General features: G+C 72.1%; 95 protein-coding genes and 4 tRNA genes (1 of these 99 running past the window's edge). 48 read left to right on the top strand and 51 right to left on the bottom strand.

The window, feature by feature from the left end:
* On the bottom strand, window positions 1–1,177 hold a 1,177-nt coding region (locus tag DJ010_RS20350; protein WP_109697206.1), incomplete at its 3' end, for an HNH endonuclease signature motif containing protein.
* A gap of 665 nt (window positions 1,178–1,842) precedes the next feature.
* Between DJ010_RS20350 and DJ010_RS20345 the strand changes: the two genes are divergently transcribed.
* Both DJ010_RS20345 and DJ010_RS20340 read left to right on the top strand, forming a co-directional pair.
* Window positions 1,843–2,781, top strand: coding sequence for an alpha/beta fold hydrolase (locus DJ010_RS20345; protein WP_158283081.1), 939 nt, complete (start codon window positions 1,843–1,845; stop codon window positions 2,779–2,781).
* Between the two features lie 40 nt (window positions 2,782–2,821).
* Window positions 2,822–3,004, top strand: a complete 183-nt coding sequence (locus DJ010_RS20340) for a hypothetical protein (protein WP_109697202.1) — start codon at window positions 2,822–2,824, stop codon at window positions 3,002–3,004.
* Between the two features lie 6 nt (window positions 3,005–3,010).
* On the opposite strand, the gene DJ010_RS20335 is transcribed toward DJ010_RS20340, so the two are convergent.
* Genes DJ010_RS20335 through gmd form a run of 4 tightly spaced genes read right to left on the bottom strand, consistent with a single transcriptional unit; the run spans window position 3,011 to window position 6,213 of the window.
* On the bottom strand, window positions 3,011–3,229 hold the full coding sequence (locus tag DJ010_RS20335; RefSeq protein ID WP_109697200.1) for a hypothetical protein: 219 nt from the start codon (window positions 3,227–3,229) through the stop codon (window positions 3,011–3,013).
* Window positions 3,230–3,238: 9 nt separating this feature from the next.
* On the bottom strand, window positions 3,239–4,129 hold the full coding sequence (locus DJ010_RS20330) for an FkbM family methyltransferase (protein WP_109697198.1): 891 nt from the start codon (window positions 4,127–4,129) through the stop codon (window positions 3,239–3,241).
* Between the two features lie 33 nt (window positions 4,130–4,162).
* The gene (locus DJ010_RS20325) at window positions 4,163–5,236 is read right to left on the bottom strand and encodes a sulfotransferase family protein (RefSeq protein WP_109697196.1); all 1,074 of its coding nucleotides are present in this window, start codon (window positions 5,234–5,236) and stop codon (window positions 4,163–4,165) included.
* Window positions 5,236–6,213, bottom strand: a complete 978-nt coding sequence (gene gmd, locus DJ010_RS20320) for a GDP-mannose 4,6-dehydratase (RefSeq protein ID WP_109697251.1) — start codon at window positions 6,211–6,213, stop codon at window positions 5,236–5,238. The genes DJ010_RS20325 and gmd overlap by 1 nt, the downstream gene beginning before the upstream one ends.
* A 76-nt stretch (window positions 6,214–6,289) precedes the next feature.
* On the opposite strand from gmd, the gene DJ010_RS20315 reads away from it, so the two are divergent.
* The gene (locus DJ010_RS20315) at window positions 6,290–7,387 is read left to right on the top strand and encodes a glycosyltransferase family 4 protein (protein ID WP_109697194.1); all 1,098 of its coding nucleotides are present in this window, start codon (window positions 6,290–6,292) and stop codon (window positions 7,385–7,387) included.
* Here the strand turns inward: DJ010_RS20315 and DJ010_RS20310 are convergent.
* Complete coding sequence (locus DJ010_RS20310) at window positions 7,364–8,362, bottom strand: GDP-mannose 4,6-dehydratase (RefSeq protein WP_158283080.1); 999 nt, start codon at window positions 8,360–8,362, stop codon at window positions 7,364–7,366. The two genes, DJ010_RS20315 and DJ010_RS20310, sit on opposite strands and share 24 nt — an antisense overlap.
* Before the next feature lie 151 nt (window positions 8,363–8,513).
* Between DJ010_RS20310 and DJ010_RS20305 the strand changes: the two genes are divergently transcribed.
* Window positions 8,514–9,497 carry an NAD-dependent epimerase/dehydratase family protein gene (locus DJ010_RS20305; protein ID WP_109697189.1) on the top strand — a complete coding sequence of 328 codons (984 nt, stop codon included), beginning with the start codon at window positions 8,514–8,516 and terminating at the stop codon, window positions 9,495–9,497.
* Here DJ010_RS20305 and DJ010_RS20300 read toward each other — a convergent pair.
* Window positions 9,478–10,812, bottom strand: coding sequence for an O-antigen ligase family protein (locus DJ010_RS20300; RefSeq protein ID WP_109697187.1), 1,335 nt, complete (start codon window positions 10,810–10,812; stop codon window positions 9,478–9,480). The two genes, DJ010_RS20305 and DJ010_RS20300, sit on opposite strands and share 20 nt — an antisense overlap.
* A gap of 60 nt (window positions 10,813–10,872) precedes the next feature.
* On the bottom strand, window positions 10,873–11,148 hold the full coding sequence (locus DJ010_RS20295) for a MoaD/ThiS family protein (protein WP_245927749.1): 276 nt from the start codon (window positions 11,146–11,148) through the stop codon (window positions 10,873–10,875).
* Between the two features lie 120 nt (window positions 11,149–11,268).
* Here DJ010_RS20295 and DJ010_RS20290 point away from each other — a divergent pair, with 120 nt between their 5' ends.
* The 4 genes from DJ010_RS20290 to DJ010_RS20275 are packed head-to-tail and all read left to right on the top strand — an operon-like array spanning window position 11,269 to window position 17,245.
* On the top strand, window positions 11,269–11,997 hold the full coding sequence (locus tag DJ010_RS20290) for a response regulator transcription factor (RefSeq protein WP_109697183.1): 729 nt from the start codon (window positions 11,269–11,271) through the stop codon (window positions 11,995–11,997).
* 18 nt (window positions 11,998–12,015) lie between these two features.
* On the top strand, window positions 12,016–12,921 hold the full coding sequence (mshD, locus tag DJ010_RS20285) for a mycothiol synthase (RefSeq protein WP_245927748.1): 906 nt from the start codon (window positions 12,016–12,018) through the stop codon (window positions 12,919–12,921).
* Between the two features lie 11 nt (window positions 12,922–12,932).
* The gene (locus tag DJ010_RS22530) at window positions 12,933–16,643 is read left to right on the top strand and encodes a hypothetical protein (protein ID WP_109697181.1); all 3,711 of its coding nucleotides are present in this window, start codon (window positions 12,933–12,935) and stop codon (window positions 16,641–16,643) included.
* 11 nt (window positions 16,644–16,654) lie between these two features.
* Window positions 16,655–17,245, top strand: coding sequence for a hypothetical protein (locus DJ010_RS20275; protein WP_109697179.1), 591 nt, complete (start codon window positions 16,655–16,657; stop codon window positions 17,243–17,245).
* Window positions 17,246–17,273: 28 nt separating this feature from the next.
* Here the strand turns inward: DJ010_RS20275 and DJ010_RS20270 are convergent, their stop codons facing one another.
* A complete protein-coding gene (locus tag DJ010_RS20270; protein WP_245927746.1) occupies window positions 17,274–18,296 on the bottom strand; it encodes an alpha/beta hydrolase in 1,023 nt (340 codons plus the stop codon).
* A gap of 67 nt (window positions 18,297–18,363) precedes the next feature.
* Here DJ010_RS20270 and DJ010_RS20265 point away from each other — a divergent pair, with 67 nt between their 5' ends.
* From DJ010_RS20265 to DJ010_RS20255, 3 genes are all read left to right on the top strand, one after another.
* Complete coding sequence (locus DJ010_RS20265; protein WP_109697177.1) at window positions 18,364–20,481, top strand: RNA degradosome polyphosphate kinase; 2,118 nt, start codon at window positions 18,364–18,366, stop codon at window positions 20,479–20,481.
* Between the two features lie 100 nt (window positions 20,482–20,581).
* Window positions 20,582–21,199 (top strand): DUF47 domain-containing protein, encoded by a 618-nt coding sequence (locus DJ010_RS20260; protein WP_109697175.1) that lies wholly within the window; start codon window positions 20,582–20,584, stop codon window positions 21,197–21,199.
* A 16-nt stretch (window positions 21,200–21,215) separates the two neighbouring features.
* Window positions 21,216–22,229, top strand: coding sequence for an inorganic phosphate transporter (locus tag DJ010_RS20255; RefSeq protein WP_109697173.1), 1,014 nt, complete (start codon window positions 21,216–21,218; stop codon window positions 22,227–22,229).
* A 14-nt stretch (window positions 22,230–22,243) separates the two neighbouring features.
* Here the strand turns inward: DJ010_RS20255 and DJ010_RS20250 are convergent, their stop codons facing one another.
* From DJ010_RS20250 to DJ010_RS20225, 6 genes are all read right to left on the bottom strand, one after another.
* On the bottom strand, window positions 22,244–22,960 hold the full coding sequence (locus tag DJ010_RS20250) for a response regulator transcription factor (protein ID WP_109697171.1): 717 nt from the start codon (window positions 22,958–22,960) through the stop codon (window positions 22,244–22,246).
* A gap of 7 nt (window positions 22,961–22,967) precedes the next feature.
* Window positions 22,968–23,747 (bottom strand): phosphate ABC transporter ATP-binding protein PstB, encoded by a 780-nt coding sequence (gene pstB, locus DJ010_RS20245; protein WP_109697169.1) that lies wholly within the window; start codon window positions 23,745–23,747, stop codon window positions 22,968–22,970.
* 20 nt (window positions 23,748–23,767) lie between these two features.
* Window positions 23,768–24,862: a phosphate ABC transporter permease PstA gene (pstA, locus tag DJ010_RS20240; protein WP_109697246.1), complete on the bottom strand. Its 1,095-nt coding sequence runs from the start codon at window positions 24,860–24,862 to the stop codon at window positions 23,768–23,770.
* Window positions 24,863–24,867: 5 nt separating this feature from the next.
* Window positions 24,868–25,824 carry a phosphate ABC transporter permease subunit PstC gene (gene pstC, locus DJ010_RS20235; RefSeq protein ID WP_109697167.1) on the bottom strand — a complete coding sequence of 319 codons (957 nt, stop codon included), beginning with the start codon at window positions 25,822–25,824 and terminating at the stop codon, window positions 24,868–24,870.
* Between the two features lie 78 nt (window positions 25,825–25,902).
* Window positions 25,903–27,024: a phosphate ABC transporter substrate-binding protein PstS gene (locus DJ010_RS20230; protein ID WP_109697165.1), complete on the bottom strand. Its 1,122-nt coding sequence runs from the start codon at window positions 27,022–27,024 to the stop codon at window positions 25,903–25,905.
* A gap of 134 nt (window positions 27,025–27,158) precedes the next feature.
* On the bottom strand, window positions 27,159–28,046 hold the full coding sequence (locus DJ010_RS20225; protein ID WP_245927744.1) for an NUDIX hydrolase: 888 nt from the start codon (window positions 28,044–28,046) through the stop codon (window positions 27,159–27,161).
* Window positions 28,047–28,092: 46 nt separating this feature from the next.
* Between DJ010_RS20225 and DJ010_RS20220 the strand changes: the two genes are divergently transcribed.
* Window positions 28,093–29,157: a hypothetical protein gene (locus DJ010_RS20220; protein ID WP_109697162.1), complete on the top strand. Its 1,065-nt coding sequence runs from the start codon at window positions 28,093–28,095 to the stop codon at window positions 29,155–29,157.
* 111 nt (window positions 29,158–29,268) lie between these two features.
* On the opposite strand, the gene DJ010_RS20215 is transcribed toward DJ010_RS20220, so the two are convergent.
* The 7 genes from DJ010_RS20215 to DJ010_RS20190 form a co-directional block, all read right to left on the bottom strand.
* Complete coding sequence (locus DJ010_RS20215; RefSeq protein WP_146207411.1) at window positions 29,269–30,294, bottom strand: hypothetical protein; 1,026 nt, start codon at window positions 30,292–30,294, stop codon at window positions 29,269–29,271.
* Window positions 30,295–30,438: 144 nt separating this feature from the next.
* Window positions 30,439–32,706: a heavy metal translocating P-type ATPase gene (locus DJ010_RS20210; protein WP_109697158.1), complete on the bottom strand. Its 2,268-nt coding sequence runs from the start codon at window positions 32,704–32,706 to the stop codon at window positions 30,439–30,441.
* Complete coding sequence (locus DJ010_RS20205) at window positions 32,696–33,595, bottom strand: DUF8832 domain-containing protein (RefSeq protein ID WP_211318896.1); 900 nt, start codon at window positions 33,593–33,595, stop codon at window positions 32,696–32,698. Before DJ010_RS20205 ends, DJ010_RS20210 begins: the two co-directional genes overlap by 11 nt.
* Entirely contained in the window at window positions 33,595–33,801 is a 207-nt protein-coding gene (locus tag DJ010_RS20200) for a heavy-metal-associated domain-containing protein (RefSeq protein ID WP_109697156.1), read from the bottom strand. Before DJ010_RS20200 ends, DJ010_RS20205 begins: the two co-directional genes overlap by 1 nt.
* Complete coding sequence (locus DJ010_RS20195) at window positions 33,798–34,106, bottom strand: metal-sensitive transcriptional regulator (RefSeq protein WP_109697155.1); 309 nt, start codon at window positions 34,104–34,106, stop codon at window positions 33,798–33,800. The genes DJ010_RS20200 and DJ010_RS20195 overlap by 4 nt, the downstream gene beginning before the upstream one ends.
* Before the next feature lie 74 nt (window positions 34,107–34,180).
* The gene (locus DJ010_RS22330) at window positions 34,181–34,330 is read right to left on the bottom strand and encodes a hypothetical protein (protein WP_170124669.1); all 150 of its coding nucleotides are present in this window, start codon (window positions 34,328–34,330) and stop codon (window positions 34,181–34,183) included.
* Window positions 34,331–34,558: 228 nt separating this feature from the next.
* The gene (locus DJ010_RS20190; RefSeq protein ID WP_109697153.1) at window positions 34,559–34,762 is read right to left on the bottom strand and encodes a cold-shock protein; all 204 of its coding nucleotides are present in this window, start codon (window positions 34,760–34,762) and stop codon (window positions 34,559–34,561) included.
* A gap of 342 nt (window positions 34,763–35,104) precedes the next feature.
* Here DJ010_RS20190 and DJ010_RS20185 point away from each other — a divergent pair.
* The 3 genes from DJ010_RS20185 to DJ010_RS20175 all read left to right on the top strand — a co-directional run bounded on the left by DJ010_RS20185 (window position 35,105) and on the right by DJ010_RS20175 (window position 36,627).
* Window positions 35,105–35,177, top strand: a tRNA-Lys gene (locus DJ010_RS20185).
* Between the two features lie 91 nt (window positions 35,178–35,268).
* A complete protein-coding gene (locus DJ010_RS20180; RefSeq protein ID WP_109697151.1) occupies window positions 35,269–35,808 on the top strand; it encodes a hypothetical protein in 540 nt (179 codons plus the stop codon).
* A 39-nt stretch (window positions 35,809–35,847) separates the two neighbouring features.
* Window positions 35,848–36,627 carry an endo alpha-1,4 polygalactosaminidase gene (locus tag DJ010_RS20175; RefSeq protein ID WP_109697149.1) on the top strand — a complete coding sequence of 260 codons (780 nt, stop codon included), beginning with the start codon at window positions 35,848–35,850 and terminating at the stop codon, window positions 36,625–36,627.
* A gap of 12 nt (window positions 36,628–36,639) precedes the next feature.
* Here the strand turns inward: DJ010_RS20175 and DJ010_RS20170 are convergent, their stop codons facing one another.
* On the bottom strand, window positions 36,640–37,035 hold the full coding sequence (locus DJ010_RS20170) for a Fur family transcriptional regulator (RefSeq protein WP_109697147.1): 396 nt from the start codon (window positions 37,033–37,035) through the stop codon (window positions 36,640–36,642).
* A gap of 136 nt (window positions 37,036–37,171) precedes the next feature.
* Between DJ010_RS20170 and DJ010_RS20165 the strand changes: the two genes are divergently transcribed.
* Window positions 37,172–38,038: a hypothetical protein gene (locus DJ010_RS20165; protein ID WP_109697145.1), complete on the top strand. Its 867-nt coding sequence runs from the start codon at window positions 37,172–37,174 to the stop codon at window positions 38,036–38,038.
* Here the strand turns inward: DJ010_RS20165 and DJ010_RS20160 are convergent.
* Window positions 38,022–38,570, bottom strand: coding sequence for a GNAT family N-acetyltransferase (locus tag DJ010_RS20160; protein ID WP_109697143.1), 549 nt, complete (start codon window positions 38,568–38,570; stop codon window positions 38,022–38,024). The two genes, DJ010_RS20165 and DJ010_RS20160, sit on opposite strands and share 17 nt — an antisense overlap.
* Before the next feature lie 74 nt (window positions 38,571–38,644).
* Here DJ010_RS20160 and DJ010_RS20155 point away from each other — a divergent pair, with 74 nt between their 5' ends.
* Window positions 38,645–39,328, top strand: a complete 684-nt coding sequence (locus tag DJ010_RS20155; protein WP_245927741.1) for a PaaI family thioesterase — start codon at window positions 38,645–38,647, stop codon at window positions 39,326–39,328.
* 51 nt (window positions 39,329–39,379) lie between these two features.
* On the opposite strand, the gene DJ010_RS20150 is transcribed toward DJ010_RS20155, so the two are convergent.
* On the bottom strand, window positions 39,380–40,885 hold the full coding sequence (locus DJ010_RS20150) for an NAD(P)/FAD-dependent oxidoreductase (RefSeq protein WP_109697140.1): 1,506 nt from the start codon (window positions 40,883–40,885) through the stop codon (window positions 39,380–39,382).
* Between the two features lie 274 nt (window positions 40,886–41,159).
* Here DJ010_RS20150 and DJ010_RS20145 point away from each other — a divergent pair, with 274 nt between their 5' ends.
* Genes DJ010_RS20145 through DJ010_RS20135 form a run of 3 tightly spaced genes read left to right on the top strand, consistent with a single transcriptional unit; the run spans window position 41,160 to window position 42,861 of the window.
* Complete coding sequence (locus DJ010_RS20145; protein ID WP_109697138.1) at window positions 41,160–42,140, top strand: ATP-binding protein; 981 nt, start codon at window positions 41,160–41,162, stop codon at window positions 42,138–42,140.
* Window positions 42,137–42,532, top strand: coding sequence for a fluoride efflux transporter FluC (locus tag DJ010_RS20140; protein WP_109697136.1), 396 nt, complete (start codon window positions 42,137–42,139; stop codon window positions 42,530–42,532). Before DJ010_RS20145 ends, DJ010_RS20140 begins: the two co-directional genes overlap by 4 nt.
* Complete coding sequence (locus DJ010_RS20135) at window positions 42,529–42,861, top strand: fluoride efflux transporter FluC (protein WP_158283079.1); 333 nt, start codon at window positions 42,529–42,531, stop codon at window positions 42,859–42,861. The genes DJ010_RS20140 and DJ010_RS20135 overlap by 4 nt, the downstream gene beginning before the upstream one ends.
* Window positions 42,862–42,943: 82 nt before the next feature.
* Here the strand turns inward: DJ010_RS20135 and DJ010_RS20130 are convergent, their stop codons facing one another.
* Window positions 42,944–43,300, bottom strand: a complete 357-nt coding sequence (locus DJ010_RS20130; RefSeq protein ID WP_109697132.1) for a metallopeptidase family protein — start codon at window positions 43,298–43,300, stop codon at window positions 42,944–42,946.
* A gap of 66 nt (window positions 43,301–43,366) precedes the next feature.
* On the opposite strand from DJ010_RS20130, the gene DJ010_RS20125 reads away from it, so the two are divergent.
* Window positions 43,367–44,806: an NAD(P)/FAD-dependent oxidoreductase gene (locus tag DJ010_RS20125; RefSeq protein ID WP_109697130.1), complete on the top strand. Its 1,440-nt coding sequence runs from the start codon at window positions 43,367–43,369 to the stop codon at window positions 44,804–44,806.
* Window positions 44,807–44,862: 56 nt separating this feature from the next.
* Here the strand turns inward: DJ010_RS20125 and DJ010_RS20120 are convergent.
* The 7 genes from DJ010_RS20120 to DJ010_RS20090 all read right to left on the bottom strand — a co-directional run bounded on the left by DJ010_RS20120 (window position 44,863) and on the right by DJ010_RS20090 (window position 50,057).
* Window positions 44,863–44,936, bottom strand: a tRNA-Asp gene (locus DJ010_RS20120).
* 73 nt (window positions 44,937–45,009) lie between these two features.
* Window positions 45,010–45,798, bottom strand: coding sequence for an enoyl-CoA hydratase/isomerase family protein (locus DJ010_RS20115; protein ID WP_109697128.1), 789 nt, complete (start codon window positions 45,796–45,798; stop codon window positions 45,010–45,012).
* Complete coding sequence (locus DJ010_RS20110) at window positions 45,798–47,084, bottom strand: CaiB/BaiF CoA transferase family protein (protein ID WP_211318895.1); 1,287 nt, start codon at window positions 47,082–47,084, stop codon at window positions 45,798–45,800. The genes DJ010_RS20115 and DJ010_RS20110 overlap by 1 nt, the downstream gene beginning before the upstream one ends.
* Window positions 47,077–48,348: a hydroxymethylglutaryl-CoA reductase, degradative gene (locus tag DJ010_RS20105; RefSeq protein WP_109697126.1), complete on the bottom strand. Its 1,272-nt coding sequence runs from the start codon at window positions 48,346–48,348 to the stop codon at window positions 47,077–47,079. Before DJ010_RS20105 ends, DJ010_RS20110 begins: the two co-directional genes overlap by 8 nt.
* Window positions 48,345–48,983 carry an FMN-binding negative transcriptional regulator gene (locus tag DJ010_RS20100; RefSeq protein WP_109697124.1) on the bottom strand — a complete coding sequence of 213 codons (639 nt, stop codon included), beginning with the start codon at window positions 48,981–48,983 and terminating at the stop codon, window positions 48,345–48,347. Before DJ010_RS20100 ends, DJ010_RS20105 begins: the two co-directional genes overlap by 4 nt.
* Window positions 48,984–48,992: 9 nt before the next feature.
* Window positions 48,993–49,229 carry a hypothetical protein gene (locus DJ010_RS20095; RefSeq protein ID WP_109697123.1) on the bottom strand — a complete coding sequence of 79 codons (237 nt, stop codon included), beginning with the start codon at window positions 49,227–49,229 and terminating at the stop codon, window positions 48,993–48,995.
* Between the two features lie 3 nt (window positions 49,230–49,232).
* On the bottom strand, window positions 49,233–50,057 hold the full coding sequence (locus tag DJ010_RS20090) for a COG4280 domain-containing protein (protein ID WP_245927740.1): 825 nt from the start codon (window positions 50,055–50,057) through the stop codon (window positions 49,233–49,235).
* Between the two features lie 154 nt (window positions 50,058–50,211).
* Here DJ010_RS20090 and DJ010_RS20085 point away from each other — a divergent pair, with 154 nt between their 5' ends.
* The 11 genes from DJ010_RS20085 (at window position 50,212) to curA (ending at window position 64,582) form a co-directional block, all read left to right on the top strand.
* The gene (locus tag DJ010_RS20085) at window positions 50,212–50,946 is read left to right on the top strand and encodes a VIT1/CCC1 transporter family protein (protein ID WP_109697121.1); all 735 of its coding nucleotides are present in this window, start codon (window positions 50,212–50,214) and stop codon (window positions 50,944–50,946) included.
* Between the two features lie 44 nt (window positions 50,947–50,990).
* Window positions 50,991–52,607 (top strand): PucR family transcriptional regulator, encoded by a 1,617-nt coding sequence (locus tag DJ010_RS20080; protein WP_158283078.1) that lies wholly within the window; start codon window positions 50,991–50,993, stop codon window positions 52,605–52,607.
* 117 nt (window positions 52,608–52,724) lie between these two features.
* Window positions 52,725–54,311, top strand: a complete 1,587-nt coding sequence (locus DJ010_RS20075; RefSeq protein WP_109697117.1) for an amidohydrolase — start codon at window positions 52,725–52,727, stop codon at window positions 54,309–54,311.
* A 126-nt stretch (window positions 54,312–54,437) separates the two neighbouring features.
* Window positions 54,438–55,517 carry an ABC transporter substrate-binding protein gene (locus DJ010_RS20070; protein ID WP_109697115.1) on the top strand — a complete coding sequence of 360 codons (1,080 nt, stop codon included), beginning with the start codon at window positions 54,438–54,440 and terminating at the stop codon, window positions 55,515–55,517.
* Window position 55,518: 1 nt separating this feature from the next.
* Window positions 55,519–56,589, top strand: coding sequence for a FecCD family ABC transporter permease (locus DJ010_RS20065; protein WP_109697113.1), 1,071 nt, complete (start codon window positions 55,519–55,521; stop codon window positions 56,587–56,589).
* A 9-nt stretch (window positions 56,590–56,598) separates the two neighbouring features.
* On the top strand, window positions 56,599–57,669 hold the full coding sequence (locus tag DJ010_RS20060) for a FecCD family ABC transporter permease (RefSeq protein WP_109697111.1): 1,071 nt from the start codon (window positions 56,599–56,601) through the stop codon (window positions 57,667–57,669).
* On the top strand, window positions 57,666–58,604 hold the full coding sequence (locus tag DJ010_RS20055) for an ABC transporter ATP-binding protein (protein WP_109697109.1): 939 nt from the start codon (window positions 57,666–57,668) through the stop codon (window positions 58,602–58,604). The genes DJ010_RS20060 and DJ010_RS20055 overlap by 4 nt, the downstream gene beginning before the upstream one ends.
* A gap of 9 nt (window positions 58,605–58,613) precedes the next feature.
* Window positions 58,614–59,345 (top strand): alpha/beta fold hydrolase, encoded by a 732-nt coding sequence (locus tag DJ010_RS20050; RefSeq protein WP_211318894.1) that lies wholly within the window; start codon window positions 58,614–58,616, stop codon window positions 59,343–59,345.
* Window positions 59,346–59,352: 7 nt separating this feature from the next.
* The gene (locus tag DJ010_RS20045) at window positions 59,353–60,624 is read left to right on the top strand and encodes an alpha/beta hydrolase (protein ID WP_109697107.1); all 1,272 of its coding nucleotides are present in this window, start codon (window positions 59,353–59,355) and stop codon (window positions 60,622–60,624) included.
* Between the two features lie 9 nt (window positions 60,625–60,633).
* Window positions 60,634–63,462: an FAD/NAD(P)-binding protein gene (locus DJ010_RS20040; RefSeq protein WP_211318893.1), complete on the top strand. Its 2,829-nt coding sequence runs from the start codon at window positions 60,634–60,636 to the stop codon at window positions 63,460–63,462.
* 85 nt (window positions 63,463–63,547) lie between these two features.
* Entirely contained in the window at window positions 63,548–64,582 is a 1,035-nt protein-coding gene (gene curA, locus DJ010_RS20035; protein WP_109697105.1) for an NADPH-dependent curcumin/dihydrocurcumin reductase, read from the top strand.
* On the opposite strand, the gene DJ010_RS20030 is transcribed toward curA, so the two are convergent.
* Entirely contained in the window at window positions 64,579–65,292 is a 714-nt protein-coding gene (locus DJ010_RS20030) for an alpha/beta fold hydrolase (RefSeq protein ID WP_109697104.1), read from the bottom strand. The two genes, curA and DJ010_RS20030, sit on opposite strands and share 4 nt — an antisense overlap.
* Before the next feature lie 141 nt (window positions 65,293–65,433).
* Between DJ010_RS20030 and DJ010_RS20025 the strand changes: the two genes are divergently transcribed.
* The 3 genes from DJ010_RS20025 to DJ010_RS20015 are packed head-to-tail and all read left to right on the top strand — an operon-like array spanning window position 65,434 to window position 69,484.
* Window positions 65,434–66,117 carry a GntR family transcriptional regulator gene (locus DJ010_RS20025; RefSeq protein WP_109697102.1) on the top strand — a complete coding sequence of 228 codons (684 nt, stop codon included), beginning with the start codon at window positions 65,434–65,436 and terminating at the stop codon, window positions 66,115–66,117.
* Between the two features lie 2 nt (window positions 66,118–66,119).
* On the top strand, window positions 66,120–67,160 hold the full coding sequence (locus DJ010_RS20020) for a 1-aminocyclopropane-1-carboxylate deaminase (protein WP_109697100.1): 1,041 nt from the start codon (window positions 66,120–66,122) through the stop codon (window positions 67,158–67,160).
* Window positions 67,160–69,484 carry a thiamine pyrophosphate-binding protein gene (locus tag DJ010_RS20015; protein ID WP_109697098.1) on the top strand — a complete coding sequence of 775 codons (2,325 nt, stop codon included), beginning with the start codon at window positions 67,160–67,162 and terminating at the stop codon, window positions 69,482–69,484. Before DJ010_RS20020 ends, DJ010_RS20015 begins: the two co-directional genes overlap by 1 nt.
* Window positions 69,485–69,514: 30 nt before the next feature.
* Here DJ010_RS20015 and DJ010_RS20010 read toward each other — a convergent pair.
* Together DJ010_RS20010 and DJ010_RS20005 are read right to left on the bottom strand one after the other, a co-directional pair.
* Window positions 69,515–69,587: transfer RNA gene (locus DJ010_RS20010), tRNA-Glu, on the bottom strand.
* A 62-nt stretch (window positions 69,588–69,649) separates the two neighbouring features.
* On the bottom strand, window positions 69,650–70,939 hold the full coding sequence (locus DJ010_RS20005) for an MlaD family protein (RefSeq protein ID WP_109697095.1): 1,290 nt from the start codon (window positions 70,937–70,939) through the stop codon (window positions 69,650–69,652).
* A 116-nt stretch (window positions 70,940–71,055) separates the two neighbouring features.
* Here DJ010_RS20005 and DJ010_RS20000 point away from each other — a divergent pair.
* Both DJ010_RS20000 and DJ010_RS19995 read left to right on the top strand, forming a co-directional pair.
* A tRNA-Phe gene (locus tag DJ010_RS20000) sits at window positions 71,056–71,129 on the top strand.
* Between the two features lie 69 nt (window positions 71,130–71,198).
* Window positions 71,199–71,816, top strand: coding sequence for an MSMEG_6728 family protein (locus DJ010_RS19995; RefSeq protein WP_170124671.1), 618 nt, complete (start codon window positions 71,199–71,201; stop codon window positions 71,814–71,816).
* A 9-nt stretch (window positions 71,817–71,825) separates the two neighbouring features.
* On the opposite strand, the gene DJ010_RS19990 is transcribed toward DJ010_RS19995, so the two are convergent.
* Window positions 71,826–72,317 (bottom strand): pyridoxamine 5'-phosphate oxidase family protein, encoded by a 492-nt coding sequence (locus DJ010_RS19990; RefSeq protein WP_109697093.1) that lies wholly within the window; start codon window positions 72,315–72,317, stop codon window positions 71,826–71,828.
* Between the two features lie 155 nt (window positions 72,318–72,472).
* Between DJ010_RS19990 and DJ010_RS19985 the strand changes: the two genes are divergently transcribed.
* Window positions 72,473–72,907 (top strand): hypothetical protein, encoded by a 435-nt coding sequence (locus DJ010_RS19985; RefSeq protein ID WP_109697091.1) that lies wholly within the window; start codon window positions 72,473–72,475, stop codon window positions 72,905–72,907.
* Window positions 72,908–72,917: 10 nt separating this feature from the next.
* On the opposite strand, the gene DJ010_RS19980 is transcribed toward DJ010_RS19985, so the two are convergent.
* On the bottom strand, window positions 72,918–74,540 hold the full coding sequence (locus DJ010_RS19980) for an FMN-binding glutamate synthase family protein (protein ID WP_109697235.1): 1,623 nt from the start codon (window positions 74,538–74,540) through the stop codon (window positions 72,918–72,920).
* An 82-nt stretch (window positions 74,541–74,622) separates the two neighbouring features.
* Here DJ010_RS19980 and DJ010_RS19975 point away from each other — a divergent pair, with 82 nt between their 5' ends.
* From DJ010_RS19975 to DJ010_RS22175, 3 genes are all read left to right on the top strand, one after another.
* Window positions 74,623–74,994 (top strand): ArsR/SmtB family transcription factor, encoded by a 372-nt coding sequence (locus DJ010_RS19975; protein ID WP_109697089.1) that lies wholly within the window; start codon window positions 74,623–74,625, stop codon window positions 74,992–74,994.
* Entirely contained in the window at window positions 74,991–75,542 is a 552-nt protein-coding gene (locus tag DJ010_RS19970) for an SRPBCC family protein (RefSeq protein WP_109697087.1), read from the top strand. The genes DJ010_RS19975 and DJ010_RS19970 overlap by 4 nt, the downstream gene beginning before the upstream one ends.
* 110 nt (window positions 75,543–75,652) lie before the next feature.
* A complete protein-coding gene (locus DJ010_RS22175; RefSeq protein WP_158283077.1) occupies window positions 75,653–75,823 on the top strand; it encodes a hypothetical protein in 171 nt (56 codons plus the stop codon).
* Window positions 75,824–75,851: 28 nt separating this feature from the next.
* Here DJ010_RS22175 and DJ010_RS19960 read toward each other — a convergent pair whose 3' ends face one another.
* Window positions 75,852–76,613: a GTPase domain-containing protein gene (locus DJ010_RS19960; RefSeq protein ID WP_109697084.1), complete on the bottom strand. Its 762-nt coding sequence runs from the start codon at window positions 76,611–76,613 to the stop codon at window positions 75,852–75,854.
* 83 nt (window positions 76,614–76,696) lie between these two features.
* On the opposite strand from DJ010_RS19960, the gene DJ010_RS22965 reads away from it, so the two are divergent.
* Window positions 76,697–77,449 (top strand): calcium-binding protein, encoded by a 753-nt coding sequence (locus DJ010_RS22965; protein WP_109697082.1) that lies wholly within the window; start codon window positions 76,697–76,699, stop codon window positions 77,447–77,449.
* Window positions 77,450–77,452: 3 nt separating this feature from the next.
* Here the strand turns inward: DJ010_RS22965 and DJ010_RS19950 are convergent, their stop codons facing one another.
* Complete coding sequence (locus DJ010_RS19950; protein WP_109697080.1) at window positions 77,453–78,739, bottom strand: DUF1501 domain-containing protein; 1,287 nt, start codon at window positions 78,737–78,739, stop codon at window positions 77,453–77,455.
* A 14-nt stretch (window positions 78,740–78,753) separates the two neighbouring features.
* Entirely contained in the window at window positions 78,754–80,274 is a 1,521-nt protein-coding gene (locus DJ010_RS19945) for a DUF1800 domain-containing protein (protein WP_158283076.1), read from the bottom strand.
* Between the two features lie 157 nt (window positions 80,275–80,431).
* Between DJ010_RS19945 and DJ010_RS19940 the strand changes: the two genes are divergently transcribed.
* The 3 genes from DJ010_RS19940 (at window position 80,432) to DJ010_RS19930 (ending at window position 82,841) form a co-directional block, all read left to right on the top strand.
* On the top strand, window positions 80,432–81,208 hold the full coding sequence (locus tag DJ010_RS19940) for a DUF8692 domain-containing protein (protein WP_109697076.1): 777 nt from the start codon (window positions 80,432–80,434) through the stop codon (window positions 81,206–81,208).
* A gap of 5 nt (window positions 81,209–81,213) precedes the next feature.
* Window positions 81,214–81,588 carry a nuclear transport factor 2 family protein gene (locus tag DJ010_RS19935; protein ID WP_109697075.1) on the top strand — a complete coding sequence of 125 codons (375 nt, stop codon included), beginning with the start codon at window positions 81,214–81,216 and terminating at the stop codon, window positions 81,586–81,588.
* A 155-nt stretch (window positions 81,589–81,743) separates the two neighbouring features.
* Window positions 81,744–82,841, top strand: a complete 1,098-nt coding sequence (locus DJ010_RS19930; RefSeq protein WP_109697073.1) for a Glu/Leu/Phe/Val family dehydrogenase — start codon at window positions 81,744–81,746, stop codon at window positions 82,839–82,841.
* A gap of 59 nt (window positions 82,842–82,900) precedes the next feature.
* Here the strand turns inward: DJ010_RS19930 and DJ010_RS19925 are convergent, their stop codons facing one another.
* The 5 genes from DJ010_RS19925 to DJ010_RS19905 all read right to left on the bottom strand — a co-directional run bounded on the left by DJ010_RS19925 (window position 82,901) and on the right by DJ010_RS19905 (window position 87,676).
* Window positions 82,901–83,074 (bottom strand): DUF3073 domain-containing protein, encoded by a 174-nt coding sequence (locus DJ010_RS19925; protein WP_109697071.1) that lies wholly within the window; start codon window positions 83,072–83,074, stop codon window positions 82,901–82,903.
* A 154-nt stretch (window positions 83,075–83,228) separates the two neighbouring features.
* Window positions 83,229–84,299, bottom strand: coding sequence for a phosphoribosylformylglycinamidine cyclo-ligase (gene purM / locus DJ010_RS19920; protein WP_109697069.1), 1,071 nt, complete (start codon window positions 84,297–84,299; stop codon window positions 83,229–83,231).
* Between the two features lie 7 nt (window positions 84,300–84,306).
* On the bottom strand, window positions 84,307–85,767 hold the full coding sequence (gene purF, locus DJ010_RS19915) for an amidophosphoribosyltransferase (protein ID WP_342769513.1): 1,461 nt from the start codon (window positions 85,765–85,767) through the stop codon (window positions 84,307–84,309).
* 147 nt (window positions 85,768–85,914) lie between these two features.
* Complete coding sequence (locus DJ010_RS19910) at window positions 85,915–87,282, bottom strand: dipeptidase (protein WP_109697067.1); 1,368 nt, start codon at window positions 87,280–87,282, stop codon at window positions 85,915–85,917.
* A gap of 34 nt (window positions 87,283–87,316) precedes the next feature.
* On the bottom strand, window positions 87,317–87,676 hold the full coding sequence (locus tag DJ010_RS19905; RefSeq protein ID WP_109697065.1) for a sterol carrier family protein: 360 nt from the start codon (window positions 87,674–87,676) through the stop codon (window positions 87,317–87,319).
* A gap of 51 nt (window positions 87,677–87,727) precedes the next feature.
* Here DJ010_RS19905 and DJ010_RS19900 point away from each other — a divergent pair, with 51 nt between their 5' ends.
* Complete coding sequence (locus DJ010_RS19900) at window positions 87,728–88,771, top strand: hypothetical protein (protein WP_109697063.1); 1,044 nt, start codon at window positions 87,728–87,730, stop codon at window positions 88,769–88,771.
* Here the strand turns inward: DJ010_RS19900 and DJ010_RS19895 are convergent.
* From DJ010_RS19895 to purL, 4 genes are all read right to left on the bottom strand, one after another.
* Window positions 88,752–89,915 (bottom strand): kynureninase, encoded by a 1,164-nt coding sequence (locus DJ010_RS19895; protein ID WP_245927739.1) that lies wholly within the window; start codon window positions 89,913–89,915, stop codon window positions 88,752–88,754. The two genes, DJ010_RS19900 and DJ010_RS19895, sit on opposite strands and share 20 nt — an antisense overlap.
* A 137-nt stretch (window positions 89,916–90,052) precedes the next feature.
* On the bottom strand, window positions 90,053–90,910 hold the full coding sequence (locus DJ010_RS19890; protein WP_109697061.1) for a tryptophan 2,3-dioxygenase: 858 nt from the start codon (window positions 90,908–90,910) through the stop codon (window positions 90,053–90,055).
* A gap of 4 nt (window positions 90,911–90,914) precedes the next feature.
* On the bottom strand, window positions 90,915–91,685 hold the full coding sequence (locus DJ010_RS19885) for an alpha/beta hydrolase family protein (protein WP_245927732.1): 771 nt from the start codon (window positions 91,683–91,685) through the stop codon (window positions 90,915–90,917).
* A 94-nt stretch (window positions 91,686–91,779) separates the two neighbouring features.
* Window positions 91,780–94,032: a phosphoribosylformylglycinamidine synthase subunit PurL gene (gene purL, locus DJ010_RS19880; RefSeq protein ID WP_109697057.1), complete on the bottom strand. Its 2,253-nt coding sequence runs from the start codon at window positions 94,030–94,032 to the stop codon at window positions 91,780–91,782.
* A gap of 44 nt (window positions 94,033–94,076) precedes the next feature.
* Between purL and DJ010_RS19875 the strand changes: the two genes are divergently transcribed.
* Complete coding sequence (locus DJ010_RS19875; protein ID WP_109697055.1) at window positions 94,077–95,171, top strand: alkaline phosphatase family protein; 1,095 nt, start codon at window positions 94,077–94,079, stop codon at window positions 95,169–95,171.
* An 11-nt stretch (window positions 95,172–95,182) separates the two neighbouring features.
* Here DJ010_RS19875 and DJ010_RS19870 read toward each other — a convergent pair whose 3' ends face one another.
* Complete coding sequence (locus DJ010_RS19870) at window positions 95,183–96,115, bottom strand: hypothetical protein (protein WP_109697053.1); 933 nt, start codon at window positions 96,113–96,115, stop codon at window positions 95,183–95,185.
* 157 nt (window positions 96,116–96,272) lie between these two features.
* Between DJ010_RS19870 and DJ010_RS19865 the strand changes: the two genes are divergently transcribed.
* A protein-coding gene (locus DJ010_RS19865) for a glycoside hydrolase domain-containing protein (protein ID WP_109697051.1) crosses the window boundary here: on the top strand, window positions 96,273–97,395 show its 5' portion. 221 nt of this gene lie beyond the right edge of the window; only the first 1,123 of its 1,344 coding nucleotides appear in the window; the start codon lies at window positions 96,273–96,275; the stop codon falls past the right edge of the window.

Below are 97,395 nucleotides of genomic sequence, written 5' to 3'. Positions count from 1 at the left end.
CGTGGGCGCGGTGGTGGTGCCAGGAGCAGAGGAGCACGCCGCGGTCGAGGTCGGTGTTGCCGCCGTTGGCCCATGGGTCGAGGTGGTGGGCTTCGCACCAGCCGGCGGGGATGGTGCAGCCCTCGGCGCGGCAGTGCTGGTCCCGGAGTCTCATCGCTTTGCGTTGGGCGGGTGAGAACAGTCGGCGGGTGCGGCCGAGGTCGAGGACCTCGCTCTTGCCGCCGAGGACGACCGGGATGATCCCGGCGGTGCACGCCAACCGGCGGACCGCAGCGGCGGAGAGGGGTTCGCCGCCGACCACGGTGCCGGTGCCCAGCTCGTTGCGCAGTGACTCCAAGGGGATGGTGACGAGCAGGGTGGTGGTGTCACCCCCGTGGGCCGGGAGGTTGTTGGGGTCGAGGTGCTCCAGGAGTGCGCAGAAGGCGTGGCCGAGGCGGCGGGGGTAGGGGATCCGGTCCTCCTCCCCACCCGCAGCGTGCTCGGCCTTCCTAGGGCTGGTGAAGGCGTCGAGGTAGGTGCGCAGACGGTGGGCGTCCAGGTCGGGCAGGACGCCGGTGAGGCGGGTGGTGCCGTCCCCGATCGGTTTGAACACCAGGCGGCACTTCTCCCGCGCCCGGCGCTCTTCGTCCTCGAGGCGTTTGGCTTCCTCGGCCTCGGCGATGTCGGGGGCCACGATCTCCAGGATCCGCCGCCCGAGCCTGCGGAGGTCGCGGGGACGGAACTCCTTGCAGTAGTCGACCAGCTGCTGCTCTGCCTTCGCGACGAGCTCGGGGTCGAGGTCCTTGGGCAACGCATCGAGCGCGTGCACGACGACTTGTGCTTGGTCTGTGGACACGGATCCGTCGGCCATGCCGGCGGCGACCTTCGCCCACCTGCGGTCCAGTGCTTCGGCCAGGCGGGCATCGGCACGGCCGTGGTTGAAGTCGGTCAACGTCAGGGTCGAGAGCCAGGCGCCGAGGTCGCGGGCACCGGAACGCGACGCAGTGTCCTGGGCTGCTGCCACCACCCGTAGCCGTGCCTCGGCCACGATCGCCTCGAGCTCGGCGAGCTCGCGGACCGCTGCTTCCTGGTCGGCCGGGGACATGAACACCGGCTGGACGTCGCGGACGTCCTTGAACGCGGCCTTCGCGGTCGCGGCGGCAGCACGGATCGGATGAAGGGCGGTGTGCTCGCTCATCCGGACTCCCAGGCTGCTACGGGTCCGGTGGCCTGGTGCCGGGGTGTCCTAGATCTGAGTCTCGTGGACGGCTGGTCGAGGGGTTCGACGTACGTCGATCGTACACCAGTTCGACTCAAGATGGAAGTACTGAACGCGGCGGATTACCCGAAAGTACGGCGGTTTCTTGGCTTGCGGGGTCTCGATACGTCCTCGCGCCAGAGCGCTCGGCCTACTCGACCACCGAGGACGACCCGCAGGCTGGCGGCGGCGCGCAACCACCCGCCCCTCCCTCCGTCCAAAGCCTTTTCGGTCGCCACCGCCCACGACCCGCACGGCCGCGGGCATCGCGCCGCGTCTCGATACGGCCTCGCGCCAGAGCGCTCGGCCTACTCGACGACCGAAGGGCGCCAGAGGGCGGTATGCCGGCAGCGGCGCGCACCCCCGCACCCCCTCCCTCCGTCCAAAGCCTTTCGGTCGCAACCGCCCACAGCCCGAAGGCCGCAGGGATCTCACCGCGTCTCGATACGCCCTCGCGCCAGAGCGCTCGGCCTACTCGACGACCGGAAGGCTCGGGCTACTCGATGACCGAGGGGGGCACGCCCGACGACCGAGCGCCGAAGCCGATCCGCCGACACGCCGCGTGTGGGGAGGATGTTCGGGGCGAGGACGGGCACTGTGGCGGGATGAGCACGCGCTTGGCCGACTGGCCGTCGGTCACCGACACGTTCCTCGACGTCGACGGGCGGCAGGTCCGGGTCCTCGAGGCGGCGGGGCGACGCCGGTCCAGCAGGGCGCCACAGCTGCTGGTGCACGGTCTCGGTGGGTCGTCGGTCACGTGGATCGAGGTGATCGAGGGGCTCGCCGAGTACGGCCCCGTCGTCGCCGTCGACCTCCCCGGCTTCGGCCGGACGCCGGTCACCGACGACGACCCGCTCACGATCCGGGGGTACGTCGACTTCGTCCTCGCGGTCGCCGACAGTCTCGGCTGGGACTCGTTCACGCTGCACGGCAACTCGATGGGCGGGCTGATCGGCACCCTGCTCGCGGCGTACCACCCGGAGCGGATCGACAGCCTGGTGCTGGTCTCCCCCGGCCTCCCGCCCCGCACGCCGCTCGGCTTCCTCAACCCGAGCCGGGCGACGATCGAGGGGATGCTGCCGATCGCGATCTCCTCGCTGACCGCGCTCGCGCTGGGCCTCGTGGGGCTGGCCGGCCCGGCGCTCGACGAGCGCCGCAACCGGGCGCTGCTCAAGCTCATCTTCCCCGACCCCGACGGCGTGGACCCCGCCGTGCTCGACCTGATGGCGGCGGACTTCGCCGAGGACATCGAGGGGGTTGACCGCCGACGGGCCCTGCTCGCCGCGACCTGCTCCATCTCGACCATGTGGGCCGACCCGCGCCGCAGCTGGCGCGCGGTGCGCAAGGTGCAGGCGCCGACGCTGGTCCTCGGCGGCACCCAGGACGCGCTGGTGCCGGCGAGAGTCCTGCGGTCGGTCCTGGCGGCTCGGCCCGACTGGGAGGGCCACGTCCTCGACGACCGGCGGCACGCGCTGATGCTCGAGGACCCCGAGAGCTACCTCCGCCTCTTCGACGCCTGGCACGAGAGCGCCGCCGCCGCCTGAGCGGGCGGCTACGCCGCGCCCGAGCGGGTACGACGTACGCATGACCCGATCACCCGAGGACGACAAGCGCATCGAAAGCCGCGCCGAGCTGCTCCCGGAGGAGTCCCGCGCCGGGAGCGACGACCCCGAGGCCCAGGCCGAGGCCATCCTCGAGGAGTCCGACGAGCGGATCGACGACCCCGAGGGCACCCGGCGCGACAGCACCCAGACGCCCGGTCCCTGACGGGGCTCAGCCCTCCGGCGGCTGCTGGAGCGAGATCCAGCGCCAGAGCACGATGCTGCCGGCGGCGAGGCCGAGGCCGATGAGCCCGTACCACCAGCCGCTCGAGAGCGGCTCGGTGAGCGCACCGACCACGATGCCGGTCAGAGGGACGGCGAGCCAGACGACCGCGAGCGCGACCCACAGCCGCGGGACGGAGGGCGGCTGGTGGTCGGGCAGCTCGGTCATGGTGAACCCCTAGAGGCGCTGGGCAGCGGGAACGAGCTGCTCGATCGCGACGAGACCGGCGGCGTCGTCCTCGTGGACGACGGCGACGTCCCAGTAGTTCTGGGCCTTGACCCCGACCCGCTCCTCGAGCGGCGCGGTGAGGCCGCCGATCTCGTCGACGGTGGTGCGGCCGAGCGGCCGGCCGCCGTTGTCCCACACGGCGACGTCGTGGTAGCCGAGCTTCTCCAGGCGCGGCCAGACCGCGAGCGGGTCGTTGCCGGCGAGGCGGGACAGGCGGTGGTCGTACTCGAAGAACAGCACCGGGCGGGTGCCGCCCCACGCCTCGGTGATGGCGGGCACCAGCTCGACGTCGTAGCCGTCGGTGTCGCTCTTGATGAGGCGCAGGTCGGAGAACGACGGGTACTTCTCGCGCAGTGCCTCGGGGGTGATCGTCGGGAGCGCGTCGCCGACCTCGCCCTCGGCGAAGCGCGTCGTCCCGCCGGTGCGTACGGCGGTGGTCGCCTCTGTGCTGGGGTCCGGGGTCAGCAGCGCCTCGACCACGGCGACCCGCGGGTCGTCGTCGACGTTGAGGTGGAGGTACTCCAGGAAGTAGGGGTCGGCCTCGACGCAGAGGATCTGGGCGTCGGTCGCGTCCAGGATCTGCAGCGCGGAGTCGCCGACGTTGGCGCCGACGTCGAGCACGGTCACCGGGGCGGACGACGTGGAGAGGGCTGCGGCCAGCTGCACGAGGTTCTGGCCGTAGGGGCCGTCGCCGGCGTAGTCCGGGAGCCGGTGCGGCCAGGGCAGCACCATCTTCACGCCCTGGACCTCCCGCACCACCTTGCGGTTCGGGAAGCGGTCGCGGACCCACCACCCGAGGTGGGCGCGGACGCTCGTCGGGAGGTCACGAAGTCTCGGCACGGGCTGCACCTTAGGCCACGTTCGGGGTCTCAGTCAGACAGACCATCCCGCGAACTCCTGTCCGGTGAGGGCACGCAGGTCCTCGGCCTCGGGGCCGAGCACCTTCCGCAGCCGTTCCAGCGCGTCCGCGCTGGGCTCGGGCCGGTCGACGGGCTTGCTGACCCGGCGGAAGACGAACGAGCGCAGCCGCCACAGCTGCTCGGTGGGGAGCTTGTGGGCGAGCCGGATCAGCGCCGGGCGGCGGAGCGCGCGGTACCAACCGGGCAGGACGCCCTTGTCGCCGTACGAGTTGCGCGGCCGCAGCGCCTCCTCGTCGAGCTCGATCTGCTCGAGCCCGAGGAAGTCGAAGATCCGCCGCATCGTCACCGCAGGCTGGTCGCGCAGGTCGCCCAGGTCGACCACCAGCACCCGGCTCGGGTCGAAGCGGCGGTAGATCTCGCGCAGCTGGGTGGCGTAGCGGCTGGGAGCGACGATCCGGTTGTGCGGCTCCTCGACGTCGGAGAGCGCCGCCTCGATGTCCTCGGTGATGACGCCCCAGGTGGCCTCCTCGACGTACTCCGCGACCGTCCGCTCGATCGGGTCGCGCACGAGGTAGATCAGCCGCGCGTCCGGCACCAGGTCGGCCATCCGGTCGACGACGCCGGGGAACGTGGGCCACTTGGTGTACTGCGGGGTCGACTCGCCGCGGTAGGCGGTGCCGGGGGCGAAGTACTCCTGGTAGCGACTGACCCACGACAGATGGTCGGGGTCGGTGAAGAACCGGACCTCCTTGTCCTCCGACATCGAGATCTCGGGGTGGAGGGCCAGGTAGTTGTGGAGGCTGGTCGAGCCGGCCTTCGCGGCACCGACGACGACCAGGTTCGGCAGCCGGGCCGGGTCGGGCGGCACCGTCGTGCGATCCCCGCGTGGCACCCGGTCCTTGCGCGCGACGCTGAGGTCGCACCACGGGCACACGTCGAGCGGCTGACCGTCGGCGACCATCAACCAACCGAGCTTGCGCATCTCCGGCAGCGTGCTGCAGGAGATCACCGGCGGCACGCAGAGGTCGCACTGCAACGAGACCAGCTCGTCGCGGCCCTCCCGGGGGAAGCGGGCGAGGACAGTCATCAGCGTCCGAGCAACCTGGACATCTGCTCGTGGTCCGCGTCGACCATCAGCCTCGCCAGCGCCTCGGCGTCGGTGTCGGGCTTCCAGCCGAGGACCTCGCGGGCCTTGGAGGCGTCGCCGATGAGCGCGTCGACCTCGGTCGGCCTCTCGTAGGACTCGTTGTAGCGGACGTGGTCCTCCCAGTTGAGTCCCGCGTGCTTGAACGCGTAGTCGCAGAACTCGCGCACCGTGGTGCCGATCCCGGTCGCGAGCACGTAGTCCTGCGGCTCGTCGTGCTGGAGCATCCGCCACATGCCCTCGACGTACTCCTTGGCATAGCCCCAGTCGCGGATCGCGTCGAGGTTGCCGAGCGTGAGGTGGTCGGTGACGCCGAGCTTGATCGAGGCCACGCCCAGCGTGATCTTGCGGGTCACGAAGCTCTCGCCCCGGCGCGGGGACTCGTGGTTGAAGAGGATCCCGGAGACGGCGAACAGGTCGTAGGCCTCGCGGTAGTTGACCGTCACCCAGTGCGCGTAGAGCTTGGCGGCGCCGTACGGCGAGCGCGGGTAGAACGTCGTGTTCTCGGCCTGCGGCGGCGGGGTCGCGCCGAACATCTCCGACGTCGACGCCTGGTAGAAGCGGCAGTCGATCTTCGCGGCGCGGATCGCCTCCAGCAGGCGCAGGGTGCCGGTGGCGTCCGTCGACGCGGTGTACTCCGGCATCTCGAAGGAGACCTTCACGTGGCTCTGCGCGCCGAGGTTGTAGACCTCGTGCGGCGTGATCTCCCGGATCAGGTTGACCAGGCTGACGCCGTCGGTGAGGTCGCCGTAGTGCAGGTGGAGCGACGAGTTCTGGTGCAGGTGGTCGATCCGGCCCCGGTTGATCGTCGAGGCCCGGCGCACCAGACCGTGCACCTCGTAGCCCTTCTCGAGCAACAGCTCCGCGAGGTAGGAGCCGTCCTGACCGGTGATGCCGGTGATGAGTGCACGCTTCGTCACGCGGGTCACCGTATATGGCCGTTAGTCTCTGGGCGCTCCAAGTCCGTAGATTCGAAGGATTCGAAGGGATCACCCCATGCACCTGGTCGTGGACGCCGTCGTCGTCCGCTACGGAAGCTCCGCGATCGTGGTCGAGCACCTGCTGCGCGGCTGGCGGCAGGCGTTCCCCGACGACCGGGTCACCGTGCTCGTCGACGGCTCCGGGCCCGCGTTCTCGGTGCCGGAGGGCTACGCCGTGGAGACCGTGACCCCGCCCGTCGGCGGTCCCGCCGGGGCGGCGTGGCTCCGCTCCTTCGGCGTACGACGTGCGGCGCGTCGGCTGCGTCCGGACGCCGTGCTCGCGGCCGTGCCGGCGAGCGGGCTGGCCGGCTACGGCGCGGGCACCCGCCGCGGCCTGATCCTCTACGACCTGCGCCACGAGCTGCGGCCGCACCAGTTCTCCGGGAAGACGCGGCTCTCGCGACGGGTCTCGTGGGGCTGGACGATGCGGCGCGCCGATGGGATCTACACGATCTCCGAGCGCACCCTCACCGACCTGCGGACCCGCCACCCGCGCCTCGCGCGGCACGGGGTGGCCGCCCAGCTCGGCAGCGACCACGTCGACGACTGGCCCGCGGTCGCGGCCGACGGCCCGCCGTACGCCCTGGCGTTCGGGCACTTCGGCAACAAGAACGCCGACGCCGTCATCGAGGGCTGGGCGCAGTTCTGCCGCACCCACCCTTCGCCGGGCCCAGGAGAGGCGTGGCGGCTGCGGCTGGTCGGCATGGGGAGCTCGGACCGGGCGGCCGCCACCGAGCGGGTCGCCGCACTCGGCATCGGCGACCGGGTGGAGCTGATGCCGTGGCTCGACGACGCGCAGTTCCAGGACTGCTTCGCGGGCGCGGGCCTGGTGATCTTCCCGTCGGACTTCGAGGGGTTCGGGCTGCCGGCGATCGAGGCGATGCGGCTGGGCAAGCCGGTCGTGGTGTCCGACGACCCGGCGCTGGCCGAGGTGACCGGCGGGCACGCCGTCGTGGCCGCGTCGACGTCACCGGAGGACCTCGCCGCCGCGATCGATCGGGCGCTCGCACTCACCCCCGACCAGCTCGCCGCCGGCCGGCGGTTCACCGACGGCTTCGCCTGGCGGCGGACCGCGACCGTCGTCCGGGACTCACTGCTCGGTGCCGCCGACTGACAGGTACCGCACGTCGTCGGCGACGCCGGTCCGCAGCCGCTCCTGGTCGACGGTGACCATCAGCCGCACCAGGTCCTCGAACGACGTCGTCGCCCGCCAGCCCAGCGCGCCAGCGGCCGGCTCGGGGTCGGCGACGAGGACCGCGGTGTCGGCCGGCCGGACGAGGGCCGGGTCGGTGACGACGTACGGCGCCGGGTCGTCGATGCCGACCACCGCGAACGCGGTCGCGAGCAGGTCGGCCAGCCGGTGGGCCACGCCGGTGCCGATCGGCAGGTCCCGCGGCTCGTCGGCCGCGACCATCCGGCACATCGCGTCGACGTAGTCCCCGGCGAAGCCCCAGTCGCGGCTGACGTCGAGGTTGCCGAGCCGCAGCTCGTCGACGCGACCGGCCGCGATCTCCGCGACGGCGCGGGTGATCTTGCCGGTGACGAAGGCCGTGGTGCGCAACGGGCTCTCGTGATTGTGCAGGCGGGCGTAGCAGGCGTGCAGGCCCTGGCGCTCCCGCACCTCGCGCACCACCTCCTCCGCAGCCGCCTTCGCCTGCGCGTAGGGGCTGTGCGCGGCGGAGCCGGTGACCTCGGCCGAGGACGCCTGGAAGAAGCGAGCCTCGTGCCCGGTCCGGCCACGCAGGTCGAGCAGCGCCCGCACCAGCGTCTCCACCGCCCCCTGGTTGACCGCGTAGGTGATGTCGGGCTCGTCCCAGCTGCGGGCGACCGAGCTCACCGCGGCCAGGTTGTAGACCTCGTCCGGTCGGACCCGGTCGACGAGCGCCCGCACCTGGTCGTCGTCGCACACGTCGAGCGGCACCACCTCGACGTCGCCGAGGTACGCCGTGCGCAGGGCGGGTGGTGCGGCGGCCGCCGGTGCCACCCCGACGACCCGGGCGCCGCGAGCGCGGAGGAAGCGCGCCAGGTAGATGCCGTCCTGTCCGGTCACGCCGGTGATGAGGACGGTTCGTCCCGGTTCTTCCTGCACGGGCGTCAGCCTAGAAGTACCCTTCCGGGACAAGGGACCCGGACGTCCTCGTCTGCGCCCACGATGTGTCGGTCCCCGGCACCGTGGTCACGCGGGTGGGAGAGTGCGGGCCACAACCATGGGGGCACCACCGATTGGAGTGTTTGGCTACATGTCTGTTCGACCAGTGGATGTCGTGGTCGCCGGAGGCGGCGGTTTCATCGGGGGTCACCTCGTGGCCGACCTGCTCGCGCAGGGCAAGACCGTGCGCTCGGTGGACGTGAAGCCGACCGACGAGTGGTACCAGGTGCACGAGGACGCCGAGAACGTCCAGGCCGACCTGTCCCTGCGCGAGAGCGCCTTCGACGCGACCGCCGGGGCCGGCGAGGTCTACATGCTCGCCGCCGACATGGGCGGCATGGGCTTCATCGAGAACAACAAGGCGCTCTGCATGCTGTCGGTGCTCACCAGCACCCACATGCTGCAGGCGGCGCAGGCGCACGACGTCGAGCGGTTCTTCTACTCCTCCTCCGCGTGCGTCTACGCGGCGGACAAGCAGACCGACACCGCCATCACCGCGCTCAAGGAGGCCGACGCCTACCCGGCGATGCCGGAGGACGGCTACGGCTGGGAGAAGCTCTTCACCGAGCGGATGTGCCGGCACTTCCGCGAGGACTACGGCCTGCAGACCCGGGTCGCTCGCTACCACAACGTCTACGGCCCCGAGGGGACGTGGACCGGCGGCCGCGAGAAGGCCCCGGCCGCGGTGTGCCGCAAGATCGCGACCGCGGTCATCACCGGCAACCACGAGATCGAGATCTGGGGCGACGGCGAGCAGACCCGCAGCTTCATGTACATCGACGACTGCGTGCGCGGCTCCCAGATGATCCTCGGCTCCGACCACGTCGAGCCGATCAACCTCGGCAGCTCCGAGCTGGTGTCGATCAACCAGCTCTACTCGATCGTCGAGGAGTTCGCGGGCATCAAGTGCGAGCGGTCCTACCAGCTCGACGCGCCGCAGGGCGTGCGCGGCCGCAACTCCGACAACACGATCATCAACGAGGTCTTCGGCTGGGAGCCGTCGATCAGCCTGGTGGACGGCCTGTCCAAGACCTACGCGTGGGTCTACGACCAGGTCAAGCGCGACCTGGGCTGACCGCCCTCGGCACGGCTTCGCGCGCCGGCTCGACCACCAGGTCGGCCGGCGCGTCGTGCTTCTTGCGGACGTACGGCGCCAGCATGGCGAGGGCGGCGAGCGACGCCGGCACCCACACCGTGCGGTCCCACAGGCCCGGGAAGGTCGGGCCGACGCCCATGTAGACCCAGACCATGTAGCTCAGCCGGCGCAGCGGGTGCGCCGAGAACAGCGGCCGCGCGAGCTTGTAGAGCACCATGAGGTAGCCGATGAGGCCGATGAAGCCGACCGCGATCGCGGCCTCGAGGAAGACGTTGTGGAACTCCTCGACCTTGTTGAAGCCGCTGCCGACGATCGGTGAGGACCACAGCCGGTCGAACCCGACCTTGAGGCCCTCGGTGCGCACCGCGTCCGAGGCGCTGGCCGTGCCCGAGCCGGCGAGCCGGCCGATCGCGGACTCCTCGCCGAAGATGTCGATGATGTAGGGGATGCTCAGCACGCCGAGGGCGCCCAGGCCGACCCAGGCGAAGCCGGTGACCGCGGACCGCTCGACCAGCGGGACGAGCAGGACGATCACGACGAGCACGATGATCGAGGCGCGGCTGCCGCTGATGACGATCGACAGCAGGCTGGTCGCCACGAAGCCGAGCAGGACCACCCGCACGAAGAACCCGCGGTAGATCGGCACGAAGTACAGGACGATCACGATCGAGGTCAGGCCGGCGAGGCCGAACGCGTTCGGGTGGTGGGTGAGGCCGTCGTACCGGCCGGCGTGGATCGGGCCCTCGACGAAGGCGTAGGCGGTGCTGATCAGGTGGCCGCCCAGGTAGCTCCAGAGCATCAGGTTGATGGCCTTGAGCTCGGGCCGCCACCACGCCACGAGGATCGGCAGCACGCCGATGAAGAACAGCCACTGCACGGCGTAGAACGCGTTGATGAGCAGGTCGCCGGTGACGATGACCGACACCAGGCTCATCACCGACATGATGAGCAGGCCCGACAGGTAGACCGTGGGCAGCTTCAGCTTGTTGCCCACGAACGTGGGCAGCAGGTGGATGACGCCGATGATGACGAACGCGTCGCACGGCGGGATGCCGCCGATCATCTGCTCGAGACCGCGGTAGGCGGGTGCCGTGGCGAACGCGGCCATCATGCAGGCGATGCCGGTCACCCGCGACCCGAAGGCCACGACGAACGCGAGGTAGGCGGCCAGCACAACCGCGACGACGGCGTAGAGGAGGCCCTTGGTCGCGACGAAGATGAGCCCGGACGCGAGCAGCACGGCAACGAGCGTGGCGACGACGCCGCTGCTCCTGCCCCTCACCTGGGTGACCACCCGGTTCCCTTCACCTCGTTGCAACCCCGCGGGAGTCTAGGCGGTTACGGCCGGGAAGACTCAGCCACCGGCAAACGGTGGCAGGAACTCCACCGTCGCACCCGGCGGCACGACCACCGCGGCGGCGTCCCGGGTGCCGACCGGCTGGTCGCCGACGAGCACCGAGCAGACCGCGATCACGTCCGGCAGACGAGTGCCCGCGTGTCGTCGTACGACCTCTGCGGTGAGGTCGGCCAGCGTGGTCGGACCGCTCACGTCGACGACGTCCTCCGCGGTCCCGGCCGCCGACCGCGCCGCCGCCCAGTAGCGGACGCGGATGACCTGCGTCTCATCCACCGTCGTTTCCCTTCCGCGTGACGTCGCCGTTTCGATATCGTCTCCCATCGGACAACCGGCCGAGGCCCAGTGTTGCGTTTCGGTCTCTCTACGGCGCGCGCGCCAGCGAGGAGACCCGGGATGAGCACCCTTCTGCTCCTGACCAGTGCCCTGCAGCCCTCCGCCGAGGTCCTGCCCGGACTGGCACTGCTCGGTCACCAGGTCAAGATCCTGCCCGCCGAGGGCAGCGCGCTGCTCGAGGCGCCCGAGTCCGACCTCGTGCTGGTCGACGGCCGCCAGGACCTCGCCGGCTCCCGCGACCTGTGCCGCCTGATCCGGACCACCGGCACCGACGTGCCGGTCATCCTCGTCGCCACCGAGGGCGGGCTGGCCGTCGTGTCCCACGACTGGGGCATGGACGACGTCGTCCTCCACACCTGCGGCCCGGCCGAGCTCGAGGCGCGGATCAAGCTGGCCATCGGCCGGCTGGTCGCCGCCCGCGAGGCGGCCGACCCCGACGCCCACGTCATCCGCTCGGGCGAGGTCGTCGTCGACGACGCGACCTACACCGCCAAGGTCGGCGGCCGGGTGCTCGACCTGACGTTCAAGGAGTTCGAGCTGCTGAAGTTCCTCGCGCAGCACCCGGGCCGGGTGTTCTCGCGGCAGCAGCTGCTCCAGGAGGTCTGGGGCTACGACTACTTCGGCGGCACCCGCACCGTCGACGTCCACGTACGACGGCTGCGCGCCAAGCTCGGTCCCGAGAACGAGACCCTCATCGGCACCGTCCGCAACGTCGGCTACCGCTTCGTGGTGCCCAGCGCCGCGACCGCGGACGAGCACGTGCCGCAGGGTGAGGCAGCGGACGCCTAGCCGCCTAGGCTGGTGCGGGTGAGCTCACCCGACCCGCTCGACGCCATCGACGCCATCGACGCCATCGACGCCATCGAAGCCGTCCGGCGCGCCTGCCGGGAGGCCGACGGCCACGACCCGGTCGACGAGGCGGTCCACCTGCGGCTCAAGCACCACGGGCTGGCCGACACGGCCACGTGGGTCGAGGACGACGGCTTCGCGCTGCGACACCAGCAGGCGCTCGACCTGGCGGTCGCGCCGGAGGCCCGGGGCCGCGGGCTGGGCGGGCGACTGGCCGCGCTGGCGACCGCCGAGGCGGGCGAGCTGACGGCGTGGTCGCACGGCGACCACCCGGCGGCCCGGGTGCTCGCCGAGCGGCTCGGGTTCGCCCGCGCCCGGGAGCTGTGGGTGATGCGCCGGCCCACCGCCGTACCGCTGCCGTCGGAGGGGGACCTCCCGCCCGGCGTGACCATCCGGGACTTCGGCGGCGCGGCCGACGCCGAGGGTGTGCTCGCGGTCAACGCCGCCGCGTTCGCCCACCACCCCGAGCAGGGATCGATGTCGGCCGACGACCTGGCCGAGCGGATGGCCGAGCCGTGGTTCGACCCGGCCGGGCTGCTCCTCGCGTTCGACGAGGACGACCGGCTGCTGGGGTTCCACTGGACCAAGCGGCACGACGCGGAGGTCGGCGAGGTCTACGTCGTCGGCGTCTCCCCCGCTGCCCACGGGCGCGGGGTCGGCAAGGCGCTCACGATCGCCGGCCTGCGCCACCTCGCCAGCCGCGGCGTGGCGGAGGTCCACCTCTACGTCGAGTCCGACAACGAACCTGCCCGTCACCTCTACGGCGGTCTCGGGTTTACTCATGCGACGGCCGACACCCACGTGCAGTACCGACGTGCGTCCCACGAGTCGCAACCGTCACAAGAAACCCCTTCTCACAGATAGCATCGACACCTATGAGCTCGGTCGCCGACGACGAGCCCGACGAGCGCGGGTTCGATGGCCCACGCCGTGGGCGTGGTCGACGGCTGCCCTGGAAGCGCAAGGACGAGGGTCCCGAGGTCGAGGAGCTCGACCCGGAGGACGTCGAGGCGTTCATCCGCCGGAGCGTCGCCGCGGACGACGCAGGCGACGACACGGCGACCCCCGAGCCGCAGGATCCCCTGGAGGGACCGCTGGAGCCGGGCGGCGACATCGCCAGCCGGGTCGCCAGCAAGGCGCGTCCGGAGCCGCAGGAGTACGACGAGTTCGCGCCCGAGGGTGACGACTCGGTCGACTGGTCCTCCTTCGTGCAGCCGGAGCCCGCCCTGGGCGCCGACGCCGAGGACGCCACCGCCGACGCCCACGACATCGACATGGCGCGGAAGGTGATCGCAGACGCGCTCGACATCGGCTTCGCCGAGCCGCTCCCCGACGCCCCGCCCCAGCGCAAGATCTGGCCGCGGCGCAAGGGCGACACCGTGGTGCCGCGCACGGTGGCGGCCGGCGACGGTGACGTCGAGGACCTGGGCGACGACCCGCTCGGCCTCGGGCCGGAGACGCCCGAGAAGGTCGACGCCGCCCACACCGAGGCGGTCGCCAGCCTGGCCGCCCAGCTGCGCCGCGACGCCGAGATGGCGGCCGCCGAGCAGGCGGCCGAGCGGATCGCCGCCGAGGAGGCCGCGCAGCGGGCCGCCAACGCCCGCGAGGAGGCCGACCGCCTCGCCAGCGAGCAGGCCGCCGTCGCCGCCGAGGCGAGCCGCGCCCGCGCCGAGGCCGAGGAGGTCGCCCGCCGGGCCGCCGCCGCCCGCGAGGCCGCCGAGGCAGCCGCCCGGGAGCGGGCCGAGCTGGCCGGTGCCGTGGCCGAGGACCGCGAGGCCGCCGAGCGACGCGCCGAGGAGCAGGCCGCGCTCGCCGCTGCCGCCCACGCCGAGCGGATGCAGGCCGAGGCCTACGCCCGCGAGCAGGCGGCCCTCGCCGCGGAGGCGGCCTCGGCTCGCCAGGCCGCGGAGGGCGCCGCCCAGGAGTACGCCGACGCCGCCCGCCGCGCGCACGAGGAGCGGGCCGCGGCCGAGGAGCGCGCCCGCGCGGTCGCCGAGGCCGCCGCCGCCACCGCCGCCGAGCACGCCGAGTTCGCACGCCGGATGCTCGAGGAGCGCGAGGCCACCGAGCGCAGCTCGGCCGAGATCGCCGCGGCCCGGGCCGCGGCCGAGGAGTCGGCCCGCCAGCAGGCCGCACTCGCCCAGCAGGCGTTCCAGGCCGCCGAGGCCGCGGAGGAGCGCGCCCGCCGACTCGCCGAGGCGGCCGCCAACAGCGCGGCCGAGCACGGCGTCCTCGCCCAGGAGGCCGTCTCGCAGCGCGCCGCGGCCGAGTCCGCCGCTGCCGAGCACGCCCGGCTGGCGGGCGAGGCCCACGAGGCCCGCCAGGCCGCCGAGATCGCCGCCCAGGAGCAGGCCGAGCTGGCCCGGATCGCGCTCGAGACCGCAGAGGCCGCCGAGCGCCGGGCCCAGGAGGCGTCCGCCCGTGCCGAGGCACAGATGGCCGCCCGCCGCGCCGCCGACGAGTCGGCCGCCCACCAGGCACGCGCCGCCGAGGAGGCGCACGAGGCCCGTCGGCTGGCCGAGGAGGCCGCCCGCGAGCAGGTCGAGCTGGCCCGCGAGGCGCAGGCCGCCGCAGCGGCCGCCCACCAGTCCGCCGCCGCCCTGGCCGACGAGAAGAAGGCCGCGACCCAGGCGCTGGCGGAGGCCGAGCGGATCGCCGAAGAGGCGAGCCGCGCCCGCACCGACGCCGAGAACCGCGCTCGGGAGGCGCTCGTCGAGCTCGAGCGGTCGGCGATCGCCCAGCAGGCCGCGCTCACCAGCGTCCAGGCCGAGCTGATGAAGGCCGAGCAGCAGGCCCTCGAGCACGCCCAGGCCCGCGCCGCCGCCGAGCAGATGGCGGCCGAGCAGGCGCAGGCCCGCGCCGAGGCCGAGACCCGCGCGGCGTCCCTCGCCTTCGAGATCGAGTCCGCCCGGGCCCGCGCCGCCGAGGCCGAGGCGACCACCGCCGAGGCCCAGGCCAGGGCGCAGGAGCAGATGGAGGCTGCCGCCCGGGCGCGCGAGGAGTACGAGGCGCGCGCCGCCGCGGCCCGCGCCGAGGCCGACGCCGCCGCCACCGCGCGCGCCGACGCCGAGGCCGCCGCTGCCGCCAGTGCCGAGGCCGAGGCGGCCGCCGCCGCTGCCCAGGCGCAGGCCGAGGCCGCCGCCCAGGCACAGGCCGAGGCCGACGCCGCTGCCGCCGCCCAGGCGCAGGCCGACGCGGACGCGGCCGCTGCCGCCGAGGCGCAGGCACGAGCCGACGCGGAGGCCGCTGCTGCCGCCGAGGCGGAAGCCGAGGCCGCGGCGCTCGCCGAGGCCGAGGCCGAGGCAGCCGAGGCCGCGCAGGCCCAGGCCGCTGCCGCGGTCGAAGCCGCGCCCGCCGGCGAGAACCTCCTCGACCGCTGGGCCGCCATCAAGGAGTCCGAGGGCTGGGAGACGCCGGCGGCGTCCGCAGCCCCCGCCGCCGCCCCGGCCGCCCCCGCTGCGGCGGCGACGCCGGACCCTGCCGTCTCCAACGCGGCCGAGTCGCTGCTCGACCGCTGGCACGAGCTGACCTCCGTCCCGGTCACCACCGGCCGGCGCCGGGCCGACGACGAGGCCACCGACGAGCCGGCGACGACCGAGCCGGTCGCCGCGGACGCCGACGAGGCGGTCGACGAGGGCCCCAAGACGCTGTTCGACCGCTGGGTCGCGCTCAAGGAGTCCACGGGCACGACGCCCGAGCCCCTCGACCCGCTCGCCGACCCGCTTCCCGTGGCCGAGCCGGACGCCGACCAGGCGGCCGACCAGCCCGCCGCCCAGAGCGGTTCGGGCTCGGGCGAGGAGCTGCTCGACCGCTGGGCCGGTTCGTGGCCCGGTGCCCGGCCGTTCCCGACCGGCACCGCCGAGACTCCCGCGCCGACCGAGACCGAGACCGAGACCGAGACCGAGGCCGTCGAGGAGTTCGTCGAGACCGGCGCCACCGACGACGACGAGTACGACGAGTACGACGAGTTCGACCACTTCGGCGAGGACTTCGCGGCCGACGAGGACGGCGACGACGAAGTCGGCGAGGTCGACGAGATCCACGAGGGCGACGAAGTCGGCGACGTCGACGAGATCGTCGAGGTCGGCGAGGCCGACGACACCGCGGTCGCCGTGCTCGAGGACGAGCCCGAGGCGGAGCTGGTCACGACCGGCAAGCACCAGCCCTACCACGCCAAGCGCGGCAGCGGCGTCCTGCCGATCGTCGCGATCCTCGCCGCGCTGGCCTCCGCCGCCGTCGTCGGCCGCTACGCCCTCCAGGGGACGCTGCGTGACGACATCGGCCTCAGCGTGGCGCTCAGCGTGCTGACCGCGGGCCTGCTCATGTACGCGCTGCGCGCGATCGCCCACGTCCGCACCGTCCACCTCGACTCGCACGGCGTGCTCAAGGTCGTCTACGGCGACTTCTCCAGCACGTTCGACATCACCAGCCCGAACACGCAGATCGAGCAGATCGGCACGCCGGGCAGGAGCGGCTGGAAGGTCGTGATCCTCCGCCGGAGCATGTCCCCGGTCGAGATCGACAGCAAGTTCGTGGACCCGCGCACCTTCGTCGAAGCGTTGCGGCAGTGGCGACCGGACCTGTAGGCGGGTCGAGCGTGGACCCGGTGCGGGCGCAACGCGACGCGCTCGCCGAGCGCTGCGCGGCGGCCGAGCAGCAGGTCGCCGACCTGACCGCGGCGCTGGCTGCGGCGCACGAGCGGATCGCCGAGCTCGAGGTCGCGGCCGAGTCCCCGATCTCGATCTTCGACAGCGACACCGGCTCGGGTCACGGCCTTTCCCGCGACGGCAGCGACCCGCGGGTGCTCTCGATCATCCTCGCGGCGACCGCCGTCGTCGCCGGCATGGTGGCGTTCCTGGCGCTCGTCAACGACAACCTGAACACGACCTTCGGGTTCGCGATGATCCTGCTGACGGTGGTGCTCGCCTACGCGGCGGCCCGCACGCGGGTCGGCGGCGTCGAGATCGACATCTCCAACGGGGTCGTCTACATCAAGAAGGGCGAGACGTCGTACCGCTTCGACCTCCGCAACGACGGCACGCACCTGGACATGGACGGCCAGCCGGGCGACTCCTACTGGGCGGTGCGGTTCCACCGTCGCGGCATGGACGACTTCGTCGTCGACGACACCATGGTCGACCCCGCCGAGTTCGTCCGACGGCTGCGGGAGCACCGGCCCGACCTCTGATCCCGAGCGGGGCCCTGGCGCGCACGGCTCAAGCGAGCGCGGCCCGCAACCGGTCGGCCATCTTGTCGACGCCGGCGCGCGGTGTGTGCCCGACGCCGACGATGTTGAAGAACCCGTGGATCTGGTCGGTGCGCCGCTCGAGCTCGACCGCCACCCCGGCGTCCGCCATCCGGCGCGCGTAGGCCTCGCCCTCGTCGCGGAGCGGGTCGAAGCCTGCGGTCACGACGTACGCGGGCGCCAGCCCCGGCGGGATCTCCGCCTCCAGGATCGAGATGCGCGGGTCGTCGCGGTCCTCCTGGCGCGGCGTGTACGACGCGTCGGCCCGGTCGATGAACTCGGCACTGAGGTAGAAGCCCTCCGCGAAGCGCTCGCGGCTGGGCGTGACGATGCCGACCCGGGTGACCGGGTAGATCAGCAGCTGCCAGGCGAGGGGGACGCCGTCGCGCGCCGCCGCCAGGGCGACCGACGCGGCCAGGTTGGCGCCTGCCGAGTCGCCCCCGACCGCGATCCGCGCCGGGTCGGCGCCCAGCTCGTCGGCGTGGTCCACGACCCAGCGGAACCCCTCGTCCGCGTCGTCGTGGGCCGCGGGGAACGGGTGCTCCGGTCCGCGCCGGTAGGTCAGCGCCAGCACCGGCACCCCCGACCGCTCGGCCAGCACCCGGCAGGGCGCGTCGTGGGTGTCCAGGTCGCCCTCGATGAAGCCGCCGCCGTGGAGGAAGACCAGCAGCGGTCCCGGCTCGTCCGAGACCGGCGAGCTCGGCAGGTAGTGGCGGGCGGGGCGGCCGGCCACGGTGAGGTCGCGGGTCGAGCCGATCGCCTGCTTCCCGCCGACGAGGGCGGTCTCGGTGCGCATACCGGCCCGCAGCTTCTCGATCGGCACCTCCTCGTTGCGCGGACGGGCGATCGACTGCAGCCGGAGCATCGCCTGCAGGTCGGGGGCCAGCGTCTGCCCGTCCACCGTCACCGGGCGCCCGGCGACCAGCCGCCGGGCGGGCGAGGGCGCCAGCAGGGCGCGGAGGAGCACGGACTCGACGACACCGCGGGCACTCACAGCGGACGACGCTAGCCGACCTCCCGAACGACACCTGCCGTTCACCTGGGAGTGGGACACTCGGCGCATGGTCCAGGAGCAGGTCCCCGAGCCGGTCGACATCACGTCGCTGCGTCGCGAGGACCCGCCCGAGGAGGTCGGTCCGGCGCCCGACCGGTTCCTGGACCGCGAGCTGTCCTGGCTGCGCTTCAACCAGCGGGTGCTCGAGCTCGCGGAGGACTCATCGCTCCCGCTGCTCGAGCGCACCCGGTTCCTGGCCATCTTCGCGAGCAACCTCGACGAGTTCTTCATGGTGCGGGTGGCCGGCCTGAAGCGACGGATCGCGACCGGGCTGGCGGTCAAGGCGGCCTCCGGGCTGCTGCCGCGCGAGACGCTGGAGTCGATCTGGGAGCAGGCCGACGTGCTGTCCCAGTGGCACGCGGCCCTGTTCCGCGACCGGATCGCACCGGCGCTGCGCGCGGAGGGCATCGAGCTGGTGCGCTGGGCCGACCTCGACCGCGACGAGCAGCGAGCGTGCAAGCGGCTGTTCAAGGAGCGGGTCTTCCCGGTCCTGACGCCGCTCGCCGTCGACCCGGCGCACCCGTTCCCCTACATCTCCGGCCTCTCGCTCAACCTCGCGGTCGTCGTTCGCAACCCGAAGACGGGCAAGCAGCACTTCGCCCGCGTCAAGGTGCCCTCGAACTTCGACCGGTTCGTCCCGCTCGGCAACGACCGCTTCGTGCCGCTCGAGGACGTGATCGGCGAGCACCTGGCGCGGCTGTTCCCCGGCATGGACGTGCTCGAGGTCCACACCTTCCGGGTGACCCGCAACGAGGACGTCGAGGTCGAGGAGGACGACGCCGAGAACCTGCTGGCCGCCCTGGAGAAGGAGCTGTTGCGCCGGAAGTTCGGCCCGCCGGTGCGCCTGGAGGTCGAGGAGTCGATCGCCCCCTCGGTCCTCGAGCTCCTCGTCTCCGAGCTCGACATCAGCATGGCCGAGGTGGTCCGGCTGCCCGGGCCGCTCGACCTGCGCGGTCTCCACGGCATCGCCGACCTGGCCCGCGAGGACCTGAAGTACCCGGCGTTCGTGCCGAGCACGCACCCGCTGCTGGCCGAGGTCGAGTCGGCGGCGCCGGTCGACGTGTTCAAGGCACTGCGCCGGCACGACGTGCTGCTCCACCACCCCTACGACTCGTTCGCGACGTCGGTCCAGCGCTTCATCGAGCAAGCGGCCGCCGACCCGCACGTGCTCGCGATCAAGCAGACCGTCTACCGGACCTCTGGCGACTCCCCCATCATCGACGCCCTCATCGACGCGGCCGAGGCCGGCAAGCAGGTGCTGGCACTGGTCGAGATCAAGGCGCGTTTCGACGAGCAGGCCAACATCCGCTGGGCGCGCAAGCTCGAGCAGGCCGGCTGCCACGTCGTCTACGGGCTGGTGGGCCTCAAGACCCACTGCAAGCTGGCGATGGTGGTCCGCGACGAGCCCGAGGGCATCCGGCGCTACATCCACATCGGCACCGGCAACTACAACAGCAAGACCGCGCGGATGTACGAGGACATCGGCCTGCTCACGACCGACGAAGCGATCGGTGAGGACGTCGCGCACCTGTTCAACAACCTGAGCGGCTGGTCGCGGAAGGCCAAGTACGGCGAGCTGCTGGTGGCGCCCGACTCGGTGCGCTCCGGGCTGATCGAGCAGATCGACGCCGAGATCGCGAACCACCGGGCCGGCCTCGCCTCGGGCATCCGGATCAAGGTCAACTCGGTGGTCGACGAGGAGGTCATCGAGGCGCTCTACCGGGCCTCGCGGGCGGGTGTCCGGGTCGAGCTGCTGGTGCGCGGGATCTGCGCGCTCCGGCCGGGTGTGCCGGGCCTGTCGGAGAACATCACGGTCCGGTCGATCCTGGGCCGGTTCCTCGAGCACAGCCGGATCTTCTGGTTCGCCAACGCCGGGGACCCGCGCACGTGGATCGGCTCCGCCGACCTCATGCACCGCAACCTCGACCGCCGGGTCGAGGTGCTGGTGCGGCTGCCGAACCCCGACAACGTGGCCGAGATCAGCGCGCTGCTCGAGCGGGCGTTCGACCCGCGCACCGACGCCTGGGAGCTCGGTCCCGACGGCGACTGGACCCGCCACCCGGGCCCGGTGCACCTCCAGGAGGCCGAGATCGAGAGGCACCGCCACCGCCGTCACGTGCAGTAGTGCGCCAGGCCACACGGCCGGATGCGGACCCGGGTTTGCATCCCGGACTCGTTCACCCCCTAGCATGAAGGCGTTCCTCTCCGCCTCAACGGGAGTCCACGTGCGTCTGCGTCTGCGTCCGGTCGATACGTCCTTCTACGACCTCTTCACCAACTCCGCTCAGCACCTGGTCCTCGGAGCAGAGCTCCTGGCCGAGATGCTGTCCGACAGCTCCGACCGCGCCGACGTCGCCCAGCGCATGCGCGAGGCCGAGCACGCCGCCGACGAGACCACCCACGCGATCGTGAAGAAGGTCAACAGCACCTTCGTCACGCCGTTCGACCGGGAGGACATCTACTCCCTCGGCTCGGGGCTCGACGACGTCATGGACATGATGGACGAGGCTGTGGACCTGGTGCTCCTCTACGAGGTCGGCATGCTGCCGGCGGAGCTCTCCGAGCAGGTCACCGTCATCCAGCGCTGCGCCGAGCTCACGGCGGAGGCGATGCCCCGGCTCCAGTCGATGCAGTCCCTCGAGGACTACTGGATCGAGATCAACCGGCTCGAGAACGCTGGTGACAAGAACCACCGACGGATGCTGGCCAACCTGTTCTCCGGCGACTACAAGACCATCGAGGTGTTGAAGCTCAAGGACGTCGCGGAGTCGCTGGAGGGGGCCATCGACGCCTTCGAGAAGGTGGCCAACATCGTCGAGCAGATCGCCGTCAAGGAAAGCTGACCGAGGTTCTCCTCCCGTGACCGTCACCCTCGCGATCGTGATCGCGGTCGTCGTCGTCGCGCTCGTCTTCGACTACACGAACGGGTTCCACGACGCTGCGAACGCGATCGCCACCTCGGTGTCGACCCGCGCGCTCACCCCCAGGATCGCGCTCGCGCTCGCCGCCGTCATGAACTTCGTCGGCGCCTTCCTCGGCCAGAAGGTCGCCCACACCGTCAGCGACACGATCTCGCCACCGGAGAACAACCACGGCCTGATCATCGTGATGGCAGGGCTCCTCGGGGCGATCGCCTGGAACCTGATCACCTGGTACTTCGGGCTCCCCTCGTCGTCGTCCCACGCGCTCATCGGCGGCCTGGTGGGGTCGGCGATCGCGGGCGGCGTGACGGTCTCGTGGAGCACGGTGCTGGAGAAGGTCGTCATCCCGATGTTCCTCTCCCCGATCTTCGCGTTCGCAGCGGGATTCGTCGTGATGCTGGCCGTGCTGTGGATCTTCCGGAAGGCCAACCCGCACAAGGCCAACCGCGGCTTCCGGATCGCGCAGACGATCTCCGCCGCGGCGATGGCCCTCGGCCACGGCCTCCAGGACGCCCAGAAGACGATGGGCGTGATCTTCCTGGCCCTCGTCACCGGCGGCTACGCCGCGAGCGAGGCGGACGGCGGCGAGCTGCCGCTGTGGGTCATCTTCGCCGCGGCTGCCGCGATCTCGCTCGGCACCTGGGCCGGCGGCTGGCGCATCATGCGCACACTCGGCCGCCGCATCATCCACCTGGAGCCCCCGCAGGGCTTCGCCGCCGAGTCGGTCGCAGCGTCGGTCCTCTACACGACGGCCTACGTCTACGAGGCCCCGATCTCGACCACGCACACGATCACCTCGGCGGTGATGGGCGTCGGTGCCACGAAGCGGCTCTCCGCGGTCCGCTGGGGCGTCGCGCGGACCATCCTCACCGCTTGGGTCCTGACCTTCCCGATGGCAGCCTCGGTGGCGGCCGTCAGCTACTGGATCCTCCACGGGATCACCCGTCTCTAAGGCTGCACAGGGGATCAGACCGACAGCGAGTAGCCCCGGCCCCGGATCCGTCGTACGTCGCCGGCGTCGCCGAGCCGTCGTCGCAGCCGGGTGACGTGCATGGCGATCGTGCTACCGCTGGGGCGGCGCTCGTCGGACCCCCACAGCGCGTCGCGCAGCTCGGCGTCGCTGACGATGCCGGGCGCCCGGAGCAGCAGCGCCCGGAGCAGCTCGAACTCCTTCAGCGGCAGGTCCGCGATCCGCTCCCCGTCGATGCGCACGCGGTAGGCCGCCGCGTCGAGCTCGATCGGGCCCACCGAGACCCGCGCGTGCTGCTCGAGCGACCGGGAGGAGTGGACCAGCAGCTGCCACAGGTGGTCGGGGGAGTAGGGCCGCTCGACCACGGCGCTGGCGCCGGCGAGCATCATCCGGCCGACGTCGGCCGCGTGCTGCGGCTCGAGCGCCGCGACGACGTACGGCGAACCGTGCCCGCGGATCGCGGTCACGAACTCGGTGGCCGGCACACCCGGCGCGGCCGGTGACACGACGACGGCCTGCGGGTCCAGCCGCCCGTAGGCGATCAGGCCCTCGACCGTCGTCGGCACCCACGTGACGTGCACCCCGCGGCCGGCCATGCCGTCGCTGAGGCCGCAGTCGTCGGTGCCGGGGTCCACGACCAGCAGCTGCGCCCCGGCCGTCTCGGCCCAGCGGTGGAGGTAGCTGCGGACGGTCTGCTCCCGAGGCGAGACCATCCCCGGCTCAGCCGAAGCGGCCCGAGATGTAGGCCTCGGTCGCCGCGTTGTCCGGGTTGGCGAACATCTTGGCGGTCGGGTTGAACTCGACGAGGTGCCCGGGCTCGCCCGTCGCCTTCAGGTTGAAGAACCCGGTCTCGTCGGAGACCCGCGCCGCCTGCTGCATGTTGTGGGTGACGATGACGATCGTGTACTCGGACTTGAGCTCGTGGATCAGGTCCTCGATCGCGGAGGTGGAGATCGGGTCCAGCGCGGAGCACGGCTCGTCCATCAGCAGCACCTGCGGCTCGACGGCGATCGCCCGGGCGATGCAGAGGCGCTGCTGCTGGCCGCCGGAGAGGCCCATGCCCGGCTTCCCGAGCCGGTCCTTGACCTCGGTCCAGAGGTTGGCGCCCCGCAGCGACTTCTCGACGATGTCGTCGGCCTCGGACTTCTTCATCTTCTTGGAGTTGAGGCGGTTGCCGGCGAGGACGTTGTCGTAGATCGACATCGTCGGGAACGGGTTCGGCCGCTGGAAGACCATGCCGATCTGGCGACGTACCGCCACCGGGTCGACGCCCGGCGCGTAGAGGTCCTGGGCGTCGACGACGATCTTCCCCTCGACGCGCGCGCCGGGGATCACCTCGTGCATGCGGTTGAGCGACCGCAGGAAGGTCGACTTGCCGCAGCCGGAGGGGCCGATGAACGCCGTGACCGAGCGCGCCCGGATGGACATGTTGACGCCTTCGACGGCGAGGAAGTCGCCGTAGTAGATGTTGACGTCGGAGACGTCGATGCTCTTGGCCATTTCTCTTTCCTTGGGTCGCGTCAGCGGCCGGTCTTGGGGCTGAAGATCTTCCCGAGCAGGCGGGCGAGGAGGTTGAGGGACATCACGATCACGACGAGGACGAGCGCGGCTCCCCACGCGCGGGCCTCCTGCTCGGCGGCGTACTTGCCACCCGTCGTCACCGACGAGTAGATGAAGACCGGGAGGGTCATCATCCGGCCCTCGAAGACGTTCCAGTTCGCGACCGTCGTGCTGCCGGCGATGATGAGGAGCGGGGCCGTCTCCCCCGCCACCCGGGCGACCGCGAGGGTGACGCCGGTGGCGATGCCGCCGAACGCGGTCGGGAGGACCACCTTGACGATCGTGCGCCACTTCGGCACGCCGAGGGCGTACGACGCCTCGCGGAGCTCGTCCGGCACCAGCTTGAGCATCTCCTCGGTCGCCCTGACCACGATCGGCACCATGATCACCGCCAGCGCCACCGAGCCACCGAACCCGGAGCGGTAGGCGGCCCCGAAGATCAGCGTGAGCAGCGAGAAGGCGAACAGCCCCGCGACGATGGAGGGGATGCCGGTCATGACGTCGACGAGGAAGGTGATCGTGCGGGCGAACCGCGTGCGCTTGCCGTACTCGACCAGGTAGATCGCGGCCATCACGCCCACCGGCACCGCCATCGCGGTGGCGGTCAGGGTGATCATCAGCGTGCCGACGAGGGCGTGCTTGATGCCCCCGGGCTCGCCGGTCACGATGTTCGTCTCGCCGAGCACGCCGCGCATGTCGTTGGCGAAGAAGTCGGCGCCGATGATGCCGTGTCCCTTGCTGACGACCTCCCAGGTCACGCTGACCAGCGGGACCATGGCGATGACGAACGTCGACCAGATCAGGGTCGCGAACATCCGGTCGACCGCCTTGCGCCGACCCTCGATGGCCTGCGCCCAGCCGGTGAAACCGACGAGGAACAGCACCCAGGCCACGACCGCGATCCCGGCCGGGCCCCAGCCGAGCAGCAGCCCGACCAGCCCGGCTGCCGCGAGGGACAGGAACAGCGCCACGGGCGGCGCCCACCGCGGGAGCTGGGGGGCCTGGAGGGGGATGGGGCGCCGTACGGGCGCTTCCGGCTCGAGCAGCTCGGTCATGTGCGTCACCCCTTGACCTCTCCGCGGGAGGCGATCCAGCGGCCGACGAAGTTGACAGCGAAGGAGACGACGAAGAGCACCAGCCCGCTGAAGATCAGTGTGTTGATCTTGGAGCCGGACGCGTTGCCGAAGTTGAGGGCGATGTTCGCGGCGATCGTCGACGGGTTCTGGGTGCCGATGAGGTCGATCGTGATGATCCCCGCGCCGGAGAGCACCATGGCGACGGCCATCGTCTCGCCGAGTGCCCGGCCCAGCCCGAGCAGCACGGCGGAGATGACACCGGACCGCGCATAGGGGAAGACGGTCATCCGGATCATCTCCCACTTGGTGGCGCCCAGGGCGAGCGCGGCTTCCTCGTGGATCCGGGGGGTCTGGATGAAGACCTCCCGGCAGATGGCGGTGACGATCGGCAGCGCCATCACCGCGAGCACGATGCCGGCGGTGAAGATCGTGCGGCCGTGGGTCGGGCCACTCTCGCCGCCGTCGAAGAACGGGATCCACCCCAGGTTGTCCGACAGCCACAGGTAGAGGGGCAGCAGCGCCGGCGCCAGCACGACCCGCCCCCACAGGCCGTAGACGACCGACGGGACCGCGGCCAGCAGGTCGATCAGGTAGCCGAGGTAGGTGCCGACCCGTCGCGGTGCGTAGTGCGAGATGACGAGCGCCAGGCCGACGGCCAGCGGCGTCACGATGACCATCGCCAGCACCGCCGCCAGCAGCGTGCCGTAGAGCAGCGGCCAGACGTAGACGACGATGTTGTCCTTGCCGTACGCCGACTCGCCGGACGCCGTGAACGCCGGCGCACCCTCGATGACGAGGAAGAGAGCCACGCCGGCCAGTGCCAGCAGGATGGTCAGGCCCGCCGCGCTGGCGAGTCCCGAGAAGATCGAGTCGCCGGCGCGCGTCGCCCTGCTGCCGGAGTCGTCCAGCCGCGGAGGCTGGTCGGTGGTGGTGTCGGTCATTTCCTTCTCTTCAGCCGGAGGAGAGAGGCGGCCCGGGCCGGGTCAACGTCCCGGGCCACCTCCGAGGTCCGTCCGTGATCACTCGACGGTGATGCCCTCGACGACGTCCTGGACCTGGCTCGAGAGCTCGTCGCTCAGCGGTGCGGAGCCCGCTTCGTCGGCGCCGAACTGCTGGCCCTCCGCGCTCACGATGTAGGAGAGGTAGCCCTTCGCGAGCTCGCCGGCCGCCGCCTCGTCACCGCTGTAGGTCTGGCAGGCGATGAGGTACGACGTCAGCACGATCGGGTAGGTGCCGGCCTCGGCCGTGGTGTGGTCGAGGTCGAAGATCAGCGCGGTGTCGGACGCTCCCTCGGCCGGGGGCGAGACCTCGAGGATCTTGGCCGCCGCGTCCGGCGTCGGCGCCACGAACTCCTCACCGACGCCGATGTTCGCGACAGCGAGGTCACCGGCCTGCGAGGCGTCGGCGTAGCCGATCGAGTTGGTGCCGCTGGTGACCGCGTCGACGACCCCGGACGTGCCCTGGGCACCCTGGCCGCCGTACTCCTCCGGCCAGGTCTCCACGACACCGGCGTCCCACTGGGTCGCCGCGACCGCGTCGAGGTAGTCGGTGAAGTTCTCGGTGGTGCCCGACTCGTCGGACCGGTGCACGGCGTCGATGGCCGCCGACGGGAGGGACACGCCCTCGTTCGTCGCGGCGATCGCCGGGTCGTCCCACTTCGTGATCTTGCCGGCGAAGATGCCCGCCAGCGCCTCCGGGGAGAGGTTCAGGTCGTCGACGCCCTCGACGTTGTGGATGATCGCGATCGGGCTGATGTAGTTCGGGATCTGGATGGGCGCCTCGCCGCCGCACCGCTCGGTCGCGGAGGTCAGCTCGCCCTCCTCGTCGGTGAGGTAGGAGTCCGAGCCCGCGAACGCGAAGGCGCCGGAGATGAAGCTCTCGCGGCCGCCGCCGGAGCCGACCGGGTCGTAGGTGACGGTGGCCTCGGGAGCCACGGTGGTGAAGCCGGCGATCCACGCCAGCTGTGCTGCCTCCTGGGACGAGGCGCCGCCGCCGGCGACCTCGCCGGACAGGTTGGCCAGGTCGGCGGCGTCGCCGCCGTCACCGCTGTCGCCCTCGGCGTCGCCGCCACAGGCGGAGAGGAGGAGGGCCAGCGCCGCGACGCCGGGGACCAGCGCCCGTCGGATGGGAGTGACGTTCAAGAGTTCTGCCTCTCGGGACTGAGGGGCATCGCACGTCGCCCCCCGTGTAGTTGTTCCTTGACGTCCCGGACGCTAGGGAGCACCGGTAACGCAAGGTCCGGACGCGGCTGAACGAGAGGTGAACAGTCGGGTACTTATCCGACCGCGTGGCGCTCCACGGAGACGATGCCGGCCTTGCGCACGTGCAGGACGAGCAGCTCGGCGGGTGCCAGCTCCTCACCCTGCTCGGCGGGACGGAGCCCGAGCGCGTCGTACACGGTGGGGAGGACGGGGCGGTGGGTGCAGATGACCCCGCCCCGGTCGTGGTCGAGCAGCTGGTCGAGCACCTTCTGCACGCCCTTCTCCGAGACGTGCTCCTCGCTGAGCCGGCGGCGGGTGTCGATCTCGCGGTCGGCGACGTCGGCGTACGGCGCGACGGTCTGCACACAGCGGGTGCTGGTGGAGGACACGACGCGGTCGACGTCGTACGCCGCGAGCAGGGGGACCAGGCGCTGGGCGTCGGTGAGGCCGCTCTTGAGGAGCGGTCGCAGCGCGTCGTCGGCGCGCCACGCCTTGCGGGACCGGGCCTGCGCGTGGCGGAGCACGACCACGGCGTGGGTGCGTCGTCGTACGGCGGCCGCCTCGGCGAGGGTCTCGCGGTCGTAGGGGTAGGTGAGCATCGCCTCGGCCTTGTCGAGGCGCACCCAGGCGACCTGGTCGATCTCGTCGTTGGGCCGGTAGAGGCTGACGTCGTCGTCACCGACGACGCGGCCGGTCCAGTACTGGACGGTCTTCATCCGGCGGCCGGTGCGGTAGCGCTGCGAGGTCAGCGGCGGGCCCAGCCGCACGTGCAGCCCGGTCTCCTCGGCGACCTCGCGGACCGCGGCGGCGGCCGGGTGCTCCCAGCGCTCGAGCTTGCCCTTGGGGAACGACCAGTCGTCGTACTTCGGCCGGTGGACGAGCAGGACCTCGCGGCCCGGCCGGAACGTGACCACGCCGGCGGCGCGGATGTCCGGGGGCGTCGCGGGCTTCGACGTGGGCACGGCGTTAGTGTCACACCTTGTCCGCCCCGAGAGGAGAGTCGACTCCATGTCGATGTCGCGTCGTCACCTGCTGGTCATCGGCGCCGTCGTCCTCCTCCTGGTGGCAGGTGGCGTCGTCTGGTTCGTCACGTCGCGCGACGACGAGGACGGTCCCGGGCGGCTCGCGCGCGCCGTCGGGATGGCCCCGGAGGCGAGCGCCCGCATCGGCTGGATCGACTGGTCCGGCATCCGCGAGGAGCTGGACGCCGACCTGTCCGCGGCCTCGCCGACCGAGGACGTCGAGGAGTTCCTGAGCGACGGCTTCGACGCCGACGTCATCTCCCCGTCGGCCCTGGTCTCCTCCGCGCCGACGCTGCAGACCGACTTCGGCTTCTCCCCCGCCACGGTCGACTGGGAGCTGTTCGCGCAGAGCGAGGAGGGCGCCATCGTGATCGTCGGGCTGCCCGACTCGCTCGACCTCGACCGGGTCGAGGACCAGCTGGAGGAGCTCGGCTACCAGAAGCCCAGCCTCGACGACGACGTCTGGATCGGCGGCCCGGACCTGCTGGCCACGATCGGCGGCGTCTCCCAGGAGCTCGCGTTCATCACCATCGACCGCGACCGCCGGGTGCTCGCCGGGAGCGACCAGAGCGCGACTCTCGAGACCTGGCGCGACGACCAGCGCGGCACCGGCCTCGACGACGGCATCGCCGAGGTGGCCGACGCCGAGGAGGGCGCCCTGGCCGCGTCGATCTACGCCGCCGACTACGCCTGCGTCGCGCTCTCCATGACCCAGGCCTCCGACGCCGACCGCACCCGCGGCGCCGAGCTGGTCGCCCAGGCCGGCGACATCCACCCCTACCGCGCCTACGCCATCGCCGCCCTGCCGGGCGGGGACGTGCGCGTGGCGATGTCGTTCGAGACCGAGGACCAGGCCCGCACCAACGCCGACACCCGCTCCCAGCTCGCCGCCGGACCCGCCCCCGGCCAGGGCGGCGCCTTCCCCGACCTCTTCGCCCTCGGCGAGGTCACCGCCGACGGAACGGTCGTCGTACTCCCCCTCGACCCCCAACCCAGCACCTACGTCATGTCCGACATGGCCACCGGGCCGGTGCTGTTCGCCACCTGCTGACGTCGGGGCTGGTCGGGGGCGGTTCGGTGGGGCGGATAGTCCCTGACGAAAAGCACCTCCCGAGGGCTGATTCAGGTGCTTTTCGTCAGGGACTATCTCGGTTTGGGGCCCTCACCGTGTCCGAAACCTGAGCAGCCGAGCCCGCTGCTCGGGAGTGAGGGCGCGACGCTGCGCGACGGTCACCGTCGGCGTCCACCAGTCGGGCGGCTCGATTGTCCAGCTTCGCGGGGTACGTCGTCGGCCGGCCCGCTCGTACGCAGATGCGAGCCGGTGGAGGAAGCTGCTGGGAGACTCCCCCGCCGAGCGCACGACAACTTCGAGGTGATGGTCGCGGAAGCGGGCCTCACGGTTGATGTCCCTCACCCGCTGCTCGGGGCGGAGATGATCTGGCCCGTCGTACTCACCAATGACTCCTGAGGTCGGGTCGAGCAGGTCCGGAGTTCCGATGTGCCGGCCGCGCGCGTCGAAGATCGGTCGGTTCTGCAGGGGCATGGGGAATCCTCCGACAGGAACCCACAGGCACTTCGTGTCTGACTCCATCGGCGACCAGCTGTTCTCCCCGCAGAACGGGAGGGCCTTCCGGCCTTGCGGAACGCCCGTCCATGCTGCCTGGGCTGCGAGCTGCGCTGTTATCTCCTCGATCGAGACGAGGTCGTTGAACGCGGCCATGTCGAAGACGATCACCGCATCACGTAGGTCGGAGGCATACCGCATCGCGAAGGCAGTCGACCACGCAGCATTGGTGACGGGCACGCCGTCGATGCGTTGAACCACCTCCGGCGCGCACCCTTCGCCCGAGAGCAGCAGACCTGGCTGGGTGCGGATGTCGTGAGTGCTGATGAGCAGCGGGACCGGAAGGAGCGAGCCATCGCGACCCTTGCCCGAGAGCCACGTCGCTCCCATCCATCTGAGCGCCGCCCAGCCTGTGACTGCGCCGGATGCAGGAAGGACCGCTGCTGCCTCCAGTATCCGTTGCTCCACGGTGCCATGGTCAACGTCCACGGGCAGGTAGAGACCATGGCTGCTCCGTCGCCAGTTAGGTCCGCGCGCCTGCCCCCGCGTCGGTCCCGTCAGCCCACGGGGATCGAGGCGCACGGGACGGACCAGCCCCTGGCGCACGTCCTCGTTCGACTCCACCCGCCGAGGGTGCGCCAAACCGCACGAGCGTGGGGCGCTCCTCCACAGGGTCGCGGTTTACGGCGGATAGTCCCTGACGAAAAGCACCCGATCTGGCCCGAACGAGGTGCTTTTCGTCAGGGACTATCGCCCTTCCGCCCCCAGCTACCCCAGCGGCCGGAAGCGCCGCAACCGGAGGCTGTTGGTGACGACGAAGACGCTGGAGGCGGCCATGGCGGCGCCGGCGAGCATCGGGTTGAGGAGGGCGGCGGCGGCGAGGGGCAGGGCGGCGACGTTGTAGGCGAAGGCCCAGAACAGGTTGCCGCGGATGGTGCCGAGGGTGCGCCGGGAGAGGCGGACGGCGTCGGCCGCCACCGTGAGGTCGCCGGAGACGATCGTCAGGTCGCTGGCCTCGCGGGCGACGTCGGTGCCGGTGCCCATCGCGATGCCGAGGTCGGCCTGCGCGAGGGCGGCGGCGTCGTTGACGCCGTCGCCGACCATGGCGACGACCCGGCCCTCGTCCTGGAGGGCGCGGACGTAGGCGACCTTGTCGGCAGGGAGTACGCCGGCGCGGACCTCCTCGATCCCGACCTCGGTCGCGACGGCGCGGGCCGCGCGCTCGTTGTCGCCGGTCAGCAGCACCGGACGCAGCCCGAGGTCGCGGAGCCGGCGGACCGCCTCGACGGAGGAGTCCTTGACGGTGTCGGCCACCACGAGCACGCCGTACGCCCGGCCGGACCAGCCGACCAGCACCGGCGTGGCACCGCGACCCTCGGCCGCGTCCACGGCGTCGGCGAGCGCGTCGGGGATGGTGAGACCGCGGCCGGTCAGGAAGCCGGCGCGGCCGATCACGGCGGCGCGGCCGTCCACCGCACCGGTCACCCCCAGGCCGGGCTCGTTGACGAAGTCCGTCAGCGTGCCGGTCGGGGCACCGGCGGCGATCGCCCGCGCGATGGGGTGCTCGGAGCCGGACTCGAGGGTGGCGGCGACCCGCCGCACCTCGTCGTCGGGGGCGCCGTCGGTCACGAGCTCGGTGAGGCGCATGTCGCCGGTCGTCACCGTGCCGGTCTTGTCGAGCACCACGGTGTCGACCTCGCGGGTCGCCTCGAGCACCTCGGGGCCGCGGATCAGGATGCCGAGCTGCGCGCCCCGCCCGGTGCCGACCATCAGGGCGGTCGGCGTGGCCAGGCCGAGGGCGCACGGGCAGGCGATGATCAGCACGGCGACGGCGGCGGTCAGCGCGATCTCCCAGCCGGCGTCCGCGCCAAGCCAGAAGCCGAGCGTGCCGACGGCCAGCGCGATCACGACCGGCACGAAGACACCGGAGATCCGGTCGGCGAGCCGCTGTGCCTTCGCCTTGCCGGCCTGCGCGTCCTCGACCAGCTTCGCGAGCTGGGCGAGGTGGGTGTCGGCGCCGACCCGGGTGGCGCGGACGACGAGCCGTCCGGCGCTGTTGACGGTCGCACCGACGACCTCGTCCCCCGGGCCGACCTCGACCGGCACCGACTCGCCGGTGAGCATCGACGCGTCCACCGCGGAGTGGCCGGTGACGACCTCGCCGTCGGTGGCGACCTTCTCCCCGGGGCGTACGACGAACAGGTCGCCGGCCGCGAGCCGACCGGCCGGGACCAGGGTCTCGGGGCCCTCCGGCCCGTCCGGGAGTACGGCGACCTCGCGCGCGCCGAGGTCCGCCAGCGCGCGCAGCGCGTCGCCGGCCCGGCGCTTCGACCGCTTCTCGAAGTAGCGCCCCGCGAGCAGGAACGTCGTGACCCCCGCCGCGGTCTCGAGGTAGATGTCGCCCAGGCCCGACGCCGGCCCATCACCCCGGTCGGGGACCAGGTCGAACGGGTGGGTCATGCCCGGCACGCCCGCGTCGCCCCAGAACAGCGCGACCAGCGACCAGCCGAACGCGGCCAGCACGCCGAGCGACACCAGGGTGTCCATCGTCGCCGCGCCGTGGCGCAGGTTGGCCCAGGCGGCGCGGTGGAACGGCCACGCGCCCCAGGTCGCGACCGGGGCGGCGAGGGTGAGGGAGGCCCACTGCCAGTACTCGAACTGCAGCGCCGGCACCATCGCCACGGCGATCACCGGGACGGTCAGCGCGATCGCGCCGAAGAGCCGGTTGCGCAGGGCCGTGAGCTCGGGGTCGGCAGGCACCTCGCCATCGGCGTCGTCCGCGTCCGTGGCCTCGAGCGGCCGGCGCACCTTCGCGCCGTAGCCCGCGGCGGCCACGGTGTCGAGCAGAGTGCTCTCGTCGACGGCTGCGGGCGCGCTCACGGTCGCCCGCTCGGTGGCGTAGTTGACGGTCGCGGACACGCCGTCGAGCTTGTTGAGCTTGCGCTCGATGCGGTGGGCGCACGAGGCGCAGGTCATCCCGGTGATGTCGAGGTCCAGCTCGATGAGCGTCTCGGCCTCGCGGATCTCAGTGGCCATGACCGCCCTCCTCCTCGTGGTCGCCGGAGTCGTCGTGGTCGCCGGAGCCATCGTGGTCGCCGGAGTCGTCGTGGTCGCCGGACCCCTCGACGGTGATCGTGAAGTCCGCGGTGTGCACCCGGCCGCCGTGCTTGAAGTCGAGGAACAGCCGGTAGCGCCCGGGCTCGGCGAACTCGGCGTGGAAGCCGACCTCCGGCCCGGGCTCCCCCTCCTCGGGGTGCACGTGCAGGTAGCCGAGGTCGTCGGCGCGGATGGCCACCAGGTGGCCGTAGGCGCCGAGGTAGGGCTGCAGGTCGGTGACGTCCTCGCCGCCCCGGGTCACGTGCAGGGTCACCATCGAGGTCTCGGCGTCGCGCTCGAGGTGAACCTCGAACCCGTCGACCCGCGAGGTCGTGGTGTCCGGCCCGAGCTCCTGCGGGTCGAACGAGCCGCCGACCATCAGGTCGGCCTCGGCGAGCGCCGGCTCGGCGCCGGCCGGCGCGAAGTCGGCGTAGAGCCGCCAGGCTCCGGCGTCGAGGTCGACCGGCACCGACCACCGGCCGGTCGAGGCGTCGAGGCGCGGGTGGACGTGGCGGAACTCCGCCAGGTCGCGCCGTACGGCGATCAGGTGCAGCTGCTTCTCGTGCTGCACGTCGTACGACGTCACCGGCTCCCCGCGCGCGTCGAGCACCCGGAACGCGACCTCCGGCCGGCCGCTCTCGAGCACGTCCTGCTCGAGGTCCAGCTCGTAGGTGGCGGCGGCCGGGTCGAGGTGCACGCGCTCGCCGTCGTGGCCGTGCTCCTCGGTGTCCGCCTCGATCGGGCCGGCCAGCCGGCCGACGCCGATCGCGACGCCGAAGACGGCGACCAGGGCGACGCCGTACGTCAGCGTCCGCTGCCAGGTGTTCATCACACGAGGGTGTAGCCGGCCTCGGAGACGGCGTCGGCGACGGCCTCGCGGGCGACGGGGGCAGCGCTGGTCACGACGACCGCACCGGTCTCGAGGGTGACGTCGACCGACTCGACGCCCGGGATCTCGCTGATCTCCTCGGTCACGGACGCGACGCAGTGCGCGCACGTCATGCCGGAGACCTGGTAGGTGTTCTGCTCGCTCATGATCGGACCAATCTGTTGATGGCGGCGATGGCTTCGGTGACCTTCTCGCGGGCCTCGGCGTCGCCGGCCCGCGCGGCGTCGACCACGCAGTGGTTCATGTGCTCCTCGAGGAGCTGGATGGAGAAGGACTGCAGTGCGCTGGTCACTGCCGACACCTGGGTGAGGATGTCGATGCAGTACTTCTCCTCCTCGACCATCCGCTGCAGGCCACGCGTCTGACCCTCGATGCGGCGCAGCCGCTTCAGGTGGTCGTCCTTGTGGCCGAGGTAGCCGTGCTCGTGTTCGTGTTCCACAAGAGAAACCATACCCCCCTATGGTATTAAGTCAAGCGGCAAGAAGCGACGCCCTCGATGTGCGGGGACGTCGCGGGAGCTGCCGGCTACGAGGCCTGGCGCACGCCGAGGATCTTGTCGATCTCGTCGAGCGGGAGGGGTCCGTCTGAGGCGGACGCAGCGATGATGAGGCTGGTGGTCATCTCGACCTCGACGAGCAGGTCGGCGTCTTCCAGCGCTACGTCGAACGGGTCCACCACGACTGCCTTGCCTCCCGAGTGTGGAACTGCGATTTGATGTCGGGAACTCCCTCGTGTCCCGAGACCACGATGCAACTTCAGTGCCATCGTGCCCAACGTAAGGGGAGAGAAACCCGAAATGTCAGGAAAATTTTGATGAGGCCCTGCCGGTCGCCCGGCAGGGCCTCATCCGAAGACTGATGTCTCCCGAGATCCCGGGGCTCGCCCCGGACCGATCCTTGCGGATCAGAGAGGACGAACGTTCTCCGCCTGGGGGCCCTTCGGACCCTGGGTGACGTCGAACTCGACCTTCTGGTTGTCCTCCAGCGACTTGTAACCGGAGGACTGGATCGCCGAGTAGTGCACGAAGACGTCGTCGCCGCCGCCCTCCTGCTCGATGAAACCGAAGCCCTTCTCGGCGCTGAACCACTTCACGGTGCCCTGAGCCATTGTGCTCGTTACTCCTATTGTCGGGGCGAGAGCCGCCACCTCGGCGACCCACTCCGGATGCGATGACACGTCGCTCCGACCCGTGATTGGTGACACCACAAACCAGATACGCCGTTGGCCACAGACTCCGCAGGCGTCAAACCTTCGAGAACTGCATCCGTTGCACCGATGACACTACCAACCCCAGCCCCCAGCGGAACCTCCCCGCACGCAGGGATCTCGACAAACGGTGTGAAGGTTCGGTTACGCGGCGGAGTCCGGCGTACGCCGACGGGCGGCCGTTCGGGGCGCGGGGACGACCCCTGCGATACTTCACCTCGGCCGTACGACGACCGCGGCCGCGGGCCCCTAGCTCAATTGGCAGAGCTGAGGACTTTTAATCCTTAGGTTGTGGGTTCGAGTCCCACGGGGCCTACCGAAAACCACCCGATCGGGCTATCCGCCGGTCACGCCCGGAGTTGGCAGGATGACGCACGTCCTCACCCCATGCTCTGCGGAGGTGCTCCATGAACAGCAAGACCCTTCCCTACGTCACGTTCGGCGTGGCTTCGGCCGCGCTCGCCGTCGCCCTGGTCGGCCCGGTCGAGGCCCTGCCCGGCAAGAACAAGGTCGACGGCGGCGACATCGTGAACAACTCCATCACCGGCAAGGACGTCAACGAGAAGACGCTCGGCCCGACCACGAAGGTCGGCGTCCTCCCGCCCGGCAAGTCCATGTCCGGCGTCTTCTCGGCCGCCGGCGCGAAGGGTGGCGGCGCCCCCAACACCGGTTGGATCTCGTGGACCGCGCAGTACCCGATGTTGCTGACGACCGCCATCGACGACGCCAACATCATCGACACGTCCGACGACCCGGACCCCGCCAACTGCCCCGGCGAAGGCCAGGCCGCCCCCGGCTACCTCTGCATCTACGTCGACGACGAGAGCGAGATCGAGACGCTCTACGGCTACTCCTACACGTCCGGCATCGCCGGCTTCGCCCCGGTCCAGGCCGACACCGGAGAGGAGCCGTACGCCTTCGGCACCTGGACGGTCACCGCGCCCTGAACCGGCGCCGACTTCCGGGCACGCCCTAGAGTCGTCCAGGTGCGACAGCGATGGGTGGGCGTGGTGACGCTGTTCGTCACGCTCGCCGTCGCGGCGCCGGCTCATGCCGCCCCCGGGCCGCTGTTCGAGCCGGACCAGGACGTCGACTACCAGCTCGGCGGGGTGTGGGACGGGGTGCCGGAGGACGTCGGCATCGTCGTCAGGGACCGCACGGCCGAGCCGCTCGAGGGCCGTTACAACGTCTGCTACGTCAACGGGTTCCAGACCCAGCCGGACGAGCGCCGGTTCTGGAAGCGCCAGCACTGGCGGCTGGTGCTCAAGGACGAGGGCCGTCCGGTGGTCGACTCGGTGTGGGGTGAGTGGCTGCTCGACATCCGCACCGCGCCCAAGCGCCGTGCGCTGGCCAGGATCATCGGCCGGTGGACCGAGGGGTGCGCGACGGACGGCTTCGACGCGGTCGAGTACGACAACCTCGACTCGTTCAGCCGCAGCCACCGGCTGGTCAAGCCGCGGCACGCGAAGGCGTTCGCCCGGCTGCTGGTCGACCGGGCGCACGACGCAGGGCTACCGGTGGGGCAGAAGAACTGGGCGGAGTGGGACGGTTCGAAGGCCGGCTTCGACTTCGCCGTGTCCGAGTCGTGCGGGCAGTGGCGGGAGTGCGGCAGCTATGCGGCGTCGTACGGCGACCACGTGCTGGCCATCGAGTACCGCAAGCGCTTCTTCGACCGCACCTGCAGGGCGTACGGCGAGCGGTGGCCGGTCGTGCTCCGCGACTACGCGCTCTCCCCCGGCCCGGACAGCCCACACCAGTGGTGCTGACCTCAGGACGGCTCAGCGGCAGTCGGCACAGATGCCGAACAGCTCCAGGCTGTGGCTGACCTCGGCGAAGTCGTGCTCGCGGGCGACCGCGTCGGCCCAGGTCTCGACGGCGGGGCCGGTCACCTCGACCGTCCGACCGCAGGAGCGGCAGACCAGGTGGTGATGGTGGTGGGTGCTGCAGCGGCGGTAGACCGACTCGCCCCCGGTGCCCTGGAGCACGTCGACCTCGCCGGCCTCGGCCATCGCCTGCAGCGTGCGGTAGACCGTCGCCAGCCCCACCTTGTCCCCGGCGTGCCGCAACGCGTCGTGGATGTCCTGGGCGCTCTGGAAGTCGGCGGCGTCGGCCAGCGCCTCGGTGATCGCCCGGCGCTGGCGGGTCGGCCGCAGCGACGTCGGGTTGTCGGTCATCCACGCCTCCTCGCTACTGGATCGTCCGGGTCTCCCGATTGAGAGTCGCTCTCAATCTACCGCCCGGCCGGTCGGAACCGGCCACGCCCCACGTCCACCTGCCGTACCCTTTCTCCGGAGGAAGGGAGGCCTCGTCATGGGGGAGCTTGACGAGATGGACTTCGGCGCGGACACCGACGCGATCCGCCGGTGGCTGGCGAAGCGAGCGACGTACGCCGAGGAGCTCGGCGACCCGGTCCGCGGCGGGAAGCACCGCGTGGACCTGCCGGGGACGGTGGACCCGCGCCAGCTGACCGTGCCCAGCGCTCGCGAGGCCGGGCAGCAGGTGCTCGACGCGCTGGTGGAGCCGGCACCGCCGGTCGCCACCCGCTGGCCCGAGCCCTACCAGCCGGCCGCGAAGACGCCGGCCGCTTCCTCCGACGACACCCCCGCCGACCCGGCGAAGGCGTTCCCGACGCCGCCGCCGCGGCCCGGCGCGACGCCGGGCGGGCAGTCGCCGTACGCCTCGACGCCGGAGCACGAGGAGGAGCTCACCGCGAGCCGCTCCACCAACCAGGTGTTCAAGCCCAAGAAGGGCGTGCGGGCCGGCGTCACGATCGTCTTCCTCGGCGTCGCCGCGGTGACGGTGTTCGCGGGCTACCTCGCCTACGAGGACCGGACCACCGCGAGCTACGGCGTGCTCGTCCTCTTCGCGCTGCTGGCGCTGCTGATCTGGGGCGTCCGCGCCAGCATGGCGGTGACCGAGATGGCGGTCATCCACGGCCAGCTGGAGCTGATCCGCAACGGCCGGTTCGAGGTGGTCGACCTGGCCAGCCCCTACACGCCGGTGCTCGTCGAGGGCCGCCCCGGCAAGCGCGGCTGGAAGGTCTTCATCGAGCGGCACGACGAGCCGCTGCTCGTCATCGACGCGAGCATGGTCGACCCGCACCGGTTCACCACCGTGCTGCACCGGGTCCGGCCGGACCTGCGGCCGCAGACCGAGAGGGCTACGCCGGCGGCGTGATCCAGTAGCGCCGCTTGTCGTTGCGGACGTCCTCGAAGACGCCGCCGCCGGCTTCGATCGTGCGCGCCGAGGCGAGGTTGTCGGTATCGCAGGTGACGAGCACCCGGTCGATGCCGAGCTCGCCGGCACGTCGTACGCCGAGGTCGAGCGCGCGCGTCGCGTGACCCTGGCGCCGGCGCGCGGGTCGGATCGAGTAGCCGATGTGCCCGCCCTCCTCGCGCAGCCAGTCGTTGAGCTCGTGGCGCAGGTTGAGGAACCCGATCACCTCGTCGTCGTCCCCGCCGTCGCCGGAGGTGATCCAGTAGTACGTCGACGCGACCCGGCCGCTGCCGGGGATCACCTGCACGTCGGGGTCCGCGGTGCTGGCCTCGGCCAACGCAGCTAGCAGGTCCTTGCAGCACTCCTCGGTCGGCTCGAGCGGTCGCCCGAGGTTCCAGTAGCCGGACCCGTGCATCACGCCGTCGCCGAAGTCCTCCAGGGTCGCGGCCCAGCTGGGGAACCACCGGATGCCGGGCAGGACGAGCGCTGTCATGCCCCGATCCCATCAGGACGTGACGCTGGTCGCACCGGGTTTTCCGGCCGAGAACCTGTTCTAGTGTGGCGGCCATGACCCGGTTCCAGATGGAGGAAGCGACCGACGAGGAGATCGCGGCCGAGGCGGCGGTCTTCGGGCCGTTCACCGACGCCGTGCGGGAGCTGGTCGACGTCACGATCCGGACCGAGGTCGACCCCGAGGAGATCCGCGCCGCCCAGGCCGAGGTCGAGGCTCTCGTCGAACGGCTGCGCAAGAAGCAGCTCGACGGGTCGTACGGCGTGCGGTTCCGCGCCGACGGCAAGCGCGGCCGCAACTGGGGCAACGCCGTGATGGGCCTGCGCAACCCGATCGCCCCGCCGCTCGCCATCCACACCGACGGCAACGGCCGGGCGTGGAGCGACTTCCGGCTCGGGGCCGCCTACGAGGGGCCGCCCGGGCTCGTGCACGGCGGGGTGATCTCGCTGATGCTCGACCAGGTGCTCGGCCACGCCGTCAGCACCAGCGGCCGGCCCGGGATGACCGGCACGCTGACGATCGTCTACCGCAAGGGCACGAAGCTGGGCGACCTGCGCTGCGAGGCCTGGGTCGACCGCCGTGAGGGCATCAAGACCTGGGGCAAGGGTCGGCTGATCGACGCCGAGGGCGACGTGACGGCCGAGGCCGAGGGCGTCTTCATCCTGCCCAGGTGGGCGCGCGACCTCGACCGGTTCCGCGCGGCCGCGGAGGCGACCGAGGCCAGCTTCGAGCTCGAGTAGCGCGCGCAGCTCGACCAGCTCGCGCAGCTCGAACAGCTCGAGGAGGCGACGTCAGACCGAGGAGCCGACCGGGGTGGACTTCACGCCGCGCGCCTGCTCGTCGGTGAGCCGGACCTCCTCGAGTGCCTGGCGCTCGAGCTCCTCGCGTCGTACCCGCTCGGCCTCGGCGTCGTACTCACCCGGCGCGGAGACCAGGTCGGACGCGCCACGGTCGAGCCGCTTGAGGGCGATCCGGGCGAAGATCTGCTGCTCGGTCGCGGTGCGCTCGGAGCGACCCCGGCCGAGGAACGAGACCAGCCAGTGCAGGACCGCCGTGACCCGGCTCTTGAACCCGGTGATGTAGAAGAGGTGGACCGCCAGCCACATCAGCCAGGCGATGAACCCGGTGAGCCGCAGCTTGCCGACGACGGCGACGGCACGGAACCGGCTCACGATCGCCATCGAGCCCTTGTCGAAGTACTTGAAGGGCCGCTGCGGGGCCTTGCCGTGCAGCCGGCCGTCGATCTCCTTGGCGGCGTACTTCGCGCCCTGGATCGCGACCTGGGCGACGCCCGGAAGGTTGTCGAGGGAGATCATGTCGCCGACGACGAAGACCTCCGGGTAGCCGGGCAGCGTCAGGTCGGGGTTGACGGCGATCCGGCCGGCGCGGTCCAGGGGTGCGCCGGTCTGCTCCGAGAGCTGCTTGCCGAGCGGGCTGGCCTGGACGCCCGCGGCCCACACCTTGGTGACCGCGTCGATCCGCTCCTCGCGGCCGTCCTTGTGCTTGACCACGAGACCGCGCTCGTCGACGTCGGAGACGAGCGCGCCCAGCATGACCTCGACCCCGAGGTCCTCGAGCTTCTTCTTGGTCCACGTGCCGAGCCGGGCCCCGAACGGCGGCAGCACCTGCGGGGCGGCGTCGACGAGGAGGACGCGGGCGTGGTGGCTGCTGATCGCGCGGAAGTCGCGGGTCAGCGTGCGGTGGGCGAGCTCGGCGATCTGGCCGGCCATCTCCACCCCCGTGGGGCCGGCGCCGACGACGACGAAGGTGAGCAGGTGGTCGACGTTCTCGCCGCGCGAGGCGCCGAGCTCGGCCATCTCGAACGCGCCGAAGATCCGGCCGCGCAGCTCGAGCGCGTCGTCGATGCTCTTCATGCCGGGGGCGAACTCGGCGAACTGGTCGTTGCCGAAGTAGGACTGGCCGGCGCCCGCGGCGACGATCAGGGAGTCGTACGGCGTCGTCAGCTCGCGGCCGAGGACGTGCGAGGTGACCGTGCGGGCCTCGAGGTCGATGCCGGTGACCTCGCCGAGCAGCACCTGCGCGTTCTTCTGCCGGGCCAGCACCTCGCGGGTCGGTGGGGCGATCTCTCCCTCGGAGAGGATGCCCGTGGCGACCTGGTACAGCAGCGGCTGGAACAGGTGGTGGCTGGTCTTCGCGATCATCGTGACGTCGACGTCGGCACCCTTGAGGGCCTTGGTGCCGAAGAGCCCGCCGAAGCCGGAGCCGATGACCACGACCTGGTGCCGGTCCGAGCGCGGGACGAGCGCGCGGTCCGGTGTCGACGACGCGTCGGTCATGGGGAGCCTCCTGGTCTTTACCGGTGTGTACCCATTTTCCCGCCGCGCAGGGGCCGCACCCAAAAGCGCGACCCCGTTCCGGGCTGTCTGCTCGGTCACAGGACGCGGAGACCCGGAGATCCCTGATTTCGGGTCCGAGACCCAGCAGAATCTTCTGCGATTGAATGTTTGACGGGTGGCAGACCGGGGTACGTGACCCTGGATTCGCGGGTCGGTCCCCCACATGCCGATCCTCCAATCGCTCGGGCGCCGGACCAGAGGAAGGGGTTCCACGTTGCCGCACCGGCAGGTCCTGACCCTGACCACCGGTCCCCAGAGCGTGCAGGAAGCACGTCGGTGGGCGGTTCGAACCTGCCAGGCCATCGACCGCCCCGACCTGGTGGAGTGCGCCGAGCTGGGCGTGTCCGAGCTGGTGACGAACGCCGTGCTCCACGCCGAGCCGCCGATCCGGCTGCAGCTGCGCGGCACCGACGAGCACCCGCGGATCGAGGTCAGCGACGCGTCGGTGACGCCGCCGCAGCCCGGCTCGCGGGGCGGCGGCATCGACCTCGACGCCTTCGACCTCGACGCCTTCGACAGCGGCGCCCTGGAGGACCTCGACCTCTCCGAGCTGAGCGGGTTCGGCCGCGGGCTCGACATCGTCGCCCGGGCGTCCCTGGCCTGGGGCGCGATCGTCGAGGAGGACGGCAAGACGGTCTGGTTCGAGCCCGCCAGTGAGTTCAGCGAGGGCGCCGGGCCCGACTTCCAGCTGATGGCACCCCCCGAGACCGGTGAGCCGCGCACCCGGATGGGCGAGGTCGCGATCCAGATCATGGGCGTGCCGGTCGAGGCGTTCGCCCGCTTTCAACGCCACCACCGCGACCTGCGCCGCGAGATCCGGCTGCTCGCGCTGGCGCACCGCGACGACTACCCGCTGGCCTCGGTGCTCTCCGACCACTTCAACGCCCTCGAGCGACCGCTGCGCAGCAACATGGGGCGGGAACAGGTGGACGAGGCCCTCGAGGCCGGCCGCGAGACGATCGACCTCCGGCTGCGGATGCCCCCGCCGGTCGCCCGCCAGATCGGCGACCTGATCGACCTGCTCGACGCCGCCGACGAGTTCAGCCGCGAGGAGCGCCTGCTGACCGCACCGCGCACCCCCGAGCAGCGGGCCTTCCAGATCTGGTTCCTCAGCGAGTTCCGCCGGCAGGCCGCGGGCGCCGCGCCGCAGCCCTGGTCGGGCAGCTCCAGCACCGGTCCTACGATCAGGTCGTGACCGAAGGGGCCCCGCGACTGCTCGTCGCGGTGGCCGCGGGCGGCGCCGTCGGCGCCGTGCTCCGCCACCTGGCCGGCGAGGTAGCTCCCGACGGGGCCGGGTTTCCCTGGACCACCTTCGGCGTCAACGTCGTCGGCTGCGCCCTCCTCGCCGGCTTGGGACTGATCCCGCTCGCCCGGCGGTCGGAGACCTGGGCGGCCGCCCTCGGACCCGGTCTGCTCGGCGGGTTCACCACCTTCTCGGCCACCAGCGAGCAGGGACGCGCGCTGCTCGCCGACGGCGACGCGGCCCTCGCGGCGTCGTACCTCCTCGGCACGCTGGGCGCCTGCCTGCTCGCGGTTCTCCTCGTCGGTCGGTTCGCTCCCCCGCTGCCCCGGGACGAGGAGCGGTGATCGCCACGCTGTGCGTCGCCGCCGGCGCGGCCGTGGGCGCCCCGCTGCGCTTCGCGCTCGGGCGGCGGTACGACGGTGCGCTGCCCTGGGGCGTCCTCGCGGCCAACGTCGCGGCCTCCCTGCTGCTGGGCCTCTGCGTCGGCTGGTCGCTCGACGGCAACGCCCTCGCCCTGGTCGGCGTCGGGTTCTGCGGCGGGATGTCGACGTACTCCTCGTTCGCGGTGCAGACCCGCGACCTCGGTCTGCGCCCCGGCACGACGTACGCCGTCCTCACCCTCGGGCTCGGTCTCGCCGCGACCACGCTCGGGTTCGTGGCGGCGGGGCGATAGTCCCTGACGAAAGGCACCTCGATCCGCGTGTTTCGGGTGCTTTTCGTCAGGGACTATCTCCCTCCCGACTCCCCCACCCCCGTCAGGCGTAGCCGAGCTGGTGCAACCGCTCGTCGTCGATGCCGAAGTGGTGGGCGACCTCGTGGACGACGGTGATCCGGATCTCCTCGGCGAGGTCCTCCTCGTCGTCGCACATGTCGAGCAGGGGGCCGCGGAAGAGGAAGATCCGGTCCGGGCCCAGGGGGAGGATCGAGCTGTCGCGCTCGGTGAGGGCGACGCCGTCGTAGAGGCCGAGCAGGTCGTCGGGCTGGTCGTCGGGCGGCTCCTCCTCGACGAGCACCACGACGTTGCGCACCAGGCCGGCGAGCTCGTCGGGGATCTCGTCCAGGGCCGCGTCGACGATGGCGTCGAACTCCTCCGGGCTCATCTGCACGGGCATCGGGCACCCCTCCTCGCGTCCGATCCTGACAGACTGCCCTCAGGGCACCTCGGTGGAAGGACTCTCATGGCCAGGCACCACGTCGTCGTCATCGGTTCGGGATTCGGCGGGCTGTTCACGGCGAAGGCGCTGCGGCGCGCCGACGTCGACGTCACCCTCATCTCCCGCACCACCCACCACCTGTTCCAGCCGCTGCTCTACCAGGTGGCGACGGGGATCCTGTCCCAGGGCGAGATCGCTCCGCCCACCCGGGAGGTCCTCGCCCGGCAGAAGAACGTGCGGGTCATCCTCGGCACCGTCGACGCGATCGACCTCACCGCGCAGACCGTCAGCTCCCACATCGGCGGCCGGATGACGACGACCGCCTACGACTCGCTCGTCGTCGCGGCCGGCGCCGGGCAGTCGTACTTCGGCAACGACCAGTTCGCCGAGTTCGCGCCCGGCATGAAGAGCATCGACGACGCCCTCGAGCTGCGCGGCCGGATCTTCGGCGCGTTCGAGCTCGCGGAGCTGGCCGAGACCGAGGAGGAGATCACCCGGCAGCTGACGTTCGTCGTAGTCGGCGCCGGCCCCACCGGCGTCGAGATGGCCGGCCAGATCGCCGAGCTCTCGCAGCGGGTGCTGCAGCGCGACTTCCGTGCGATCAACACCCGCGAGGCGCGGGTGCTGCTCGTCGACGCGGCGCCGCAGGTGCTGCCGCCGTTCGGGTCCAAGCTGGGCGAGGTCGCCAAGAAGTCGCTGGAGCAGCACGGGGTCGAGGTGGTGCTCGGCGCGATGGTCACCGAGCTCGACGAGCGCGGGGTCACCCTCCAGTTCAAGGACGGTACGACGCAGCGCGTGGAGTCCGCCTGCAAGGTGTGGGCCGCCGGCGTGCAGGCCAACGCGCTCACCAAGACGCTCTCGGAGCAGACCGGGGCGCCGCTCGACCGGGCCGGCCGGATCGCCGTCAACCCGGACCTGACGCTGCCCGGCTATCCCGAGGTGTTCGTCATCGGCGACATGATGGCGCTCGACAACCTGCCCGGCGTGGCCCAGGTGGCGATCCAGGGTGCAAAGTACTCCGCGAAGACCATCACCCGGCGCCTCGGTGGCAAGGACCCGATGCCGGCGTTCAAGTACTTCGACAAGGGCTCGATGGCGACGATCTCGCGGTTCAGCGCGGTCGTGCTGATCAAGAAGTTCCGGCTGTCGGGGTTCCTCGCCTGGCTGGCCTGGCTCGCCCTGCACCTGGTCTACCTGACCGGGTTCAAGAACCGCGTCACCGCGCTCGGCCACTGGGCGGTGAGCTTCCTGGGCCGCGGCCGCGCCGAGCGCGCGGTGACCGAGCAGCAGGTCTACGCCCGCCGCGCGATCGAGCGGATCCAGGGCGGCACCAGGGCGCTGGCATCCTCGCCGGAGGAGTGGAACCGGGTGCGGACCGAGCTCGAGCAGCAGGCGGCCGAGGAGGCGCGGCTCACCGACGAGAAGCAGCGCGGGGTGGCCGTCAGCACCGGGCCGACCATCTGAGCCCCTGGAAATGGGCGAAGCTCCTGCCTGTCGGCAGGAGCTTCGTTCGCTCTGGGCGACCCCGACGGGACTCGAACCCGCGGCCTCCGCCGTGACAGGGCGGCGCGCTAACCAACTGCGCTACGGGGCCTTGCGTCGCTCCGTGTGAAGCGGTGGGAACTCTAACCCATCGTGGCCGACGCCACCCAATCGAGGGCGCCGGGTCAGGAACCGACCGCGGCGCGGGTCGGGAAGCGGGGCGGCCTGCGCTCGGCGAAGGCCGCGAGGCCCTCCTTCGCGTCGGCGGAGGCGAACGCCTGCTGGCCGTAGAGCGCCTCGGCGTGGAACGCCGCCTCGACCGGCATGTCGGCGAGCTGACGGACGCTCGCCTTGATCACCTCGAGCGCGGTCCCGCTGCGGGTGAGCAGCCGGCGGGCGGTGTCGAGGGCCGTGGCCAGCACCTGCTCGTGCGGCACCACCCGGTTGACCAGGCCGATCCGGAACGCGTCGGCCGCGTCGACCTGGTCGCCGAGCAGGAGCAGCTCCATCGCGTGCGCGTAGCCGACCTGCCGAGTGAGCCGGACCAGGGTGCCGCCGGCGGGTACGACGCCGACCCCCGCCTCGGGGAGGGCGAAGCGCGCGCGCTCGCTGCAGATGCGCAGGTCGGTGGACAGCATGATCTCGAAGCCGCCCCCGAGGCACAGCCCGTTCACCGCGGCAACGACCGGCTTGTGGAGCGAGCTGTGCTTCTGGTGGGCGCCGTCCCAGTGCGAGATGTCGAAACGGCCGTCGGCGAGCGCCGGGATCGACTCGTGCAGGTCGGCGCCGACGCAGAAGGCGCGGTCGCCCGCACCGGTCAGGACCACCACACCCACCCCGTCGTCGTCACGAGCGCGGTCGAAGGCGCACCCGAGCCCGTCGTACATCGGCAGGGTGAGGGCGTTCAGCTTGTCCGGGCGGTCGATCGTGACCAGGGCGATCCCGTCGGCGACCTCGTAGGAGACCGTGCCCATCAGATGGTCCCGTCGCCCCGGAGCTGCTCGATCCGCTCGGCTGTGGCACCGCAGACCAGCCGGAGCACCTCCGCGGTGTGCGCACCGAGCGGTGGTGCCAGCGCCGCCGGGGCGGCCGGGGTCTCGCTGAGCTTGAGCGGGGAACCGACCATGCTGAGCCGGCCGAAGTCGCCGTAGTCGACGTCGACGATCATGTCCCGGGCCGCGATCTGCGGGTCCTCGACGACCTCGGCGATGTCCTTCACGCCGCTGAGCGGCACCACGTCGGCGGCGATCCACTCGAGCTCGGCCTTGGTGCGGTGCTCGAACCAGCCCTGCACGACCGGCTCCACCCGCCGGCGGTAGGTCTCCTCGTCGAAGCGTTTGGCCATCGTGTCGATCTCGGGGTCGTCGGCGAGCTCCGGCTCGCCGAACAGCTCGCAGCTCAACCGCCAGAACTTGTCGGTGTAGCCGCCGAAGAAGACGTGCCCGTCCTTGCAGGGGAAGAGCCCGTAGGGCCGCACGAACGGGTGCTGGTTGCCGAGCGGCTCGGCGACCTTCCCGTCGACGGTGTAGGTGACCACGGCGTTCTCGGTGAGGCTGAGCACCGAGTCCTGCTGGGAGATGTCGACCAGCTGCCCCTGCCCGGTCCGCTCGGCGTGGCGCAGCGCGGCGAGCGTGCCGATCGTCGCGTAGAAGGTGGCGGCCAGGTCGCCGATGATGGTCCCGACCCGGATCGGCGGCTGCCCCGGGACCCCGTTCATCGACCAGAGGCCGCCGGTGGCCTGGGCGCTGTTGTCGAAGGCGGGTCGTCGCCGGTAGGGGCCGGTCTGCCCGTAGCCCGAGACGGCGGTGTAGACGAGCCGCGGGTTCACCTCGCGCAGCGCGTCGTAGCCGACGCCCAGCCTGTCCATCGTGCCCGCGCGGAAGTTCTCGACCAGCACGTCGGCGCGCGCGGCCAGGTCACGGAGCACCTGCTTGCCGTCGTCGGTGCCGAGGTCGAGCGTGATCGCGAGCTTGCCGCGGTTGAACTGGGCGAAGAACGCGCTGAACGAGGTGCCGTCGCCGGCGTGCAGCTGCGGCGGGAACGCCCGGGTGTAGTCAGGATCGGCGGGGTGCTCGACCTTGATCACCGTAGCGCCGAGGTCGGCGAGGATCATCGAGCACAGCGGACCGGCCACGACCCGGGTGACGTCGAGGACGACGATCCCGCTGAGCGCGCCGCCCGCCTTCGACGTGGCCCCGTCGACGAGCAGGCCGGCGAGCTGCTCGGCGAGCGACGGTGCGGTGCCTCCGGCGTCAGCCACGGCTGCGCATCTCCGCGAGGACCTGCTCTGCGAACTCCGCCCGGATCGCTCGCTCGGCCACCATCCGCTCGACGACGACGGCGATCTCCTCCGGCCGGGCGCCGGCGGCGGCGGCGACGTTGCGCGCGTGGAGGGACATGTGGCCGCGCTGGATCCCCTCGGTGGCCAGCGCCCGCAGCGCGCCGGCGTTCTGCGCGAGGCCGACCGCGAGGATGATCTCGGCGAGCTCGGCCGCGGTGGTCACGCCGGTGATCGCGACGTTGGCGCGGGCCGTCGGGTGGACCTTGGTCGCACCGCCCACCAGGCCGACCGGCATCGGCAGCTCGAGGGTGCCGACGAGGTGCCCGTCGGCGGTCCGCTCGTAGCGCGACATCGACGTGTAGCGCCCGTCCGGCGTGATCGCGTGCGAGTGGGCGCCCGCCTCGACGGCCCGGGTGTCGTTGCCGGTCGCCAGCACGACGGCGGTGATGCCGTTCATGATGCCCTTGTTGTGGGTGGCCGCCCGATAGGGGTCGGCGACCGCGAGCTCGGCGGCGTCGAGCATGTTCTCCACCACCTCCGGCCCCCCGAGCAGGTCGCGGTCGAAGACCGCGGAGACCCGGGTGACCCTGCGGTCGGCCTTGTTGGTGAGGATCCGCAGCAGCGTCCGGCCACCGGCGATCTCGGCGACCCGCGGCGCGACCGCCTCCGCCATCGTGTTGACCGCGTTGGCGCCCATGGCGTCGCGGACGTCGACGACGAGGTGGACGACGACGTACGTCTGCCGCGAGGACGGCACCTCCCGGACGACCAGGTCGCGCACGCCGCCGCCGAACGCCACCAGCGCCGGGTCCTGCTCGTCGGCGAGCGCCATCAGCTCCGGCGCCGCGACCAGCAGACGCTGGCGGGCGGCGGCCGGGTCCGGCACGTCGAGCACCTGGATCTGCGCCTGCATCAGCGGCGGGGTGGCGCTGGTGATGAAGCCGCCGTGGTCGCGGGTCATCCGCGCCAGGTTGCTCGCCGCCGCCACCACGCTGGGCTCCTCGGTCGCCATCGGCACCAGGACCTCGCGGCCGCCGACCACGAAGTTGGTCGCGATGCCGACCGGGATCCCGAGCACCCCGACGACGTTCTCGACCATGTGCTCGGCCTGCTCGAGGAGGAGGCCGTGCCCGGGGTCGAGCACCCGGAGGTCCTCGTCCGCGAGGCCGGCGAACGCGGCCACCTGCTTCCGACGCTCCTCGACCCCGAGGTCGCGGAAGCCGCTCATCCGGCTGCTGGTCATGCCTCTCCCTCCCGGGGCGGGATCCCACCCGCCCGCATCACGGTGGCGAGCCGTCGGTCGCCGTGGACGTCGTCGGGGTCCTCGAGCCCCCGGAGCACGCCCGCCCGGTCCTCGACCGGCTTGTCCTGGCTGAGCTTCGCCTTCGCGTCGACCCGGCTGGGGGCGAGGCGGAAGCCGACGACGGCCGGCGCGAGCCGGTCGGCGTAGGCCTGCACGTCGCTGAGACGGAACGGCCGGGGCCGTGCCGACTCGAAGTGGTCGACGGTGCGCTCGAGGACGTCGTACGTCGCCGCGGCGTCGAGCACCTCGAGCCGGCCGTGCAGGTGCGCGGTCACGTAGTTCCAGGTCGGCACGTAGGGTCCGCCGGCGTACCAGGACGGGCTGATGTAGCCGTGCGTCCCCTGCACGACCACGACCGCGTCGCACGCGCCGACCTCGTGCTCCTCGGCGTCGGTCCGCGCGAGGTGGCCGAGGAGGGCGACGCCGGTCGCGCCCGGATCGGGCACGACCGGCAGTGGCGAGACGACGAGGCCGTGGGAGGTCGCGCTGACGAGCGTGACCCAGGGGTGGGCCGCCACCAGCCGCGCCAGGTCCGCGTCGGAGCCGGGCCACGCGTACTCGGAGCGGTTCAGCACGGTCGGCCCTCAGCCGCGCCGGCGGGACGCGCCGACGTCCACCAGCATCGCGACGGTGAACGCGACGAGCAGGAGCGCTGCGAGGGCGGCGACGACGCCGACGCCGGTCGCACCGGCCGTGCCGACCAGCACCGCCCCGAGCCCGAGTACGACCGCGACGGCGATCGCGATCTTCGGGTCGTCGCCGACGATGAAGTCGTACCAGAACCGCCCGAAACCGCGGACGAACCTGCCGATCCGGTCCATTGCTCAGACCTCCTGCGTCGCCGGGACGGGTGCGGTGGCCGCGGGCGCCTGGCGACGGAAGTGCCAGACCAGCGCCCGGGAGAGCGCGAACCAGGCGACGAGCAGGCCGACCAGCGCCCAGTCGTCCCCGAGCCAGCTCAACGGCTCGTTCGACTCGCTGAAGATGCCGAGACCCTCCAGCGACCAGTAGGTGCCGAACGTCGCGAGCAGCAGGCCCACGACGTACTTGAGCGTGTTCTCGGGGACGTTGGACAGCGGCTTGTGGATCGCGACACCGGCCGCGAGGACCACGACGGCGGCGGCGCAGGCGGCGATGACCGCCACCGGCATGCTGTCGGCGCTGAGGCCGAACGTGATGACGATGAAGACGATCTCCACGCCCTCGAGGAAGACGCCCTTGAAGGCCACGACGAACGCGAACCAGTCGAGGCCGAGCCGGGTGTCGGTGCCCGCCTTGCGGGCCGCCTCGGTCGTCGCGCGGAACTCCTCCTCCTCGTCGTGGAGCGACTTCAGCCCACTCGACCGCAGCACCGCCTTGCGGAGCCACTGGAGCCCGAAGACGAGCATCAGCGCGCCGACGGCCAGCTGCAGGGCGGCCTCGGGGAGCCAGGTCGCCAGCGAGTAGCCGGCGATCGCGGTGAAGGCCGTGAGCGCCAGCAGTGCGGAGGCGACGCCGGTCAGCGTCGAGCGCCAACCACGGGTGAGGCCGATCGCGAGGACGATCGTCAGCGTCTCGACCAGCTCGACGATCGCGGCGATGAACACCGTGACGGCGAGGGCCCATTCGGCGGAGGTGAGCATGGCCACCATCCTGGCGACGATCGGCATCGCCGAAGGATGTGCTGAACGTCAAAGTTCGGCGGTCCACCTTGTCGGAAGGCTCATCGAGCCTGCGTGGTCAGGCTCAGCCGGCGCGTCGACGCGGGGCCAGAGCAGCCTTCCCTTGCTTGCGCGCAGGGGCGGCAGGGGCTCCCCTGTGTCCATGACTCCAGCGGACGGACCCGAGACCGAGCCCATCGGAGCCGACGAGGTCGGCCACGTCCACACCGACATCTCCGGCGGTTGGCTCCGGGCCGCGACGTTCGGCGCGATGGACGGCCTGGTCACCAACGTCTCCCTCGTCGCCGGCGTCGGCGCGACCGGCGCCTCCTCCACGGTCGTCGTCACCGCCGGGCTCGCCGGCCTCGTCGCGGGCGCCTTCTCGATGGCGCTCGGTGAGTACGCGTCGGTCTCGACGCAGAACGAGGCGATCGACAAGGAGGTGGCGGTCGAGGCCAAGGAGATCGCGGAGAACCCGCGCGCCGAGGTCGCCGAGCTGGCGGGGATGTTCGTGGGGATGGGCATGACCGAACGGACCGCGGCGACCGCGGCCGGCGAGGTGCACCGCGACCCGCGGCGCGCCGTCCGCCTCCACGTGGCGCAGGAGCTGGGGCTCGACCCCGAGGAGAAGGCGAGCCCGGGAGCCGCCGCCATCTCCTCGTTCCTCATGTTCGCGATCGGCGCGCTGGTGCCGCTCCTCCCCTACCTCGCGGGCTCGGACTCGCTGCCCGCCGGGCTGGCGGCCGGCGCGGTCGGGCTGCTGCTGGCCGGTGCGGTCGCCTCCGCGTTCACCGCGACCACCTGGTGGTGGGGAGCCCTGCGGCAGCTGGGGTACGGCGCCCTGGCGGCGGCCTGCACATACGGCGCCGGCACCCTCCTCGGGATCAGCGTCCTCTGATGAAGACCGCGCCGCGGGAGCCGGCTGATCAGTACGATCAGGCGATGCAGAGCCCGCGCGGCAGCGGCGGCGGCATCACCGCCGCCGACCTGGTCGCGATCGCAGCACCGCTCCAGCTCTACCCGGGCTGGCTCCCCGCCGAGCCCCGGCCGATCACCGGCGACTGCGTGATCCACGACGTCGGCGACCCCGTGCCGGACCACCCCGGCGGCGTGCTGCTCCTGGTCGGTGCCCGCCCGAGCGACGAGGGCATCGGCGACACCATCGCCCAGGCGGGCGGGCACGGTTACGCGTGCGTGGTGGTCAAGGCCCGCACCGACGACCTGCGCGCGGTGATCGCCATCGCCGAGGCGGCCGGCGTGGCACTGATGGTGGCGCCCGACGAGACGTCGTGGCGCGACCTCGACAAGCTGGTCAGTGCCGTCGTCGACGCCCAGTCGACGGCGACCCCGGCCTATGCGGAGGTCCGCCCGGGCGACCTGTTCGCGCTCGCGAACGCGATCGCCTACAGCGTGGGCGGCGCGACCTCGATCGAGGACCACAACGGCCGGATGTTCGCCTACTCGAACCTGCCGCACCAGAAGATCGACGAGATCCGGCTGCACAGCATCACCGAGCGCCAGACCCCGGTGCGCGAGGGGGACGCGGAGAACTACCTGCGGGTGCGCAACTCCGAGAAGCCGCTGCACTTCCAGAGCGACAACCCGATCCACGCCAGCCGGCTCGCGATGTCGGTGCGCGCGGGCGGGGAGCTGCTCGGGATGATCTGGGTGCTCGACTGGGACCCGCCGTTGCGCAAGGGCGCGGTGCAGGCCCTCGAGGACGCCGCGACCGTGACCGCGCTGCACCTGCTCCAGATCCGGCAGCAGGAGAACGGGCGGCGGTGGAACCGCGGCGAGGTGCTCGCCCAGCTGCTCGCCGGTCGCATCGGTCCCGCTGCCGCCGCGGCGCTCGTCGGCCTCCCGGCCGCGACGCCGACCACCGTGCTCGCCATCTCGGCCGAGTCGGCCGAGTACGCCGACGAGACGCCCGAGCTGGGCCTGGCCCGGACGATCAACATGATCAACCTCTACTGCGAGGCCTGGCACCCGCGCGCGCTCGCGACGGCGATGGACGACCGCATCTACGCGGTGATGCCCGCCCACCGCTCCACGCCGAGAGGCCGCACCCTGCTGCGGTTCGCGCGCGAGGTGAGCGACACCGTGCGTCGTACGACGGGTGTGACGCTGCGCATCGGCATCGGCCCGACGACCGACGACCTGGAGGGCCTGGCCGACAGCAGACGGCTCGCCGACATGACCCTGACCGCGCTGCTCAACTCCGGTGGCGAGGAGCTGGTCGCCTCGATCGAGGCGATGCGCAGCCGGGTGGTGCTCGACGAGCTCGCCGCCGGCGGGACCCTGAACCTCGCGCTGCCCGGCGACCCGCTCGAGGCGATCCGGGAGCACGACCGCGACCGCAACACCACCTACGCGGAGTCGCTGCTCGCCTACCTCGACGCGTTCGGCGACACCTCGAGGGGCGCGAAGACGCTGAACATCCACGAGAACACGCTCCGCTACCGGATCCGGCGGCTGCAGGAGCTGTTCGACCTCGACCTCGACGACCCCGACGTCCGGCTGGTCGCCTGGTTGCAGCTGCGCCTGGCCGACCGCAGCTGACCGCGCGCTCCCGAGGGGTACGCCCCACGCGGCTTGGTGGTCTGCGACAAGGTCGGGGCTCACAGCCTCCTGATCGCGACGAAGATCCGCGCCCGTCGGCGAACCTACTGTCCTGGCATGCGCCGACCAGTCCTCGACCTCCTGATCGAGAACGCCGACGTCGTGACCCTGGATCCGAAGCGGCCCGAGGCGCGGCGGATCGGGGTCCTGGACGGTCGCGTCGTCGGGCTCGACGAGCAGCTCGACGGCTGGGACGCCGCGGAGCGGACGGACCTCGACGGCGCCTGTGTGGTGCCGGGCTTCGTCGACGCGCACACCCACCTCGAGCTCACCGGCCAGACCATGGCGTCGATCGACATCAGCGGGTGCGGGACCACGGACGCGGTGCTCGACCTGATCGCGGAGGCGGCGGCGCCCCTCGCCGAGGACGACTGGGTCGAGGTCGGCGGCTACGACCACCGGGTGCTGGGCCGGCACCTGACCGCCGACGAGCTCGACCGGGCCGCCGGCGGCCGCAAGGTGTGGGTTCGGCAGATCTCCGGGCACGCCTCGGTCGTCTCGGTCGCCGTGCTCGCCGGGGTCGGCGCCGAGCAGCGCACCGGGACGGACGCCGCGGCCGGACTGTTCAAGGAGGCCGAGCAGTCCGCGGTGGCCGAGCAGCGGCTGCCCTACTCGATCGAGGAGGTCGCCTCCCTCATCCAGCGCGCGGCGGAGCAGGCGCGGCGCGAAGGGATCACCACCTGCGTCGACGCGGGCAACGGCGGTGAGATCGGCGCCCTGAGCCCGGCCGACGGCGCGTCGTACCAGCTCCTCCTCGAGGCGGGTCGGCTCCCTGTCCGGATGCAGCTGATGCCGAGCATGGACGTGCTCCGCGAGATCGGCACCAGCGCAGCCGACGGGTTCCGCCGCGGCCTGGACCTGGGGCTGCGCAGCGGGTTCGGGTCCGACTGGCTCGGCATCGCCGCGCAGAAGGTCGTCATCGACGGGGGCATGCAGGTCGAGACCGCGCGGATGACGACCCCCTTCGAGGGCACCGACAACGTCGGCGTCTGGCGACAGGACCCCTCGGAGATGCTCGACGCCATCGTCGACGGCCACCGCGCCGGCTGGCAGATGGCCCTGCACGCGATCGGCGACGCCGCCCTCGACCTCGCGATCGAGGCGCTCGAGAAGGCACAGGCGGCCTACCCGCGCCCCGACAGCAGGCACCGCATCGAGCACGGCGGGGTGGTCCGCGACGACCAGCTCCCGCGACTCGCCGCGCTCGGCGTCGCCGTCGTCTCCCAGCCGTCGTTCCTCTACGACTTCGGCGACGCCTACGCCGTCCAGCTCGGCCAGCTCCGGACGACGTGGCTCTACCGCGGCCGGTCCTTCCTCGACCACGGCATCCCGCTCGTCGGCAGCACCGACCGGCCGCTCCCCGGGAACCCGCTGCGGGCGATCCAGACCCTCGTCGAGCGCACCACCAGCGGGGGCCAGGTCCTCGCCGGGGACGAACGGATCGCCGTCCGCCACGCGCTCGAGGCGTTCACGGTGAACGCCGCCTGGGCGCTGCGCCGCGAGGACCGGCTCGGCCGGGTCGCGCCGCGGCACCTGGCCGACCTCACCCTGCTGGCGGAGAACCCGCTGCGCGTCCACCCGTCCGCCATCGCCGGCACCGCTGTCCTCGGGACGGTCGTCGGCGGCCGCAGCTGGAGGGCCTGATGGGCCGTCCCGCTGTCGGTTATCGAGCCGCACAACACCACGACGGCGCTCGTTGGATCTCGCCAAAGCGCGAGAGCCGGCAGCCGTCCTAACCTTCGAGAACCCTCAACCAACCGGGGAAACACCATGACACCAGCGACACGCAACGACACACCCAGCGGACTCGGCCGTCGTGGATTCCTGTCCGTGCTCGGGGGCGGGCTCGCGGTCGCCGCCCTGCAGGGCTGCACCAACGACGCGAACGACGCGCCGGCCGCCGGCGGGGGCAACGGGGACGGCGGCTCCGACGCCGCGGCGTTCCCGGTCACCGTCACCCACCGGTTCGGCGACACCACCATCCAGGCCGCGCCGCAGCGGGTGCTCGCGCTCGGGCAGACCGACTGCGACCCGCTCATCGCCCTCGGGATCGTGCCGATCGCGATCGGGTCGTTCCTCGACGACTGGTACGACCCGGTCTTCCCGTGGAACGAGAGCGGCTTCCCCGAGAAGCCCGAGGAGGTGCGCTTCTACGACCTGGAGTTCGAGAAGATCGCCGCGCTGGCGCCCGACCTGATCACGATGGTGAGCGGCGGCATCAGCAAGAAGGACTACGAGACGCTCAGCAAGATCGCACCGGTGGTGGGCCCGCCCGAGGGCTATCAGGACAGCGCCGTGCCCTACGGCCCGCACACCCTGCTCATCGGCCAGTGCGTCGGCAAGGAGCAGGAGGCCCGGGCCGCGGTCGAAGCACTCGACGCCGAGTTCGCCCGGGTCCGGGAGGAGCACCCGGACTGGGGCGACCTCACCGCCTCGCACGCCGAGGCCTATACCGGCGCCTACTACGTCCTGGGCGAGCAGGCGCCGCGCTCGACCTTCCTGACGTCGGTGGGCTTCTCCCTCGCCCCCGAGCTCCAGGACATCGTCGGCGACGAGTACCAGAAGGAGATCAGCGCCGAGGAGCTCGACCTCGTCGGCGACCTCGACCTCGTGGTCTGGTGCACCGACGAGGGCGCGATCCCCGACGTGCAGAAGAGCCCGGTGGTCTCCCGGCTCCAGTCCGTGGTCGACGGCAACGCGATCTGGCTGACCTACGCCTCGACCGACACCTTCATGTGGGCCATGGACTGGGCGACCGTCCTGAGCGCGCCGTACGCCATCGAGAAGGGCATTCCCATCATCGAGGCCGCGCTCGCCGGCGAGAGCCCCACGGCGGAGGACTTCGCCTGACATGGCCACCGCGACCGAGGACCGTCCCCCCGCCGTGGGCGCGGGGGCGGACGACGCCGCGGCGGCGGTACGACGGTCGCGCTCGCTCCTGCTGACCGGTCTCACCGTCAGCCTGCTGCTCCTCGTCGTGGTGGTCGTCCTCAGCATCGGGATCGGCACCAAGAACCTCTCGCCCGCCACCGTCTGGGACTCGCTCCTGCACGGCGGCGACAGCGAGGCCGACCTGATCGTTCGCGGGCTGCGCGTGCCGCGGACGCTCGCCGGCCTCATGGTCGGCGCCGCGCTCGGTCTCGCGGGATCGCTGATGCAGGCGCTGTCCCGCAACCCGCTCGCCGACCCCGGGATCCTCGGCGTCAACGCCGGGGCGGCCTGCGCCGTCGTGCTCGGCATCGCGTTCTTCGGGATCACCCAGCTCGACGAGTACGTCTGGTTCGCGCTCCTGGGGGCGGCACTCGCGACGGTGGTCGTCTACCTGCTCGGCTCGACCGGTCGCGGCGGAGCCTCGCCCGTCCGGCTGGTCCTCGCCGGCGCGGCCGTGACGGCGGTGCTGACCGGTGTGATCTCGGCGGTGGTGCTCACCAACGGCATCGCGTTCAACGGGTTCCGGTCCTGGACGGTGGGCTCGCTGCAGCACGTCGACTCCTCCGTCGTCGCCAGCGTCACTCCGTTCCTGCTCGCCGGCTTCGTGCTCGCGATGTTCCTGGGCCCGTCGCTCAACACGATCGCCCTCGGCGACCAGCTCGCCGCCGCGCTCGGAGCCCGGGTCGGCCGGGTCCGGGTGACCGGCATCGTGGCGACGACGCTGCTGTGCGGGGCGGCGACCGCGGTGGCCGGCCCGATCGCCTTCATCGGGCTGGTGGTGCCGCACGCGGTCCGCGCCTTCACAGGTCCCGACCACCGGTGGATCCTGCCGTTCTCGATGGTCGCCGGCGCCGTGCTGGTGCTGGTCTCCGACGTGGTCGGCCGGCTGGTGCTGTGGCCCTCCGAGCTCGAGGTCTCGGTGGTCACCGCGGTGCTCGGGGCCCCGGTCTTCGTCGTGATCGTCCGTCGCCGCCGCCTGGCCCAGCTCTGAGGAGGAGACGTGACCGACCTGGCTGACCCTCCGCGCACCCGATCGCGGTCCGTCCACCTCCGGGTGCCGGGCGCCGTCGATGTCCGCGTGCTCCGGCGTTCCCTGGTCACGGTGGTCGTCGTGGCCCTGGCCACGGCGGCGCTGGTGGTCTACCAGCTGACCACCGGCGACTTCCCGCTGGAGCTGGAGCGGGTGTGGGCGACGTTGAGCGGCAGGGGCACGCTGGGCGAGGAGTTCATCGTCTACGACCTCCGCCTGCCGCGCATCCTCACCGCCGTGCTGGCCGGGGCGGCGTTCGGGGCGAGCGGCGCGGTCTACCAGAGCGTGACCCGCAACCCGCTCGGCAGCCCCGACATCATCGGCTTCACGTTCGGCGCGGCGTTCGGCGCGATCTTCGCGATCGTGATCCTCGACGGCTCGGGCTGGACCGTCACCGTCGGTGCGCTCGCCGGTGGCCTCGGCGTCGCGGTGCTCGTCTACGCACTGGCCTACCGCGGCGGTGGCGTCCAGGGCTACCGACTGATCCTCGTCGGCATCGGCGTGAGCGCGGTGCTCGCGTCGCTGATCTCCTACCTGATCCTCAAGGCCAACATCCTGGACGCCCAGGAGGCCTACGTCTGGCTGACGGGCAGCCTCAACAACCGTGGCTGGGACGACGTGCGGATCGGGGTGGTGGGACTGGCGCTGCTCGCGCCGGTCCTCGTGGCCCTGGGGCCCGGGCTGCGGATGACGGAGATGGGGGACGACGCCGCCCGGGCCCTCGGGGTCACCGTGGAGCGGCACCGCATCGCGGCCCTCGGTTTCGGCGCCGCGCTCTGCGCCGTGGCGGTGCTCTGCGCCGGCCCGGTCACGTTCGTGGCCCTGGCCGCGCCGCAGATCGCCCGCCGGCTCACCGGCTCGCCCACCGTGCAGGTGGTGCCGTCGCTCGTCGTCGGCGCCCTGCTGCTGCTCGCGAGCGACACCGCGGCACAGAAGCTCGTCCCCACCGCCGACCTGCCGGTCGGGATCATGACCCTCGGGCTGGGCGGCGCCTACCTGGCGTGGCTCATCGCGCGTGAAGGAAGGACCAGGATCGGATGACCACCCTCCCCGACCACCCCGACCACCCCGACCACCCCGACCACCCCGACCACCCCGACCACCCCGGACAGTCCCGGCCACCCCGGACGCACGAGGACGCGGTGCTCGTCGGCGACGGTCTGCACCTCAAGTACGAGTCGGTCGTCGTCGCCGAGGACCTGCACGTCCAGGTGCCGCGCGGCTCCCTCACGATGATCATCGGGCCCAACGGCTGCGGGAAGTCGACCCTGCTGAAGGCGCTGGCCCGGATGCTCAAGCCCGACCAGGGCACGGTGCTCCTCGACGGCTCCGACATCCACGGCGAGTCGACCAAGGCCGTCGCCCGCCGGCTCGGGCTGCTCCCGCAGAGCCCGGTCGCCCCGGACGGCATCGCCGTCGCCGACCTCGTCTCCCGCGGCCGGTACCCCTACCAGAAGCTGCTGCGCCAGTGGTCCCGCGACGACGAGCTCATCGTCAACGAGGCGATGGCCGCGACCGGCGTGAGCGAGTTCGCGCAGCGCGGCGTCGACGAGCTGTCCGGCGGGGAGCGGCAGCGGGTCTGGCTGGCGATGGTGCTGGCCCAGCAGACCGGCACCCTGTTGCTGGACGAACCCACGACGTACCTCGACCTCGCCCACCAGATCGACGTCCTGGAGCTGTGTCGCAGCGTCCGCGAGTCCCGGGACATGACGATCGTCGTCGTCATGCACGAGCTCAACCTGGCGGTCCGCTACGCCGACCACCTGATCGTCATGCGGGGCGGTCGGGTCCAGGCCGTGGGCGCCCCGGAGCACGTCGTGACCGAGGAGCTGATCGAGCGGACGTTCGGGCTGCCCTGCCGGATCATCCCCGACCCGGAGACCGGCAAGCCCATGATCGTGCCGCGCCTGCGGTCCGCGCTGCGAGGTGCCGGCGTCGAGGCCGAGGTCGGCGCCGGGCTGGCCGGGGCGAGCTGAGGCGGCCCCGTGCCCACCATCGACGTCAACGGCATCGCCACCTACTACGAGGTCCACGGCGCCGGCACCCCGGTCCTGCTGCTGCACGGCGGCTTCTGCTCGATCGAGACCCTGTCCGCGCAGGTCGCGCACCTGGCGCCGTCGTACGAGGTGCACGCCCCCGAGCGCCCGGGGCAGGGCCGCACCCCGGACCGGGACGGACCGATCACCTTCGAGGACATGGTGAGCGACACCCTCGGCTACCTCGACGCCGTCGGCGTCCGGGCCGCGCACGTGATCGGGTTCAGCGACGGCGCGATCACCGGCCTGCTGCTGGCCCGCGACCACGCCGACCGGGTGCTGTCGCTGGTCGCCATCAGCGGCAACCTCGACCCGACCGGCTTCGTGGAGGACGACGTGGAGCACGACTCCGGGCTGGACCCGGACCGGTTCAGCGAGGCCTACGACCGGCTGTCCCCGGACGGGCCCGAGCACCGCGAGGCGGTGCTGGAGAAGCTGATGGCGATGTGGACCACGCAGCCGCAGATCGCGGCCTCCTCGCTGTCCGCGATCACTGCGCCGACGCTGGTGCTGGCGGGCCAGCACGACTCGATCCGCACCGACCACACGGTCGCGATCGCCGACGCGATCCCGGGCGCGCAGCTCGCGATCGTGCCCGGCGCCGGGCACACCGTGATGGAGGAGCGGCCCGAGGTCGTGAACCTGCTCGTGGCGGAGTTCCTGTCGTCGCTCGGGGCCTGAGCCGATCGTGCTGGATGCCCTGGCCGAGGTCGTGCGGACCGGCCACCCCGCCGCGGCCGAGCGGCTGTGGGCGCTGGCGCGCGAGCACGGGACCCCGGTCGTCCGCATCGCCGCCGCAGACCCGCTGACCCACGAGGTGACCTACCTGTGGCGGAGCAGCGGACCCGACGTCACCGCGGTGCGGCTGCGCGGCGCGCCGGTCTGGCACGAGGACGACGAGGTGCTGCGCGACCCCGACGGGATCGCCGGCGCCGCCCGGCTGCACCACGTCGCCGGCACCGACGTGTGGTGGCGGACGTACCGGGCACGAGGGGACCTGCGGGCGACGTACTCCTTCGTCGAGCGGTGCCACGGGGAGGTGCGCGACCCGGCGCCGGACCCGTTCAACCCACGGCGCTGGCCGGCCGCGCCCTCCCCCTACCCGCCGCTGCCCGAGTTCGCCCGCGACAACGAAGGCACGTCGTACGTCGCGCTGCCGGATGCCGACCCGGACCTGCCGGCGGTGCACCAGGCCGCCGCGAGGGGGGCGCTGGCCCTGCACACGGTCACCAGCCGGGTGCTGGGGAACCGCCGCCGGGTGTGGGTGTGGACGCCGCCGGTCTCGGCCGACACCGAGGCGCTGCCGCTCCTGCTGCTCCACGACGGTTGGCACTGGACGCTGCCCGGTGCGTCGGTCGCGCAGCTGATGGACCACCTGGTGACGACCGGTGCCGTGCCCCCGATGGTCGTCATCGCGCAGGAGTCGCCACCAGGCGGCCGGGCCGAGCTCGCGTGCGACCCGGCATTCGTCGACTTCCTCACCGACGAGCTGCTGCCGTGGGCGCGTGATCGGTGGCCGGTCACCGCGCACGCCGAGCGCACCGCGATCGCCGGGCAGAGCCTCGGCGGGTTGAACGCCGCTTTCGCCGCGCACCGCCGACCCGACGTCTTCGGCGCCGTCGTCGCTCAGTCCGGGTCGTTCTGGTGGGCGCCCAGCACGCCGTACGGCCACGGTGCCGGGGACCTCATGCGGCAGTACGCCGAGGAGCCGCGCCCGTCCGTGCGGTTCGCGCTGAGCGTCGGCCTGCTCGAGGGGCGGATGGTCGGCCTCAGCAGGCACCTGCGGGACGTGCTGGTCGCCGGCGGCCACGACGTGTCGTACCGCGAGTTCCTGGGCGGGCACAGCTGGCTGTCGTGGGCGCCCGACCTCGCCCGCGCCCTGCCCGTGGTCACCGCCGGGTGGGCCCGCGCGACGGTGGGCGGCGCTCTTAAGTCTAGTGATTCAGTAGTGTCAATGTAATATCCGGGCATGCGCACCGGACCCTCCCGCCCCACCGTGGCGATCGTCGGCACCGGCGCCAGCGGCACGCTCACCGCGGTCCACATCGCCCGGACGGCACGCAGCCGGTCGACCGCCGTCGACCTGGTGCTGCTCGACCCGGCCGACCGGTGGGGACGGGGAGCCGCGTTCGGCACGCCGTACGACGAGCACCTGCTCAACGTCCCCGCCTCCGGCATGACCGCGTTCCCCGAGGAGCCGGGTCACTTCGTCGACTGGCGGGTCCGGCAGGCACCGGGTGCCGTCCCGGAGCCGAACGCCTTCGCGCCGCGGCGGGAGTACTCCCGCTACCTCGACGAGGTGCTGACCCGCGAGCTGGCCGCCGCGGGCGACCACGTCGCGGCGCGCCACCTGCGGTCGACCGCCACCGGCGTCGCCCGGTCGGGGGAGCGCTGGGCGGTCGGCACCCACGACGGCCGGCAGGTCGAGGTCGACGCCGTCGTCGTCGCCACCGGACTGCCCGAAATGGGCGCCCGGTGGGCGCCGGACGCGCTCGCGGGCTCGGCGTTCTTCGTCGCCGACCCGTGGGCGCCCGGGGCTCTCGAGGTGGTCCGGCGCGACCGGCGCGGGCCGGCGGACGTCCTCGTCGTCGGCACCGGCCTGACGATGGTCGACGTCGTGCTGTCCCTGTCCGGGCCCGGCAACCGCGCGGACCGGCGGCTGCTGGCGGTCTCGCGCAACGGGCGGCTGCCGCGGCGGCACCTGCCCGAGCCGGGACTGGCCGTGATTCCCGACATCGACGACTGGCCGCACGACCTCGACGGCATCCTCGAGCGCGGTCGGCAGCACCTGCTCGAGGTGCGCGCGACCACCGGCGACTGGCGGCCGGCCGTCGACGGCCTGCGGTTCCGGATGGCCGAGCTCTGGGCGCGGCTCGACGAGGACGCGCGCCACCGCTTCCTCGCGGGCACGGCCGGAGCGTGGGGCGTCCTGCGCCACCGGATGCCGCCCACCAGCGCGGTGCTCATCGACGCGCTGGCGACGACCGGACGGTTGCAGGTCGCGGCCGGCGAGGTCGCCGACGCCGAGCCGCTCCCCCGCGGCGGCCTCGCGGTCACGCTGGCCGACGGTACCCGTCACGAGGTCGGCTGGGTGGTCAACTGCACCGGCCCCGGCCACGACATCCGCCGGCTCAGCAACCCGCTGCTCGACGACCTGCTCCGCGACCGACCGGGAGGGGCCCTCGGCGAGGTGACCACCGCCGGCATGGGGTTCCGTACGACGGACGGCCGGCTGGCCGGCCGCGACCGCCGGTCGGCCGCGCCGGTCTGGGTGCTCGGCGCGCTGCGCCGCGGCGAGCTGTGGGAGACCACCGCCGTCCCCGAGATCCGGATCCAGGCGCGGGCCGTCGCGACGTCGGTCCTCGACGCCGTCGCTCCGCTCCCGCGGCGGCTCGAGGACGGCAGCCTGGTCGCCGGCCACCACCCGGTGGCGCGTCCGCGCGACCCGCTGGGCCTGCCGCTGTCGACGACCGCCGAAGCGGCGCAGGCGTTCAACGAGGGCCTCGAGCGGGTGCTGCGTCTGCAGTCCGGCGGCGAGGACCTGATCCGCCAGGCCACCGAGCTCGACCGCGACTTCGCCGTCGCCCACGCGGCGCTCGCGATGCTCGGCCACGAGTCGGGTGCCTCCTGCGACGTGACCACGTCCCTGGCCGCGGCCCGCGACGCGATCGGCCGCCGCGGCGACAGCCGCGAGGCCAGCTTCGTCGACGTCGTCGGCCGGCGGGTGGAGGAGCCACCCGCGCAGGGTGCCCGGGCGTTGATGGCCCACATCTCGTCGTACCCCCGCGACGTGCTGGCGGTCTCCGCCGCCGTCCCGACGATCGCGTTCTCCGGGGTCACCGACGTCCGCCAGGACGCGTGGCAGCTGGTCGAGGGGCTCGGCGCGACGTACGGCGACCACTGGTGGTACATCTCGCTGCTCGCGTTCACCCGCCAGGACCAGGGCCGGTTCGAGGAGGCCGGGCTACTGGCGGAGAGCGCGCTGTCGTGCGAGCCGTCGTCCGGCCACGCCGTGCACGCGCAGACCCACGTGCTCTACGAGACCGGTCAGCACGACCTCGGCCGCACCTGGCTCGACCACTGGGTCGCGGCGAGCGGCCGCGCGGCGAGCCACCGCGCCCACTTCTCCTGGCACGCGGCCTTGCACGAGCTCGCGCTCGGCGACATCGAGGCCGTGCGCCGCCGCTACTACTCCCAGCTCGCCCCGCCCACCGTGACCGGAGTCCGCTCGCTCGTCGACTCCGCGTCGCTGCTGTGGCGCTGGCGGCTCTGCGTCGCCGACTGGGACCCGGCCGCCACCGCTGCCGGCGCCGGTCCCACCTTCACCGGCGAGGGCTCGGTGCCGCCGGTCGGCCCGATCCTCGACTCGCTCGACAGCAGCCTGCTGGAACGGCCGCAGACACCGCTCATCGCGCTGCACGCCGCGGTCGCCCTCGCCGCCGACGGCCGCGCCCACGGCCTGGCCGGCCTCCAGGCCTACTGCCGCGCTTCCGACGACCCTCGGCTGCAGACGGTCGTCGCTCCGGTGACCGAGGCGTTCTTGCTGATGGAGGCGAGGGACTGGGACGGCGCCGCCCGCCTGCTCACCGAGGTCCAGCCACAGCTCGACACCGTCGGCGGCTCGGCGGCCCAGCGGGAGATCGTCGAGGAGGCGCTGCTGTTCTGCCTCGTCAGCAGCGGTGACACGACCGGCACCGCGAGCATCCTCGACAGCCGGATCCACCGGCGTCCCTCGCCGCTCGACCGGCGGCGGCGCGACGCGCTGCAGCACGTCGCCTTCACCAGCGACCTCGCCTGAGTCGCCCGAGTCGCCCGAGTCGCCTGAGGCGCCCGAGGCGCCCGAGGTGCCCGGTCGGGCTTGCCCGACCGACGAAGGTGGAGGCATGACGACGACCGAGAGCCAGCAGATCCGCCTGTCCTCCTACCCGGAGGGCATGCCGACGCACGACGACTTCGAGACCGTCGCCGTCGAGCTCCCCGACCCGGGCGAGGGCGAGGTGCTGCTCCGCACGATCTACCTGTCGCTCGATCCCTACATGCGCGGGCGGATGAGCACCGCGAAGTCCTACGCGGCACCGCTCGAGCTCGGTGACGTCGTGGTCGGCCAGACCGTCTGCGAGGTCGTCGCCAGCGCGTCGGACCGACGATCCGTCGGCGACATCGTGCTGGCCTACACGGGGTGGCAGACGCACGCCGTCGTCGACGCGCGCCACACCCGCCGCCTCGACCCGGCCGACGCGCCGATCTCGACCGCGCTCGGCGTGCTCGGCATGCCGGGCTTCACCGCCTACGCAGGTCTGCTCGAGATCGGCCGTCCGCAGCCCGGCGAGACCGTGGTCGTCGCGGCAGCCGCGGGACCCGTCGGCTCGGCCGTCGGCCAGATCGCCAGGATCAAGGGCGCCCGGGCCGTCGGGATCGCCGGCGGACCGGAGAAGTGCGAGCTCCTGCGCCGCTTCGGGTTCGACGCCGCGATCGACCACCGGTCCCCGTCGTTCGCCGACGACCTCGCGGCGGCCACGCCGGACGGCGTGGACGTCTACTTCGAGAACGTCGGCGGCCCGGTCGCCGCCGCCGTCGTCAAGCGGCTCAACAAGTTCGCGCGGATCCCGGTCTGCGGACTGGTGGCCGACTACAACGCGACCGCGGCACCGACCGGCATCGACCGGCTGCCCGGCTTCATGCGGCGGGTCCTGTCGTCCAGCCTCACCGTCCGGGGCTTCATCCAGGACGAGTTCCGACCGACCCACGAGGCCGCGTTCCACGAGGAGATGCCGCGCTGGGTGCGGGACGGGGCGGTGCAGTACGTCGAGGACGTCGTCGACGGGCTCGAGAACGCGATCGACGCGTTCCAGGGCCTGTTGACCGGGAAGAACCTCGGGAAGCTCCTCGTCCGCGTCGGCGAGGTCCCCACCACCTAGCCGCGGTCGTCGGCGAGGGCGTTCTCGGCGGCCTCCGTGATCACCTCGGCGACGACGCCCGGCTGGGTCAGGTAGAGCGCGTGGCTCGCCGCGACTGTCGTGATCTTCGCGCCCGCCCGCTGGGCCATGTGCTGCAGCATCGCCTGGTCGAAGGACTTGTCGTCGGTGGCGATCACTGCCCAGCTCGGCCGCTCGTGCCACGCGGCAGCGGTGACGGGCGTGTCGAAGACGGACATGTCGATGGGGACCTGCGAGTCGCGGAGGAAGGCGGCGTCCGCGTCGCTGGCATCGGCCGCGAAGCCGTCCTTGAACTTCTCGGCGCTGAGGAAGCCGAACCCGTCGTCGCCGACCTCGATGACGAAGTCGGGAGTCGGCGCGAAACCGTCGTACTGCTGCCCCGTGGTCTCGCCCGTGTCGGGCGCGAGCGCCGAGACGTAGACGAGTCCCGCCACGTTGGGGTGGAGACCGGCCTCGGTGATGACCGTGCCGCCCCACGAGTGACCGACGAGGACGGTCGGGCCGTCCTGTCGATCCAGGACCCGGACGGTGGCGGCGACGTCGTCGGCCAGCGAGGTCAGCGGATTCTGCACGATGCTCACGCGGTAGCCGCGCGCCGTCAGCTGGTCGTAGACGCCCCGCCAGCCGCCGCCGTCGGCGAAGGCTCCGTGCACCAGCACGATGTTGCGGACTCTCAGGTCGGTGTTCGTCATCTTCGACTCCTTCGTCAGGTCCCGGGTCAGCGACCCGCGATGTGGGGATGGAGTCGGCAATATATTGCATATAGCATCTTGCCTGCAAGAGCCGAATTGCCCGGCTTGACGAGATCGTCGATCGGGTGTGCAATATATTGCATGCCGATTCCTGACCGCCGCGTGCCGATCGACCGCCGACTGCTCCGCGAGGAGGTGTTCGGCCAGCTGCGCGACGCGATCGTCGACGGGACCCTCGCCCCGGGGGAACAGCTCAAGGACCTCGAGCTGGCGGACTGGCTCGGCGTCAGCCGGACGCCCGTCCGGGAAGCGCTGCTGAGGCTGGCGGAAGCCGGCCTGGTCGTCGCGACACCCGGCCGCTCGACCGTGGTCAGCAGCGTCGACCTGCGCGCCGTGCGCGAGGCCCGCGACGTCGTCGCCGCCCTGCACTCACTCGCCCTCCGCGAGGCGATCGACCGGCTGACCCGTGCGGACCTGCAGCGCATGCGCGAGGCCAACCGACGGTTCAAGCAGGCCCTGCGCGACGGCGACGTCGAGTCCGCACTCCGTGCCGACGACGACCTGCACGGGGTCCCGGTCGTCGTTGCCGGCAACACCGCCCTCACCTCGGTCCTCGAGCAGTTCACCCCCGTGCTGCGCCGTGCCGAGCGGCTGCGCTTCTCGACCCTGGACGGCCGGGCCTCCGTACGGCGTCACGACGACCTGATCCGGCTCTGCGAGGCCGGCGACGTCGACGAGGCGGCAGCCGTCGCCTTCGACACCTGGCACTCGCTTCCGGCGACCGACGCCGGCGACACCGACGACGCCACGACAACCGAGGACTGACCATGGCCATCAGCGACTTCGACCGCTACCCGCTCACCTTCGGCCCCAGTCCGGTGCACCCGCTGCCCCGGCTCACCGAGCACCTCGGCGGGGCGCAGCTCTGGATGAAGCGGGAGGACTGCAGCTCGGGCCTCGCGTACGGCGGCAACAAGACCCGCAAGCTCGAGTACATCGTCCCGGACGTGATCGCGCAGGGCGCGGACACCTTGGTGTCGATCGGTGGCTACCAGTCCAACCACACCCGCCAGGTCGCGGCGGTCGCCGCCAAGCTCGGGCTCCGGGCGGTGCTCGTGCAGGAGAAGTGGGTCGACTGGCCCGACCCGGTCAACGACCGCGTCGGCAACATCCTGCTGAGCCGGGTCATGGGCGCCGAGGTCCGGCTCGACCCCGCCGGGTTCGGCATCGGGTTCAAGGACTCGTGGAAGCAGGCGCTGGCCGACGTGGAGGCTGCCGGCGGGACGCCGTACGCGATCCCGGCAGGGGCCTCCGACCACCGCCTCGGCGGCCTCGGCTTCGCCAACTGGGCCTACGAGGTGGCAGAGCAGGAGCGAGAGCTGGGCGTCTTCTTCGACACGATCGTGGTCTGCTCTGTGACGGGCTCCACGCACGCCGGGATGATCGCCGGCTTCGCCGCGCTGGAGGACGCCGGCGGCCGCCCGCGCCGCGTGCTCGGCATCGATGCCAGCGCCAAGATCGCCGAGACCACCGAGCAGGTCGAGCGGATCGCACGCAACACGGCGGAGCTCATCGGGCTCGAGCGGCCGCTGCGCGACGACGAGGTGACGGTGCTCGAGGGGTGGGCAGGAGACCTCTACGGCATCCCGGTCGACTCGACGCTCGACGCGATCCGCCTCACCGGCCAGCTCGAGGGCGTCATCCTCGACCCGGTCTACGAGGGCAAGTCCATGGCCGGCCTCGTCGACCTCGTCACGCGCGGCGACATCTCCAAGGACTCCACCGTCCTCTACGCACACCTCGGCGGGCAGCCGGCACTCAACGCCTACAGCGCGCTGTTCACCCACACCCAGCGGCTGGAGACCTGATGACGGCCCTGCCCGTCGACGACCGCGCCGCGACGCTCGATGACGTCGCGCGACGCGTCCTCTGGCTCTCGACCCGCATCGTCGACGCGGCCAACCGGGAGCGCGAGACCGCCGACGGGGTGAAGGTCGGAGGCCACCAGGCCTCCAGCGCCTCGCTCGTGAGCGCGATGACCGCGCTCTGGTTCGCGCACCTCGGGCCGCACGACCGGGTCAGCGTCAAGCCGCACGCGAGCCCGGTCTTCCACGCCATCCAGTACCTGCTGGGCAATCTCGACCGTTCCTACCTCACGCGGCTGCGGGAGTACGGCGGGCTGCAGTCCTACCCGAGCCGCACCAAGGACCCCGACGGCGTCGACTTCTCCACCGGGTCGGTCGGCCTGGGCGCGGCTGCACCGCTGTTCGCCGCGGTCGCACGTCGCTACGTCGACGCGCACTTCGGCGAGCGCCCCGCCTCGCGCTTCATCGCACTGATGGGCGACGCCGAGCTGGACGAGGGCAACGTCTGGGAGGCCGTCGCCGACGACGCCACGACCGGGCTCGGCAACGTCATGTGGGTCGTCGACTTCAACCGGCAGTCACTGGACCGGGTCATCCCCGGCGTCCGGATCAAGCAGTGGCGTGCCCAGTTCGAGGCGGCGGGCTGGCACGTCGTCGAGGTGAAGTACGGTCCCCGGCTCGGGGCGGCCGCACAGGAGTGTCCCGAGATCCTTCGCTGGATCGACGACATGCCCAACGAGCGCTACCAGTCCCTGTTCGGACTTCCCCACGACGAGCTGCGCACGGCGTTCCTCCGCGGGGCGCCCGACTCCGTCGCGGACCATCTGCGCGGGCGCGACGACGCTGACGTCGCCCGCCTGGTCACCGACCTCGGTGGGCACGACATGACAGCGGTGCTCGACGCGTACGCCCAGTGCGACGCGGTGACCGACCGACCCAGCGTGGTCTTCGCCTACACGGTGAAGGGCTGGGGGCTGCCGATCGCCGGCGACCCGCGCAACCACTCGGCGCTCCTCACCGGCGACCAGGTGGATGCGCTCCGCGCCGGCCTGGGGCTGACAGCGCAGGACGAGTGGGACCGGCTCGACCCGGCGACGCCTGCAGGTCGGCTGGCGGAGGAGCGCGCCGCCGTCCTGGCGCGCCCGGGTCGTCCCCCGGCTCCGGCCGTCGACGTCCCGACCGCCACCGGGTTCCGCTCCGGCAAGCCGATCTCGACGCAGGAGGCGTTCGGTCGCGTGCTCGTGAACCTCTCCCGGGACGAGCAGGTCGCGCCGCTCCTCGTGACCACTGCGCCGGACGTCGCGACGTCGACCAACCTGGCCGGCTTCATCAACCGCACCGGCGTTTTCACCGCCGAGGACCGGCCCCGGTGGTCCCAGGACTCTGCGGTGAAGTGGCACGAGGGCCCGGCCGGACAGCACATCGAGCTCGGCATCTCGGAGATGAACCTGTTCCTGCTGCTGGGCCAGCTGGGTCTCACGTGGGACCTCTCCGACCAGCCGCTGCTCCCCGTCGGCACCCTGTACGACCCCTTCGTGCTGCGCGGGCTCGACGCGTTCCTCTACTCGGTCTACTCCGGCGCGCGGTTCGTCGTCGCCGGGACGCCGTCCGGCATCACGCTCGCGCCCGAGGGCGGCGCGCATCAGTCGACGCTCACCGCCTCGGTCGGCATCGAGCTTCCGCACGTCACCCTCCTCGAGCCGGCGTACGGCGTCGCGCTGGACTGGCTGCTGTGCGACGCGCTCCGGCGGGTGGCCGCGGCCGAGGAGGGCTCGTACTACTTCCGCCTCACCACCCGGCCGCTCGACCAGCAGCCGTTCGAGGCGGCGAGGAGACGACTCGGTGACGCGCTGCTGCGCCGCCAGGTCGTCTCGGGCGCCTACCGGTTGCACGAGGCCGAGCCCGGCGACGGCCCGACCGTCCAGATCGCCGCCTGCGGCGCGCTCGTGCCTGAGGCACTGGCCGCAGCGGCCGAGCTCGCGGAGGAGGGGGTGCGGGCCCACGTCGTCGACGTGACCTCGGCCGACCGGCTGTACGCCGCTTGGCAGCGGACGCTGCGGCAGGGCATCCGCACGGCGACGACGCCGTCACAGGCCGGCACGTTGGTCCAGGCGTTCGCCCCCGGGGTCCCGGTCGTGACCGTGCACGACGCGGCCTCACACGCGCTGTCCTGGCTGGGATCGGCCCTCGGCGTGCCCTGCGTCCCGCTCGGCGTCGACGCCTTCGGCCAGTCCGGCTCCGTCGGGGACCTCTACCGGGTCCACGACCTCGAGCCCGGGGCGGTCGTCAACGGCGCGCTGGCCGCACTGGCCCTGCAGGTGTCGTGAGCGGAGGGACAGCCGTCGGAACGACAGGAGCACCCCCGACCGGATTCGAACCGGCGCTACCGCCGTGAAAGGGCGGGGTCCTGGGCCGCTAGACGACGGGGGCCCGCCGCGTCGGACCAGGCCGGCGCAGCGCGGACAGCATAGTCGCGGGGATACCCGCGGGACCTAACGGGCGTCGAGGAGCGGCTCGAGGTAGAGCCACTTCCAGGAGTCCTCGCCCAGCGAGGGCATGGCCACCTCGGCTCGGCGGGACGTGGTGGCCGGGGCACCCCAGGCGACCTCGCCGGTCGCGACGTCGAACGAGCCGAGCACGTCCTCGGAGTCGTCCGGGACACCGTCGAGGTCGGGCGTGACGCGCGGCAGGTTCTGGGCGCCGCGCGGGGTGCTCTTGGTCGGCGGCTCGGTGCACTTCACGTCGAGCGGGAGGTCGCGGTCCTCGACGTTGGAGGGGCTGCGCTTCTCGGTAACCTCGTAGCCGCCGCGGCAGGGCGTCGTCGTACCCAGGGCGAGACCGATGTGGGACTCGTACTGCCCGTTGGTGGAGTTCTTCGCGATGACGGTGAACGAGCCCTCGAGGAGCATCGGGTACCAGATGAAGATGTGGCGGAGGCCGTCGATGTTGGACACCACCACCTCGCCGGTGGTGATGACGTTGCGGAGCAGGTCGGAGACCTCGGCCTCGTTCTGCTCCAGGAAGGTCCGCAGCTGGTTGGCGGTGAAGGAGCCGCTGTCGATGACCTTGCGCAGGTCCTCGTCCGCGCCGGCCAGCGAGGTGGAGAAGGTGCGGAGCTCGCGCGCGAAGGTGCGCAGGGAGCTCTGGGTGTCGATCTGACCCTTCAGGACGGTGTTGGCGTCCTCGATCAGCGCGGTGGTGACCTCGAAGTTGGCGTCGGCCGTCTCGATGAAGGAGTTCCCGGTGTCGATGATCCGCTGGAGGTCCTCGCCGGTGCCCGCGAACGCCGTACCCAGCTCGTCGACGGTGGTCCGCAGCGCGTCCTGGTCGACGCTGCCGACCGTGCGGGCGAGGTCGGCCAGCAGCTTCTCGGTCGCGATCGGGGTCGCGACGTCGGTGATCTCCGAGCCGTCCTCGAGGTAAGGGCCGTCGTCGACCTGCGGCTGGAGCTCGACGTACTGCTCGCCGACCGCGGACCGGTTGCCGACCAGCGCCCGGGTGTCGGCGGGGATCTTGTCCCACTCGTCGTCGATCTCGAGGTGGACGTCGACGCCGTCGCGGGTGAGCTCGAGCTTGCTGACCTTGCCGATGCCCACGCCCCGGTAGGTCACCTCGCCGCCGGCGAAGATGCCGCCGGACTCGGGGTAGTGCGCCACGACCGTGTAGCTCTGGTCCCAGATCATCCGGTCGAGCTCCGCGTAGCGGGCCCCCGTGTAGGTGACGCCGAGCAACGTGATCACTGCGAAGACCAGCAGCTGGACCTTGGTTCGACGGGTGATCACGAGGGTAAAGCCTCCCACGAGGTCGCTTGACCCACATCGTGGGGACCGTCACGTTGCCGGCGTACGCCGCCGCTTTCGTCGGACGGCTGCACCTCCGGTATGGTGTGCCACTGCTCGGGCAGGTAGCTCAGTTGGTACGAGCGTCCGCCTGAAAAGTGGAAGGTCGGCGGTTCGACCCCGCCCCTGCCCACCGAGTGCAGTCCCCCGGAGGTCCGCCTCCGGGGGATCCTGCATTTCAGCCCGGGTACCGGGCCGGGCGATGCAGACCTTCCTCCCCTACCCCGACTTCGAGCGGTCCGCCCGCGCCCTGGACGCCAAGCGCCTCGGCAAGCAGCGGGTCGAGACGCTCCAGGTCGTCCGCGCCCTGACCCGCCCCGACTACGGCTGGGCGAACCACCCGGCGACGTTGATGTGGAAGGGGTTCGAGGAGGCGCTCGGTCGCTACGGCTTCGTCTGCTGCGCGGTCTGGTGCGAGCTCGGCTTCGGCGACACCTGCGCTGCGACCATGACCGACGACCTGCGGGCCGCCGGAATCGGCAGCGTGCGGACGCAGGAGGAGCTCGCCGCTGCGGGGGCGCTCCCGCCCTGGCTCGGCGACCCCGACCTGCACCGCAGCCACCAGTCCGCGCTCGTCCGCAAGGATCCCGGCCACTACGGCCCGCTCTTCCCCGGCGTCCCGGACGACCTCCCGTACGTGTGGCCGGTGCGCTCGGAGGCAGCCGTCGCCGCCGAGCTGAAGAAGGCGGAGAACGCCGAGCGGCGTCGGGTGCGCGCACTCGAGCGGCGGGCCGAGGAGATCGAGCGCCAGCGGCGCCGGCGCAGCCGGGCGGCCAAGAAGGCCTGGGCGACCCGGCGGCGCAACGCCGCGGGCTCCTAGCCGCACCGGCTAGGCGGGACCGCCGCCGGGGGCGACCACGCCGTGGTCCGCGTCGTACGTCGTGCCGGTGAGCTTTGCCTTCGCGAAGCTGATCAACGAGGCGACCTTGCCGCCCGGGGTGTCCCAGTACTCGCCGCGCTCGATGTCGACGCGGACCAGGGTGGCGTTGGGGTCCTCCGGGCCCTCGGGCATCCACGCCTCGGCGAAGGTGTTCCAGAGCTCCTCGAGCTTCGGCTGGTCGTCGACGACCCGGGCGGTGCCGGTCAACGAGACCCAGGCGTCGCGCGAGCTGAAGGTGACCACCGCCCGGGGGTTCTCCTCCAGCGCGCTCACGTGCTGGGTGTCGCGTGCGGTGATGAACCACATCTCCGCGCCGGGGGCCACCTGCTGCCGCGCCATGGGCACGGCGCGCGGTCCGTCGGGACCGAACGTGGTGAACATGCCGATCGGCATGTCCTCCATCACCTCGGTGAGCTTCTGCAGGTCCGGGTCCTGGGTCATCCGGCACTCCTGTCGTCTGGGGACGTCGACTTCGTGAGGAAGGGCGTTACCCGCTGCCCCACGGCTCACCCGACCGGTCCCGGCAGGCGTTTCCTGCTGCGGCACCTGCTGCAACTTCGCTGACGCGGGACCGGCGGTTCGCCCACAATGTCCGCGTGCCCGACCAAAGAGCCTTCCTCGGACCTGCCCTCGCCCTGCTGCTCGCGCTGAGCGTCGCCGGCTGCACCGGTGACGACGGCGGCGGCGGTGGCGGCGCCGCCGGTGCGGAGGACGTCGTCGAGACAGTCGTCGAGGCCCGCACCACCGGCGACTGCGACGGCTACGAGGACTACTTCGTCGACGGAGACCCCGTCGGCTCCTGCGAGGAGGGCGACGTCGACCCGGTGGTCGGCGGCGGCCCGGAGGTCCGCGAGGCCGAGGTCGAGGGCGACAGCGCCACCGTGGAGGTCGTCGACCACTACGACTGCTCGAGCTGGGACGAGGACGACGTGGAGTACGTCGACGTCTACTCGCTCGTCGAGGAGGACGGCGAGTGGCTGGTCGAGGACATCGAGTTCTCCGAGACGACGAGCGACGACTGCTTCACCTGAGCCGCGGGCCTCAGTCGCCGCCAGCCTCGGGCAGGTCACCCTCCATCTCGTCGCTGGGCGCCCCCTCCTCGGCGGTCTCCGGCGGCCCCTCGGTCTGCGCCTCGGGCTCGTCGGTGGCGGCCATGATCGAGCTGATCTCCTCGGCGTCGACGTCGGACGGGTAGCCCCAGCCCGGCTCGTAGCCGTAGACCTCGTCGAGCAACCGGCCGTCGGCGAGGTTGTCCACCACCTCCACCGCCCGCGGGCCGATGAGGGCCGGGTGCGGCACGCCGCAGGTCTCGGAGACCTTGAGCAGGTCGCGGCGCAGCGAGCGCACGTAGTTGGCGACCCGCTCGCCCTTCGCGACCGGGTCGAGGCCACGGACCAGCCACGGGTGCTGGGTGGCGACGCCGGTCGGGCAGCCGCCGGTGTGGCACTTCTGGGCCTGGATGCAGCCGACGGCGAGCATCGCCTCGCGGCCGACGTTGACCATGTCGGCCCCGAGTGCGAACGCGACGATCGCGTTGTCCGGCAGGCCGAGCTTGCCGGCCCCGATGAACGTGACGTCCTCGTGGAGCCCGCGACGCGCGAACTCGGCGTACACCCGCGCGAAGCCGAGGCGGAACGGCAGCGACACCGCGTCGGTGAAGATCAGCGGCGAGGCTCCCGTGCCACCCTCGCCGCCGTCGATCGTGACGAAGTCGACCCCGCGGTCGGTGGTCGCCATCAGCTCGGTCAGCCGCTCCCAGAAGCCCATGTCGCCGACCGCGGACTTGATCCCGACCGGCAGCCCGGTCTCCGCCGCGAGCAGCTCGACGAAGTCCAGCAGTCCGTCGGCGTCGTCGAAGACGGCGTGCCGGGACGGGCTGAGCACGTCCTTGCCGAGCGGCACGCCGCGGGTCTCCGCGATCTCCTCGGACACCTTGGCGGCCGGCAGCACGCCCCCGAGGCCGGGCTTCGCGCCCTGGCTGAGCTTGATCTCCAGCGCCCGCACGGGTGCGCTCGCGATCGTCTCCTTCAGCCGCGGGAGGCTGAACCGGCCCTCCTCGTCGCGGCAGCCGAAGTACGCCGTACCGATCTGGAAGATCAGGTCCCCGCCCCGGCGGTGGTACGGCGACACCGCACCCTCGCCGGTGTTGTGGAGGCAGCCGACCTCGGCCGCGCCCCGGTTCAGTGCCTCGATCGCGCGGCCGGACAGCGAGCCGAAGCTCATCGCCGAGATGTTGACGACCGAACCCGGACGGAACGCGTGCCGCCGCCCGCGCGGACCGCCCAGCACCTTCGCCGACGGGAGCCGGGCCTGCTGGCCGACCGCGCCGTGGGTGGGGTACTCGTTGCCGAACGTGCGGTGGTGGACGATCACGTTGCCGGCGGAGTGCTCGAAGTCGTTGTCGGTGCCGAACCCGAAGTAGTTGTTCTGGAGCTTCGACGAGGCGTAGACCCACCGCCGCTGGTCCCGGCTGAACGGCCGCTCCTCGTCGTTGCTCGCGACGATGTACTGCCGCAGCTCCGGGCCGATCGCCTCGAGGAGGAAGCGGGCGTGCCCGAGCACCGGGAAGTTCCGCAGGATCGCGTGGTCGCGCTGGGTCAGGTCGCGGGCCGCGACGGCCCCGATCGCGGCCAACGGGGCGAGCAACAGGGACTTCTTCTTCATCGTGCGGCGGTACCCAGCCGGGCCGCCTCCACCGCCGACCAGCACCCTTGCGTATTGGTAACCAATGAGTTACTAATAGTCCATGGACTCCTTCGCCGCGCTCGCGGACCCGGTCCGCCGGGCGCTCCTCCGCCGGCTCGCCGAGGGCCCCGCCCGGGTGGTCGACCTCGCCGCCGAGCACCCGATCAGCAGACCCGCGGTGAGCAAGCACCTGCGCGTGCTCGGCGAGGCCGGCCTGGTCTCGGCCGCCGACCAGGGCCGCGAGCGGCACTACCGGCTCGACCGGACCGGGCTCGAGCCGCTCACCGCGTTCCTCGGCGAGCTCGCCGCGCCCGCTCCACCCGTCCCCGAGCGCGCGCTCGACGGCCTCGAGCTCGAGGTCCGCCGCACCGGCCGCGACCGCCGCGCCACCGCCCGCAGCACCGACCACATCAACGACGAGGAGACCGCATGACCACCACCCCCACCCCGACCGGACGTCGCGAGCACCGCGACGGCCGCAGCTACGTCGTGCTCACCCGCACCTTCCGCGCACCGGCGGAGGACGTCTGGGCCGCGGTCACCGAGCCCGACCGGCTCGCCCGCTGGATCGGCACCTGGACCGGCGACCCGCGGACCGGATCGGTGGAGTTCCGGATGCTGTTCGAGGGCGAGCAGCCGGCGGAGACGTTCGCGATCGACGCCTGCGAGCCGCCGTACCGGCTCCGCGTCACCACCACCTCGCCGACCGCGGACGGCGGCGAGGAGAGCTGGCGGCTGGCCCTCGACCTGACGGAGGAGGACGGCACCACCACGCTGACGTTCGCCCAGGACGTGCCCGACCCGGCGGTGGCCGACAGCGTCGGTCCGGGCTGGGAGTACTACCTGGACCGGATGGTCGCGGCCGAGACCGGCGGGGACCCGGACAGCGTGCTGTTCGACGACTACTTCCCGGCCCTCCGGCCGCACTACCGCGCCGCCTTCGGCCTGCCCGACCAGCCGGCGGACGGTTCTTCTGGTTGAGTTGATGTCCGGCGGTCACATTGGGACCGTCCCAGGACGTTGCCTCGGTGCGGGAGCGTCGTTGAAGGTGAAGTAGCTCGCCTGACAGGAGGCACACCGTGCGAGACGAGGTGACGATCTACTTCGCGCTCATGTTGGGTTTCTCGATAGGCATGACCGCCTGGAGGCTCGCCGCCGCGCGTGTGAAGGTTCGGACCCAGGTCGACGTCGTACTCGGCGCGTGCCTCGTGGTGTCCGCCTACTTCTTCATGATGACAGCGCCGGCGTCCTGGCTCGCGTGACTCCCCTCGCTTCCGGCCAGGTGTCGCCTCACACGTGGCCGGCGAGCTGCCCCATCCGCGCCTCGAGGGCCGCGAGGTAGGCGTCGCGCTGCTTCGGCTTGATCGTGCTCCCCGGGGAGAGGTGGCTGCAGACCGGGAGCACGTCGATGGAGAGCTTCGCTCCGCCCGCCAGCGCCCGGAGCTCGTCGAGCCGGTCGCCGAAGGGCGTGCCGCTGCCCGGCGAGTACGACCGCACGACCGCGTCGACGTCGTCGGGGTAGAGGTCGACCTTGGTCACCACGACGACCAGCCACGTGGGCTTGGCGCGCCGCACCGCCATCGACGCGATCCGGTGGGCGGTGACCGTCCAGTCCTCGAGCTCGCGGGCCAGCTGCTCCTCGCGGTCCGCCTCGACGGCCCCGGTCGTGCCGGCCGTACGGCGCCCCGTCGCACAGCCGTTGGCGACCACGTGCAGCACCCCGTCGACGGGGTCGTCGTGGAAGACCTCGTCGAGCGCACCGAGCCGGGTCGCGGCGTTCTCGCCGGGAACGACCCGGAACCGGAAGCCGCGCAGGCGCGGGTCGCGTCGTACCCGCCGCTCCATGACTGCCGACCCCGCCTCGGGCACGCCCTCGGCCCGAGGCCGGCCGCTGAGGTGCTCGACCAACTCGCTCTTGCCGACGCCGGTCATCCCGGTGACCGCCACCGTCGGGTAGCGGTGCTGGAACACGCCGGTCAGCCGGTCGCGGCCGCGTCCGATCGCGGCCGGCACGGCGCGCAGCCCGCTGCGCCGCTGTCGGGGGTCGGTCATGCGCCCGAAGGTACCCGAGGCCCCCCGGTTGCACTTCGCGCTGCGCGGTACCACTCTTTCATTGCCGATCCTTGGAGGCCGTCATGCGGAGAACGTCCACGTCCCTCGTCGCGCTGGTCCTAGCGGCGACGTTCACCGTCGCAGGGACCGAGCCCGGTCCAGCCGGCGCCCAGCCCGCGAGCGGGGCTGCCACGGTCTCCCCGGACCGGACGAGCACCGCCGAACGCCAGGTGCCCCGACGGGTGTCGCTGACCAAGACCAGGGCGGGCTACTACTACTCGGCCTGGGGCTCCCACAACCGGGTGACGGTGACCCTCGTGGAGGGCGGCCTCAAGTTCCGTGACCCGAGGCCCACCGGCTGGGACCGGTTGGCCCGCGCCTGCACGCGCCAGCGGGTCGACCGGGGCGTCTCCGCGATCTGCCCGGTGCCGGCGGGCGTCAGCCCCGCGAACCCGTTGCTGCTGAAGCTGGAGATGCGGCTCGGCAACGACTACGTCAACACGAGCGCGCTCGGCCCGGAGTTCAAGGCCGAGGTCCTCGCCGACGCGGGCCGCGAGGTGATCCGCCTCGGCGCCGGCGACGACTGGGTCAACGGCTACCTGGGCACCGAGCGGGTCTGGGCTGGTGGCGGCAACGACTTCGTCCGCGGCGGGGAGGGCGATGACGTCCTGCACGGCGAGGACGGCAACGACGAGCTGGTCGGCCTCGAGGGCTCCGACGTGCTGTACGGCGGCCAGGGCCGCGACCAGCTCAAGTGCGGCGACGGCAGCGACGCCGGAGAGAGCGATCCCGCCGACGCCGTGCGGGCCGGGTGCGAGCGCGTGCCACCGGCCTGACCCTCAGGTCATCGCCCCCACGTCCTCGGGCGCCAGTCCGGGGAACAGCCGGGCGCGGCTGCCGCTGATCGCGGGGAACCGGTGGGACATGACCTCCCACAGCACGCTGCGGTAGTCCTGGCGCATCGCCAGGTCGCCGTCCTCGAGGTCGGCGTCGGCCAGGCCGGGCCAGGCGCCGTGCACCTTGCCGCCGGCGACCCCGGCGCCGAGGAGCAGCATCGCGTTGCCGTAGCCGTGGTCGACGCCGCCGTCGCCGTTCTCCTCCAGCCGGCGGCCGAACTCGCTGATGGTGACGACAGTGACCCGGGACGCGGCAGGTCCCAGGTCGGCGAAGAACGCCTTCAGCGCCGCCGCGAAGTGGGCGAGGTGGTCGTGCATCCAGCCGCCGTCGACACCGCCGACGCCCTCGTGCATGTCCCAGTCGCCGTAGTCGACCGCGACGACACGGGTGCCGACGTCGGCGCGGATCAGTGCGGCGGTGTTCGCGAGCACCTGGGCCAGCGGCCCTTCCGGGTAGGCGCCGAGGTGCACCGCGTTCGCCGCGTCGTCGACGAGCGGCGCGAGCGCCGTGGTCGACGCGAGCGCGAGGCGGAGGCCGTCGCCGAGGGCCGACTGGTCCTGCTGCCACATGGTGTCGAGCGAGCCGCGCCGGACGGCCTGGCGGGCGCCGAGGTCGGGGACGGCGAAGTCGGAGACCTGGTAGGCGCTGAGCGCCGGCGCCGGCCCGATCATCGAGGTCGGCAGCAGGGTCGAGCCGAGCGTGACGGCGTCCTGCGGCGCCGCCGCGGGATCCAGCCCGATCATCCGGTTGATCCAGCCGACCCGCGCGGTGGAGCCGGGGTCGGCGTCCTCCATCTCCTCCATCGCCTCGAAGTGGCTGCGGTTGGGTGCCGGCAGGCCGACGGCGTGCACGGCGCCGAACGAGCCCGCGTTCCACATCGGCAGCAGCGCGCCCAGCGCCGGGTGCAGCCCGAACCGCTGGTCGGCGCCGAGCAGCGTGCGCTCGGGCACGACGATGTTGGGGCGGTACGACGCCAGCCGGTCGTGGTCGGCGCCGCGCGGCACGACGATCGAGAGGCCGTCCGCCCCGCCCCGCAGGCTCAGCACGACCACCACGTTGCCGCCCGGCGTGCCGCCGTAGGCCACCTGCAGGTAGGCGTCGCCGACCAGTTGTGCGCCCACCAGCGCACCGGCGCCGGCGGCCGTCGTACCGAGGAACCGACGGCGGCTCAGCCGGGCTCTGCTGAAGTCGGGACATCCGCAGGCGCGGGTCGGGGACTCGGTGGTCATGGGTGGCTCCCGGGCTAGCGGTGCAGGTGGACGGGCGAGTCGAGCAGGGAGGAGAGGATGCCGCGCAGCGTCCAGTACTCCAGCGCCTCGTCCTTGGTCAGTCGGGTCGCCAGCGACTTGCCGAGCAGCTCGGCGATGCCGTCGCGGGTCGCGGCCGGCGGTGTCTGCCCGAGCACCCGGAGGCCGACGTGGTCGACGACCTTGCCGAGGGTGGCCGGCATGGTCGGCAGCAGCGAGGCCTGCTTCGGGAACCGGGCCTCCTCCGTCGGCCACCAGCGGGCAGCTAGGTCGCGGTGGATGGCGAAGCCGGTGAGCAGCCGCCCGGCGCTCGACCACGAGCGGTCGTCCTCGGGATAGCCGTCCGGCGTCGCCCACTCGTACGGCGGCTGCCCCGCCTCGCTGTACTGCCAGTACATGGCGTTGGCGAAGGAGCCGTCGCTCCGGGGCGCCTGTAGCCGGATGCCGAGCGCGCGCACCGTCGCGACGTAGTCCTCGGTGGGCGTGCGGACCTTCTGACCCGCGCCGGCTGCGAAGTCGGGATGGTCGACGAGCGCGCGCAGCGTCGGCTTGATGGCGGTTCCGTTGTCCCGGTAGGCCTGGGCGACCGCCGCGACGATCGCGGGCGAGGGCTGGTCGGAGACGAACTTCACGCACAGCCGGCGCGCGATCCGCTCGGCGGTCGCCGGGTGCCGCGCGAGGTAGGACAGCAACGCCGTCGTCGCCGCGCGGCCGTCGGCCGCGTCGTTGGCGTGGTGGAAGCCGAGGATCCGCACCGGCTGGGTGTCGTGCCAGGACTTGTCGTAGAACGCCCGGAACTCCGGGTGCCACACGTCGACGCGGTAGCCGGTCAGCATCCGGGCCGAGGCCTTGACGTGCTCCTCGGTGTAGCCGCCGTCGACGCCGACGGTGTGCAGCTCGAGCAGCTCGCGACCAAGGTTCTCGTTGGGCGAGTCCTTCGAGGAACCGGCGTTGTCGAGGTAGAGGCCCATCGCCGGGTGGGTGATCGCCGCCTGGAGCAGCTGCTCGAACGAGGTCAGCGCGTGCGCACGGATCACGCGGTCGTAGTCGGTCCGCCAGTACATCGCCTCGTCGTGGAAGAGCGCGACGTTGAGGAGGTTCGACCAGAAGTCGACCATGACCTCCTGGACCTGGCGGTTGCTGGCGATCCGGCGCGCCACCGTCCACCGGCTGAGGTCGGTCGCGACCTCCCACGCGCCGATCCGGCCGTCCCGGTCGGCCTGGAAGACCTGCTTCGGCGTCATCCGCAGCCGGGGGAACCAGGAGTCGACATCGGCGCCGGGGGCGTCGGCGACGCGGCCGGGCCGCAGCTGCTGCTCGAACCAGGCGCGAGCGCCGCCGACCCGCTTCACCTGCTTCGCCAGCGCCGGGGTGAGCCCGCCGCTGAACCGCCTCACCAGGTGCCGGCCGGCCGCGTCCAGGACGACCGGGCGCGCGGCACCGGCCGGCTCGTCGTACGTGGCGACCGGCCGGCCGCGACGGCGCGGCGGGCCGGAGCGGGACTGCGCGACGGTCACGAGAGGTCTCCAGAGGTCGAGGCCGGAGGCCCCACCGTAGGCAGTGGCCGCGTCGTACGGGCAGGGCCGCGCGGTCTCGCTCGCTGGTCCGAAGTGACTAGACGGAAGCCGGTAAATCGCAGGTGTACCTCGGATGAACGACGTAAAATTTCACCTTGTGCTGAAGATCCCCCTGCTCCGAGCGCTCTGGCTCGTCGCCGGCCTCATGCTGCTCGGGCACGTGGTGGTCCTCTACCTGTACGTCGAGCACGGGGTGAGCCGCGACTGGGGCATCCCGCGCCACTTCGACCTCAACGCCGAAGCCAACCTCGCGGCCTGGTTCCAGGCGCTGCCGCTCCTCCTCGCCTCGCTGGTGACGCTCGGGCTCGCGATGCACTACCGCGCTCAGCGCGCGCCGCTCGCCGGCCGCTGGGGCGTGCTGTCGGGCCTGTTCCTGCTGATGTCGGTCGACGAGCTCGCCCAGCTGCACGACCTCTTCACCGGCCCGCTGCGGCGCCGGCTCGACCTCGACTTCGGCATCCTCTACTTCACCTGGCTGCTGCCGGCTGTGGTCTTCCTCGCCTTCGCCGCCTGGTACTTCCTCCCGCTCGTCCGCTCGCTGCCCCGGACGATCTCGCTGCGCCTGGTCGTCTCGATGGTCGTCTACTTCGGCGGCGCCGTCGTGGTCGAGATGCTGAGCGGGGTCGTCGCCGAGAGCGGCCGGCGGTCCACGCCGTACCTCATCGTCCAGACGTTCGAGGAGACCTGCGAGATCGTGGGCCTGCTGCTGGCGCTGGGCACCCTGGTGCGGATGCTGCACCTGGTCCAGCCGCGGATGGCCATCGAGCTGCTGGGGCCGAGCGGCACGTTCGCGATCGCTCCCGCAGAGCGCCGTCCGGGCGCCTCGGGCGACGGGACGGCCACGCGAGGACCGGCTGCCGAGCGGCTACCCTGACCCGCATGGCGGCCGACCGGGACCAGATCCTCGAGACCATCCAGCGCTACGTCGACCTGGTCGGCAAGGGAGCCGCGGACGAGATCCTCGCCCTCTACGCCGACGGAGCAACCGTCGAGGACCCTGTCGGCAGCGAGGTGCGGACGACTCCGGAGTCGATCCGCGAGTTCTACGCCTCGATCGAGCCGCTGGAGCAGGAGAGCCGGCTGGTCTCCGCGCGCATCGCGGACGGACAGGCCGCCTTCCTCTTCGAGCTGGTCACCCGGGTCGGCGACCAGACCTACACGCTCGCGCCCATCGACGTGATGACGTTCGACGACGACGCCCGGATCACCAGCATGCGGGCGTTCTGGAGCAACGACGACATGCAGGTCGGCTGATCCCCCGCTGACACCGGCTGACACCGCCCACACGCGGGCTCACCGTTCCCCCGCTCGGGGTCCTATCGTTGGTCCTACCGGCGCGCACCACCCGCGCGCGCCGGTCACGACGCGCCACACCACCCCCGTGGCTCAACAGAAAGTGGACCCCACCCATGTCCGAGCACAGCACTGCCGTCGACCACCTCGAGCACGACCTCGAGCACGAGCAGGTCGTCTTCGCCAACGATCCCGCCAGCGGCCTCCGGGCGATCATCGCGATCCACTCCACGGCCCTCGGGCCCTCCCTCGGCGGCACCCGCTTCTACCCGTACACCTCGACCGCCGCCGCGCTGACCGACGTGCTCGCGCTCTCCCGCGGGATGTCCTACAAGGCCGCGGTCACCGGCCTCGACCTCGGCGGCGGCAAGGCCGTCATCATCGGCGACCCGGCAGCCCTGAAGACCGAGGCCCTGCTGCGTGCCTACGGCCGGTTCGTCGAGTCGCTGGCCGGCCGCTACATCACCGCGTGTGACGTGGGCACCTACAGCGAGGACATGGACGTCGTCGCCCGCGAGTCCGCGCACGTCACCGGACGCACCGAGGCGCACGGTGGTGCGGGCGACAGCAGCGTGCTGACGGCGTACGGCGTCTTCTGCGGCCTGCGTGCCGCCGCCGAGTCGGTCTGGGGCGACGCCGACCCCGCCGCGGTGCTCGCCGGCCGCACCGTCGGCGTCGCGGGCGTGGGCAAGGTCGGGCGGCACCTGGTGGGCCACCTGGTCGAGGTCGGTGCCGAGGTCGTCGTCACCGACGTCTCCGCTGCCGCGGTCGACCGCGTGCGCGACGAGCACCCGACCGTGCGCGTGGTGGAGTCGAGCGAGGCCCTGGTCGCCTCCGAGCTCGACGTCTACGCCCCGTGCGCGCTCGGCGGCGCGCTTACCGACGAGGTCGTCGCGACCCTGAGCGCCCGCATCGTGTGCGGCGCCGCCAACAACCAGCTGGCCCACCCCGGCGTCGAGAAGCTGGTCGAGGACCGCGGGATCGTCTACGCGCCGGACTACGTCGTCAACGCCGGTGGGCTGGTCCAGGTCGCCGACGAGCTCGAGGGGTTCAGCTTCGAGCGCGCCAGGACCCGGGCCGCGCGGATCTACGAGACGACCCGCAACGTGCTCGAGCGCGCGCGCACCGAGGGTGTGCCGACCGCGACCGCCGCCGACCGGGTGGCCGAGCAGCGGATGCGCGAGATCGGCCGACGCGCCATCTGGCTGCCCTGAGGGAAGGTCACAACGTCAGCGTGGCGCTCCGAAGGTGCGTCACGCTGGCGGCGGGACCGTCAGTCTCGAGGGGTGTAGTCAGACCACTCGTCGAGATCCTCGACGGGGTCCGGCGACGAGTCGGCCTCGCCATGGAGCTCTCGCGCCAGGGCACTGAGGTCAGTCTCGTGAGTGCGGTACTTGAGGTCGCGCGCGACCTTCGTCTGCTTGGCTTTCGCTCGGCCGCGGCCCATAGGGTCCAGCCCCCTCGCACACTTGGCCGGGACGACCAGGCGTCCCGGACTGCTGATAGCTAGTCTCGTGGGGTCAACGCTACCTGCTCGGTGGCTGTTCCTGCACACCGGAATCGAGTTCTGGTGGGAACTGTCCGCCAAATCACCTTGGCGGTCACCAGTCGCGGTGCTGCCCGACGAGTTCGACGGTGCCCTGCTGCTGGGGGTCGACGTCCACCTGGCCGGCCACCCAGGAGACGATCCCGAGCTCGGCCAGCCGGGCCAGGGCGTCGTCCACGGAGTCGGGGTGGGTCAGGGCGACCATGCCGACCCCGCAGTTGAGCGTGGCCTCCAGGTCGGGCTGGCTGACGTCGCCGAGCTGCCGCACCAGGTCGAAGACCGGGGCCGGCTGCCAGGTGGACCGGTCGAGGGTCGCGCGGAGCTCCACGGGCATCACCCGGGCCAGGTTGGTGGCCAGTCCGCCACCGGTGACATGGGCCATCGCGTGGGTCCGGGTCTCGCGCGCGAGCGCCAGCCCGGCCTTGGTGTAGATGCGGGTCGGCTCGAGCAGCTCCTCCCCCAGCGTGCGGCCGAGCTCGTCGACGTGGCGGTCGACCGACCAGCCGGCCTGGGTGAAGAACACGTGCCGGGCCAACGAGTACCCGTTGGAGTGCAGGCCGCTGGAGGCCATCGCGATCACCACGTCGCCGGGGCGCACCCGACCGGGGCCGAGCAGCGCGTCGGCCTCGACCACGCCGGTGGTGGCGCCCGCGACGTCGTACTCGTCGGGGGCGAGGAGCCCCGGGTGCTCGGCGGTCTCGCCGCCGACCAGCGCGCAGCCGGCCTCGACGCATGCCTCGGCGATGCCCTTGACGATGGCGGCGATCCGCTCGGGCACGACCTTGCCGGTCGCGATGTAGTCGGTCATGAACAACGGTTCGGCACCGCACACGACGAGGTCGTCGACGACCATGCCGACCAGGTCGAAGCCGATGGTGTCGTGCTTGTCCATCATCTGTGCCACGGCGACCTTGGTGCCGACGCCGTCGGTGGAGGTCGCCAGCAGCGGTCGCTTGTACGACGTCAGCGCGCTCGCGTCGAACAAGCCCGCGAACCCGCCGAGCCCGCCCACCATCTCCGGGCGCCGGGCCTTCTCGACCCACGTCTTCATCAGGTCGACGGCCTTGTCGGCCGCATGGATGTCGACGCCCGCCTGGGCGTAGGCGTTCGGCTGCTCGGCGGTCACCGGTCTCCTAGGGGTTGTTGAGGACAGGCAGCGCCCGGCCCATCGTCGGGGACTGCAGGCTGACCTCGAGGAGGTGCTTGCCGAGGAGGCTCTCGTCGGGCAGCGGGATCGGGTAGTCGCCGGTGAAGCAGGCGGTGCACAGGCTCGTCTGCGGCTGCCCGGTCGCCGCGACCATGCCCTCGAGCGAGATGTAGCCGAGGCTGTCGGCGCCGACGCTGGCAGCGATCTCGTCGACGTCGAGGCCGTTGGCGATCAGCTCGGCGCGGGTCGCGAAGTCGATGCCGTAGAAGCACGGCCACTTCACCGGCGGGCTCGAGATCCGCACGTGGACCTCGAGCGCACCGGCCTCGCGGAGCATCCGGATCTGGGCACGCTGGGTGTTGCCGCGGACGATCGAGTCGTCGACGACGACGATCCGCTTGCCGCGGATCATGTGCTCGAGGGCGTTGAGCTTGAGCCGGATGCCGAGCTGGCGCAGGGTCTGGCTGGGCTGGATGAACGTGCGGCCGACGTAGGCGTTCTTGACGAAGCCCTGCCCGAACGGGATGCCGCTCTCCAGCGCGTAGCCGGACGCGGCCGGGGTGCCGGACTCGGGCACCGGGATCACCAGGTCTGCCTCGACGGGGAACTGGCGGGCCAGCTCCCGGCCCATCTCCACCCGTGCCTCGTGCACGCTGCGGCCGGCGATGTGGGCGTCGGGCCGGGCGAGGTAGACGTACTCGAACACACAGCCCTTGCGCTGCGGCTCGGCGAACTTGTAGGACCGCAGGCCGCCCTCGTCGATGACGATCAGCTCGCCGGGCTCCACCTCGCGCACCACGCTCGCGCCGATGGTGGCGAGCGCGGCGCTCTCGCTGGCGACGACCCAGCCGCGGTCGAGCCGGCCGAGCACCAGCGGGCGGATGCCCTCGGGGTCGCGCGCGGCGTACAGCGTGTCCTCGTTCATGAAGACGAAGCAGAACGCGCCCCTGACCTTGGGCAGCAGCTCCAGCGCGCGGGCCTCGAGCGACTGATCGGGGTGGTGCGCGAGCAGCGCGGTGACCAGGCTGGTGTCGTTGGTCGACGTCTCGAGGTCGCGGGCGTGGATGTCGAGCTCGCCCTCGTCGGTCGGCAGGTCGTGGACCATCTGCTGGAGGTCCGCGGTGTTGATCAGGTTGCCGTTGTGGCCCAGCGCGATCGAGCCGCTGCCGGTCGGCCGGAACGTCGGCTGCGCGTTCTGCCAGGTGCTCGCGCCGGTCGTCGAGTAGCGGCAGTGGCCGACCGCGAGGTGGCCCTGGAAGGAGTCGAGGGTGGTCTCGTCGAACACCTGCGAGACCAGCCCCATGTCCTTGTAGACGAGGATCTGGCGGCCGTTGCTCACCGAGATGCCGGCCGACTCCTGGCCGCGGTGCTGGAGCGCGTACAGACCGAAGTAGGTCAGCTTCGCGACGTCCTCACCGGGGGCCCAGACACCGAAGACTCCGCACACGTTCCAGGAGTCTAACGGCCCCGGCGTCGTACGCCGGATTCGTCGTCGGCGTGGGATGGCCCACTCCGGTCGGGGCGGAATCAAGAGACTCCGTGTTGTGCCCGCTACCCGGGTGGCGACCACCCGGGTAGTAGCAGCAACTCCCAGCTACATGATTCCCGCCGCCGCCTCGGCGCCCAGGTTGCGGAGCATGAGGGCCTCGGCGACGAGGACCTTCTCGAACTCGGCGAGGTGGAGGCCCTCGTTGGCGCCGTGGGCGCGGGTGTCGGGGTCCTCGACGCCGGTGACGAGCACGCTGGCGCCGGGCATGGCCTCGAGGAACTCGGCGATGAACGGGATCGACCCGCCGACGCCCATGTCGACCGGCTCGGTGCCGTCCCAGGCCTCGGTGAAGGCGGAGCGGGCGGCGTCGTACGCCGGACCGGTGACGTCGAGCGCGATCGGCTCGCCGGTGTCGACGACGTCGACGGTCAGCTGGGCGCCCCAGGGGACGTTCTTCTCCAGGTGGCGGCGCAGGCAGTCGATGGCGTTCGCGGAGGTCTCGCCGGGGGCGGTGCGCAGGGCGAGGCGGGCGCGGGCAGCCGGGATGAGGGTGTTGGAGGAGCCGTCGACCTTCGGGGCGTCGAGCCCGATCACCGACAGCGCGGGCTGGGTCCAGAGCCGCTCCACCTTGGGGCCGGAGCCGATCCACTGGACGCCGGGAGCGATGCCGGACTCGAGGCGGAGCCGGTCCTCGGGGTAGTCGACGTCGGCGGCCGGGCCGCTGGCCAGGCCCTCGACGAGCAGGTTGCCGTCGTCGTCGTGGAGCGAGGCGATGAGGCGGGACAGGGCGAGGAGCGAGTCCGGCACGAGACCGCCCCACATGCCCTGGTGGACCGCGTGGGACAGCGTGCGGACCTCGACGTTGACGCGGACCAGGCCGCGGAGGCTGGTGGTGAGCGCGGGCACGCCGATGTCCCAGTTGCCGGAGTCGGCGATCACGATGACGTCGGCACGGAGCTCGTCGAGGTTCTGCTCGAGCAGCTGCGGCAGGGTCGCGCTGGCGACCTCCTCCTCGCCCTCGATGAACAGCCGGACGGTCACCGGCAGCTCGTCGCCGAAGACCCGGAGCGCGGCGACGTGGGTCATGATCCCGGCCTTGTCGTCGGCCGCGCCGCGGCCGTAGAGCCGGCCGTCGCGCTCGGTCGGCTCGAACGGCGCGCTGTCCCAGTCGGCGGGGTCGTTCTCGGGCTGGACGTCGTGGTGCGCGTAGAGCAGGACGACGGGCGCGCCCTCGGGGCCACGCTTCTCGCCGATGACCGCGGGCGGCGCCCCGTCGTACGCCCGCACGATGCGCGCGTCGACGCCCTCGGCGCGGAACAGCTCGGCGGTGCGCTCGGCGCTGCGCTCGACCTCGTCGAGCCGCTCGGGGTCGGCGCTCACCGACGGGATGCGGACCAGGTCCTCGAGGTCTTCGCGGACGCCGGGCAGTGCTTCTGCGACGCGGGATCGGATCTCGTCACTCGTCATCGTCATGCTCGTCAACCTATCCCCGCGGCCGGGCACGTCCCTAGTCCAGGGGGAGGTACGGCGAGAGGTCGGTGCGCTCGCCGCTCGCGTGCACCCGGCCGCCGGCGAGTGCGTCGGGCCAGGCCAGCGCGCCGGTGGCGAGCGCGACCCAGGTCTCGGCGTCGGTCTCGATCACCGCGGGCGGGGTGCCGCGCGTGTGGCGGACCCCCTCGACGACCTGGACGGCGGCGTACGGCGGCACCCGGACCTCGACCGACCGGCCGGGGGCCCGCTCCTCGAGGAGGGCGAGGAAGTGCTTGGTGAGCAGCCGCAGGTCGGTGTGCTCCGGGCTTCCGGCAGCCACGCGCGCACGGGCGTCGGCGACGTCGGCGGGGTCGGCGGGGCGGAGTCGGGAGGCCACGTTCGTGAGCCTACAAACGAGGGCCGACGCGCGTCGTACACAATGTGGCCCATGCGTGCACGTGCCGTCACCGGGATGACTCTCCTCCTGCTGTCCCCGTTGCTGGCCTCGTGCGGCGACGACGAGGACACCACCAAGCCCGGGGACGTCATCCGCGCCCAGGTCGACGACCAGTTCAAGAAGGGCACCGAGGCGACGGTGGTGCTGCCGACCGGCCGCCTGCTCATCACGGCGGCCGAGCCCGTCGACTCCGCCGGTTCGGACGAGACGCGGGCCCGGGAGAACGTCGAGGCGCCCTCGGGCGCGGTGCTGGTGCCGATCACCTGGCAGTACGACCCGTGGGCCTCCAACCGGCTCGACGGCGTCTTCGACACCGACGACACCCCGATCATCGACCTGGTCAGCGAGGGCGAGGCCTACCGGCTGCCGCCGCCGGACGACGGCTCGGAGGCGGGCGAGTCGTTCTACGTCGTCGTCGACGGCGACGGCACGGACCGCACGCTGGAGCTCGAGTTCGACGGCGTCGTGCAGTCGGTCGACCTCAAGAACGGCGACGTCGAGGCCGGGGGCGCCCAGGGCCTCTACGACATCGCGGACAAGCGGCTCAAGCCCGAGCCGTGCGACGACGCCGGAAAGTGGTTCGACACGAAGCTCGCGACCGTGGAGTTCGGCTGCGACATCGTGGGCCCGGTCCTGACGCCGTACGCCGGCGGCGAGTGGGCGCCGGACGGCCGGCTCTTCATGGTGCTGACGCTGTCGACCGAGCTGCGGTCCTACACCCTGACCAACGGCCTGGGCGGCGCTGCCCGCTACGCGGCGGGCACCGTGAAGGTGAAGGCCACCCTCGACGGCTCGACCCCCGTGAGCTCGGTCTCCAACGACGACGGCACCGACGCCTGCCCGATCCCCGCCTCGGCCGTCTGCGGCTGGTCGAAGCACCTGATCTTCGAGGTCCCGGCCAAGGACAGCGAGCAGGGCCCGCTCACGACCGAGGTCTCCTACGGCCTGGTGCTCGGCTCCGCCTTCGGCGAGTTCGACCCGCCGAACCGGCAGAAGGTCGACGCCGAGGAGGAGATCAAGCTCTGGGAGAAGTGAGCACGTCCGCGACCACGGACAAGCCGGTCGCCACCTCGGCGAACGACGTGCTCAGCGGGGACAGCCCGATCCGCAGGCCCGACGGCGGCCGGAAGTCAGGGATGACGCTTCGCTCCCACAGCTCGACCGTCACGGCGCGGAAGTCGGGGTGCTCGAGCGTGATGTGGCTCCCCCGCACCTCGGGGTCGCGCGGCGAGGCGAGCCGCACCCCGTGGCCGGCGAGCAGCTCGTCGGCCACCTCGACGGCGAACGCCGTGAGGGCTGTCGACTTCCGCCGTACGGCGGCCATCCCGGCCCGTTCGATCAGCGCCAGCATGTCCCGCATCGGCAACATCCCGACGATCGGTGGTGTCCCGCTGATGAGCTGCCGGACGCCGTCCGCGGGCTGGTAGTGCTCGGCCATCGCGAACACGTCGGCCGCGCCCATCCAGCCCTGCACCGGCTGGCGGAGCCGGCCCTGGTGTCGCTCGGCGAGGTAGGCGAACGCCGGGGCGCCCGGGCCGCCGTTGAGGTACTTGTACGTGCAGCCGACCGCCAGGTCGACCTCGTGCGCGTCGAGGGTCAGCTCGACCGACCCGACCGAGTGGCACAGGTCCCACAGCACGAGCGCGCCGGCCTCGTGGGCGACCTGCGTGATCGCAGCGACGTCGGCGATCTGGCCCGACTTGTAGGCGATGCCGCTGAGCAGCACCAGCGCGGTCCGCTCCGAGACGACCGCCCGCACTTGGTCGGCGGTCACGGTGCCGTCCCGGTCGGGCGTGACCCACCGCAGCTCCAGTCCGCGCTCGGCCGCGACCCCCTCGACCACGAACCGGTCGGTGGGGAAGTTGTCGGTGTCGACGACGACCTCCGTGCGACCCGGATGGTCCCGCACCTGCGCGTCGACCGCCGCCCGCACCAGCTTGTAGAGCAGCACCGTCGTCGAGTCGGCGACCACCGTCTGCCCGGCCGTGGCCCCGAGGCAGACCCGCCCGATCGTGTCGCCGAGCTCGGTCGGCGCCGCCATCCACTCCTCGTCCCACGCCCGGATCAACCGGTCGCCCCACGCCCCGTCCACGAAGGACGCCAACCGCTCCCGCGTCGCCCGCAGCGGCCGCCCCAGCGAGTTGCCGTCGAGGTAGGCCACCACCCCCTCGGTCCGCACGAAGGCGTCGAGGTACGACGCGAGCGGGTCGGCGGCGTCGAGCTCGGCGGCGCGCTGGGCGATAGTCCCTGACGAAAAGCACCCGAATTCGCCCGAATCAGGTGCTTTTCGTAAGGGACTATCGCCCTCCGGCGCTATCACGGCATCCCGATCTCGGTCCGCACCGTGATCAGCTCGGGGAAGAAGGTGAGGTCGAGGGCGCGGCGGAGGAACGAGACGCCGGAGGAGCCGCCGGTCCCGGTCTTGTAGCCGATCGTCCGCTGCACGGTGCGGAGGTGGCGGAACCGCCAGAGCTGGAAGGCGTCCTCGAGGTCGACCAGGTCCTCGGAGGTCTCGTAGAGGTCCCAGTAGCGGGAGGTGTCCTCGTAGACCTGGCGGAACACCTCGACCAGGCCGGGCTGCTCGACCCACGGCTTGCTCACGTCGCGCTCGAGGACAGCGGCGGGGACGGGGAGCCCGCGGCGGGCGACCAGGCGGAGGAACGCGTCGTACACGGTGTGGCCGGTGAGGGCGTCCTCGAGGAACTCGTGCGCGGCCGGGTCGCCCGCGAACACCTTGAGCATCTGCGGGTTCTTGTTGCCGAGCAGGAACTCCACGGCGCGGTACTGCACGGACTGGAAGCCCGACGCCGGTCCGAGCACGTCGCGGAACTCGGCGTACTCGCTGGGTGTCAGCGTCGCCAGCACCGACCACTGCTCGGTGATCGTGCGCAGGATGTGCTTGACCCGGGCCAGGCTCTTGCGTGCCCGCGCGAGGTCGTCGGCGTCGAGGAAGCCGCGGGCGCCGACCAGCTCGTGCACCATCAGCTTCAGCCAGAGCTCGGTGGTCTGGTGCTGGATGACGAAGAGCAGCTCGTCCGGGTGGGGCGGGTCGCTCAGCGGGTGCTGCGCTGACAGCAGGGTGTCGAGGTCGAGGTAGCCCGCGTAGTCCAGCGTCCCCGAGAAGTCGGTGCGCACGCCGGGCTCGAGCGGCCGGTAGCCCTCCTCGATCGACACCCGGTCAACCTATCCCGCCGATGATCTCGAGGATCCGCTGCCAGGCCGGGCTGCCGACCTCGATGACGCCGAAGTGGCCACCGGTCACCTCGGTCAGGTCCGCGGTCGCGCCGGCGGCGGTGGCGCGCTCGACGTACTCCCGGGACTGGGAGATCGGGACGATGTCGTCGTCGGGGGCGTGCACGCAGTGGACGGGTACGGCGAGCGGCAGCTGCTGCGCGGGATCGGCTGCGGCGTCGGCGGGCCCGGGGGCGTGGCCGAGGAAGGCGTCGACCGCACCGCCGCCGAGGCCCGCGCGGGACGCGGCGACCAGGTCGAGCACGCCCGCCTGCGAGACGACGTCGGTGACCGGGACGACCGGGTCCGGCCGGCCGGCGGCCCAGGTCGCGAGGTGACCGCCCGCGGAGTGGCCGAGGGTGACCACCCGGTCCAGCGCCGCCGCCGGCACCAGGCCCGCGGCCGCCATCGTCGCGAGGTGGTCGATGCCGGCCGCCACGTCGTCGAGGGTCGCGGGCACGCCGCCGCCCCCACCAGGGCCGCTGCCGACCCGGCGGTACTCCAGGTTCCAGGTCACCCACCCGCGCGCGGTCAGGTCCTGCGCCAGCGGCGTCCCGAGCGAGAGGTCGTACTCCGCTTTCCAGAAGCCGCCGTGGACGACGACCACCACACCCCTCGGCTCACCGTCGGGCAGCAGCAGCTGGCCGAACTGGCTCGGGTCGTCGCCGTACGCCGTGCCGACCTCGTCGCCGTCGAGGCCGGCGTCCTGGTCGGCCACCGGGGGCTCCTTCCCGCACGCGGCGAGGCCGAGTGCCGCGGCCGCAGCCAGCACGCTACGCCGACGCGGGGCGCCGGCGGCGACCACGGCGCTGCTACTCGCCGAGGGCGGCGGGGAGCGTCGACCGCCAGGCGGCCCCCAGCTCGTCGAGCGGCACGTCGAAGACGTCGTCGACCACCAGCGCGTCGCCGCCGGTGGTGCCGAGCTCGGTCATCCGCACGTCGTGGCGGGCGCAGCGGGCGCGCAGCTCCTCGACGTCGTCGGCGGCGACGGTGACGATCGCCCGGGCGGCGGACTCGGAGAACAGCGCGACGAACGGGTCGTCGGCGACGCCGGAGACGTCGACCGTGGCGCCGACGCCGCCGACGAGGGCCGCCTCGGTGAGCGCCTGCGCCAGACCGCCGTCGGAGAGGTCGTGGGCGCTGGTCGCGGTGCCGACCAGGTCGGCGAGCAGCAGGGCCAGCCCGCGCTCGGCGGCCAGGTCGACCTGCGGCGGCCGGCCACCGAGGTGGCCGTGGACGACGTGCGCCCACTCGCCGCCCGAGAGCTCCTCGCGGGTGGTGCCGAGCAGCACGACCCGCTCGCCCTCGCCGGTGAACGAGGACGGCGTGCGGCGTCGTACGTCGTCGATGACGCCGAGCACCGCCACCACTGGCGTCGGCAGGATCGCGGTGTCGCCGGTCTGGTTGTAGAGGCTGACGTTGCCGCCGGTGACCGGGATGCCGAGCTCGAGGCAGGCGTCCTTGAGGCCGCGACAGGCCTCGGCGAACTGCCACATCACCCCGGTGTCCTCAGGCGAGCCGAAGTTGAGGCAGTCGCTGACAGCGAGGGGCCGGGCGCCACCGGTTGCCACGTTGCGGTAGGCCTCGGCCAGTGCGAGCTGCGCGCCGGCGTACGGGTCGAGCTTGGCGAACCGGCCGTTGCAGTCGGTCGCGACCGAGACGCCGAGATGGGTCTCCTCGTCGACGCGCACCATGCCGCTGTCGGCAGGCTGCGCGAGCACCGTGTTGCCCTGCACGTAGCGGTCGTACTGGTCGGTGATCCACGACTTGTCGCAGAGGTTCGGGCTGGCCACCAGCTCCAGCAGCGTCTTGCGGAGCTCGTCGCCGTTGGTGGGGCGCGGCAGCTGCTCGGCGCCGTCGGCCTGCAACGCGTCCTGCCAGTCGGGCCGGGCGAACGGGCGCTCGTACACGGGGCCGTCGTGCGCCACCGTGCGCGGAGGTACGTCGACGACGACCTCGCCGTGCCAGGTGATCTCGAGCCGGCTCGTGTCGGTGACCTCGCCGATGGCGACGGCCTCGACGTCCCACTTCGCGCAGATCGCCATGAACGCCTCGACGTCGCCGGGCTCGACGACGGCCATCATCCGCTCCTGGCTCTCGCTCATGAGGATCTCCTCGGGAGCCAGCGTCGAGTCGCGCAGCGGCACCCGGTCGAGCTCGCAGCGCATGCCGCCGTCGCCGGCGGACGCCAGCTCGGAGGTGGCGCAGGAGAGCCCGGCGCCACCGAGGTCCTGGATGCCGGCGACCACGCCGGCCCGGAACAGCTCGAGCGTGCACTCGATGAGCAGCTTCTCCATGAACGGGTCGCCGACCTGGACACTGGGGCGCTTGGCCGGCCCGTCCGCGTCGAAGGTCTCGGAGGCGAGCACCGAGACCCCGCCGATGCCGTCGCCGCCGGTGCGGGCGCCGTACAGGATCACCTTGTTCCCGGTGCCCGACGCCTTCGCCAGGTGCAGGTCCTCGTGCCGGAGCACGCCGACGCAGAGAGCGTTGACGAGCGGGTTGCCGAGGTAGGTCGGGTCGAAGACCGCCTCGCCGCCGATGTTGGGCAGACCGAGGCAGTTGCCGTAGCCGCCGACGCCGGCCACGATCCCCGGCAGCACCCGGTGCGTGTCGTCGGCGTCGAGCGGGCCGAACCGCAGCGGGTCCATGACCGCGATCGGGCGGGCGCCCATCGCGATGATGTCGCGGACGATGCCGCCGACGCCGGTGGCGGCGCCTTGGTAGGGCTCGACGTACGACGGGTGGTTGTGGCTCTCGACCTTGAAGCTGACCGCGTAGCCCTGCCCGATGTCGATGACACCGGCGTTCTCGCCGATGCCTGCGAGCATCTTCCCGACCGGCGTCTCCTGGGGGATCTGTCCGAACTGCCGGAGGTGCACCTTGGAGGACTTGTAGGAGCAGTGCTCGCTCCACATCACCGAGTACATCGCCAGCTCCGAGCTGGTCGGGCGGCGGCCGAGGATCTCGCGGATCCGCAGGTACTCGTCCTCCTTGAGGCCCAGCTCGGCCCACGGCTGCTCGCGGTCGGGGTCGGATGCGGCCAGGGCGACGGTGTCGAGCACGGCGCAAATCTATCGGCCCCGGGCGGTTCCTCTAGGTTGGGCCCATGCCGCAGCCGCCGCCGTCGTCCCGGCCGGGCGTGGCGGTCGGAGCGTTCGCGCTCGTCGCGCTCCTGGTGGCTCTGGCAGCGGCCGGGGTGTGGTGGGTGCAGCAGGACGGCGACCCGTCGTACTCCGGCGCGTCCGACGCCCCGGAGAGCCCGCCGGCGAGCGCGTCGGACCCGTCCGGCGCCACAACGGCCGGGAGCGCGGACACCGCCGCCGCCGACGACCGGCGGGTCGTGGTGATCTCCGTCGACGGGCTGGGCTCGCTGTGGGTGAGCCGGCGCGCGACACCGGGAATCGCCGACCTGCTGGCACAGGGCGCGGGCACGCTCAACGCACGGACCGAGGTCGAGAAGACGGTGACGCTGCCCAACCACACCGGGATGGTGACCGGTGACCGGGTCGACCCGGTCCAGGGCGGCCACGGCGTCACGTGGAACTCCACGTCGACCCGTTCGGTGGCCCTCGGCACCCAGTCGGTGTTCTCGGTCGTCGACGCCGCCGGCGGCACCAGCGCGGTCTACGCCGGCAAGCAGAAGTTCGAGATGTGGGGCCGGGCCTGGCCGGGCACGATCGACCCGCTCGAGATCGACGACCAGGCCTCGCTGGTCACCGACACCGTCGAGGACCTGCGCGCCGGCGCGCACGACCTCGTCTTCCTCCACCTCGCCGGCCCCGACAACGCCGGCCACGAGCACGGCTGGGGCAGCCCGGCGTACCTCGACGCCGTCCGCACCGCCGACGCCGACGTCGACCGGGTGGTGTCGGCCGTCGCCGACGACCCCGCCCTCGCCGAGGAGGTGGTCGTGATCGTGACCGCCGACCACGGCGGCGTGCCCGGCACGACGACGCACAGCGACGCCACGCAGCCGGAGAACTTCACCATCCCGTTCGTCGTGTGGGGTGCCGGTGTCACACCGGGCGACCTCTACGACCTCAACCCCGACTACCGCGACCCCGGCAGCAGCCAGCCGTCGTACGACGGTCCGCAGCCGGTCCGCAACGGCGACGTCGCCAACCTCGTGACCGACCTGCTCGGCCTCGACCCGGTGCCGGGCAGTCTTTTCGACACCGGGCACGACCTCGACGTCGAGTAGCGCCGAACGGGTCAGAGCCGCTCGCCACGGATCTGCTTGAGCCGTCGCGCCTCCACCTTCCCCTCGGCGTAGAAGAACTGGGCCTGGTCAGCGGCGTAGACGGTGACCGACCACAGCGTCGAGGGGTCTTCGTAGTAGATCGCGACCTTGTAGTCGACGGCTGGGTCACGAGAGATGACTTCCACCACGGTCAGGTCCGGGTTACCGGCCAGCGTGCCGACCGCTCCGGTCTCGTTCCTGCCGTAGTAGGCCTCCAGCGCGGCTCGGCTGCGCCACTCGCTGTAGTGGAACCGGACCTCAGATCCCTCCACCAGCTCGATGCAGTCGGCCTCGGTAGCCCGCGCGGCACCGGCCCGCACCGAGCAGCCGTCGTCGAGCACCGACGGGAACACCCACGCCATGCCGTCGGGACCGCTCGGGAGCGGGCAGTCGGCGAGCCGGTTCACCGGCCCGTCGCCGTTCCAGCAGCGGAACTGTGGAGGCTCCTTCGTCGCCCCGGTGTTGCTCGGCTCCGTGTTCGCCGGCGAGGTGGGAGCGTCGTCGGTGGCCGTCCCCGCGCCGGCGCGGCTTCGTTCCTTGGCCTCCGTCGGCTCGTCGTCGTCGCCACCGAGGAGCAGCATCACGCCGCCGGCGCCGATCAGCGCCGCGACCACCGCGGCGGCGACCAGCAGCACGATCGAGGGCCGCATCGGGCGTGACCGGTCGCGCTCGACCGGCGGCGGGGACGCAGGCGGTGGCTCGGGAGTCGGTTGGGTCGGCGGCGGTGCTGTCGGCGGTGGGGGCGGGGGTGGCGGCGGGAAGTCGTCGGCGAACAGCGGGCCGCTGATCCGGGTGCCGCGGTCGTAGGCGGTGGGCGGCTCGACCGGGGCCAGGGTGGTGCCGCACCGGGCACAGTAGTGCTGGTCGGGCCGGGCGGCCGCCGCACCGCAGCTCGGACAGTCCACGATCGTGCGCCTCCTCTCCCGGGATGGGCGGAGCCTAGTGCCACCGCACCGAATTACAGCGCTGTAGTTGCTGGCAACGCCTGTTACCAGTGTTACCAATGTGGTTATCGTGATTCGCCGCACCTGCCGTCGTGCCCTCGGACCACTGGAGCTGAGAATGTCTGCCCGCCTCTGTCGACCCGGCCTCGCCGCCGCCCTGCTGGCGACCCTGATGGTGCTCGTGCCGTTGCGCCCCGCCGCGGCCGAGCCCAACCCGGTCACCCCCGGCGACTTCAAGGGGTTCGGCTTCGACCAGTGCCTCGCCCCGAACCAGAAGGCGATGGACACGTGGCTCGACCACTCTCCCTTCCTGTCGGTCGGCATCTACATCTCCGGTGACTCACGCGCCTGCCGCAGCCAGCCCAACCTCACACCGCGCTGGATCCGCACCCAGCTCCGCAAGGGCTGGCGGCTGCTGCCGATCACGCTCGGACCCCAGGCCTCCTGCAGCGACCGGTTCCCGCGCTACGGCAACGACCCGGTGATCAACGGCCGCCCCGGCCGCAACGGCAAGTTCCCCGCGGCGCGGAAGCAGGGCCGCGCCGAGGCCGTCAAGGCGGTCGACGCCGCGAAGGCGCTGGGCATCGTCCCGCGCAGCACGCTCTGGTACGACCTCGAGGCGTTCGACGAGGACAACTACCGGTGCCGCGAGTCGGCGCTGGCGTTCCTCAGCGCCTGGACCGACAAGCTGCACGACCTCAGGTACGTCTCCGGCGTCTACTCCAGCGCCGGGTCTGGCATCGCGGTGCTCGACGACGCGCGGGTGGAGCGGCCGGGCACCTACACGATGCCCGACATGGTCTGGATCGCGCGTTGGGACGGCGTCGCCAACACCTCCACGTCCTACATCCGCAACGACGGCTGGCGTCCCGGCGGCCGCGTGAAGCAGTACACCGGTGGTCACGACGAGACCTGGGGCGGCGTCACGATCAACATCGACCGCAACTACCTCGACCTCGGCAAGGGGCGGGTCGCCGAGCCCGAGGAGCACTGCGGCGGCGTCAACCTCGACTTCGCCCGCTACCCCGCGATCCGCCAGCCGGGTGAGGGAGCGAAGCCGCCGGTCAACAAGGTCCGGGCGCTCCAGTGCCTGCTCCAGGAGCGCGGCGTGTACGACGGGAAGCTGAACGGCAGGTACAACGCCGCCACGGTCGCGGCGGTCGGCGCGTGGCAGAAGAGCCGCGGGTTCGCCGTGAGCCCGACGTGGAGCCCGGCGAACTGGGTCGCGGCGTTCGCGCAGG

Origin of the sequence: Nocardioides silvaticus (genome assembly GCF_003160695.1) — a bacterium.
GTDB classification, from domain to species: domain Bacteria; phylum Actinomycetota; class Actinomycetes; order Propionibacteriales; family Nocardioidaceae; genus Nocardioides; species Nocardioides silvaticus.
The sequence above is the reverse complement of the archived record's forward strand: the minus strand, read 5'-3'. Positions and strand labels throughout refer to the sequence as shown.

What these genes read in the sequence shown, in the direction of transcription:
- DJ010_RS20345 (WP_158283081.1), top strand. Translation starts at nt 1,843, where the DNA reads ATGAGCACGCGCTTGGCCGACTGGCCGTCGGTCACCGACACGTTCCTC.
- DJ010_RS20340 (WP_109697202.1), top strand. Translation starts at nt 2,822, where the DNA reads ATGACCCGATCACCCGAGGACGACAAGCGCATCGAAAGCCGCGCCGAG.
- DJ010_RS20335 (WP_109697200.1), bottom strand. Translation starts at nt 3,229, where the DNA reads ATGACCGAGCTGCCCGACCACCAGCCGCCCTCCGTCCCGCGGCTGTGG.
- DJ010_RS20325 (WP_109697196.1), bottom strand. Translation starts at nt 5,236, where the DNA reads ATGACTGTCCTCGCCCGCTTCCCCCGGGAGGGCCGCGACGAGCTGGTC.
- DJ010_RS20315 (WP_109697194.1), top strand. Translation starts at nt 6,290, where the DNA reads ATGCACCTGGTCGTGGACGCCGTCGTCGTCCGCTACGGAAGCTCCGCG.
- DJ010_RS20305 (WP_109697189.1), top strand. Translation starts at nt 8,514, where the DNA reads ATGTCTGTTCGACCAGTGGATGTCGTGGTCGCCGGAGGCGGCGGTTTC.
- DJ010_RS20290 (WP_109697183.1), top strand. Translation starts at nt 11,269, where the DNA reads ATGAGCACCCTTCTGCTCCTGACCAGTGCCCTGCAGCCCTCCGCCGAG.
- DJ010_RS22530 (WP_109697181.1), top strand. Translation starts at nt 12,933, where the DNA reads ATGAGCTCGGTCGCCGACGACGAGCCCGACGAGCGCGGGTTCGATGGC.
- DJ010_RS20265 (WP_109697177.1), top strand. Translation starts at nt 18,364, where the DNA reads ATGGTCCAGGAGCAGGTCCCCGAGCCGGTCGACATCACGTCGCTGCGT.
- DJ010_RS20250 (WP_109697171.1), bottom strand. Translation starts at nt 22,960, where the DNA reads ATGGTCTCGCCTCGGGAGCAGACCGTCCGCAGCTACCTCCACCGCTGG.
- pstB (WP_109697169.1), bottom strand. Translation starts at nt 23,747, where the DNA reads ATGGCCAAGAGCATCGACGTCTCCGACGTCAACATCTACTACGGCGAC.
- pstA (WP_109697246.1), bottom strand. Translation starts at nt 24,862, where the DNA reads ATGACCGAGCTGCTCGAGCCGGAAGCGCCCGTACGGCGCCCCATCCCC.
- pstC (WP_109697167.1), bottom strand. Translation starts at nt 25,824, where the DNA reads ATGACCGACACCACCACCGACCAGCCTCCGCGGCTGGACGACTCCGGC.
- DJ010_RS20220 (WP_109697162.1), top strand. Translation starts at nt 28,093, where the DNA reads ATGTCGATGTCGCGTCGTCACCTGCTGGTCATCGGCGCCGTCGTCCTC.
- DJ010_RS20210 (WP_109697158.1), bottom strand. Translation starts at nt 32,706, where the DNA reads ATGGCCACTGAGATCCGCGAGGCCGAGACGCTCATCGAGCTGGACCTC.
- DJ010_RS20205 (WP_211318896.1), bottom strand. Translation starts at nt 33,595, where the DNA reads ATGAACACCTGGCAGCGGACGCTGACGTACGGCGTCGCCCTGGTCGCC.
- DJ010_RS20200 (WP_109697156.1), bottom strand. Translation starts at nt 33,801, where the DNA reads ATGAGCGAGCAGAACACCTACCAGGTCTCCGGCATGACGTGCGCGCAC.
- DJ010_RS20195 (WP_109697155.1), bottom strand. Translation starts at nt 34,106, where the DNA reads ATGGTTTCTCTTGTGGAACACGAACACGAGCACGGCTACCTCGGCCAC.
- DJ010_RS20190 (WP_109697153.1), bottom strand. Translation starts at nt 34,762, where the DNA reads ATGGCTCAGGGCACCGTGAAGTGGTTCAGCGCCGAGAAGGGCTTCGGT.
- DJ010_RS20180 (WP_109697151.1), top strand. Translation starts at nt 35,269, where the DNA reads ATGAACAGCAAGACCCTTCCCTACGTCACGTTCGGCGTGGCTTCGGCC.
- DJ010_RS20170 (WP_109697147.1), bottom strand. Translation starts at nt 37,035, where the DNA reads ATGACCGACAACCCGACGTCGCTGCGGCCGACCCGCCAGCGCCGGGCG.
- DJ010_RS20165 (WP_109697145.1), top strand. Translation starts at nt 37,172, where the DNA reads ATGGGGGAGCTTGACGAGATGGACTTCGGCGCGGACACCGACGCGATC.
- DJ010_RS20160 (WP_109697143.1), bottom strand. Translation starts at nt 38,570, where the DNA reads ATGACAGCGCTCGTCCTGCCCGGCATCCGGTGGTTCCCCAGCTGGGCC.
- DJ010_RS20155 (WP_245927741.1), top strand. Translation starts at nt 38,645, where the DNA reads ATGACCCGGTTCCAGATGGAGGAAGCGACCGACGAGGAGATCGCGGCC.
- DJ010_RS20150 (WP_109697140.1), bottom strand. Translation starts at nt 40,885, where the DNA reads ATGACCGACGCGTCGTCGACACCGGACCGCGCGCTCGTCCCGCGCTCG.
- DJ010_RS20130 (WP_109697132.1), bottom strand. Translation starts at nt 43,300, where the DNA reads ATGCCCGTGCAGATGAGCCCGGAGGAGTTCGACGCCATCGTCGACGCG.
- DJ010_RS20125 (WP_109697130.1), top strand. Translation starts at nt 43,367, where the DNA reads ATGGCCAGGCACCACGTCGTCGTCATCGGTTCGGGATTCGGCGGGCTG.
- DJ010_RS20115 (WP_109697128.1), bottom strand. Translation starts at nt 45,798, where the DNA reads ATGGGCACGGTCTCCTACGAGGTCGCCGACGGGATCGCCCTGGTCACG.
- DJ010_RS20105 (WP_109697126.1), bottom strand. Translation starts at nt 48,348, where the DNA reads ATGACCAGCAGCCGGATGAGCGGCTTCCGCGACCTCGGGGTCGAGGAG.
- DJ010_RS20095 (WP_109697123.1), bottom strand. Translation starts at nt 49,229, where the DNA reads ATGGACCGGATCGGCAGGTTCGTCCGCGGTTTCGGGCGGTTCTGGTAC.
- DJ010_RS20090 (WP_245927740.1), bottom strand. Translation starts at nt 50,057, where the DNA reads ATGCCGATCGTCGCCAGGATGGTGGCCATGCTCACCTCCGCCGAATGG.
- DJ010_RS20085 (WP_109697121.1), top strand. Translation starts at nt 50,212, where the DNA reads ATGACTCCAGCGGACGGACCCGAGACCGAGCCCATCGGAGCCGACGAG.
- DJ010_RS20080 (WP_158283078.1), top strand. Translation starts at nt 50,991, where the DNA reads ATGCAGAGCCCGCGCGGCAGCGGCGGCGGCATCACCGCCGCCGACCTG.
- DJ010_RS20075 (WP_109697117.1), top strand. Translation starts at nt 52,725, where the DNA reads ATGCGCCGACCAGTCCTCGACCTCCTGATCGAGAACGCCGACGTCGTG.
- DJ010_RS20070 (WP_109697115.1), top strand. Translation starts at nt 54,438, where the DNA reads ATGACACCAGCGACACGCAACGACACACCCAGCGGACTCGGCCGTCGT.
- DJ010_RS20065 (WP_109697113.1), top strand. Translation starts at nt 55,519, where the DNA reads ATGGCCACCGCGACCGAGGACCGTCCCCCCGCCGTGGGCGCGGGGGCG.
- DJ010_RS20055 (WP_109697109.1), top strand. Translation starts at nt 57,666, where the DNA reads ATGACCACCCTCCCCGACCACCCCGACCACCCCGACCACCCCGACCAC.
- DJ010_RS20040 (WP_211318893.1), top strand. Translation starts at nt 60,634, where the DNA reads ATGCGCACCGGACCCTCCCGCCCCACCGTGGCGATCGTCGGCACCGGC.
- curA (WP_109697105.1), top strand. Translation starts at nt 63,548, where the DNA reads ATGACGACGACCGAGAGCCAGCAGATCCGCCTGTCCTCCTACCCGGAG.
- DJ010_RS20030 (WP_109697104.1), bottom strand. Translation starts at nt 65,292, where the DNA reads ATGACGAACACCGACCTGAGAGTCCGCAACATCGTGCTGGTGCACGGA.
- DJ010_RS20025 (WP_109697102.1), top strand. Translation starts at nt 65,434, where the DNA reads ATGCCGATTCCTGACCGCCGCGTGCCGATCGACCGCCGACTGCTCCGC.
- DJ010_RS20020 (WP_109697100.1), top strand. Translation starts at nt 66,120, where the DNA reads ATGGCCATCAGCGACTTCGACCGCTACCCGCTCACCTTCGGCCCCAGT.
- DJ010_RS20015 (WP_109697098.1), top strand. Translation starts at nt 67,160, where the DNA reads ATGACGGCCCTGCCCGTCGACGACCGCGCCGCGACGCTCGATGACGTC.
- DJ010_RS19995 (WP_170124671.1), top strand. Translation starts at nt 71,199, where the DNA reads ATGCAGACCTTCCTCCCCTACCCCGACTTCGAGCGGTCCGCCCGCGCC.
- DJ010_RS19990 (WP_109697093.1), bottom strand. Translation starts at nt 72,317, where the DNA reads ATGACCCAGGACCCGGACCTGCAGAAGCTCACCGAGGTGATGGAGGAC.
- DJ010_RS19980 (WP_109697235.1), bottom strand. Translation starts at nt 74,540, where the DNA reads ATGAAGAAGAAGTCCCTGTTGCTCGCCCCGTTGGCCGCGATCGGGGCC.
- DJ010_RS19975 (WP_109697089.1), top strand. Translation starts at nt 74,623, where the DNA reads ATGGACTCCTTCGCCGCGCTCGCGGACCCGGTCCGCCGGGCGCTCCTC.
- DJ010_RS19970 (WP_109697087.1), top strand. Translation starts at nt 74,991, where the DNA reads ATGACCACCACCCCCACCCCGACCGGACGTCGCGAGCACCGCGACGGC.
- DJ010_RS19960 (WP_109697084.1), bottom strand. Translation starts at nt 76,613, where the DNA reads ATGACCGACCCCCGACAGCGGCGCAGCGGGCTGCGCGCCGTGCCGGCC.
- DJ010_RS22965 (WP_109697082.1), top strand. Translation starts at nt 76,697, where the DNA reads ATGCGGAGAACGTCCACGTCCCTCGTCGCGCTGGTCCTAGCGGCGACG.
- DJ010_RS19950 (WP_109697080.1), bottom strand. Translation starts at nt 78,739, where the DNA reads ATGACCACCGAGTCCCCGACCCGCGCCTGCGGATGTCCCGACTTCAGC.
- DJ010_RS19935 (WP_109697075.1), top strand. Translation starts at nt 81,214, where the DNA reads ATGGCGGCCGACCGGGACCAGATCCTCGAGACCATCCAGCGCTACGTC.
- DJ010_RS19930 (WP_109697073.1), top strand. Translation starts at nt 81,744, where the DNA reads ATGTCCGAGCACAGCACTGCCGTCGACCACCTCGAGCACGACCTCGAG.
- DJ010_RS19925 (WP_109697071.1), bottom strand. Translation starts at nt 83,074, where the DNA reads ATGGGCCGCGGCCGAGCGAAAGCCAAGCAGACGAAGGTCGCGCGCGAC.
- DJ010_RS19910 (WP_109697067.1), bottom strand. Translation starts at nt 87,282, where the DNA reads ATGACGATGACGAGTGACGAGATCCGATCCCGCGTCGCAGAAGCACTG.
- DJ010_RS19900 (WP_109697063.1), top strand. Translation starts at nt 87,728, where the DNA reads ATGCGTGCACGTGCCGTCACCGGGATGACTCTCCTCCTGCTGTCCCCG.
- DJ010_RS19875 (WP_109697055.1), top strand. Translation starts at nt 94,077, where the DNA reads ATGCCGCAGCCGCCGCCGTCGTCCCGGCCGGGCGTGGCGGTCGGAGCG.